Here is a 115,343-nt window from a genome sequence, read left to right on the forward strand (position 1 = left end):
CGGCAAGCCCGGGCCGCAGGGCAAGCCGGGCCCGGTCGGAAAGGCCGGACCGCCCGGCAAGCCCGGTCCGCAAGGCAAACAGGGCGAAGCCGGTCCGCGTGGGCCAGCCGGCGCTGCCGGGCCGCAGGGACCGGCGGGGCCGCAAGGCCCGCGCGGCGAGCCGGGTCCGCCCGGCCAATTGCCGTCGATCGAGCAGGTGCTGCCCTGGCTTGACCAGCTCTTCGACGCCTGGGACGAACGCCGCCGCCAGCGCGAGCGCGAAGCCGCTGAGCGCGAAGCGCTCGAAGCCGCCGTCCAGGAGACCGACGAGGCAACCGTCGATGACGAGGGCGATGACGTCGACGATCACCGGAAGAAAAAGAAAAAGAAGAAGCAGGGCAAGGATAGCCGACGGGTCTAGTCGGGCCGATCCTCGCGCCGCGGCAGCATGCCCATGCGCTCGAACTGCCAGCGCATGGCGCGATACCAGAGATAGCCGACCGCCGCGCCGCACAGGGCGAGGATGATCACATTCGCGCTCGAGAACGAGCCGCTCCACCACATCATCCACGCGGTCCACAGCAGCGTGAAGACGATGGCACCTGCTTTCAAAGGAAGAAGGGGGTGGCTCATGTCGTGCTCCGGGCGATCAAAACCCCGGCCGCCATCATCGCAAGCTGAGGCAGCAGATACCGTGAGCCAGATCACGGAGCACGCTGCCTGAGCTCACGCACCGAAGCGCAGCCGCGAACGCTCTTTCGCCTTTTCCGCCTCAACCTCGCGGTCGCGCGCCGGCGCATTGGTATGCAGCGAGGTCAGGAGTTTTCGCGCCGCCTCGGAGACCTCGGCCACCGCACGCTCGAACGCCACCTCGTTGGCCTGCGACGGCTTGTTGAAACCCGACAGCTTTCGCACGAATTGCAGCGCGCTGGCGTGGATCTCATCCTCCGTCGCCGGCGGCTCGAAGTTGAACAGCGTCTTGATGTTGCGGCACATGCACTTTCTCCCGGCGTTTTCCTGAAGACGAAGGTCCGAGCCGAAATCCTACATCCCCCTTCTCGCTTCTGCGACCAACTTGGTGGATGCGCATCGCCACAAGCTGCATCTCGCAGCGCATCATAAGCGGGGCGCCGGCATCGCATATTATTTGAGCATGCATTGCAGTGACGGCTCAGGCTTAATCCGTGCCAACGATAGGGAAAGACGCGCAGGACAATCGCGCGCCCATGGCACGATACGCGATGAGGAGGATCGCATGCACAGGCTCGCACTGTGCGTTTGGCTGGTTGCGGCGACAGCGCTGGCTAACGTTGCGTTCGCGCGCGACAATGGCCAATACGACCACGTTCCGCCCGACATCCGCGCCTGGTTCAAGAGCGTGATCGCGCCGAACGGGGTTCCCTGCTGTGACATCTCCGATGGCCATCGCACTGAATACGACGTGCGCAATGGCGCCTATTGGGTGCCGATCGAGGGACAATGGATGGAGGTGCCCGAACGCGCCATCATCCGCAACCAGGGCAACCCGATCGGCCAGGCCGTGGTGTGGTACGTCCACCACCGCGGCTCGATCATCATCAGCTGCTTCGTGCCGGCGGATGCGGTGTAACGCGCCTTGGTGATTTCCATTGGCTGGCGACGGCCCGATCGGGTAGCTTGAAGCCTAGCTGAAGCGGAGGCACGCCGTTGACCGATCTTAGCGCCGAAGACCTCGCCGCCATCTATGCCAAGCCGAGCCCGCGCGTGATCGCGAAGGCACGGCCCGCGATCGATGCGCATGCGAAGAAATTCATCGAGATGTCGCCATTCTGCGTGCTCGCGACATCGGGAGCGGACGGCAGCGTCGACGCTTCGCCGCGCGGCGGCGGCATCGGCTTCGTCCGCGTCGCCGGCCCCAACCAGCTGTTGATGCCCGACCGCTCCGGCAACAACCGCATCGACAGTTTCCGCAACGTGGTCGAAGGCTCAGGCTTCGTGCATTTGCTGTTCTTCGTGCCGGGCATCGAGGAGACGCTGCGCGTCGGCGGCCGCGGCACGCTGTCGGCCGACCCGGATCTGCTCGCCTCGATGGTGGAATTCGGCAAGCCGCCGCGCGCGGTGCTGAATGTCGCGGTCAGCGAGGTCTATTTCCACTGCGGCAAGGCGCTGATGCGCTCGAAGCTGTGGTCGTCGGAGAAGGTGCAGCGCTCGGTGATGCCGAGCATCGTCACGGTCATTCACGAGCAGACCGGCCTCGGCGAACCGGCGAGCCAGGAGGCCGTGGAAGAGCTCTACAAGACGCAGCTGTAGCCGAGAGCGGTTCCGCAAACCGAAACGTCGTGCGGCAGCACGTGGATGGCCGGGGTCAAGCCCGGCCATGACGATGGAGGGAGCCGGGCCCGAGCTTAGTGCCCCTCGCCCTCGAGCCCGCCGACATGCTTCTGGGTGTAGAGCTCAAGGCCGATGCGGCCGATCAGATCGAGCTGGGTCTCGAGGAAGTCGATGTGGTGCTCCTCGTCGCTCATCAGCTTCTCAAACAGGTCGCGTGTGACATAGTCCTTGGCGCTGTGACAGTAGGTCGCCGCTTCCTGATAGAGCGCCCGCGCGCTCATCTCGGCGGCGAGATCGCACTCGATGATCTCCTTGACGTTCTGGCCGATGCGCAGGGGATCGAGCACCTGCATGTTCGGAAAGCCGTCGAAGAACAGGATCCGCTCGGTGAGCTTGTCGGCGTGCTCCATCTCCTCGATGGACTCCTTGCGCCAGACCTTGGCCATGTCCAGCAGGCCCCAATTGTCGAGGAAGCGGTAATGCAGCCAGTACTGATTGATCGCAGTCAGTTCGTGACGCAGCGCCTTGTTGAGATAGTCGATGACTTTTGCGTCGCCCTGCATGGTTCACTCCAGCTCTTGCAGTCCAAATCGGTCCCAAACCGAGTTTAGAACGCTTCTAAATCACTTTGCGAGCGAGAGCAACCGGCTACGGGAACCCAGCCGGGGAAAAGCTCAGCCGGAATTGCGGAAGTTTTCAGCAGGCCGCGAGGGCGAACTCGGCGGGTTCGGCGGTCTCGTCGTTGGCGGCCACGGTGTGGCTATGCGGGCAGCCGGCGCAGCAGGACTGCGCACAGGGGCCGAGCGCTTCGTCGATGATACTCTTGATCGTCCGGGCGCAGCGGCCGCATTCGGCGCTGCAGCCGAGACAGCCATAGACCTGTTTGGCATGCCGCACGGCGTCGTCGGACTCGGCGACGGCGGCGCGGATATCATCATCGCTCAGCACATTACAGGAACAAACGATCATGGAAGCGGCAGGCCCTTCGGTGATGCGCCATCATCGATATTTAACAGGCCGGCCGGATGCAAAAGGAAAAACAGGTATTTGAAGCTATTCCAAACTGGCCTGATCAAAGCCTAGAACGGCTCTAAATCAAGCTCTTGCGCTGGATCAAGATTGTAGCCGGACTAGTCGCCGCCACCGCCGCCTCCTCCACCGCCGTCGCCACCGCCTCCGCAGTCGCCGCCGCTACTGCTGCTATCGCTGCTCGAACAGCTTGCGCCGTCGCTCGGGTTCCCCGAACTGCCGCCGGAGAACCAGCTTCCCAGCGAGAAGCCGTCATTCGTCCCGGAATAGGTGCTGTCCCCGCTACTCCCTCCGTGGCTGCCGGCGGTGGCGCGGGAGCGCCGTGCGCGGTTCTGGAGATGTGCGATCCAGCCGTAGCCGATCGCGAAAACGATCCCGGCCGCAATCAGAGCATTAACCATCGCGTTGCCCATCATCGTCTCCCGGTGGGACCCATACCAATTGGTCGTCTCCGGCAAAGGTGCCGTTCATTGATCATTCAAGCGAAATATGGAACCTTGCGGTCCAAAGGTTCCCGCGTGTTCGTCTGAAAGGTCAAGCAATGAAGAAGTCGCTCCTGGCGGTCGCTGCCGTCGCCATTCTGGCCCTGACGGCCGGAACGCCGGCCCATGCCCAGCGCGGTGTCGCGGCAGGCGTGGCGGCCGGGATCATCGGCGGCGCCATTGTCGGCGGCGCGCTGGCTTCTCCGTATTATTACGGACCAAGCTATGGCTACTATGGGCCGGGTTACTATCCGCCGCGCTACTACGCCCCGGGTCCAGGCTATGTTGCCGACGACTATTACGGCGCCTGCGTCTGGCAGAAGCAGCGCTTCTGGGATGGCTATGCCTGGCGCGTCCGTCGCGTCCGAGTCTGCGGCTGAGGCGCGCCAAGCCGGTTGACTACGGATGCGCCGTTCATCTCAGGGCCTGAAAAAGACCGCTTTTTCTCGTCACAGCTCCGTGTGCGTTTACCGTGGATTGACCATTTGCGCGCTTCCTAGCTGCAAGGCCAATTCCATCAGAGTGTGCGTGAACCTTTGAAACCCGGGCGCCTCTAACAGGAGGAACCCATCTCCCAGGAGAGCCAAGAGCATGAACAAGACTTTAGTTGCCGCGCTCACGGTCGCGACGGTCGCCGGTTCGCTGGTGACCGCCGCTCCGTCCGCGAAGGCCCATGACGGCGTCGGCGCCGGTATCGCAGCCGGCCTGATCGGTGGCGCCATCGTCGGCGGCGCCATCGCCTCCAGCCGTCCCGCCTATGGCGGCCCCGTTTACATCGCCGAGCCCCCGCCGCCCGCGCCCTGCTATTGGCGCCGCGAGCGCTATTGGGACGGCTACGGCTGGGTCAGCCGTCCGGTTCGCGTTTGCTACTGATCTGATTGCCTGGCGCATGCGCGCCGCGATCGGAAAGCCCGGCCGAGAGCATTGGCCGGGCTTTTTGTTTGCGCACGCTATCGCGCCGCCTGGATCGAACGCAGCACCTCTTCGCTCGGCCAGCAATCGACCTTGAGGCCCGCCGACTTCTGATAGGCGCCGAGCGCGGCACGCGTCTGCATGCCGGCCTTGCCGTCGATCTTGTCCTTGTAGAGTCCGATCCGCATCAACCCGCGCTGCATGGTCTCGACGTCCTTGGTGCGCAATTGCTTCGAGGCGGACCAGGGCGTTGCGAACGGCAGCGGGCTCGTCATGCGGTCGCTGAGATGGCCGACGAACAGCACGTAGAGATCGGAGAAATTGTATTCCTTGATGACGAAGTAATTCTTCGTGGTCAGGAATGACGGGCCGTAGATGCCTTCGGGCTGGAGCAGCGAGGCCGGCTGCGCCTGCTCGGCGGCGCTGAGCTTTTGGCCGCGTACCGGGACAAAACCCTCGCGCAGCCATTGGCCGATCGGCTTCGTCACCTCTGGCACGCCCGTCGTGCAATCGACCTTCGGCGGCGCCTGCACCTCGTAAGCCCAGCGCACGCCGCTCTGCCAACCCTTGTTGACGAGCTGCTGCGCAGCCGAGGCCAGCGCATCCGGCACCGAGTGCCAGATGTCAATGCGGCCATCGCCGTCGAAATCGACGCCATGCTTGTAATATTCGGACGGCAGGAACTGGGTGAGGCCGGTCGCGCCGGCCCAGGACGAGCGCATGTCCTTGCGCGTGACGACGGCCTCATCGAGGATCTTGAGCGCGGCAATGAACTCGTTGCGATACTGATCCTTTCGGCGTCCGACATAGGCCTGCGTCGCCAGTACGCGCACCAGATCGTAGGGCAACGTGTGCCGGCCATAGTCTGTCTCGCGGCCCCAGATGGCGAGCATGACGGTCGCCGGCACCCCGGACTTCTTCTCGATCTCGTCCAGCGAGGTACGATGCTTTTGGAGCAGCCGCTGCCCCTCGCCTGCAAGCCGCGCGATCGAGGCTTCCTTGACGTAGTCGGCCGGCACCTGCACGAACTCGGCCTGCGACGGCGCGCCAGTCGCCGGCCGCCCGGGCAAGAGCAGATCGGGCAGCTTGTAATCGGGCTCGAGTCCGCGCGTCTGCTCCTCGAACGTCTTGCGCGAGACGCCGGCCTCCTGCGCTTCCGGCCACAACGAGGCGATGAACTGTGTGAAGGCGGCGTCGCCAGCATGGGCGGGCGAGCAGCCGCAGGCGATAACGATCACCGCAGCAATAAGCGCCCGCCGCATCATGCCGCGATCACCGCGTCAGCTTCTTGTACTTCACGCGGTGCGGGATGATGCTGTCCTGGCCGAGCCGGCGCATCTTGTCCTTCTCGTAATCCTGGAAATTGCCTTCGAACCATTCGACGTGGCTCTCGCCCTCGAAGGCGAGGATGTGCGTCGCGATGCGGTCGAGGAACCAGCGATCGTGGCTGATGATGACTGCGCAGCCGGCAAAATCCTCTAGCGCCTCTTCGAGCGCGCGCAGCGTGTCGACGTCGAGGTCGTTGGTCGGTTCGTCGAGCAGCAGGACGTTGGCGCCAGACTTCAGCATCTTGGCGAGGTGGACGCGGTTGCGTTCACCGCCCGAGAGCGCGCCGACCTTCTTCTGCTGGTCCGCGCCCTTGAAGTTGAACGACGAGCAATAGCCGCGCGAGTTGACTTCCTTCTTGCCGAGCAGGATCAGTTCGTTGCCGCCAGAGATCTCCTCCCACACGGTCTTCTTGCCGTCGAGCGCGTCGCGCGACTGGTCGACGTAACCGAGATGCACGGTCTCGCCGACCGTGATCGTGCCCTTGTCAGGCGTCTCCTGCTTGGTGATCATCTTGAACAGCGTGGTCTTGCCGGCGCCGTTCGGACCGATCACGCCGACGATGCCGCCCGGCGGCAGCTTGAAGGTGAGATCGTCGATCAGGAGACGATCGCCGAAGCCTTTGCTCAGGCCTTCGAAATCGACCACGTTGGCGCCGAGCCGCTCGGCGACCGGGATGATGATCTGCGCGGTCTGGGTCTGCTTCTCGCTCGCCTTCTTCAGCAGCTCCTCATAGCGCTGGTAGCGCGCCTTCGACTTGGCCTGGCGGGCCTTCGGCGACGAGGCGACCCATTCCTGTTCGCGGGCCAGCGTCTTCTGGTGCGCCGCATCCTCGCGACCCTCCTGCTCCAGACGCTTCTGCTTCTGCACCAGCCAGGACGAGTAATTGCCCTCGTACGGGATGCCGCGGCCACGATCGAGCTCGAGGATCCAGCCGGTGACGTTGTCGAGGAAGTAACGGTCGTGGGTGACGATCAGGATCGCACCGGGATAGTTGCGCAGGTGCCCTTCCAGCCACGACACGGATTCCGCGTCGAGATGGTTGGTCGGCTCGTCCAGCAGCAAGAGCTCGGGCTGGTCGAGCAGCAGGCGGCACAGCGCGACGCGGCGGCGCTCACCGCCCGAGAGCTTAGTCACGTCGGCATCGTCGGGCGGACAGCGCAGCGCGTCCATGGCCTGGTCGACCTTGCTGTCGAGATCCCACAGGCCCTGGGCCTCGATCTCGTCCTGCAGCTTGGTCATCTCGTCGGCGGTCTCGTCCGAATAGTTGACCGCGAGCTCGTTGTAACGGTCCAGGATCGCCTTCTGCTTGGCGACGCCCTGCATGACGTTTTCGCGCACGGTCAGCTTGGAATCGAGCTGCGGCTCCTGCTCGAGATAGCCGACGCGGGCGCCCTCGGCGACCCAGGCTTCGCCGGTGTATTCCTTGTCGAGACCGGCCATGATCTTGAGCAGCGTTGACTTACCCGAGCCGTTGACGCCGAGCACGCCGATCTTGGCGTCCGGGTAGAAGCTCAGATGGATGTTATCGAGCACCTTCCGGGTCGGGTAGCTCTTGGTCAGGCCCTGCATGAAATAGATGAACTGGCGCGCCATCGGTCCCGTGAAACCTTCGATTTGAGGAAATTTGCTTGCCGCCGATGTAGCGATCCCGCCCCCAAAGGGCAACGTTTTCCGTCCGTTCACCACGGATGAATACGGTCAGGAAACCATCCGGCCACCGATCCGGACAATTGAAACCATCTTTTAATAAATCAGGCCAAAGCTCGGTTTCGCGCGGAAACAGCGCCACCCGCTCAGAACGAACGGGGAGCACAGCGAGGCCGCATCATGGCTCTGATCGAGACCCATTCTCTTCCTGTTCCGGCAGGAGCCGGGCGCGACTCCGGGTTCGCCTCGGAGATCAAGGCCTTCTGGAAGCGCTTCTTCGTCACCGCCTTCAATCCCTACCGGCCCGAGCTGCATTACATGCGCGGCCCCGGCCCCGCCTGGCGCGCCAAGCACGGCATGGATGCACCGTTCCGCTTGAAGCCCCGCGACCTCTGAGCGACGATCTCCTATCGGATTTTTGAAGGCGCAGGCTGCTTGCGCGCCGGCGCGATTGCGCGCAAACCATGGCCAGGTTCCGATGACGGCGCCCGCCCGGCGCCTTCACCTCTCGCCATGGATGAACGCTGATGAGCCGGCTGCGCTGCGCAATCCTCGACGACTATTTCAATCTCGCCCTCGACGTCGCCGACTGGCCGAAATTGTCGGATCGCGTCGACGTCACCGTGTTCAGCCATCCCTTCGCCTCCGAGCAGGCCGCAGCCAGTGCGCTCACCGACTTCGAAATCATCTGCGCGATGCGCGAGCGCACGGCGTTTCCCAAGAGCCTGTTCGATCGCCTGCCGAAGCTGAAGCTGCTGCTGACGTCGGGCATGCGCAACGCTGCGATCGACATCGAGGCCGCGAAAGCGCGCGGCATCGCCATCGGCGGCACGCAATATTCCCGTGATCCGACGGCGCCGCTCGCCATGGGTCTGATCCTGGAGTTGACCCGCGGCATCGGCCGCGAGAACGCGCGGATGCATGCGGGCGAGTCCTGGCAGACCTTTGCCGGTGTCGAGATCGAAGGGCTGACGCTCGGCGTCGTCGGGCTCGGCAAGCTCGGCAGCAAGATGGCGGGCATTGCGAAGGCGTTCGGCATGAACGTGATCGCCTGGAGCCCGAACCTCACCGCGGAGAATTGCGCGGCCGTCGGCGTCGGCTACGCCACCAAGGAGGAGCTGTTCGCCAAGGCCGACATCGTCACCATCCACGTGGTCTTGAGCGAGCGCTCGCGTGGCCTCGTCAGCCGCGCGGATCTTGCGCGGATGAAACCGACGGCCTTCCTGGTCAATACCGCGCGCGGGCCGATCGTGGATGAGCAGGCGCTGCTGGACGCTTTGCAGCAGCGCAAGATCGCAGGTGCCGGATTGGACGTGTTCTCGGTCGAGCCGCTGCCGGTCGACCATCCCTTCCGCAAGCTCGACAATCTCGTGCTGACGCCGCATCTGGGCTACGCCACCACGGATGGTCTGCGCATCCATTACGGCCAGATGGTCGAGGCGATCGCCGCCTTCACCAAAGGCGGCGATCTGCCGCGGAAGCTGGCCTGAACGAAAAGGGCGTGCCGACGGCACGCCCTTCGCAATCTCATCGAGTTGAGGCCCTCAGCGCACGGTGACCGGCGCGGGCAGCGGCGGCACAACGGTGGGCTGCGTCCCCGGGACCGGGCCCGCCTGGGCGGACATCGGAGCCGGCCCGGCAGCGCTCTGCGTCGGCGCGGCGGAGGCCGTCGCCGTTCCCGGCGGCGGACCACCCGGCATCACGACAACGCGGGTGCCGACCTTGACGCGCTCGAACAGGTCGGAGACGTCCTCGTTCAGCATGCCGATGCAGCCGGAGGAGACGAACTTGCCGATCGTCGAGGGCTGGTTGGTGCCGTGGATGCGGTAGACGGTCGAGCCGAGATACATCGCGCGGGCGCCGAGCGGATTGCCCGGGCCGCCGGCCATGAAGCGCGGCAGATAGGGCTGGCGCTCGATCATCTCGGTCGGCGGATGCCAATCCGGCCACTCGGCCTTGCGGGTGATCTTCTGCACGCCGGTCCAAGTGAAGCCGTCGCGGCCGACGCGGACACCGTAGCGGATCGCACGGCCGCCTCCGAGCACGTAATAGAGGTAGGTGTTGGGCGTATCGACCACGAGCGTGCCGGCCGGCTCCTTGGTCTGGAACGCGACCTCCTGACGGCGCAGGTTCGGCGGCAGCTGCACCGGTGCAGCATCGGGCTGCTCCTCGGGCGGCAGCGCGGCCAAGGCCACCGGGCGGCCATCCGTGCCCACGGGCGGCTGTCCGGCCTGGACCGCCCCGGTCGCGGCAGGACCGCCCACAGCCTCGGGCGGACGCAGGCCATCATTGGCGGGCGATTGCTGAGGCGGACGGTCGGCGTAGATCACCGCCGGCGGACCGGCGGGCCGGCCGTAGCGGGGATCGTCGGGCGACATCACGGGGCCCTGCGGCGCGGCCGAATAGACCGGCGGGGCGCCAGCCGGGCGCCCATAGCGCGGATCATCCGGCGACATCACCGGACCTTGGGGCGGGGCAGCCGAATAGACCGGAGGCGCGCTCATCGGACGACCGTACCGCGGATCGTCGGCCGGACCGGGCGGCGGCAGCGAGGCATGCGGCATCGCCTCGTCGTCTTCGTCGAGCGCGTCGAAATTTGGCATGCGGTCACCGGGCCGATATTCGGCCGGTGCGCCATAGCCGGGCACCTGCTGGATCGGATAGCTCTGAGCCTGAGCGAGCGAGGTTCCCGCCGCAGCGACTGTTGCGGCAGCGCATATCGTCAGAAAGTGTTTGATCATCATCGCTCTTGTATAGTCCCCAAGCCCGATCGGACCGTTAACGGCCAGATGACGGAAGATAGCGGCACATTCAAGACATATCAGGCGTATTTGCGCCGGATTTGCCGATTTGTGATCCGCAAGACTACCGTTGCCCCGTTGCATCACGGGGCTGAAATCGTGTCGCGCCTTCGATTGGCGCGACGGTCGACCGCGATTTTAACGGAACGATGCGGAGACGTTGCGATATGGTCGAATCAGCCTGATTCGCCACCTTTTTGAGCTCCGATCCCGCGTGGCGAACGCGGCAAGCAGTACCGTCACCGCGTTCAGATGGCTCTTGAGCCCCGGCCACTCCGCCGCCGGGGCGGAAATTCGCAATCGCTCAATGCTTCCCGGCTTTCGCTTCCTGTTTGCCGCGATCCTGCTGTCAACCTCCATCCTGGTGTTCGGCCTAGGGGCCGCCGCGCTGCTCCGGGCGACCCATCAGCAATATGTTAACAACCCCGGCTGGCGGAACGGGCCGCAGGAGCAGGTGTTTGCGCAAGCGCCCGAGCCGGCCCAGCCGGTGCTCGCGGTGCTGCGGGCCGAGCCGGAGCCGCCCGCCGAGACCACGCCATCGCTGCGCGACCAAGTGCCGACCATCGCTCTGCCCTTGAGCGAGCCCGAACAGGTGGCCGCACTCACGACCGAGACCGACGTCCAGCCTGAGGCCGCCGCGCCCCTGGCTGAAGTGCCGGCCATCGAACCAGCCAAGCCCGAACCGACGGTGGCGGCCGCAGCGCCGGCTTCGATTGATACGCTGACCCCCGCCGACACCACGGCCGGGATTCCCGAGGCCCAGCCTGCCGCAATCGCCAACGAGCCGGAACCGGCTGACCCGGCCCTCGCCGCCGCGGCGCTCGATGTCGCCTCCGCAAGGCTCGCTGCGCTGAACGCTGCCACGGCGGCGACGGACGCGCCGGCGAAGGCCAGAACCGAGAACAGCAAGGTCGAGAGCACCAAGTCGGACAGCAAGGCGACCAAGCGCAAGGCCAAGGCCAAGAAGCGCCAGCGCGTGGTGCGGCGCCCGCCGCCTCAGCAGCTGCAGCAGCAGCTCGATCCGTTCGGTCAGCAGCAGCCGGCTTTCGCGACAACAACGACCGCACGCACGCGGTGATCTTCTTCACCTCGCCCCGCTTGCGGGAGCCGATCTGGAACGCTCACAGAGGTCGTCATGCCCGGGCTTGTCCCGGGCATCCACGTTCTTCGTACTGCGCGTCAAGGCGTGGATGGCCGGGACAAGCCCGGCCATGACGCTGTGGAAGCGCGAACGCATCCAATACTCATATCACGCCGGGCCGGTCGCGATGGCCGGGCCGCCGGCCTGGCCCCATTCCGACCACGAGCCGTCATAGAGCGCGGTGTCGGTGATGCCGAGGCGGTAGAGCGCGAGCGTCAGCACGCCGGCCGAGACGCCGGAGCCGCAGCTCGTCACGATCGGCGCATCCAGCTTGACACCGGCATTGGTGAAGGCGGCGCGGAGCTCGTCGAGCGGCTTCATCTCGCCGGTCGCGGCATCGAACAGCAGATTGTAGGGCACGTTGCGGGCGCCGGGGATGTGGCCGGAGCGGATGCCCGGGCGCGGCTCGGGCGCGCGGCCTTCGAAGCGATCGGCGGCGCGCGCGTCGATCACCTGCTCGTTGCGGCTTTCGACATTGGCGATCAGTTGCTGCATGCTGCGCACGCGGTTTGCGTCATAGCTCGCCGTGAAGGTCGCAGGCTTCGGCTTGACCTCACCGCTCTCGGTCGCGCGTCCCTCGGTGCGCCACTTCTTCAGGCCGCCATTGAGAATGCGCACGTTGCTGTGGCCGTAGGACAGGAACATCCACCACGCACGAGGCGCTGCGACCCAGCCGCCGGCATCATAGAGCACGACGGTGTCCGCGTTGGAGATGCCGAGATTGCCCACGTCGCGGCCGAACTGCTCCGCGCTCGGAAACATGTGCGGCAGCGGGTTGGAATGATCCGACACCGCATCGACGTCGAAGAACACGGCGCCCGGCAGATGCGCGGCGAGATAATCGTCCTTCGGCAGCGGCAGCACGCCCGGCAGCTTGAAGCTGGCGTCGAGGATCTTGACGTTGGCATCGCCGATGTGAGCAGCGAGCCATTCGGTGGAGACGAGGGGGTCGGTGGCGATGGTCATGGGCTTTTCCTTGCTGTCATTCCGGGGCGCGCGCAGCGCGAGCCCGGAATCCATCGCGCGGCAGAGTCGGCGGATGAATGGATTCCGGGCTCGCGACTTCGTCGCGCCCCGGAATGACGAGAGGGGTCACCCCTTCTTCTTCGGCTCCCATTTCTCCGTGGGCCCCCCGGCATCGCGCCAGGCGGCGTAGCCGCCGGCGATGTGGGCGACGGGCTTGAGGCCCATGTCTTGCGCGGTCTTGGCCGCGAGCGCAGAGCGTAAGCCCCCGGCGCAGTGGAACACGAACTTCTTGTCCTCCTGGAAGATCGGCTTGGCGTACGGGCTCTGCGGGTCGATCCAGAATTCGAGCATGCCGCGGGTGCAGGCGAAGGCGCCGGGGATGCGGCCGTCGCGCTCGATCTCGCGGGAATCGCGGATGTCGACGATGACGACGTCGCCGTTCTTGGAGATCTCGATCGCGTCCTTGGCGGTGAGCGTCTCGATCTCGGCATTGGCCTCGTCGATCAGCGCCTTGATGCCGCGGGTGATGGTCTGGGGCACGTGCTTCTCCCTCTTGTTGTCATTCCGGGGCGCGCGTAGCGCGAGCCCGGAATCCATTCCTCTACATGCACTGCGCCCGATGGATTCCGGGTTCGCCCTTCGGGCGCCCCGGAATGACGACGGGAGGCATCAGTGCGTCAATTCCTTCATCGCGGCTTCCAGCCCCTCGATCGTGATCGGATACATCCGATTGGCGAAGATGCGCTTGATGATGGTGGTGGATTCCGAATAGTCCCAGTGCTTCTGCTGCACCGGATTCAGCCACACCGTATGCGGATAGGTGCGGATGATGCGGTCGAGCCAGACCGAGCCCGGCTCCTCGTTGACGTGCTCGACCGAGCCGCCGGGCACCATGATCTCGTAAGGCGACATCGAGGCGTCGCCGACGAACACGACCTTGTAGTCGTGCGGGTATTTGTGCAGCACGTCCCAGGTCGGCGTGCGATCGGTGAAGCGGCGCTTGTTCTGCTTCCACACGCCCTCATAGAGGCAATTGTGGAAGTAGAAATACTCCATATGCTTGAACTCGCTCTTTGCCGCCGAGAACAGCTCCTCGACCTGCTCGATATGCGCATCCATCGAGCCGCCAATGTCGAAGAACACCAAGAGCTTCACCGCGTTGCGCCGCTCGGGTCGCATGTGCACGTCGAGATAGCCGTGATTGGCGGTCTCGCGAATGGTGGTGTCGAGATCGAGCTCGTCCGGCGCGCCGGTGCGGGCGAATTTGCGCAGGCGCCGCAGCGCCACCTTGATGTTGCGGATGCCGAGCTCGACATTGCCGTCGAGATCCTTGAACTCGCGCTTGTCCCACACCTTCACGGCGCGGTTGTTGCGGTTCTTCTCCTGGCCGATCCGCACGCCTTCGGGGTTATAGCCGTGCGCGCCGAACGGCGAGGTGCCGGCGGTGCCGATCCACTTGCTGCCGCCCTGGTGACGGCCCTTCTGCTCCTCGAGGCGCTTCTTCAGGGTCTCCATGAGCTTGTCCCAGCCCATCGCCTCAATCTGCTTCTTCTCTTCTTCGGTCAGGTATTTCTCGGCGAGCTTCTTCAGCCACTCCTCGGGGATCTCGGCCTTCTCCATGGCGTCGAGCAGGCTTTCCAGCCCCTTGAACACGGTGCCGAAGACGCGGTCGAACTTGTCGAGATTGCGCTCGTCCTTCACCAGCGAGGCGCGCGACAGGTAATAAAAGTTCTCGACCGTGTAGTCCGCAAGGTCGGCGTCGAGCGCCTCCATCAGCGTGAGGTATTCGCGCAGCGTCACGGGGACCTGCGCATCGCGCAGAGAGGTGAAGAATTGCAGGAACATGGGTGACAGATTGCCCGTCGGGTGGCGGACGTCAAGGGGCGCCGCTTCACCTCTCCCATCGGGAGAGGTGAAGCGCGAGCGCTTCGACTGAGGCTGGACCGGCAGGCTTTTTGCTCTAGAATTGGCGGCCTTCACGGGGTGGTTTGGGGAACGTTTGCAATGGGAATTGTCGCCGCGCTCATCATCGGCGCGATCGCCGGCTGGCTGGCCGGCAAGATTGTCCACGGGGCGGGATTTGGGCTGGTCGGCAACATCGTCGTCGGCATCATCGGCGCGCTGGTGGCGAGCTGGGTGCTGCCGCAGCTGCACATCCAGCTGGCAACCGGCACGATCGGCGCCATCGTCGATGCCACGATCGGCGCGGTGATTGTGCTCGTCATCCTTTCGCTGATAAAACGGGTCTGAAAGCCTGACCGAACCAGGAACGGCCGCCGCGAGCGGCCGTTCGCTTGTCGTGAGCAAGGCCATTGAGACTGGCAATGCCTTGCGACGACGACCAACAAGGACGCGCAATGAAATTTACCGGCACCAAGGACTATGTTGCGACCGATGACCTCAAGGTCGCCGTCAACGCTTCGATCGTGCTGGAGCGCCCGCTCCTGGTGAAGGGCGAGCCCGGCACTGGCAAGACGGTGCTGGCGGAGGAAGTGGCGAAGGCGCTGAACGCGCCGCTTCTGACCTGGCACATCAAGTCCACCACCAAGGCGCAGCAGGGCCTCTACGAATACGACGCGGTATCGCGCCTGCGCGACAGCCAGCTCGGCGATGCGCGCGTGTCCGACATCAGGAACTACATCAAGCGCGGCAAGCTGTGGGACGCCTTCACCAGCGAGCAGCGCCCGGTGCTCCTGATCGACGAGATCGACAAGGCCGACATCGAATTCCCCAACGACCTCTTGCTCGAGCTCGACCGCATGGAATTCCATGTCTACGAGACCGGCGAGACGATCAAGGCCAAGCAGCGCCCGATCATGATGATCACCTCCAACAACGAGAAGGAGCTGCCGGACGCGTTCCTGCGCCGCTGCTTCTTCCACTACATCAAGTTCCCCGACGCCGACACGATGGGCCGCATCGTCGACGTTCACTTCCCCGGCATCAAGAAGCGCCTCGTGGAAGAAGCCCTGCGCATCTTCTTCGAGGTCCGCGAGGTGCCCGGCCTGAAGAAGAAGCCGTCGACCTCGGAGCTCTTGGACTGGCTCAAGCTGCTGCTCAACGAGGACATGAGCGCCGAGCAGCTGCGCGAACGGGACCCGCGCAAGCTGATTCCGCCCCTGCACGGCGCGCTGCTGAAGAACGAGCAGGACGTGCATCTGTTCGAGCGGCTGGCGTTCTTGAGTCGACGGGAAGTGTGAGCCTCGGGCTCGCTCGCGATAGCGCCCCGCTGTCGCTTCAAACATTGGTGTCATTCCCCGCGAAGGCGGGGAATCCAGTACGCCGCAGCATCTCGATTGAATCACTCCTGTCTCGGAATACTGGATCGCCCGGTCAAGCCGGGCGATGACAGTGAGAGTGTGGCACCCGCCTGCTTCCCCATCGTCATTGCGAGCGCAGCGAAGCAATCCAGAATCTTTCCGCATTGACAGTCTGGATTGCTTCGCTGCGCTCGCAATGACGGAGCAAGCCAATTCAATTTGCTGACATACCTTCGCAGCCTCGCGGCTCATCTCGCCCGAGCTTTGCTTCATTCCGTCGCCCAAAAGAAAGAGGGCGCAGGGAAGACCGGGTGCCGAAGGGCACCCGCGGTCCGCTGCGCGAAAAGCACACGCAGAAAACCGCACAGCAGCATACAGGTGTCGCCGATCACTCGGCCTTCCCTGCGCGATGGTCGGACGGCTTATGCCGCGCTCTCCCGGGAGCCGAATTCCTTCTGGCCTCCCTCGCCCCGCGAATTGACGATGCCGTCCGCCCGGTTGGGTTCGCGCGCATCTCCGCAGCCAGCTTGACCGTAGCAACGACGGCCAGGACCACACGGTTTTGCCGTACGCAGCTCATCCGGCTTCGCCAAGAGGCTTCGCCGGACTTCAGCGCCGTTCGTCTGCACGGGGGCCTCGGGCTCACAGGGACTACCCGCCCTGCCCGCACCCATCGTGCCGACGCTGCCGCGTCCACCGCAACCCGGCCCGCGTTTCGAACGACTCGCGAACCGCCCCTCTTCGTCGGGCCGGGCTGTTCAGGTTATGCCGCAATTCCGAATTTCGGTAAAGCGGAATATTTTTGCGGGAAGGGGTTGACGGGGCAGCGACACAGCCGGTCTCGTAGGGTGGGTTAGCGTCAGCGTAACCCACCTCTTTCGTTTCTGCATCGGCAGAAGTGGTGGGTTACGCTACGCTAACCCACCCTACGCAGTCGTGCCTCACGCCACCGCGGCGTCCGGAATCCTTGCGGCTTCCATCGGCTGCTTGCCGCGGATCAGGTCGGAGGCGCGGTCGGCGATCATCATGGTGGATGCATTGAGGTTCGCCGAGATCATGCGCGGCATGACCGAGGCGTCGATGACGCGGAGGCTTTCGAGGCCGTGGACGCGGAGATGGTCGTCGACCACCGCCCAGGTGGAATCCGCCGGGCCCATGCGGCAGGTGCAGCCGGGGTGGAACGTGGTGGTGCCGCGCTCGGTGGCGGCGTGCAAGAATTCGTCGTCTGTGTTGACGTTGGGGCCGGGGAAATCCTCGTAGGCGTAATAGGGCGACAGCGGCGCGGACTTCAGCAATTTGCGCGCGAGCTTCATGCCGCCGACGATGACGCGGCGGTCGAGCTCGGCATCGAGATAATTGGTCTGGATGATCGGCGGCGCGAACGGATCGGATGAGCGGATGCGGACATAGCCGCGGCTCTCCGGCCGCTGCTGCCAGGACGCCACCGTCATGCCGGGCTCATCCTCGAGCTGGCCCTGCACGCCCTCCTTGTAGCTTGCCGGCGTGAAGGTAAGCTGCAGATCGGAGCTCTCCGCGCTCTCGCCGGAATGCCAGAAGCAATAGACCATGGTCGGCGACAGCGACAGCAGGCCGCGGCGCGCGGTGGCCCATTTCGCCGCCTCGACCCAGAGACGCCAGCCGCGGCGGAGCTCGTTGATGGTCTTGATGTCCTTGACCCGCGCCACCGTGCGCGGGGCGTAGTGATCCTGCAGGCCCTCGCCGACCGGCAGCGCGTGACGCACGGCGATGCCGTGCTGCTGCAACAGATCCGGCGAGCCGATGCCGGAGAGCTGCAGCAGCTGCGGCGAATTATAGCTGCCGCCTGAGAGGATCACCTCCTTGTTGGCGCGCACTTCGACGGGATGGCCGCCGCGGCCGCCCTTCATGTAGCGCACGCCGACGGCGCGCTTGCCCTCGAAGATGATCTCGGTCGCGTGCGCATGCGTATGCACATGCACGTTGGGCCGCTTCATCGCCGGCTTGAGGAACGCGGTGGCGCCGGAGACGCGCAGGCCGTTGTTGATGGTGCGCTGGCAGTAGGAGACGCCTTCCTGGGTCTTGCCGTTGTAATCGGGATTGCGGGGAATGCCGAGCGAGACCGCGCCTTCCATGAAGGCCTCGCAGAGCGGATCGCGCCAGTTCATGGTGGTGACGATGAGGTTGCCGTCGCGGCCGCGATAGGTGTCCTCGCCCTCGCCGATCCGCTTCTCCAGTCGGCGGAAATAGGGCAGCACGTCGGCATAGCCCCAGCCGCGATTGCCCATCTGCGCCCAGGTGTCGAAATCCATGCGCTGGCCGCGATTGTAGATGTGGCCGTTGATCGAGGACGAGCCGCCCAGCGTCTTGCCGCGCGGCGCGTAGATGCTGCGCCCGCCGGTCCAGGGACCGGGCTCCTGCTGATAGGCCCAGTTGATGCTCTTCATGTGGAAGGTCTTGATGAAACCCGCCGGCAGATGGATGTAGGGGTGCCAGTCGGACGGGCCCGCCTCGAGTACGCAAACGGAGGTGTTGGGGTCCTCGCTGAGCCGGCTGGTGAGCACGCAACCGGCGGAGCCCGCGCCGACGATCACATAATCAAATCTATCCATGGTCCCTCGGCCGCCCCTAGCGCGGCTTGTCGTTGAGTTGAAATTCGAGATGCGCCTGCACCGTCGGCCATTCGGCGGCGGTGATGCTGTAGACGACGGTATCGCGCAACGTGCCGTTCGGCGCGACCTGGTGGCTGCGCAGGATGCCGTCCTGCTTGGCGCCCAGGCGCTCGATGGCGCGGCGGCTCTGGTGGTTGAAGAAATGCGTGCGGAACTCGACCGCGATGCAGTTCAGCGTCTCGAAGGCATGGCGCAGCAGCAGCAGCTTGCACTGCGTGTTGAGCGGGCCGCGCTGCGCGCTCTTGCCGTACCAGGTCGAGCCAATCTCGACGCGGCGGTTGGCGGCATCGATGTTCATGTAGGTGGTCATGCCGACGATCTTGCCGCCGGCATCGAACACGGTGAAGGGCAGCATCGAGCCCGCGGCCTGCAGGCCTAAGCGGCGGTCGATCTCCTTGCCCATGTTCTCCGGCAGCGGGATTGCGGTGTACCACAGCTTCGACAGCTCGCCGTCCTTGACCGCCTCGACCAGCCCTTCGCGATGGTCATGCGACAGCGGCTCGAGACGGGCGTGCTGTCCGCGCAGGGTGATGGGATCGGGCCAGGGCATTTCTCACTCCATAATGACTGCCGTCATTCCGGGGCGCGACGAAGTCGCGAGCCCGGAATCCATAACCACCGCCTGGGGTTATGGATTCCGGGCCTGCGTGCTGGCGCACGCATCCCGGAATGACGACGGATGTATTGGCACAACTCGTCCAGATACATTCACTTGTTCAGGAAATTCAACGGCAATCCGCCGCGCGGCCAGTCCATGGCGATCAGCTCGCCCTTGCCCGACAGCGTGATGTAGGCGGTCCTCAGCTCGGGGCCGCCGAAGGCGATGTTGGTGGTGACGCGGTCGCCGGTCGGGACCTGTTCCACCAGGGTGCCGTCGGGCGCGATCACCGAGATGCAGCCGGAGACGAGCGTGGCGATACAGACATTGCCGCCAGCTTCCACCGCGAGCGAGTCGAACATCTGGTAGCCGCCGAGGCCGCAGATCGGCTGGCCGCGCTCGCCGCGATAGATCGGATCGCGCGGCTTGAGCGTGCCCGGCGCCGAGAGCTCATAGGCCCAAAGCCGCCCGGTCGGCGTCTCCGCGATGTAGACCGTATTCTCGTCCGGCGACAGGCCGATGCCGTTGGCCGGCAATACGCCATGCACGATTTCGACGACCTCGCTCATGCCGGGCTTGAGGTAATACATGCCGCCGACGTCCATCTCGCGCGCGCGGCGCTTGCCGAGATCGGAGAACCAGAGGCCGCCGTGCTTGTCGAAGACGAGGTCGTTCGGCCCGCGCAGATCGTGGACGCCGCATTTGGTCACGACGGTCTCGACCTTGCCGGATTGCAGGTCGACGCGCTGGATCGCGCCGCCGAGATAATCGTCCGGCTGCGGACCCGGCATGATCATCTTGCCGGCCGGAATCCAGGAGAAGCCCCCATTGTTGCAGATGTAGATCTTGCCGTCGGGTCCGAGCGCGGCGCCATTCGGGCCGCCGGGAATCCTGGCCACGATCTCCTTGCGGCCGTCGGGATAGACGCGCGTCAGGCGCTGGCCGCGGATCTCCACCAGCACCACCGAACCGTCCGGCATCACGACCGGCCCTTCGGGAAATTCGAGGTCGGTGGCGAGAACGCGGACGTTGGACATCGGAGACCCTCCCGGCTGCTTGTTATGGCTTGCACGGGATGTCCGGCACGGGCCCCCGCAGACAAGATTTGCCTGCGGTTATGGCAAAGTCGCCGGAGCTTGCCAAGCAAGCGGGACGGTATGCCAGCGTTGCGTGTTATTCGCTGACAGGTATCCAGATTTCGAAGCCGCCGTTGCCGGTGGCGGGATCGAACTTTTCGTCATAGCGCTCGAAGTTGGGCGCGTCCGCGGCTTTCAGGCCAGACGCCGGCAGCCATTGATTCCAGATCGTGTTGACGGTGCGCCGGATCGAGGCGACGTGATCCTTGTGCGTGAACACCGCATAGCGCTGCTCCGGAATGCGGATGCGACCGAAGCGGCGCGGCAGGTCGGAGAAATCGGCGACCTCGACGCCGGCAATGTAATCGAAATTGCCGGCATCATCGCCGTTGCAGCAGACGCCGTAGGCGACGTTGCCGACGCGCGCGGGAATGTCGAGGACCTCCCGATTGAAGCGCTGCCATAGACCAGGGATCATGGCACCGTTGTCGCAGGAGATGCGCTCGGCGAGACCGGCGACGAGGAAGGCTTTTGCGGTCTCGAAACGCGGTGGGGCAAGATGGTCGAGCATGGTGGAGTCCATGAGGATCGGCTCCTGTAGCCTGAGCTGGTTGACGCACGCTGCCGCCCTCACCGCTTCGGGCGTGGTGCCGAATTGGTCGCGGAACGCGCGGGTGAAAGCTTCGTGCGAGCCGTAATCTGCCTCCAGCGCCAGCGACAGGATGTCCGGCGCTCCCTTTGCAAGACTGCGCGCCGCCTCACTCAGCCGCCGCGCGCGCACGTAGCGCATCACCGGCAGACCGACGGCTGCGGCGAACGCACGCACGATGTGGAACCGCGACACGCCCGAGATCGCAGCGATCTCGTCGAGCGTCATCGGCTCGGCCAGATGGCTCTCGATATACCAGAGCGCGCGCTGGGCTGGATTCATGTGGTTCAGGCCCTCGTTCGAAGCGCGGCGATGATGCGCCGGTCGGCATCACCCTGCTTGATCGGCATTGCGGTGCTCCGCATGAGGATAGCCGGCCAATGGAAGCTGGCAACGCCCCGGTGTTCGTGGCTACACTCACCGAAACCGCTCACGAGAAAGAGGAACCGGGTCATGGAAATCACCGATGTGCGGGCGCACCATATCCGCATCCCCTATGATGCCGGCGTCGCGAGCTTCCGCCAGGGCGCTTCCGCCATCACGGCCCTCGACATGGTCCTCGTCGAGGTCACGACCGATGCTGGGCTGACCGGCTGGGGCGATGCTTTCGCCTATGTCTGCCCGCACACGACGCGCAGCGCGGTCGAGGAGATGATCGCGCCGCAGGCCCGCGGGCTGAAGGTGCCCGATGCGGCCGGCATTGCCGCGGTGATGGAGCAGATCCAGCGCAACCTGCATCTGTTCGGCCGCTACGGCATCACGATGTTCGCGATCTCCGGGCTCGATATCGCTTTGTGGGACTTGGCCGCGAAGGTCGCCGGCGTGCCGCTGCATCGCCTGCTGGGCGAGATCAGGCGCACCGCCATTCCGGCTTACGCGAGCCTGCTCCGGATCGGCGCGCCCGACACCATCGCCGCCGAATGCAGGAAGGCGCTCGCGCTCGGCTATGGCGCGATCAAGCTGCACGAGACCACGACGCCTGCGGTGCTCGCCGCGCGCGCGGCGATCGGCCCGAGCATTCCACTGATGGTCGACATGAACTGCCCGCTGACCGGAGAGCAGGCGATCGCGTTCGCGGCGACATGCCGCGAGGCGCAGCCGATGTTCCTGGAGGAGCCGGTCTGGCCGCCGGAAGACTTCGCCACGCTTGCCGAGGTGCGCAGCAAGAGCGGCGTCGGAATTGCCGCCGGCGAGAATGCCTGCACCGAATATCAATTCCGCCAGATGATGGAGGCAGGCGCGGTCAGCCACGCCCAGCCGTCAGTTATCAAGGTCGGCGGCATCACGGAATTCCTGAAGGTCGCAGACTTGGCCGATCGGTCCGGCGTCAAGATCGTGCCGCACTCTCCTTACTTTGGCCCGGGCCTGCTGGCGACGCTGCATCTGCTCGCGACGCGCGACGACGGGCTGGTCGAGATGTTCTATCTGAAGCGCGAAGCCTGCCTCTGGGGCGGCCGCGCCGATGTCGATGCAAGCGGCCACGTCGCGGTGCCCACGGACCGCGGGCTTGGCTATGAGCCCGATCGCGGCGTGATGGAGCGCTATCGCGTGGCGTGACCGGCGCGCCTATTTCGCAGCATCCTTCGCCGGCGGCGCGTCCTGCTTCTTCTTCAGATCCTCGGCGGTCTTCGCCTGCGCGGCCTGGAGATCAAGAAGCGTCTTCTGCAGGCCGGCGACGGCTGTCTTCAACGCATCGATCTGGCGACCCGCCGCATCCAGCTTCTGCTGATGATCGAGGGAGAGCTTGGTGATCGTCTTCTGCAGGAAGTCGACATTGCTCTGAAGGCAGCTGGTGCGGCGTTCCATGGTCTTCTCGACCGTGCAGATCTCGATGCCGGGCACGTCCTGCGCGAGCACGGGCAGAGGCGCCAGCGCTGCGAGCAGCAACATTGCGAAACAAATGCCGGCGTTTCGAAGCAGCATGAAAGTTCCTCGCCAGTCGATCACATCAATGTGCGCTGTTTGCGCACTGCAGCGTGAGGCTACCACACTCGCACCGCATTCTCGCGTTGAGCTTGGGCTCGTTCCCCTTGGGACGGGGGAGCAGTGAACCGCATGCGGAAGAAGTGGGCGCTCTCCGCGGCTTTGTTTAGGGGAGATTTTCGGAATGGCAACGCGCGATAGACGTTTGGCGGAATTCGACGGCGCCGGAGAACCACCGCCGGGCCTGCCACTCGAAGTGCTGTGCGAGGATCACAGCGGGACCTATCAACTGCCGTTCGCCTGCCGCTATGTCGAGGGACGCTGGCAGAACCACGAGGCCGGGATTGCGGTGGAAGCAACCGTGATCGGCTGGCGCCTGCCGCGCGTGAAGCAGCGCGGGGCCGCCTGAAGGCGGTGTCTGTTTCAAAATGCGACGGGGCGGCGCTGCGCTTTAACCTTCGCAACGCGGCCCGAACGAATCACGTCCGAATCAGCCGAAGCGCCTTGTACGCACCTGTTCACGGCTAGATCTCGCTGCGGTTCGGCAGGCGCGCACAATATCTGCGCAGCCGGCCGGATCGCAGGCGCCTGTCACCGGGTCCAAAGGTTAATTGTTGCAAAGGCATAGCGCTGCGGTCCGCAGCGGAGGGCCGCCGCCCCCGAAACAGGCACAGCCGTGCAACGCCTGCCTAATATTCGACCTCGAGCTCCTCGATCTCGGCCGGCTCCTCCTTTGCCGCCGCGACCCATTCCTGCATCTCGGGCATGGCCATGATGGTGTCGGCATAGGCCTTCAGCGGCGGTGCGAGCTTAACGTCGTAGGTCACGAAGCGCGTCACGACGGGAGCGTACATCGCATCCGCCATGGTGCGCTTCTCGCCAAACAGGAAGGGACCGCCCGATTTCTCCAGGCAGTCGCGCCAGATGAACCAGACGCGGTCGATATCGGCCTGCGCCCGCGACCAGATCTTGAAGCCGGGAAAGTGCCCCTTCAGGTTGACCGGCAGCGAGGCGCGCAAAGTGGTGAAGCCGGAATGGATTTCGCCTGAGATCGAGCGGCAATGGGCGCGCTGGATGCGGTCGGCCGGCAACAGGCCTGCGTCCGGCATCACCTCGTTGAGATATTCGGCAATCGCCAGCGTGTCCCAGACCACGGCGCCCTCGTGCCGCAGGCACGGCACCAGGATCGAGGACGACAGCAGCAGGATCTCCGCGCGCGCCGACGGATCGTCCGGCGCGGTGACGATCTCCTCGAAGTCGAGCCCGGAGAATTTCGTCAGCAGCCAGCCACGCAGCGACCAGGACGAGTAGTTCTTGCTGCTGATGGTCAGTGTCGCCTTCGCCATAGAGCCCTTCCCTCACGCCTGGGCAACGCACCCCGCGCGTGCGTGCCCGTGATCTGTGCCTACCCGCCCGGGGCGCAGCAAGCGACGTGCCAATTTTCCGGGCGGTCCGGCTCCCGTCTGGCTTCGATATTGCATCACGACAGGAGGCAAGTGGGCGCTTCAGTATGATGTCGATGTATTATCAGGCTTTTCAGAACCACATGGACCTGACTGCGCCATGGCGCGCGGGGGCTTCGTCCGCACTCAAATTCCTCAATCTGGTGCCTCAGGGCTCATCGGACCAGGTGGTCGGCCGGCTGTCGGCCGCGCTGGAGCTGATCTCGCGCTCCACCCTCACCTATGACCGTCCCGCCTACGGCATCGACAGCGTCATGGTGGGCAACCGCGAGGTCGCAGTCAGCGAGGAGATCGCCTACGCGACGCCGTTCGGCTCGCTGCTGCACTTCAAGAAAGAAGGCGTCGGCGAGCAGCCGCGCATGCTGCTGGTGGCGCCGATGTCCGGACATTTCGCCACGCTCCTGCGCGGCACCGTGAAGACGCTGCTGCAGGACCACGACGTCTACATCACCGACTGGCACAATCCGCGCGACATCCCGCGCAGCGAGGGCCGCTTCGGGCTCGACGACTACACCGAGCACCTGATCGACTTCCTTGGGCAGCTCGGGCCGCGCCCGCACATGGTGGCGATCTGCCAGCCGTCCGTCTCCGCGCTCGCGGCTGCCGCGATCATGTGCGAGGACAACCATCCCTCGCGCCCGGCGACGCTGACGCTGATGGCCGGCCCGATCGACACGCGGATCCAGCCGACCAGGGTCAACGAGTTCGCCAAGAGCAAGCCGATCGAATGGTTCGAGCGCAATCTGATCAACTACGTGCCGGTGCAGTGCCGCGGCGCCCTGCGCAAAGTCTATCCCGGCTTCGTGCAGCTCAGCGCCTTCGTCTCGATGAATCTCGAGCGCCACATCAAGCAGCACATGGACCTCGCCAACCACATCGCCAAGGGCGAGAAGGAGAAGGCCGCGACCATCAAGACCTTCTACGACGAATATTTCGCCGTGATGGATCTGCCGGCCGAGTTCTACATCGAGACCGTGCGCGACGTGTTCCAGGAGCACCTCCTGCCGCAAGGCAAGCTGATGCATCGCGGCCGTCAAGTGAACACCAAAGCCGTCAGTCGCATGGGGCTGATGACGGTCGAGGGCGAGAAGGACGACATCTGCTCGATCGGCCAGACGCTCGCCGCCCAGGACCTCTGCACCGGCGTGCGCGCCTATCGCCGCGTCCACCACATGCAGGCCGGCGTCGGCCATTACGGCGTGTTCTCCGGCAAGCGCTGGAACAACGAGATCTATCCGCTGCTGCGGGACTTCGTGCACGTGAATTCGTGAGGATCATCTCTGCCGATACGACGTACGGCCTGGGGCAACGGCATGTGCCTCATGCTCTTGCTTGAGCAGCTCTTTCGCTTCCACGGATTCCGGAAGATTTCGTTCCGCCTCGAATTCGGCGAGCACGGGAGCGAGAACTTCGGATAGCGCACGCGCTCGGCCATTTGTCTTGTACAGGCGTGCAAGTTCAAGGGCACTGCGCAGCTCGAAAGTCTTGGTCCGCTGATGTTGTGCGATGTCCAGCGCTCGCTTGAGGGCGTCTTCGGCGCTGGATTCGTCCGAAGGATTATGGCGCGATAAGAGTTTACCGCGGACACGATGCAGCTCGGCATCGAGCCAATGCTGGCCTGATTGTCCCGTCCCGGCGATCAGTTCGTCCACGATTTCCAGCCCGGTCTCGACTTCGCCTACATCTGCAATCGCCAGGGCGACATGCATCCCCCAAAACGGTTCGCAAAGGTAGCAATCGTTCTCGTGCAGGAAGGTCCAGCCGTGACGCATGTCCGCCAGTCCGGCCATTCGGTCTCCTGCACGCCACTTGGCGAGGCCGTTCAGGTAGGTGCCGGCGGCCACGTACAGCGGCATCGTGTGGTCGCGTGCGAGACCGAGCGCCAGGATCGTCTCTGTCTGCTGCAACATGCCCCCGCATACTCCGTCGAACACCGCGCGATGAACCAACGCATTGGCCTGGGACAGCGCCCGTTTTTCTCCTGGAGTACCCACCGCTTCCGCGGCGAGCTTGCGCGCACGAGCGATGTCACCGAGCGGCCAGAGCACCAAAGCGAGAAATCTCATGATCACGAACGGGAGATCCAGCGCCGAAGCCCTGAAGGTCGCGGGATCCGGTTCGGCCCGATAGATCGCCAGCGCCCGCTCAAGATGCGTACGCGCGTTCAAATACTCGCCGGCGAACCAGCAGGTCACGCCCCCAGTCCAATGGGCCACGACGGCGGCCACCGGCGAGTCCGGCCGTCGCTCAGCGGCGCTCCTGATGGCATCCGCCAGCTCCCGCATCGGAGCAAGTTCGCCATGGGTCAGGCAGGCATTGAAGAGGCCGGAATGGACCGGCGCAAGTTCAACGGGATCATCGATACCGGCTGCGAATTGCCGCGCGCGCGTCCATGCGGCGACCGTTTCCGGAGCGCTGTGGCCGAGGCTGCCCCGCAAGGCACGGCCATATGCGATTTGAAGATGCAGCCTGCTCATCATCCGGTGGGGCTCGCCAGGCAATTGATCGGCGATCGCGATGGCCTTGCCGAGATGGGCGATCGCCTCGGAATAAGCCGAGCGTTTCAACGCCTGCTGGCCCGCCTTGCGCCACCATTCGAGGGCGATCTCGCTCAGCCCCGCCTCGGTGAAGTGGTGCGCGAGAACTTCCGGCTCGGTCTCGGCGACGATTGGAAACTTGTCGCGCAGGACATCGCCAATCCGTGTGTGAAGCACCTGTCGTTTGCTCTTGAGCAGACTCTCGTAGGCCGCTTCTTGAACAAGGGCATGCTTGAAACTGTAATTTGCTTCGGGCGGTGTCCCACGACGCAGCAGCAGTTCGGCCTCTTCAAGTTGTCCCAGCGCCGCGCCCAGCGTCAGATCGTCGCGTCCCGCCACGGTTTTCAGCAGCGCGTACGAGAAGTCGCGGCCAATGGCGGCTCCTATCTGGGCCACCTCCTTGACCGGAGCGAGCCGATCGAGCCGCGCCATCAGCGAATCCTGCAGCGTCGCAGGGATAGCAAGCGGCGGCAGCGGATTATTCAGGCGGTAGCGCCCGGCATCCTCAACGAGCAGCCCGGACTCCAGCACCATCTTGGTCAATTCCTCGACGAATAGCGGAATGCCATCGGTCTTGTCGATGATCTGCTCCATCATCTCGCGTGGCAGCCGGCGACCGACGACAATCTGCTCGACGAGCGCGCGCGTGTCCTGCCGATCGAGCCGGTCGAGCCGCAACAGACTGACGTTGGCAAGGCCCGACCAGGAGGGCTCGAACTCCGGCCGGGACGTCAAGAGCACGAGTATCGGCAGTCCTCTGATCCGATCGACCGCGAGATCGAACAGTTCAAGTGTCGTGGCATCGGCCCAATGCATATCCTCGCAGATGATCAGCAGCGGCTGGCCTCGCGCCAGTCCCTCAAGCTGATCGAGAAGGGCGGCAAATGTCTGCCGCCGCTGCTGCGCCGGGCTCAAGCCGAGGGGCGGGCAATGGTCGCCGGTGGGAATCGAAAGCAATGCCGCAATGAGCGGTGTTGCCCGAGCGACCTGCTGGGTTCCTATTGCGAGCATTGCCTCGAGCTTGTCGAGTTTTTGATCCGCCGTGTCGTGCGAGCGAATTCCGGCGGCGCGCTCGAGCTGCGCGACGAAGGGATGAAGCGCACTATTGGTGTGGTAAGGCGAACACTGATATCGCACGCGACGGTGCGACCCCAACGAGGGGCTTTCCGACAGCGTCGCCACAATACGGGACTTGCCGATGCCCGCTTCGCCGGAAATCAATACGAACTGGCCCCGCCCCTGCCATGCCTCCCGCTGGCGCGAGAGGATGAACTCGATCTCGTTCTTGCGGCCGACAAAACCGATCGAGCGCGCGGCACGGACTGCCTCGAAGCGACTCTCGGATGCGGTCGCGCCTTCCACCGCCCAGACCGCGATGGGGTCTGCCATTCCCTTGACCTCCCGACGGCCGAGATTGCGCAGGGAGAAGAGATCGCCAAGCAGCCGGCGCGTCGATGAAGCAACGACGACGACCCCCGGCTCCGCCAGGCTCTGGAGCCGGGCGGCGAGGTTTGGTGTGTCGCCGATGGTTGCGTGCTCCTCCGACGCATCTCCGCTGATGAGGTCGCCGACCACCACGAGTCCGGTCGCAATTGCGATCCGCAGTTCAGCTCGTTCGTCGGTCCCTGTCTTGAGCTGGCGTATCGCGGAGATCATGTCGAGGCCGGCGCGCACCGCGCGCTCGGCATCATCTTCGTGGGCGCGCGGATAGCCGAAATAGACAAGTATTCCGTCACCGACGAATCTGGCTATCCTTCCATCATAAGCAGCAATCACGCTCGCGCAGGCAGCGCGATAGGCCCGGATCACCTCCCACATATCCTCGGGATCGAGACGCGCCGAGAGCGCAGTCGAGCCGACCAGATCGCAAAACATGACCGTGAGATGACGCCGCTCGGCGTCCTGAGGAGGAGCGGGAGATGCGATCAACGCGGCCGGATCGAGGTCAGCGATAGCACGCAGCATCTTGCGGCGATGGCCGAGCAGGACTCCGAGCTTATCGAAATCCTCGTCCATCAGTTCGGGAAGGACGCCTATGTCGATCCCATTTTGGGCAAAGCGCTCCGCGTATTGCGCAAGCCCCAGCTTCTCGAGCCACTCCGCAATCTGCATTGGCTCCACCGATCGTGTGGTTAGCGGTTAGCAGAAATTTTGGACCACGGCGCGCGGGGACAATATACCAACACCACCATGATGGCACGTCTTGTTTGTTGCGCGATAACCTGGGTTTCTCAATGCCGATATCGCATTCAAGCGGTGATGCTGCTCGATGCGAACGGCTTTGCTACCAAACATCGTCGGCACGCAGCATTGGACGGCGGAGGTTGCGATGAGTCGTGGCGGTCATTTCGAACCGAAACCGAACCAATACTGCGGCTTGTGCCGAACGGACGTTTTCCGCGACAGCAGCTCCTTCATTGCTCGCTGATCGGCGCTTCGTAGCTGCGAGCCATCGTGCCCGCCGCAACCTGCAGCGAAGAACCAATTACCCAGCAGCCGGCAACAAAGCCGATCAGGCCGTTTGGCAGATTCTGATCAAGGACAAGGATGCTGACGGACAGAGTTGCAGCGATTGCCGCGCCGAACGTGCCGGCCGCACTCATGATCTCTATCGGCTCGGAACCGTTCCACTCTTCCGAGATGCTCGATGTCGACCTCTGCGCGGGGGCATTGCCCGACAAATCAATCCCCATGTAATAGCCAAGAGCTCCGTAGAGTATCGTTATCAGGACGATCCAGCCGCTTTCAAACAGTCCGGCCTTCTGACGTAACAGGGTCGCACCAACATAGAGCCCGCCAGAGGCCCCAACCGCGGCCAGTCCGATTCTTTCAAGAAGATGGGCCGATTTGATCAAACTGGAACGGGGGATCCGAAGATTGCCGACCCGCCTTGTTGCGGAGAAGGCGTTGGAAATTGCGCTGCTTATCTTCATAGGAGCTCCTTCTGAGTAAGTAGCAGCCTACCGGCCGACCCCGAACAGAAGCTGCGTGAGTTGCGCGATGCCCTTTCATTCCAATTTCTGAAGGATCTTTGCTGAGTGATGGGACTGGCTTGCTCGTGAGCAAGATGGAGCCAATCCAAAGCTGCGAGCATGCGGCTGCGCAGGCATTGCCTCTCACCCGTGTTTGAAATGATCCGGGTGCGGCAATTTCGTTGCGAGAGTGGTAATTCAGAAAGAGAGCGATTGCGTATGAAACGGTTCACACACGGCTCTTCCCTGTCGCTCTATTCGGTCACAATTTCCGGAGGACGCGCCTGCATTGTTGCGATAACGGAGGGCGAACATGCTGGCTCTGCAACGCGCGGTTGGTCAGCACGCTGATCACGTCTGGCCGAAATCAAAGATCCGCGCTTGCTTTCGTGAAGCTCGCAGCCTCATGTCGACCATTCCTCGCCCCACACCTGCACCACGTGGCCGGGCGACACTTCGCGATATTGCCGCACCGGCGGCTGGTAGTCCGGCGCGCGGACCGGGCTTCTGATCTCATCGTTCGAGGCTTGGCGCCGCGTGCCGCGGCGTGACGGGTCGGGCACCGGCACGGCGGCCATCAGTTTTTTCGTATAGGGATGCTGCGGGTTGCCGAACACCGACGCGCGCGGGCCGATCTCGACGATCTCGCCGAGATACATCACGGCGACGCGGTGGCTCATGCGCTCGACCACGGCGATGTCGTGGGAAATGAAGAGATAGGCAAGGCCCATGCTGGCCTGGAGGTCGAGCATCAGGTTGACGACCTGCGCCTTGACCGAGACGTCGAGCGCGGAGACAGCTTCGTCGGCGACGATCAGCTTCGGCCCGAGGGCGAGCGCGCGCGCGATGCAGATGCGCTGGCGCTGGCCGCCGGAGAATTCGTGCGGGAAACGCGCGGCCATGTCGGCGGAGAGGCCGACGCGGACGAGCAGGTCGGCGACCTTGTCGCGCGCCTGCGACGCCGTTGCGAGTCCGTTGGCAAGCAGGGGCGCGGCGATCGCCGTCCCCACCGACATGCGCGGATTGAGGCTCGCGAACGGATCCTGAAACACGATTTGCATGTGCTTGCGGACATCGCGTAGAGCCCGGCCGTTCATGGCCAGCACATCCTGGCCGTCGATCAGGACGGTGCCGCTGTCCGGCTCGGTCAACTTGAGGATGGATCGGCCGGTGGTCGACTTGCCGCAGCCGGATTCGCCGACCACCGCCAGTGTCTCGCCGGCGCGCAAGGTGAAGGAGACGTTCTCGACCGCATGGACGCGGCCCGAGACCTTGCCGAACAGGCCGGAGCGGATCGGAAAGCGCGTCGTGAGGTTTGAGACTTCCAGCAGAGGCCGCTCGGCGGGCGAGACCGTATCGGGCGTCTCGGCCGGCTCGTCCGACGTGCCCGTCACCTTGTCGACGATCGGAAACCGCATCGGCCGCATCCGCCCGTCCATCGAGCCGAGCCGCGGCACGGCCGCGAGCAGCGCGCGCGTATAGGGATGCGCAGGCGCGGCGAAAATGCGGGCGGTGGCGTCCGTCTCCACCGCCTGCCCGCCATACATCACCACGGTGCGGTCCGCGATCTCGGCGACCACGCCCATGTCGTGGGTGATGAAGAGGATCGACATGCCCTCCTCCTGTTGAAGCTCCTTCAAGAGCTCGAGGATCTGCGCCTGGATGGTGACGTCGAGCGCGGTGGTCGGCTCGTCCGCGATCAGAAGCTTCGGCTTGCAGGCCAGCGCCATCGCGATCATCACGCGCTGGCGCATGCCGCCGGAGAAGCGGTGCGGATGCTCGTGGAAGCGCGACGCCGCCGCAGGGATGCGGACGCGATCGAGCAGGCGGATGGTCTCCGCCTCTGCCGCCGCGCGCGACAGGCCGCGATGCTGGATCAGCGCCTCCGCGATCTGGAAGCCGATGGTGAGCACCGGATTGAGGCTCGTCATCGGCTCCTGGAAGATCATGGCGACGTCATTGCCGCGGATATCCTTCATATCAGCCTCGGGCAGCGCGAGCAGATCGCGCCCCGCCAGCATGACGCGGCCCTCGACCCGGCCGATCTCGCTCGGGATGAGCCGCATGATCGACAGCGCGGTGACGCTCTTGCCCGAACCGGACTCGCCGACGATCGCGACGGTCTCGCGGGCCGCGATGTCGAACGAGACGTTGCGGACGACGGGTACCCATTGCCGCTCGAGCATGAAGGAGGTGGTGAGGCCGGCGACCGACAGCACGGGGCCCTGTGCGTTGGCGATGGCTTCGTTCGAAATGTTTGCCACGATGCTCATGCGAGGCCTCCGCCAACCGCCGCGGAGAAGATGCGCCCCCTCCCCCGCTTGCGGGGGCGGGTTGGGGAGAGGGTGTCTCCGCAAGCGAGATCCCCCCAGAGGAGAGAGCCCTCACCCGGCGCTACGCGCCGACCTCTCCCGCAAGCGGGAGGGGTAAGAGGAGCCCGTGGCAGCACTGATGTCACCATCACCATTCCGCCCTAGTACCCCCGCTTGCGATCGACCAGCCCGGGCAGCTCCTCGCCGCGACGATGCCGCGCGATGACGTCGAGCACGAAATCGACCGCCGTATCGGGCGTCGTCATGCTGGCATTGTGCGGCGTCAGCAGGATGCGCGGATGGCTCCAGAACGGGTGGCCTGCAGGCAGCGGCTCGGGATCGGTGACGTCGAGCACCGCACCTGATAGCGCGCCGCTGTCGAGGACTGCGAGGAGATCGGCCTCGACGAGATGCGGGCCGCGCCCGACATTGACGAGCCCTGCCCCGCGCGGCAGGCGCGCGAACAACTCGGCATTGAGAATGCCGCGCGTTTGATCCGTCAGCGGCAGCAGGCAGACGAGAATGTCGGCCTGCGCCAGAAATTCTGGCAAGGCATCGGCCCCCGCATAGCAGGTGACGCCTTCGATCTCGCGCGGCGAACGATTCCACCCAAGAAGCGGAAAGCCGAACGTCTTGAGCCGTTCCAGCACAACCTGGCCGAGCTGGCCGAGCCCCACCACGCCGACGCGCCGGCGCCTGGCCGGGGTGATCCGGATCTCGCGCCAGACCTGCTGCCTCTGCTGGCTGATGAAATCGAGGAGATCGCGATGCAGGGCAAGCACGGCCATGGTGACATATTCGACCATGGTCTCGGCAATGCCGGGCTCCAGCATGCGGACCAGCGGGATGTGCGCTGGGACTGTCGTGGTGTCGAACTGATCGACACCCGCGCCCACCGAGAAGACCAGCTCGAGATTGGGAAAGGTCGTCGCGATGTCATCCGGCGGCACCCAGGCCACGAGATAACGCACCGCGGCGGGGTCGCCGATATCAGGCCAGAGCCGGAACGGCACGTCGGGCGCGCGCTCCGCGAAGAAGCGCGCCCACTCGGCGCCGCGCACCATGTTGGCCTTGTAGAGAACCGTCATGCCGGCCTCAGAACGGGCTGACCGGCGCGAGACGACGGCCGTCGATCATGCGCTTGTGGCTGTAGGCGGCGGGATCGACAAGCGGCGTCGCGCCCGTCACGAGGTCGGCCGCAAGCTTGCCAGCGGCTGGACCGATGCCGAAACCGTGGCCGGAGAAGCCGGTCGCGAGGAAGAAGCCCGGCAGCGCATCGACCGGTGAGATCACCGGAATCGTATCGGGCGTGCAGTCGATGGTGCCGCCCCAGGCTTCCGCGATTGCGATGTCCTTCAATTCCGGATTCGACTTGATCAGCGCCGCCAGCGCCGCATTGACCAGCGACATGTCGGGCGCGGGATCGCGCACGCGCTCGGCCTCGAAGGGCGATGGCTTGTCGAAACTCCAGCTGGTGCCGCGCACGAGCTGATCAAAGAACGACTTGCCGAACGAGAGCTTCAATCCGTTCTTGCGATGCTGATAGGTCGGCCAGAACGTGCGCGCGTAACGGAACAGGTCCGGCGACAGCTCGACCGTGCCGCGGTTGCGCAGCGCCAGCGTAAAGCCGCCGTCGAGGCGGCGGCGGATGCAGTAGAAATCGGTGCCGAGCGCGCCGGAGGTGATCTCCGGTCCCGGCGTAGTCCGGCACGCGGTGGCGTTGACGAGGCCGATCGGCAGCTCGATGCCGTGGCGGCGGCAGAACAGCGACGACCACGCGCCGCCCGCCAGCAGCACGGATTGCGTGCGGATGGTGCCCTTCTCGGTGACGACCGCGCTGACGCGTCCGCCCGTCGTCTCCAGTCCGCGCGCAGCGCAGCCCTGGTGGATGGTGACGCCGTGCTTGCGTGCGGCGGTGGCGAGCGCAGGGACGGCCATCGACGGCTCGGCGCGGCCATCGCTCGGCGTGTGCAGGCCGCCGACCCACGTGTCAGCATTGCCGGGCATGCGCTCGGCGACTTCGGCCGGCGTCAGCACGGTGGAATGGACCTGCTGCTCGCGCGCGACCGCTGCCCAGCGCTCCCAGCCGGCGAGCTCGTCCTTGCTCTTGGTCAGGAACAACACGCCGGTGCGGCGGAAGCCGGCATCGACGCCGGCATCGTTCTGCATGTCCTCCCACAACCGCAGCGCCTCGCGGGCGAGCGGAATCTCCTCGCGGGCGCGGCCTTGCTGGCGGCACCAGCCCCAATTGCGGCTCGACTGCTCGCCGCCAACATGGCCCTTCTCGACCAGCGCGACGGAGTGCCCCTTCTTCGCCAGATGATAGGCGGCCGAGACGCCGATGACGCCGCCGCCGATGACGACGACATCTACCTGCGCCGGCAGGCGTTCGTCGCTGTTGATGCGGTTGAGCGGCGGGGACATGGGGCACTCCTGGAGTTCAGTTCGAGCTCTTGCGCGTCAGAGGTCTTGCGCGTCACGGGATGTTCATTCGCGGATCGAGCGCATCGCGCAGGCCGTCACCGAGAAAGTTGAAGCTGGTCACCGCGAGCGTGATGGCGACGCCCGGCGCGATCGCGAGCCAGGGCGCGCTGGTCAGATATATCTGCGCATTGTTGAGCATGTTGCCCCAGCTCGCCGCCGGCGGCTGGATGCCGTAGCCGAGATAGCTGACATAGGATTCGAGCAGGATCGCCTTGGCGACGTTGAGCGTCGCGGCAACGACGATCGGCGCGATCGCGTTGGGCACGAGCTCGCGGAACATGATGCGCAGGTTCGAGGAGCCGAAGGCGAGCGCGGCGACTGCAAATTCCCGCTCACGCAACGAGCGCACCTGGGCCTCGACCACGCGCGCCACCGCCATCCAGGCCGTCGCCGCGATCAGCACGGTGGTGGTGACGAGGCCGGGCTCGGTGAGCGCTGCGAGCGCCAGCAGCAGGAAGATGGTCGGAAAGCACAGCACGGCATCGACCAGCCGCATCAGAACCGCACCGACCGCGCCGCCATAGAACCCGGCAAAGGCGCCAACGACGATCCCGACCGCCATCGCGATCACCATCGCGACGATGCCGATCGAAAGCGAGACCCGCCCGCCCATCATCAACCGTGCCAGCACGTCGCGGCCGAGCTCGTCGGTGCCGAGGATGTGCGCGCCGGAGAGCGGCGGCGCGAACCGCTTCATGATGTCGATGTAGGTGTCGTCGAACGGCAGCAGATAGGGACCGAACGCCGAACCGAGCACGAGGACGAGGATGATCAATGCGCCCGCGAGGGCCAGCCGATGCCGGCGGAAGCGCCGCCACGCGGCCTGGCCGGGCGCGAGCTGAACGGTGGAGAGGGCTGCGGTCGCCATCGCTTCAGCCCACCCGGATGCGCGGATCGACGACGGCATAGAGGATGTCGGCGATGAGCGAGCCGATCAGCACCATCGTTGCCGAGAACATCAGGATGCCCATCACCACGGGATAGTCGCGGTAACCGATCGAATCCAGGAACAGGCGGCCCATGCCCGGCCAGGTGAATACGGTCTCCGCCACCAGCGCGCCGCCGAGCAGCGTCGGAAACTGCAGGCCGGCGACCGTGATCATCGGCAGCAGCGCGTTGCGCAGCGCATGCACGGTGAGGATGCGCCATTCCGGCATGCCCTTGGCGCGTGCGGTGCGGATGTAGTCCTGATTGATGACCTCGAGCATCGAGGAGCGCATGAAGCGGCCCCACATCGCGGTCTCGACCAGCGCCAGCACCATGGCCGGCGCGATCAGATGATGCAGCAGGTCGAGGAAGGAGCCGTCGCCAATGGTGTGCCGATTGCCCGCCGGCAGCCAGCCGAGCTTGACGGAGAAGACGTAGATGGTGACGAGGCCGAACCAGAAGGTCGGGATCGACAGCGCGATCATGGCGCCAACGGTGGCGAGCGTATCGAACAGCGAGTAGCGGCGTAGCGCGCCGAGGATGCCGATCCAGCAGCCGAGCAGCACCGCGATGATCGTCGCCGTCGCCATCAGCTCCAGCGTGGCGCCGAGATGCGAGGAGATCACCGACAGCACCGCCTCGCCGTCGCGATACGACTTGCCCCAATCACCCCGCACCATGCGGCCGAACCAGTCGAGATATTGGACCGGCAACGGCCGATCGAGGCCGAGCTGCCTGGTGACGCGGTCGAGATCCTCCTGGGTCATATGGCTTGAGACGGCAAACTGCGACAGCGGCCCGCCGGGCGCCAGATGCAGGATGGCGAAGCCGATTCCCGAGACGATCACCAGCAGCATGATCGCCTGTGCCAGGCGATTGACGACGTAGCGGGCCATCTCAGGCGATCCGACCAGCCCGAGACATCAGGCCCAATACCATTCGCGGATGTTCCAGCAATTGATCGAGGTGTTGATGTTGGGACGGAAGCCTTGCAGCCCCTCCTTCACCCCCTCCGCAATGAAGCCCTGGAACAGCGGCAGGATCGCAAAATCGTTGCGGATCAGCTTCTGCAGGTCGCCATATGTGGTCTTGCGCTGGGCGAGTTCGAACTGCTTGGCGCCTTCAGCGAGCAGACGATCCGCCTCCGGGCTTCTGTACTGATAGGTGTTGAAGCCGCGGCCGCCTTTGGCGGGAATGGCGCCGGAGCCGAAGCGCGGCGTCACGTCGGGGTCGCTGCCGAGCATGAAGTTCACCGACACCAGCACCGAGTTGAACTTCGACTGCTGCCAGAACTCGCCCCAGATCACCGCCGCCGGCATGTTGTTGACGCGCATCGCAGCGCCGATCGCGCGCCAGTCCTGGATCAGGAGCTGCTGGGTCTGCTCGCGGACGGCATTGCCCGATGTCGTCGAGTTGGTGAATTCGAGCTTGACGCCGCCCTTCTCGCGAATGCCGCCGGAGCCGCGAACCCAGCCCGCGGCGTCGAGCAGCGCGTTGGCCTTGGCAGGATCGTATTTGTGCTGCGGCAGGCCCTGCTGGAACGACCAGGCCTGCTGCGGCACGAAGCTCTCGGTCGGCGTCGGCAGGCCGTAATTAAGCGCGTCGATGATCGCCTGCTTGTTGATGGCGAGATAGAGCGCCTCGCGCACGGTGCGATCGGCAAAGGGCCCGAATTCCAGATTGGGCGCGATGTGTTCCACCGAAGAGGTCGAGGAGACGAAGATCTTGCGACCCTTCAGCGTCTTCGCCTCCTGCACGAAGTTCGGCAGGATGCCCTGCAGGCCGGTGTAGTCGACCTGGCCGGTGCGGAACTGGGTGTAGAGAACGGTCAGGTCCGGAATGTATTTGAAAACGACGCGTTCGACGTAAGGTCCTTTGCCATGATAACCGGTATGGGCATTCAGCTGGATGTGGGCGCCCGGCACGCGCTCGGCCCAGCGGAACGGCCCGGTACCGATGGGTGCGTTGTGGAACGGCGAGGAATTCGGATCGGACACTTTCTCGAGGATATGCTTGGGCACGATGAAGGTGAGCGAGAGAATCGACATGTATGGCGAATAGGGAGCCTCCATTCGCCAGTGGATCTCGTCGGGCGCGACGACCTTGATGTCCTTGACGAGGCTGTGGCCGACGCGGTTGCGGACGCGGAAATCGGGATTGTTGATCAGCTCGAGCGAGAACTTGACGTCCTCGGCCGTGAACGGCGTGCCGTCGTGCCATTTCACGTCGCTGCGCAGCTTGATCTTCCAGGTCAGGCCGTCGGCCGAGAGGCCGCCATTCTCGATGGTCGGGACTTCGCGGGCGAGGTCGGGAACGAATTTCCCGTCGGGCTCGATGTACCAGAGCGGCGAGAACACCTGCCACCAGACGCCCTGGTCAACCTCGATGCCCGGCATCAAGGGATGAAAGACGGTCGGCTCCTGCGACAGCGCCGCGATCACCTGCCCGCGCGGCTTGTCCGGCGGATTAGAGGGACGTTCGGTCTGTGCGAAGGCGTTCCCTGAAAGCGTCCAGCCTGCGGCTGCGCCCGCGCCGAGCTGGAAGAATTGACGGCGATTCGGAATGCCGAGATGCCCTGCCCCAACGCCGAACTTGCCGGTGTCGTCCGCCATGACTCACTCTCCGTTCCGCACGCGGCACCGTCTCCCGCGCCCCCGAGACCCCGGCAAAGGGACAGGAGTGGGCTTTAGTGCTTCTAAATTTTTGTAGCAAAAGTTCATCACGACTAAATACAGCTGTCAATCGCATTGCTAGAATGCACCAGGTTTTCACTCTGACTAAAGCCACGGGGCTCGATACCCGAGGCTGAGATGATGCATGGGAGAGCGACATGGATGGTCGCGGCGATACCAACGGCACCAAGGACGCTTCCACGATCGAAGCTGACGATGCGGTCGACCAGCGCCTGGGCGAAACCGTGCGGCTGCTGCGGCAGCGCGCCGGCCTCTCGATCCAGGACGTCGCCAACAAGACCGGCCTGTCCACCGGCATGATCAGCCAGCTCGAACGCGCACGCGCGATGCCGTCGATCCGCACGCTGCGCCTGCTCGGCATCGCGCTCGACGTCCCCATCTCCTATTTCTTCGAGAGCAGCGACCCCGCCGACGGGCAACGCTACATCGTGCGCAAGACCAACCGGCGACTGCTGCGGCTCACCGCCAGCGGCGTCGTCAAGGAAGCGCTGACGCCGGAAGGCAAGGGCCAGCTCGAGCTCTACGAGCTCACGCTCAACCCCGGCGCCTCCTCCGGCACCGACTTCCTGCAGCACACCGGCGAGAAGGCGGGCTACATCCTCTCGGGCAGCCTGCGGCTGTGGCTCGACAACCAGGCCCATGTGCTGGAAGCCGGCGACAGCTTTCGTTTTCCGAGCATCGTGCCGCACATGTTCGACAACCCTACCCAGCAGGTGGCGCGCGTGATCTGGGTGACGACGCTGCGCCAGACCGACTCGCCGGCGGGTTGAGTCCGGCATCAAGGTCTGGCGAGACGGATCTAGCTCATCCTTCGCCGCAGCGTGGCTGACGGCGTCTCGCCGAATTTCTCGCGGTAGGCGCCGGCCATGCGGCCGAGATGGGTGAAGCCGAGATCGAAGGCGATCTCGGTGATGGAGACATCGGGAGCGGCTTGCGCGAGGCGCGCGTTAAGGCCTGCAAGGCGCATGTCGAGCAGCATCTGCGAGATCGACGCGCCGAAGTGACGGCGGAAGCCGAGCTGCAGTGCGCGGATGCCGATGCCTGAAGCGCAGGCGAGCTGCGCAAGATCGAGCGGCTCGCCGGCATGGTCGGCAAGGTAATCGCGCGCGGCGCGCAAGGCGCGCGGCAAACGCTCGGCCTGCCCCGAGAACGTTTCAATCGCATCCGACAGGCCATGCCGCTGCCGGTTGAGCAGATGATCGAGCAGCGCTTCGCGCCAATCGGCCATCGCGGCCGGCGACAGCCGGCCTGATGGCCCGAGGCGCTCGGCGAGTGTCATCAGGTCGGCGAGCCTGGCCTGCAGAGCCCACCCGGACGGCGCATCCAGCTCGATCACCGGATCGAACTCGACCACCCCGGTCGCCCTGCCCGACAAGGCCGCGGCGCGCTGCTCGACCATGCGGCGGTCGAGCAGCAGGATCGCCTGTGCGCAATCGCTCCACATCATCCGGGTCGGAATCGTCGGCGACAACAGCGACGCGATCCGGCCCGGCGCCGCCTCAAGCTCGCGACGACCGGCACGAATGCGGGCGCTGCCCGCGAGCGGGACCTGCACCAGGAAGAAGCGCTCCAGGCAGCCCGGATCGATGCTGACCGATCCGCCATAGGCGACGTAGTTGATGGAGAAGCCATCGAAGGCCGCGCAATTGTGCCGGGCCGAGAAGCCGGCCGCCCGTGCCTGCGTCGGCTTGAGATCGTGCGGGCAGAAGATGCGTCCGATCTGCTCGGCCGCCTCGTCGACGTCATCCGTGGTGACGCGGGCGAAGGCCGCAAGCCGTTCGGCTGCAGAGGCTGTTGCGCTCATTTCCAGCTCGGCTGCGGACATCGTCGACCATGCTTCGCGCCCGGAATTCCTTTAAGCCTAGAATAGTTCCGCGGGGGCGAAAAGGGCCGTAGCTCGCAAATTCGTCGTGCTGCATGGCAATAGGTTCATCCGGATTCGTTTAGCGGATAGACAGGCGGTCCGTCCTCGGCCGATGCTCCGTCCCCGCCGGAATCCATGAGGAGCAAGCCATGACTGCACTCGAAAAGGGCATCACCGCGAACGGCACAGGCTACGGCGGCAAGAGCTGGAACATCCTTGGCCAGGTCTATTTCCCCAAGGCCGTCACCGATTCCACCTTCGCGTTCGAGACCAACAGCGATCCCGGCCAGTTCGTGCCGGTGCATATCCATCCGACCCAGGACGAGTTCATCCTGGTGCAGGAAGGCACGCTCGATCTCAAGCTCGACGGTCAATGGGTCAAGGCCCATGCCGGCGACCTCGTGCGCATGCCACGCGGCATCCCGCACGGCTATTTCAACAAGTCTGACAAGCCGTGCCGCGCGCTGTTCTGGGTCTCACCGATGCAGAAGCTGGAGGCGCTGTTCAACCAGCTGCACAATCTGACCGACCCGGCCGAGGTCGTGCGCATCTCGGCGCTGCATGAAGTCGACTTCCTGCCGCCCGAGGCCAACGACTAGCCGTCGCCGCTTCCTCCGCTTCTATTTGCTTGCAGTCCGGCCGGCCGTGCCTTGCGGCCGAACGCGGCCGCTTGCGCGCCAAACACATCGAGCAATCCCATGGTCAGCCCAAAACATGTCTGCGTGATCGGCGCCGGCGTCTCCGGCCTTGCCGCCGCGAAAGCATTCTCCATCCGAGGCCACCGCGTCACCATCGTCGAGCGCAGCTCGGATCTCGGCGGCGTCTGGGAGCCGGCGCGCTCCTACCCCGAGGTGCAGACCCAGAGCCCGAAGGAGCTCTACCGCTACACCGACCGCGCCATGCCGGAGGCCTATCCGGAATGGCCGACCGGGCCGCAGGTCCACGCCTACCTCGCCGATTATGCCAAGAGTTTTGGCCTCGAGCGCATGCTGCGGCTCAACACCGAAGTTGCCGGCATGGCGCGCCGCGCCGACGGCAGACTGGGATGGACGCTTGCCTTGAAGGACAAGAACGGCACGACCACGAACGAGGATTTCGATTTCGTTGCGGTCTGCACCGGGCAGTTCAACGAGCCGCGCGAGCTGCATTGCCCCGGCGAGGACGGCTTTCTGGCGCAGGGCAGCCAGATCCTGCACTCGTCGACATACGGCGATCCGACACTGGCGAAGGGACGCCGCGTCGTCGTGCTCGGCGGTTCGAAGTCCGCAACCGACATCGCCGTGAATGCGGTGAAGTCAGGCGCGCGCGAGGTCACCATCGTGATGCGTGAGCCGGTCTGGCGCATTCCCTATTTCATCGGCGGTCTCGTGAACTTCAAGCGCATCCTCTACATCCGCGCGCAGGAGGACATGTTTCCGGGCTGGGGCATCAGCGCGATGGGGCGGCTCGCGCACCGCATCGCCGCGCCGCTGGTCTGGGCGAACTGGCGCGGGCTGGAGAGCCTGCTGAAGGCGCAGCTCAAGCTCGGCCGCTGCAAGATGGTGCCGAAGGAGCGGATCGAGGACGGCGTCAACTGCTCGGTGCCCATCGCAACGCCGGGCTTCTACCCGATGGTTGCCGACGGCCGCATCAAGGCCGTGTTCGGCACGTTCGACCATTATGAGGGCGACAGCATCGTGATGAGTGGCGGCGAGCGCGTGGGCGCCGACGTCGCCGTGCTCGCGATCGGCTACAAGCTCGGCGTGCCGTTCCTGCCCGAAGCCTACCGGCAGAAACTGGTCGATACCGACGGGCAGTACCGGCTCTATCGCCTGATCGCCAATCCGGATCTGCCCGAGCTCGGCTTCGTCGGCTTCAACTCCTCGTTCTGCACCGTGCTCTGCGCCGACCTCGCGGCGAACTGGCTGGTGCGTTATGCCGACGGCCAGCTCGCCAACCAGCCGACGGCCCAGACGATGCGCGACAACATCGAGATGATGCTGCACTTCAAGCGCGTCGAGCGGCCGGCCGCGGGCGTCTATGGCGGCCTCTGCGTCGCCCCCTATCACTACCGCCATTTCGACGAGCTGATGGCCGACATCGGTGCCAAGCAGCAGAAGCGCGGCGGACTTGCGGGACGCTTCCAGCCGCCGGATGCGGATGCTTACGCCAAGTTCCTGGCGACGGCGCCGGACTACCGGGCGGCGTGAAAGGAGAATTGCGGCGGCTCGCCTCCGACGTCTACGATCTCGCTGGCCATCGAATCGACGGGAACCAGCCATGGGATCGAGACGACTTGCTGCCGTAGCATTTGCGGCTGCTGCCTTCTTCGGCGCGGCACCCGCCGCTGCGCAGGAGGCGGCGCCGACGCCACAGCAATCGGAGGCGCTCGCGGCTTACGAGCGCGCGCTCGGCGGCTTCAAATCCATTCTCGCCGAGCGGCGGCGCCAGATCGAGGCGAAGGAGCCGCTGCCGAACCTGCCGGGACAGGCGCTCTATCTCACGCGCGTCGCTGTGATCAGCAGCTACAAGGACCTCACCGACGTCATGCCGTCGCGGATCGGCCGGCCCAACAAGTTCGAGATTCCTCCGGCCTATTTCGATGCCGACATCGAGCCGCTGGTCGAGGAATACGGCAAGCTGTTCGACATCATGGAGGCGCCGCCTGCCAGCGCGCAGAGCTCGCCGACGCCGTTCGAGGACGTCGTCGATCTCGCCGTTGTAATTGCGCGCGCCAAGGGCCTCGCCCCCGAGCATGCCGAAGCTGCCGGGCGCATCAGCCTCGGGCTGTTCTTTGCGGAGACCAACGGCAAGCAGAATGTCCGCAATGCACGCTCGAACACCTATATGGGCAGCTTCCAGACCGGCCCCTCCGAAGACCGCAACGGCCGGCGGAAATGGGAGGCCATCAAGAGCGACATCGCCGCGATCGATCCGCACCTGAGCGCGCGCGACGACAAGGAAGAGGCGCGCGCCCGCGGCACCGATCAGCGCTTCAACCACTGGACCAACGTGCGCAACGGCCTGATGAACGCGCACGCCGATCTGTTTCGTGAGATCCCGGGAATCGCGAAGACGCTGCCTGATACGATCGACCAGATGAAGCTGTTTCAACTGATCCAGATCGTTCCCACCCCGACGCGGTCCGCGCTGAGATCGGGCGATCTCCTGAACTACCGGGTGTCCAGCCCCAGGATCATGAGGTACCTGCGCAACAACAGCATTTTCGCGTTCGGACAGGCCGACCGGGCGCGAACCTCGGCAAGCTATCGCGAGATCTTCGCCGCGATGTGGCTGTTCAACCGGAAGTTCGAGAAGGCATGGCGAAATACGCGGAGATCAGGGCACGCTGAGGAAGCGGGTTGCAACTGCCAGCGCAGGTTGTAGTCTCGCGGTGGCATCGATCACGCGGACCTTTCCATGCGCATTCTCGTTCTCGGCGGCAGCCAGTTTCTCGGCCGGGCGATCGCAAGCCATGCCTGCGCTGGCGGGCATGACGTGACCTGCGCCGCTCGCGGCCTCGCAGGGCCGATTGCCGCGGGCGCCCGCTTCCTGCGGATCGACCGCGACGTGGCCGACGGACTTGCGCCACTCGCGGGTGAGACATTCGACGCCGTGGTCGATGTCTCGCGTCATCCTGGCCAGGTCCGTCGCGCAGTCGCCGCGCTAAAGCGGCCGGGCGTGCATTGGACCTTCGTCTCGACGATCAGCGTTTATGCGGACAACCGCATCCCGGGGCAACGCGCCGACTCCGCGCCGCTGCGCGAGCCTGTTGCGGGAGAGATCGAGCACAGCACCGAGGCGATCTACGGCGCCGCCAAGGTGGCCTGCGAACAAGCGGTCGGCGATGACGCCTTCATCTGCCGCGCCGGACTGATCGCAGGGCCTGAGGACCCGACCGGACGGTTCGCCTACTGGCCGGCGCGGCTTGCGCGCGGCGGCGAGGTGCTGGCGCCGGGATCGCCGGAGGATGCGGTCCAGTTCATCGACGTGCGCGATCTCGCGCAATGGATCGTGCATGCGGCAGAGACCGATCTCACGGGCATCTATGACGGGATTGGGCCGATCCGCACGCGCGGCGGATTCCTGAGCGAATGCGCAGCCGCGCTGAACGCTTCCTGCACCTTCACCTGGGTCGATCGCGACTTTCTGGAAGCGCATGACGTCAGGCGTTGGGCGGGCCCGCGGTCCTTGCCGATGTGGCTGCCATTGCCGGACTACGCCGGCTTCCTGACGCGCGATACCTCGCCCGCGCGCGCGGCCGGCTTGACCTCGCGACCGCCGGGAGACACCGCGCGCGATACGCTTCATTGGCTCCGCGCCAACAACGGGCCAGTCGTCGGTCTCACTGCCGAAGACGAGAAGGATGTGCTCGCGGCGTGGCATGCGCGCCAGCCCTAGGTGCGGACGGGCCGATCGTTCGCCGGGTGAAAAAGCGCCTTGTCGTGACAAATTCTGTCAAAAGCCACACAGCCGTTTGCTGTGCAAGGTCCGTGACCGCCATGGCTATGGTGTTCCACGACTGCCCATTTGTTGGTAGCCTGCCGCACCGACAGACAGCAATCGGGGACCACCGAATGACGCGCGCCAATCCCGCATCTCCCGCACGACGCAATGGAGCAGCGAGGAAACATATCGGTCGGGCACTCGCCGCAACCGCGGCATTGGCTGTGCTCGCCGGCTGCGAGGACAAGAACACGTTCGTGGCGCCGCCGCCGCCCAAGGTCGACGTCGCGACGCCGGTGCAGCGTCCGGTGACGCGCTACATCGAGGCGACCGGCAACACGGCACCGATCAAGAGCGTCGATCTCGTCGCGCGCGTGCAGGGCTTTCTGCAAACGATCGATTATCAGGACGGCACGTTCGTCAAGCAGGGCACCCAGCTGTTCACGATCGAGCCTGAGACCTACAAGCTCAAGCTCGAGCAGGCGCAGGCGGCCGAAGTCGGCGCGCAGGCTTCGCTCCGGCAGGCGGAGGCCGACTACAAGCGACAGGCCGAGCTGGTGCAGCGCCAGGCCGTCTCGCAAGCCACGCTCGACACCTCGACCTCGAACCGCGACAACGCCCAGGCCAATCTGCAGCAGGCCCAGGCCAACACCAAGCTGGCCGAGGTCAATTACGGCTACACCAAGGTCACGGCACCGTTTGACGGCATCGTCAGCGCGCACATGGTCTCGATCGGCGAGCTCGTCGGCGTCTCCTCGCCGACCCAGCTCGCCACCATCGTCGCGATGGACCCGATCTATGTGAACTTCACCGTCAACGAGCAGGACGTGCTGCGCATCCGCGCCGAGGCGACCCGTCGCGGACTGACGCCCGCGGACATGAAGCACTTCCCGATTCAAGTGGGGCTGCAGACCGATACCGGCTACCCGCATGAGGGCAAGCTCGACTACGTCTCGCCGACCCTCAACCAGTCGACCGGCACGCTGGCCGTGCGCGGCCTCGTTCCCAACGACAAGCGGGTGCTGCTGCCTGGCTATTTCGTCCGGGTCCGCGTGCCCTTCGACCAGGAGAAGAGCGCCCTGCTCGTTCCCGACACCGCGCTCGGCAGCGACCAGGGCGGCCGCTATCTCCTCGTCGTCAACAACGACAACGTCGTCGAGCAGCGCAAGGTACAGATCGGCCCGGTCGATAACGGCCTGCGCGTGATCGAGAGCGGCCTGAAGCCAGAGGATCGGGTCGTGACCGCGGGGCTCTTGCGCGTCATCCCGGGCCAGAAGATCGACCCGCAGGTGACGAAGATCGAGCAGACGCAGGCCTCGAGCAAGTAGGGGCTGCCAGCCATGATCTCAAAGTTCTTCATCGAGCGGCCGGTCCTCTCGAACGTCATCGCGCTCCTGATGATCCTGATCGGCGGCGTTGCGCTGTTCAATCTCGCCATCGCGCAATATCCCGACGTGGTGCCGCCGACCGTGCAGGTCACCACGCGCTATCCCGGCGCCAGCGCCAAGACCGTGATCGACACCGTGGCGCTGCCGATCGAGCAGCAGGTCAACGGCGTCGAGGACATGCTGTACATGCAGTCCTACAGCGGCTCCGACGGCACCTACACGCTGACCGTGACCTTCAAGATCGGCACCGACCTCAACTTCGCGCAGGTGCTGGTGCAGAACCGCGTCTCCAGCGCATTGTCGCAATTGCCGCAAGCCGTGCAGAACCAGGGCGTCACCGTGCAGAAGCGGTCGACCTCGATCCTGTTGTTCGTGACGCTGACCTCGCCCGATTCGCGATACGACAGCCTCTACTTGAGCAACTACGCCACCATCAACATCCGCGACGAGCTCTCGCGCCTGCCCGGCGTCGGCAACGTCACCGTGTTCGGCGCCGGGCAATACTCGATGCGGATCTGGCTCGATCCCAACAAGCTGCAGGTTCGCGGCCTGGTGCCGCAGGACGTGATCCAGGCAATCCAGCAGCAGAGCCAGCAGGTCGCCGCCGGCCAGGTCGGCGCACCGCCGACGCCGCCGGGACAGGCGTTCCAGTACACGCTCAACGTCAACGGACGGCTCGACGATGCCGGCCAGTTCGAGAACATCATCGTCAAGACCGGCACGAGCGGCGACGTCACGCGGGTGCGCGACGTCGGCTGGGTCGAGCTCGGCGCGCAGACCTACAGCCAGATCTTCTCGCTCAACAAGCAACCCGCGGTCGGCATTGGCGTATTCCAATCGCCGGGCGCCAACGCGCTCCAGGTCGAACAGGCCGTCGAGAAGAAGATGGCGGAGCTCGCCAAGCGCTTCCCCGAAGGCATCAAGTACGACACGCCGTTCGACACCACCAAGTTCGTCGAGGCCTCGGTGCACGAGGTCTACATGACCCTGATCGAGGCTGGCCTGCTGGTGCTGGTCGTGATCCTCATCTTCCTGCAGGACTGGCGTGCGATGCTGGTGCCGGCGACGACCGTGCCCGTCACCATCATCGGCGCCTTCGCGGCAATGGCGGCGCTCGGCTTCACCATCAACATGTCGACGCTGTTCGCGATCGTGCTTGCGATCGGCATCGTGGTCGACGACGCCATCGTCGTGGTCGAGGGCGCTGCCCACAACATCGAGCAGGGCATGAACGGTCATGACGCCGCGATCCGCGCGATGGACCAGCTGTTCGCGCCGATCGTCGGCATCACGCTGGTGCTGATCTCGGTATTCCTGCCGGCTTCGTTCCTGGCAGGACTGACCGGACGCATCTATTCGCAATTCGCGCTGGTGATCGCCGCGACCGCCCTGCTCTCCGCCATCAACGCCGCGACCTTGAAGCCGACCCAATGCGCGCTGTGGCTGCGGCCGGCGGTGCCGCCGGAGCAACGCAATTTCTTCTATCGGGGCTTCAATGCGGTCTACAACCGCGTCGAGCGCGGCTACACGCGGCTGATCACGTTTCTCGTCAAGCACGCCACCATCTCGGTCGCATTCGCGCTGCTGATCATCGCAGCCAGCGGCTACGGCCTGTCGCGGGTGCCGACCGGCTTCCTGCCGATCGAGGACCAGGGCTATCTGATCGCCGCGGTGCAGCTGCCCGACGGCGCCGCGCTGGAGCGGACGCAAGCCGTGCTCGACAAAGCAAGCGGGCTGATCAAGGACACGCCCGGCGTGGCGCAGGTCATCACCATTGCCGGCATCTCCGCGCTCGACAACAGCGCCAGCCTCGCCAATGCCGGCGTCGCCTACATTATCCTGAAGGATTGGGACGCCCGTAAAGGGCCCGGCGAGGATCTGCGCTCGCTGGTCTTCGGGCTGAACGACAAGCTCGCTGATATCATGGAGGCGCGCACCATCGTGTTGCCGCCGCCCCCGATCCAGGGCATCGGCAACGCCGCCGGCTTCTCGATGCAGGTCGAGCTGCGCGACGGCAACAGCGATTTCGCCAAGCTGCAGGCGATCACCGGCGCGATGGTCACCAACGCTCAAAGCCAGAGCGCGCTGCAGCGCGTGCAGTCCTCGTTCCGCTCCTCGGTGCCGCAATTCAACGTCGAGATCGACCGCATTAAGACCCAGACCCTGCACGTCACCACCGATCAAGTGTTCTCTGCGCTGTCGACCTATCTCGGCTCGTCCTATGTCAACCAGTTCAACAAGTTCGGCCGCGTGTTCCAGGTCTACACCCAGGCCGATCCGGCCTTCCGCGTCACCGAGCGCGACATCGCCAACATGCAGGTGCGCAACTCGAACGGCGACATGATCCCGCTCGGCACCGTCGCCAAGATCACGCCGGCCACGGGGCCGTCGCTGATCAGCCTCTACAATCTCTATCCGTCGTCGACCGTGATCGGCCTACCGGCGCAGGGCTACTCCTCCGGCCAGTCGCTGAAGCTGATGGAGGAGATCGCGGACAAGACGCTGCCGCCGGGCACCGGCTATGAATGGACCGCGATGTCGTATCAGGAGAAGGCGGTCTCGAACCAGATCTACTGGGTGTTCGGGCTCGCCATGCTGCTGGTCTATCTCGTGCTCGCCGGCCAGTACGAGAGCTGGTACGCGCCGATCTCGGTGATCCTCGCCGTGCCGCTGTCGCTGCTCGGACCGATGCTGATCCTCTCCGCGCTCAAGATCGACAACAACCTCTATTGCCAGATCGGCCTGATCCTCCTGATCGCGCTCTCGGCCAAGAACGCCATCCTGATCGTCGAGGTCGGCCTCGAGCTGCACGGCCGCGACGGCAAGCCGATCATCGAATCCGCGATCGAGGCGGCGCGCGCCCGCTTCCGCCCGATCCTGATGACCTCGTTCGCCTTCATCCTCGGCGTCGTCCCGCTGGTGCTCGCCACCGGCGCCGGCGCCAGCGCGCGCAAGTCGATCGGCATCACGGTGTTCTCGGGCATGCTGGCCTCGACCTGCCTTGCGGTGCTGTTCGTGCCGGCCTTCTTCGTGGTGGTGCAGCGCTTCGAGAACTGGCGGGCGTCGAAGAAGAAGCCGCAGGCGGTGGCGGAGGTGAAGACTTAGCTTCCGCTCAAAACAAAGAGTGCGAAAAACAACCCCATGCACAGTAGGGATGGAGTTGAAAAGGTTGGCGTAATTTCGGTCTTACCGAACCGGCTTGCTCCGTCGGGCAAAACAGGGGCATAATGGCATCATAGGCGGCATGGCGAGGGTGCCTCCTCATCCTCCGTCATTGCGAGCGAAGCGAAGCAATCCAGACCGCCTCCGCGGAGGCAGTCTGGATTGCTTCGTCGCAAGGGCTCCTCGCAATGACGGTGGAGAGAGTTCGGCTCACACCGCCTGCGGTGTCCTGATCTCGCGCGGCAGGATCAGCGCGGCGGCGATGGCGAGCAGGCAAAGGGCGGCGAAGGCGTGCAGCATGGTGACGAAGCCGCCCTGCTCGTAGAGCCAGGCAACGAGGCCGACCGAGGCGCCGGCCGCGGTGAAACCGACAAAATAGCGCACGGCATAGGCGCGCGAACGCCACTCTTCCGTCGTGTATTTGCCGACCATGGCGTCGTTCACCGTGACCTGCCCGAACGCGCCCATGACGATACCGATCGACACCAGGATCAGCGGAAGATTGTTCAGGCTCGCAGCGAGATACAGGAACGGCGCCAGCATGAAGGACAGCGGCAGCGCCACCGTCTTCAGCGAATAGCGGTCGAGCAGCCGTCCGATCGTGTACTGCGTCATCGCGCCGAACATGTAGACGCCGGCGGCGATGACACCTAACAGCGCCGGGCTTTTGGTCAGGTCCGCGAGCCGTTCGGCGAACAGCTTTGGCAGCGCCACGGTGACGGCGTTGAAGGTCGTGGAGATCGCGATCACCACGATCAGGAGCGCCAGGATCACGCGCCACATGTCCTGCCTGGCCACCCGCGCCTGCGCCGCGGCCTGCTTCGAGCCCTTGCGGTCCTCGTGCACGATGGTCAGCGCGAAGGTGATGCCGATCAGGACGGTGACCGCGCCGGGAACGATGAACGCAAAGCGCCAGCCGAGATATTGGCCGATCACGCCTGTGACCAGCGCCGACGAGGCCACGCCGAGATTGCCCCAGACGCCGTTGATGCCCATCTCGCGGCCGAGCCGGTCGGCGTAAGACACGATCATGGCGGTGCCGACGGGGTGATAGATCGAGGCGAAGATGCCGATCGCGAGCAGCGCGGCGCCGAGCTGCACGGGGGTCTGCACGAAGCCGACCGCGATCATCGAAAGGCCGATGCCGACGAAGAAGATCAGCATCATGTGGCGGCGGCTCCACCGATCGCCCAGCCAGCCGGTGAGCAGCGAGCCGGCGCCGAAGGCGACGAAGCCCGGCGTCGCGTAGGGCAAGAGTTCCGAATAGGCCATGCCGAGCGCCGGACCCATGATGATGACGGCGGCTGCGAAGATCAGCATCGAATAATGGTCGATGAAATGACCTGCGTTGACGAAACCGATGACCCGGCTGGGGCTGTTCATTCCGAATCCTCTCCTGCTCCGAAATGAGTTATATGTCCTCCCGATGACGAGATGCTGCCAATGACTGTCGTGGAAAGGCCAATCTTGGAAACGCCAATGCTGCGGGAGGTCCGGAGCAACCACCGCTCGCCCGCGGGCGTGCACCTGGTCGCCCGCGACTATCCCAAGGGGATGCGGATCGATCTGCACATGCACCGCGAGTCGCAGCTGATCTATGCGGCAAAGGGCACGATGCAGGTGACGACGCCCGCCGGACGCTGGCTGGTGCCGCCGGACCGCGCGGTCTGGGTGCCGGCCGGGCTCGAGCATGCCATTGACCTGCTCGCCGACATCGAGATGCGCACGCTGTATTTCGACCTGTCCTGGCTGAAGCGCGAGCAGCGCTATGACGGTCTGACGAGGGAATTCGTGGTGCGGGTGTCGCCGTTGCTCAATCAGGCGATCCTCGCGCTGTTCGACGGGCGCAACACCGAGGAACGCACCGAGCTCCTGGTGCGCCTGGTGATGCTTGAATTGCACCAGGCCGAGGATTCCGCGACTTTCGTGCCGCTGCCGCGCGAGGCGCGCTGCCGCCGCGCCGCGATGATCGTGCTCGACGATCCCACCGGCCTGCACGACATCGACACGCTAGCGCGCGAGGTGGGAACCTCCGGGCGTACGCTGTCGCGGCTGTTTTCGAGCGAGACGCAGCTGAGCTTCAAGAGCTGGTGCCAGCGCGCGAGGATTGCGGCGGCGATCGAGCGGTTATCGACGGATGCGAATGTCTCGGTGAAGCAGCTCGCGACCCAGCTCGGCTATGCCAGCGTGCCGGCGTTCTCGGCCGCGTTCCGCCAGGTGACGGGTAGGACGCCGACGGAGTTTGCAACACACGCGGTGTCGTCGCCCGGCTTGACCGGGCGACCCAGTACGCCGAGACGGCTCGGCTAGAATTGAGAAGCTGCGGCGTACCGGATGCCCCGGTCAAGCCGGGGCATGACAGCGCGTTTTGGAATGAGCACTGCCCGGCATATCATCGACCCGTTCCGGCATGCCCTCATTCTCCAAACGCACGGCCCGACGAAAGATGCCGCATTCGCCTGCTTGATTGTGATCGGCTTGCACCCAAATCCCGTGTAAGCTTGCCGCATCGCACAGACCTGATACGAAAGCCCCGATGGCCAACGCCTTCTTCTCCGACCTGCTTGCCACCATCTCCGAGCGCGGCCGCACGTTGCTTCGCCGGGGAGATGCCGCCGATACCAAGCATGATGCCGACGGACTGCTCGAGCTCTGCGATGCGCTGCTGTCGGGCCGGGGCGAAGCCTCGGGCACCGCGATGGCGCGCGAGGTGCTCGACATCTACGGGGAGCTGGACGCGGCCGGACGCCGCGCCTTCTTCGAGGGCTTGGTGCGCGATTTCGGTCCCGACCGGGAGCGCCTGTCCAAGGCGATCGAGACATGGCGGGCCGCGCCCAGCGACGAGGACGCAAGCTCGCTGCACTTCGCCTCAGAGCCGCGCCGGCAGGAGCTGATCCGGCGGCTCAACCGCGCACCCGGCGGTACCGGCGATCTCGTCAACATGCGCGCCGATCTGCTCGGTATGATGAACGGGCGCACCGATCTCGCCGCGCTCGACCGCGACGTCTCGCATCTTCTCTCTTCGTGGTTCAACAGGGGGTTTCTCGTGCTGCGCAGGATCGACTGGTCGACCCCGGCCAACATCCTCGAAAAGATCATCCGTTATGAGGCCGTGCACGAGATCTCGGACTGGGACGATCTGCGCCGCCGCATCGATCCGGTCGACCGGCGCTGCTACGCCTTCTTCCATCCTGCGATGGTGGACGAGCCCTTGATCTTCGTCGAGGTGGCGCTGACCGAGACGATCCCCGGCGCGATCCAGCCCCTGCTCGCGGTCGACCGCCAGCACCTGCCGATCGAGCGCGCGCGCACCGCCGTGTTCTATTCGATCTCCAACACCCAGCGCGGCCTGGGCGGCATCTCCTTCGGCAGCTTCCTGATCAAGCAGGTGGTGGAAGAGCTGCGCCGCGAGCTGCCGAAGCTCGACACGTTCGTCACGCTGTCGCCGGTGCCGGGCTTCATGGCCTGGGTGAAGCAGGACAAGGATCTGCCGCTGTCGGACGAGGACCGCGAGGTGCTGAGGCGCCTCGACGATCCCAGATGGTTCGAGAGCCCGGAGACGGCGGCGCTGCTCCGCGCCGTGCTGGAGCCGCTCGCGGCGCACTATTTCCTCAAGGCGCGCACGCCGAAAGGCAAGCTGATTGATTCCGTCGCCCGCTTCCATCTCGGCAACGGCGCGCGGCTGGAGCGCATCAACTGGCTGGGCGACCTCTCGCCCAAGGGAATGCGCGAGTCCGCCGGCGTCATGGTCAACTACCTCTACCGCCTCGACGATATCGAGAAGAACCACGAGGCCTACGCCAATGACGGCGAGGTCGTGGCGTCGAGTGCAGTGAAGAAGCTGCTGAAGGGCGAGGGGCGAAGGCTGCTGGATATGAGGTTGTCGTAGGGACACACTCGGTCGTCGTCCCGGACAAGCGCAGCTCCCGACAACGCGTAGCGTTGTCTCGAGCGAAGCGCAGATCCGGGACCCATAACCACAGGAGCTCGTGGTTACGGGGACTCGGAGTTATTAGCTTCGCGAAACGACTCCTCCCTGGGGTTATGGGTCCCCGCCTTCGCGGGGACGACACCGTTGTTGGCGCGGCCGTCTCGCCTCGAACTCCGAAGCGCGCGCCTACTCCGCCAGCGCCTTCATTTCCTTGTACAGATCCGACTTGCCTTCGAAGCCGATGCCTGCAAGCTCGGGCATGGTGATGTGGCCGTTCTCGACGCGCACGCCGTCGGGGAAGCCGCCATAGGGCTGGAACAGGTCGGGATAGCTTTCGTTTCCGCCCAAGCCGAGGCCGGCGGCGATGTTGAGCGACATCTGGTGGCCGCCATGCGGGATGCAGCGGCTCGGCGACCAGCCGTGGGTCTTCAGCACCTCCAGCGTGCGCTGGTATTCGCACAGGCCATAGGACAGCGCGCAATCGAATTGCAGCCAGTCGCGATCGGGGCGCATGCCGCCGTAGCGGATCAGGTTGCGGGCGTCCTGGTGGCTGAAGAGGTTTTCGCCGGTCGCCATCGGGCCGGGATAGAACTCCGCGAGCGCGGCCTGCAGCGCGTAGTCGAGAGGATCGCCGGCTTCCTCGTACCAGAACAAGGGATAGTCGCGCAGCATCTTGGCGTAGGCGATGGCGGTCTCCAGGTTGAAGCGGCCGTTGGCGTCGACGGCGAGCTGGGCGTCCTTGCCGATCTCCTTCAGCACCGCCTCGATGCGCCTGCGGTCCTCGTCGATATCAGCGCCGCCGATCTTCATCTTGACGACATTGTAGCCGCGATCGAGATAGCCGCGCATCTCAGCCCGCAGCATCGAGAGATCCTTGCCGGGATAATAGTAGCCGCCGGCCGCATAGACGAAGACGCGCGGATCGGCTTTGACGCCGTGACGCTCGGCGAGCAAACGGAACAGCGGCTTGCCCGCGATCTTCGCCACCGCGTCCCACACCGCCATGTCGATGGTGCCGACCGCGACCGAGCGCTCGCCATGGCCGCCCGGCTTCTCGTTGGTCATCATCGCGGCCCAGACCTTGTCGGGGTCGAGATTGTCGCCGGCTTCATCGCGCAACGACTTCGGATCGGCTTCGAGGATGCGCGGAGCAAAACGCTCGCGGATCAGGCCGCCCTGCCCGTAGCGGCCGTTGGAGTTGAAGCCGTAGCCGACGACGCGCTTGCCGTCACGGACCACATCGGTGACGACGGCGACGAGGCTGGTCGTCATCTTCGTGAAGTCGATATAGGCGTTGCGGATCGGCGAGGAGATCGGTTTTGTAATTTCGCGGACGTCGACGATGCGGACGGACATGGGCGGTTTTCCTGGCTGGATCTCTCCGCTCGTCATGGCCGGGCTTGACCCGGCCATCCACGTCTTTGCCACGGAGCAAGTCTGAAGACGTGGATGCCCGGGTCAAGCCCGGGCATGACGACAGAGTGTGGGCGAAATACGAGACTATGTCTTATCCCGGAATGACGGCTTCGCCGTCACTTCTTATCCCGGAAATACGGCTCCACCGGACCGTGCACCTTGATGGTCAGCGGGTTGCCGTGGCGATCCTTGGCGTTCCCTGCGGTGACGCGGACCCAGCCTTCGCTGATGCAGTACTCCTCGACGTTTGTCTTCTCGATGCCCTTGAAGCGGATGCCGACGTCGCGCGACAGGATCTCCGCGTTGTAATAGGGGCTGTTCGGGTCGACCGACAGGCGGTCCGGAAATTCGTCGCTCATGATTGTCTCGCTCACAACAGTGTTTCGATTTGATTGCGCAATCCTTCGGGCCGGGCGGTCGGCGCGTAGCGCGCGACCACGCGGCCCTCACGGTTCACCAGGAATTTGGTGAAATTCCATTTGATGGCGGCGCCGAGAAGCCCGGATTGCTGGCGTTTCAGGTACTCGTACAGAGGATGCGCCTTCGGCCCGTTGACGTCGATCTTCTCGAACAGGGGAAAGGTGACGTCGTAATGGGTCGAGCAGAATTCCTGGATCTCGCTCGCCTGCCCCGGCTCCTGCGCGCCGAACTGGTTGCAGGGAAAGCCGAGCACCGAGAAGCCGCGCGGCGAGAGGTCGCGATGGAGATCCTCGAGGCCGCGATATTGCGGCGTGAAGCCGCATTTGCTCGCGGTGTTGACGATCAAGAGCACCTGCCCCTCGAAACGCCGCAGGGCGACCTCCTCGCCGGCCAGCGAGTTGGCCTTGAAGTCGTAGATATCAGTCATCGCTAGCCCATGGGATCGATCGGCGACGGTGGCACGCCGCCGGCCTCGATCGCCTCGCCCGCGAGCAGGCACAGATCCTCGCGATAGCGGCCGGAGACGATGTGCACGCCGACCGGCGCCTTGCCGACGAGACCGGTGGAGACGACGAGGCCCGGCAGTCCCATGAAGGGAATCGCGATCTGCGGCAGCTGCGCTTCCCAGACCCGCTTGAAGGAGTCCTCGTCCTTGCGGTCGAGATGGTCGGGGAACGGCAATTCGCCGGAGACCGGCGTCAGCAGCACGGCGTATTTTTCGAAGAACAGCATCCAGTCGCGCGTCAGCGTGGCGCGTCGGGTCAGCGCCCTGGCGTAATTGGCCTGATCCATCGGCGTGACCCTGGCGCGGTTGCCGCGCAGGCAGGCCAGTGCGCCGGGATCGCCCTCGCGCTCGGCCATCTCCAGCTGCGCCTCATAGCCGTCGCCGAGCCAGAGCTTGATCTGCCACTCGACCGCCTCGCGCATCGGCGGCGTGTCCTCGATCACATCGACGGTCCAGCCCGCGCGCTCCAACCGCTTGCCGGCATCGCTCACCGCGGCCTTCACCTCCGGCGCGGTGGCAAGGCCGCCCGGATTGAGGCAGAGCGCGGCGCGCTTGTCCCGCGCCGGGCCCTGCAGCGGCACCGGCACGAACCAGGGATCGCGGATGTCGCGGGCCGACATGGCTTCGAGCGAGATGCGCAAATCGTTGACCGTGCGCGCCAGCGGGCCCGACACCGCCATGATCTGCGGTCCGATCGGGCGCTCCGGCAGCGCCGGGTTGAAGGCGGGAATGCGGCCGAGCGTCGGGCGCAGACCATGCACGCCGCAGGCATAGGCGGGATAACGGATCGAGCCGGCGATATCGGTGCCGTGCGCGATGTGGCCGATGCCGGCCGCGACCGCCGAGCCGGCGCCGCCGGAGGAGCCGCCGGGCGTCAGCGAGGCATCCCGGGGGTTCTTGGTGTCGCCGTGGATGAGATTGGTGGTGAACCAGCGATAGGAGAAGGCCGGGCAATTGGTGCGGCCGAGCAGGATGGCGCCAGATTTCCGGAAATTGGCGACCACCGGATTGTCCTCGCGCGCGATCAGGTCGCGCTGCAGCTTGAGGCCGTTGGTGGTGGCAAAGCCTTCCTGGTCGACATTGGCCTTGATGGTGACGGGCACGCCGGCAAGGACGCCGGGGTCCTCGCCCCGCCCAATTGCGGCATCGACGGCATCGGCCTGCTTGAGCACGTCGTCCGGCCGGTGGTCGATCACCGCGTTGAGCTGGGGATTGACGGCATCGAGCCGCGCGAGACCCGCCTTGGCGGCCTCCCTGGCGGACACTTTTTTAGACCTGACGAGGGCGGCGAGGTCGGCGGCCGACAGGCGCCAGAGATCTTGCATGGCTTGCTCCGTATGACCGGCGTCTTTTAGCGCCGGGAACGCGGCAAAGCCATGCGGATTTCGCGGGGGTGGAGGGCGGGTTTGGCCCGGGTGCTGCCTCATTCTCCGTCATTGCGAGGAGCCCTTGCGACGAAGCAATCCAAGCTGCCTCCGGGGCGGGATTCTGGATTGCTTCGCTACGCTCGCAATGACGTGGAGGGAGTGGTGGGCCTCTCTTGCCACCTCGCGGACTGGTCCGGCTAATGCCTCGTGGCGGACTGGTCCGGCATGTCGAGCAGCGCCTCGGTGAAGGGAAACTCCAGCACGATCTCGCCGTCGGCGTCGGTGACCTCGATGACGGCCTCCAGCAGCGCCGGCTGGGTTCCTTCCGACTTCACGACCTCGAGGATCATCTGGCGCGCGACCTCCCAGGCGCGATCGGGGTTGCGCAGGTCCTCGCCGTCAGGATCCACAATCAGTTCGTCGCCGATGCGGGTGTTGAAGAAATATCTGGGCATGCCTGATCCAATGCGGTCGTCTGTCGCCGATGAGAAGCCGATCCATACTCACAACTGGTTTATCCCGACAGGGATCACGACCTATCGGCAATTTTGCGTATCTGATCCGCTCATCTTTGCGGCCGCAATACGCCATCTTTGCAGTGCAACAATTCCCGCAGCCTACTACCTAGGTCGGGAAAATTTCACTGGCGAACTTTGCCGTCCGCACTAACTTGTCCAATGGGCGGATACGTCCGAATTCGCGAAAATGGAGAGCCAAATGGCCTGGAAAGCCCCGAAGATCGTCGAAGTGCCCTGCGGCATGGAAATCAATATGTATGTGAGCGCCACCCGCAAGTAAGCGGCTGGTGGAAACGCGTTCTGCGCAGGTGGTTCTTTCGGTCACGATACGTTTCCGACAGTCAAAAACCTTGTCCGAAACTGTCTCGGCCTGAGATCCACCTCGCCAATTCGCCTCCAGGAGACGGATCATGCTTCGCGTCGTCGTCCTGGGCGCCGGGGCCGGCGGCGGAGTTCCGCAGTGGAATTGCGGCTGCGAAGGCTGCCGCGCGGCTCGTGCGAGTGGACATGAGCTCTTTCGAACCCAGGCCTCGGTCGCCTTCAGCGGCGACGGCGAGCACTGGTTCCTGATCAACGCCTCGCCCGATCTTCGCCAGCAATTGAACGCCACGCCGCAGCTGCACCCAAAGGCGGGCGCGCTGCGCCACACGCCGATTGCGGGCGTGATCTTGACCAACAGCGAAGTCGATGCGGTGGCCGGCCTGCTGTCGATGCGCGAAGGCTCGCCCTTCACGATCTATGCGCACGAGAAGGTGCTGGCGATCCTTGCCAGCAACAGCATCTTCAACGTGCTGAACGAGAAGAACGTGCGGCGCCAGCCGATCGCGATCCGCGAGCCGTTCGAGCCGCGGCTGCCCGGCGGCACGCGCTCGGGGCTCGAGGTGCTGCCCTTCGCGGTGCCGGGCAAGTCGGCGTGGTATCTCGAAGGCAAGGCGCATCCGGGCGGCGAGAGCGGCGACGGCGACACGCTGGGCCTGAAGATCACCGACAAGGCCACCGGCAAGTTCTTCTACTTCATCGCGGCCTGCGCCGAAGTGACCGACGCGCTCAAGGCCGAGATCGACGGCGCTTCACTGGTGTTCTTCGACGGCACGGTCTGGCGCGACGACGAGATGATCAGGGCCGGCCTCGGCCACAAGACCGGCAAGAGCATGGGCCATGTCGCCATGTCCGGCGAGGACGGCGCCATCGCGCGGCTGGCCGACCTCAATATCGACAGGAAGCTGTTTCTGCATATCAATAATTCGAATCCGGCGCTGCTGCCCGGCTCGCCCGAGCGCAAAGCCGCTGAGCAGGCGGGCTGGCAGATACCGGCGGATGGAACGGAGATCGTGCTGTGAACGCCGCATCACTGCCTGGAATGACCGCACTTTCGATCGGCAAGGACTTGAAGCTCAACTCGGCTGAGGAGCTCGAGGCGGCGCTGCGCCACATAGGCGCCACGCGCTATCACAGCCTGCATCCGTTCCATAAGCTGCTGCATGGCGGCAAGCTGAACAAGGGCCAGGTGCAGGCCTGGGCGCTCAACCGCTACTATTACCAGAGCACGATTCCGATCAAGGACGCAGTGGTGATCTCGCGCTTCCGCGACCGCGCCACCCGCCTGGAATGGCGCCATCGCATCGAGGACCATGACGGCGATGTCGGCAGCGAGGGCGGCATCGAGCGCTGGATCAAGCTGACCGAAGGGCTCGGGCTCGACACCGCTTACGTCGAATCCACCGAAGGCATCTTGCCGGCGACGCGCTTCGCGGTGGAAGCCTATGTGCACTTCTGCCGCGAAAAAAGCCCGCTGGAGGCGATCGCCTCCTCGCTCACCGAGCTGTTCGCGCCGAACCTGCATGAAGAACGCATCTCGGGCATGCTGGAGCACTACGACTTCGTCAACCCCGATATCATGAGCTACTTCAAGCGCCGCCTGACCCAGGCGCCGCGCGACGCCAATTTCGCGCTCGATTATGTCAAGAGGCACGCCACGACGCCGGAGCAGCGCGCGCAGGTCTGCAACGCGCTGATCTTCAAGACCAACGTGCTGTGGGTGCAGCTGGATGCGCTCCAGCATGCCTATGTCGAGGGCCACATTCCGCCGGGCGCGTTCGTGCCCAAAGCGAGCTGAGGATTAAAGCAATGGCCGGGCCGCGGAACATCAGCGTCAGCGAGGCGAGCCGCCCCGTGCTGCCGCGGCATGCCAAGCTGAAATATGACGAGACGCGCAAGGTCTGGGTGATCCTGGCGCCGGAGCGGGTGCTAGCGCCGGACGAGATTGCGGTCGAGGTCTTGCAACTCTGCAACGGCGAGCGCAATGTCGGCGAGGTTGCCGATCAGCTCGCCACAAAGTACGCAGCGCCGCGCGAGGCGATCCTGACCGACATCATCGCCATGTTGCAGGATCTCGCCGACAAGGGCTTTCTCACCGAGATCAGGGAGAAGACGTCATGAGCGACGTGACCATCCCGCCCAGCGACAGCCTCGCGGTGCTGGAAAAGCAGCGCTCGACAGCGGAGACGTTCGGCATCCCGCTCGCCGTGCTGCTCGAGATCACTCACCGCTGCCCGCTGCAATGTCCCTATTGCTCCAACCCGGTCGAGCTCGACCGCTCTGGCAAAGAGCTGACGACGGACGAGTGGAAGAAGGTGCTGAGCGAGCTCGCCGAGATCGGCGTGCTCCAGGTGCATTTCTCCGGCGGCGAGCCGACGGCACGGAAAGATCTCGTCGAGCTGGTCAAGCATGCCAGCGACGCCGGGCTCTACACCAATCTCATCACCTCGGCCGTGCTGCTGACGCGCGAGAGGCTCAGCGATCTCGCAGATGCCGGGCTCTGCCATGTGCAGATCTCTTTCCAGGGGATCGAGGACGGCCTCGCAGATCGCGTTGCCGGCTACAAGGGCGGCCACCGCAAGAAGCTCGAAGTCGCGAAATGGACGCGCGAGCTCGACCTGCCGCTCACCGTGAACGCGGTGATGCACCGGCAGAACCTGCACCAGCTGCCCGACATCATCCAGATGGCGCTCGATCTCGATGCCGACCGGCTCGAGGTCGCCAATGTGCAATATTACGGCTGGGCGCTGAAGAATCGCGCCGCGCTGATGCCGACCGTGGCGCAGCTCGATGAGTGTACCCGCCTCGTTGAGGAGGCGCGCGAGCGGCTGAAGGGCCGGCTGACGATCGACTATGTCGTTCCGGATTATTACGCGCTGCGGCCGAAGAAGTGCATGGGCGGCTGGGGCCGGCAGTTCTTCAACATCTCGCCCGCCGGCAAGGTGCTGCCCTGCCATGCCGCCGAGAGCATCACCGGGCTTGATTTCGAGTCGGTGCGCTCCAACCATTCGATCGCCTGGATCTGGCAGAACTCGGAGGCCTTCAACCGCTATCGCGGCACCGGCTGGATGAAGGAGCCGTGCAAGTCTTGCGAATTCCGCGAGATCGATTTCGGCGGCTGCCGCTGCCAGGCCTTCGCGCTGACCGGCGATGCCGCCAACACCGACCCGGCCTGCGCGCTGTCGCCGCTGCACGAGACCATCTTCAAGCAGGCGGAAGCCGAGGCCGAGGGCGAGACCAGCCGCTTCCTCTATCGCAACTTTGCCGGCGGCACCCTGGAATCCGAGAATGGGACCTGACGCCGACGCGGCCGCTTCCACCAAACGTGCCGATCCCTTTGCGCCGCTGACCTCCGACATCCTCGACGTCGGCGACGGCCATGAGCTCTATGTCGAGAGCGTCGGCCGCGCCGGCATCCCCGCGGTCTACCTGCATGGCGGGCCCGGCAGCGGCTGCCAGCCCGACCATCGCCGGCTGTTCGATCCCGACCGCTTCTGCGCCGTGCTGTTCGACCAGCGCGGCTGCGGCCGCAGCCGGCCCAAGGGATCGCGCGAGCACAACACCACACAGCATCTGATCGCGGACATGGAAACGATCCGCGAAAAGTTCGGCTTCGAACGCTGGATGGTGGTCGGCGGCTCCTGGGGCGCGACGCTGGCGCTGGCTTATGCCGAGGTGCATCCCGAGCGCGTCTCGGGCATTGCGCTGCGCGCGACGTTTCTCGGCACGCGAGCCGAGGTCGAGACGGCCTTCACCTCGCGCCTGTCGCAATTCCATCCGGCGCTGTACGAGGATTTCCTCAGCGTGCTGCCGCCCGAAGAGCGGGCGCAGCCGGTGGAGGCCTTTTGGCGCCGCATCCTCGATGCCGACCCTGCCGTGCATGGCCCGGCGGCGAAGGCCTGGCACGACACCGAGCGCACCTTGTCCGAGCACAAGCCGGCCAGGACGCGGCTCGACCTCGCCGCGCTGAACGTCTGGCGCACATTGCCGGCGACGCCGTTCATGGAAGCGCATTATTTCATCAACGACAGCTTCATGAACGAGGACCAGCTGCTGCGGAACGCGGGCCGGCTCGAAGGCATTCCCGGCATAATCGTGCAGGGGCGCTATGATCTGTTGTGTCCTCCCGCGACAGCGCAGGCCCTTGCGAAAGTATGGCCCGGTTCCGAGCTTCGCATCGTGGAAGAAGCCGGGCATTCGCTCTATGATGGCGGCGTGAGGGACGCGGTCATGAAGTCGATCGCGGACCTTGCGTCGAAGATCGGGCGATGAGAGGACAAGAAGAATGCCGCTCGCCGGAAAGGGCATGCTGCTGACGTCGATGAACATCGACGCTGCGGACGAGGCCGATTTCAACCGCTGGTACGATCGCGAGCATCTGGAAGAGCGCGTCGCAATCGACGGGTTTCTCGAAGCGCGGCGCTATGTCGCGCATGCCGCCAATCCCAAATATCTCTCGCTGTACTCGACCGAAACGCTCGGCGTGCTCGACAGCCCCGCCTACCGGGCGCGGCTCGCCGACCAGACCGAATGGTCGCGGCGATCCATGGCGCGCTTCCGGGACATGCTGCGCGTGGTCGCGCGCATCACGATCAGCAAGGGTACTGGCCGCGGCACGTCGCTCGGCCTGGTGCGGCTGCGGCCGACGCCCGACAACGCCGGTGCGTGGCGTGATGCGCTGCAAGAAAAGCTGGCGCCGCAAGACCGCGACGGCATCATCTCGATGCACCTGCTCGAAAGCGAGCCGGAATTGTCGGGCGCGACGGCGGGAATTCCGGCGGTGCGCAACGAGGGCGCGCGCGACTGGTTCGTGCTGATCGACGGCACGCATGTCAATGCGGTCTCCGCCGTCATCGCCGAGCGCTTCACCGGCCCGGCTGCGGCGCCCTTCCCGCTCCCCATCTCCGTCGGCACCTACTGCCTGATGTGGGACCTCGCCAAGAGCGATCTCGCGCGCGGCTGAACGGCATCCGCATCGCAGCATATTGCAGCGCACGCATCTCGTGCGCCGCGCGTTAATGCTGTGCACGCGTAGCTCCCATGAAAGCGGTGACGCGCGCAAATTTGCCGTTGTACTTCGGAACGGTTCTAATAAGCTAACCCAATGACGTCATTCAGAAACCAGATCGAAGCGCGTTAAGCGCTCGCCGAGCTCTAACAAAAAAGGCCGCGGGGTCTTTGGGCCTGCGCGGACAGGGTAGGAATGAAACCGACCGACATCGCGGCCCCCGACTACTTTCACAAAGTGGTCGATTGCCAATGGGCCTGTCCTGCGCACACCCCGGTTCCCGAATACATCCGACTGATCGCCCAAGGCCGCTACAGCGATGCCTACATGATCAATTGGAAGTCGAACGTGTTTCCCGGCATTCTGGGACGCACCTGCGATCGTCCCTGCGAGCCGGCGTGCCGGCGCGGACGCGTGGAGGAAAATCCTGTCGCGATCTGCCGCCTCAAGCGTGTTGCGGCGGATTTCAAGGACGACATCAGGCAGCGGCTGCCGAAGCCCGGGCCGAAGAACGGCAAGCGCGTCGCGCTGGTCGGCGGCGGTCCCGCTTCGCTGACGGTGGCACGCGATCTCGCGCCGCTCGGCTATCACTGCACCGTGTTCGATGCCGACCCGGAAGCCGGCGGCATGATGCGCACCCAGATCCCGAAATTCCGCCTGCCCAATTCCGTGATCGACGAGGAGACCGGCTACATCCTGGGTCTCGGCGTCGAGTTCAAAGGCGGCCACCGCATCGACAGCATGAAGGCGCTGCTTGCCGAGAAATACGACGCCATCTTCGTCGGCTCCGGCGCGCCGCGCGGCCGCGAGCTCGAGCTTCCCGGCCGGAAAGAGGCCGCCGCCAACATCCATATCGGCATCGAATGGCTGGCCAACGTGTCATTCGGCCATGTCGACAAGATAGGCAAGCGCGTCATCGTGCTCGGCGGCGGCAACACCGCGATGGATTGCTGCCGCACCGCACGCCGGCTCGGCGGCGAGAAAGTCACCGTGGTCGTGCGTTCCGGCTTCGACGAGATGAAGGCCTCGCCGTGGGAGAAGGAGGACGCGATCCACGAGGATATCCCGATCCTCAACTACATGGTCCCGGTGGCCTTCAAGCATGTCGCCGGCAAGCTGATCGGCGTCACCTTCCAGCACGTCAAAGCCGAATACGACGCCAAAGGCCGCCGCAACCTCGTGCCTTCGAGCGATCCCGATCAGACCATTCCCTGCGACGACGTGCTGGTCGCGGTCGGTCAGGAGAACGCCTTCCCCTGGATCGAGCAGGATTGCGGCATCGAGTTCGACAAATGGCACATGCCGAAGGTCGATCCGAAGACCTTCGCCTCGACCAATCCGAAAGTGTTCTTCGGCGGCGATGCCGCGTTCGGCCCGAAGAACATCATCTGGGCGGTCGCGCACGGCCATGACGCCGCGCTGTCGATCCACAAGATGCTCTCGGGCGAAGCGGTCGACGAGCGCCCGCTGCCGGAGGTGCAAATCTCCTCGCAGAAGATGGGCATCCACGAATGGAGCTATGACAACGACATCTCGCCCGACAAGCGCTACAAGGTGCCGCATCGCGACAAGGTCGTTGCGCTGAAGGACATCCGCGCCGAGGTCGAGCTCGGCTATGACGTCAAGCTGGCGCTCGGCGAAGCCCATCGCTGCCTGAACTGCGACGTGCAGACCGTGTTCTCGACCTCGCTCTGCATCGAGTGCGACGCCTGCGCCGACATCTGTCCGATGGATTGCATCACCTTCACCGCTAACGGCGAGGAAAGCGATCTGCGCCAGCGCCTGAAGGCGCCCTCCGCGCATCCGGACCAGGACCTCTACGTCTCCTCGGACCTGAAGACCGGGCGGGTGATGGTGAAGGACGAGGATGTCTGCCTGCATTGCGGGCTGTGCGCCGAGCGCTGTCCCACCGGCGCCTGGGACATGCAGAAATATTTCATCGAGATGACCCACGCAGGTTCGACATGTCCGACAAAAAGCCGATCAGCAGCGTAAACGACTTCGTCGTCCGCTTCGCCAACGTCAACGGCTCGGGCTCGGCCAGCGCCAACGAGATGTTCGCGCGCGCGATCCTGCGCCACGGCGTGCCTGTCAGCCCACGCAACATCTTCCCCTCCAACATCCAGGGCCTGCCGACCTGGTACGAGGTGCGCGTGACGGAAGCCGGCCATCTCGGCGCACGCGGCGGCGTCGACATGATGGTGGCGATGAATCCGCAGACGTGGGACAAGGACGTCGCCGGCATCGAGCCCGGCGGCTACCTGTTCTACGATTCCACCAAGCCGATGCCGTCGACCAAATTCCGCGACGACATCACCGTGATCGGCGTGCCGCTGACCGCGATCACCAACTCGACCTACACCGATCCGCGCCAGCGCCAGCTGTTCAAGAACATCATCTATCTCGGTGCGCTCTCGGCGCTACTCGACATGGATCCGAAGCTGATCGAGCAGCTGATCGGCGAGCAGTACAAGGGCAAGGAGAAGCTGCTGTCCTCCAACGTCCATGCGCTGCATCTCGGCCGCGATTGGGCCTTGCAGAACCTGAAATGCCCGATCGGGCTGCGCGTGAAGAAGTCCGACAAGGTCGGCGACCGTATCTTCATCGAAGGCAACAGCGCCGCCGCGCTCGGCGCCGTCTATGGCGGGGCCACCGTGTGCGCGTGGTATCCGATCACGCCGTCCTCGTCAGTCGCCGAAGCCTTCACCGCCCATTGCAAGAAGTACCGGCACGATCCTGAGACCGGCAAGGCGAAATACGCGATCGTGCAAGGCGAGGACGAGCTGGCTTCGATCGGCATCGTGATCGGCGCGTCCTGGAACGGCGCCCGCGCCTTCACGGCGACCTCCGGCCCCGGCATCTCGCTGATGACAGAGTTCATCGGCCTCTCCTACTTTGCCGAGATCCCGGCCGTGATCATGAACATCCAGCGCGCCGGCCCCTCCACGGGCATGCCGACCCGCACCCAGCAATGTGACATCATCGCCTGCGCCTATGCCTCGCACGGCGACACCAAGCATGTGCTGCTGTTCCCGGAAGACCCCGCCGAGGCCTTCGAGTTCGCGGCGGCCGCGTTCGATCTCGCCGAGCGGCTGCAAACCACGATCTTCCTGATGCTCGACCTCGACATCGGCATGAACCACAGGCTCTGCCGCCCGCTGAAGTGGGACGATGCAAGGCAATATGACCGCGGCAAGGTGATGACGGCGGAGATGCTGGAGGAGGGCCGCGACTTCGGCCGCTATCTCGACGTCGACGGCGACGGCATTCCCTACCGCACCTATCCCGGCACGCATCCGACCAAGGGCTCCTATTTCACCCGCGGCACGTCGCGCGACCGCTATGCGCGCTATTCCGAGGAAGGCACCGTCTACGCCGACAACATGCAGCGCCTGGTGCGCAAGTTCGAGACCGCTCAGGACCTGGTGCCGCGGCCGCTGCAGGCCAATGCGGAACGGCCGACCAAATATGGAGTGATCTATTTCGGCTCGACCTCGCCGGCGATGGACGAGGCGATCGGTCTGCTGGAGGCGCGCGGGCATCAGCTCGACCGCCTGCGCATCCGCGCGTTCCCGTTCCACTCGAGCGTGGCGAGCTTCCTCGCCGAGCACGACTTCGTCTACGTCGTCGAGCAGAACCGCGACAGCCAGCTGCGGCAGCTCATCGTGAACGAGAACGGCATCGATCCCGTCCGTCTGGTGCCGATCGTGCATTACGACGGTACGCCGATCACTGCCCGCTTCATCGCCAAGGCCATTGGCGACCACCAGGACCACCTCAAGGTGACCCCGCTCCGCAAGGCCGTGTCATGATTAGCGCATCACTCTCTCTTTCGTCATGCCCGGGCTTGACCCGGGCATCCACGCCTTTCTTTTTCTCGGCCAAGACGTGGATGGCCGGGTCAAGCCCGGCCATGACGGCCCTGGGATCGCAGGTGCTTTCATGACCTACATTGCAAAACCGAAATTCCATCATCCGGGCCTGAAGAAGAACGCGCTCGGCTACACGCATCGGGACTACGAGGGCAAGATCTCGACGCTATGCGCCGGCTGCGGCCATGATTCGATCACGGCCTCGATCATCGAAGCCTGCTACGAGCTCTCGATCGAGCCGCACCGGGTGGCGAAGATCTCCGGCATCGGCTGCTCGTCGAAGACGCCGGACTATTTCCTCGGCAATTCGCACGGCTTCAATTCCGTGCACGGCCGCATGCCGAGCGTGCTCACCGGCGCCAACCTCGCCAACCGCGATCTGATCTATCTCGGCGTCTCCGGCGACGGCGATTCCGCCTCGATCGGCTTCGGCCAGTTCGCGCATTCGATCCGGCGCGGCGTCAACATGACCTATATCGTCGAGAACAACGGCGTTTACGGCCTGACCAAGGGTCAGTTCTCGGCGACCGCCGACCGCGGCTCGAAGAGCAAGAAGGGCGTCACCAACACCGACAACGCCATCGACCTCGTCGCCATCGCGCTGCAGCTCGGGGCCACCTTCGTGGCGCGCTCGTTCTCCGGCGACAAGAGCCAGCTGGTGCCGCTGATCGCCGCCGCGATCGGCCACAAGGGCGCGTCCTTCATCGACGTGATCAGCCCCTGCATCGCCTTCAACAACCACGCCGGCTCGACCAAGAGTTTCGACTATGTCCGCGAGCACAACGACGCGGTGAACCGGCTCGACGTGCTGGTCGGCCGCGACCCGATTGCGGTGGACTACGCGCCCGGCACGGTGCAGGTGGTCGAGCAGCACGACGGCAGCAAGGTCGCGCTGCGCAAGATCGATGCGGATTACGATCCGTATGACCGCCTGGGCGCCCAGACCTTCCTCGCAAGGCACGCCGCCAAGGGCCAGATCGTCACCGGTCTTCTGTACGTCGACCCCGACGCGGAGGACCTGCACGAGCATCTCAACACGGTCGAGACGCCGCTCAACGCGCTGGAGGCGGACACGCTCTGCCCGGGCTCGGCGGTGCTGGACAAGATCAACGCCAGCCTGCGGTGATCATCTTCGCGCTGATGCCGCCGGCCTGACGCGTATCGTGATCTTCTCCGACACGACGGGTGGTTCGAACGGATAGTGCTTGGCGTCGCCAAGCACGAGTTGCAGCGTGTGCGTGCCCGGCGGAAGCTCGAGAAACGTTTCGGTTTGTCCCGCTCCGAAATGCAGATGGGACTTGTCCTGCGGAATCGGCTCCTTGGCATTGATGGGGTCTTTCACATCGATCAACAGATGATGGTGGCCGGCATTGTGGTAGTCGTCGCCGGCATGCGTCACGCCCATGTTGCGCAGGCCGAAACGGACCCAAAACCCACCACGGATCTTCTGGCCGTCATACGGCGAGATGAAATAAAGCTTGGCGTCCTTTGGCGCAGCTTTGCCTTGCGGATAGGCCGCGCCGGGGAACAATGCGATGGCGGCCGCCAGCGCGATACAGGAAACGATCTTCATCAAATTGACTCCAGTACCTACGGACTGAGCGCGATCCGGAATCCATGCGTGGGGTAACGGACGCCGGTGTCGTATCCACCGCGGTTTGACGGCCGCACATATCTCGAATCGTTCTTCCAGGAGCCTGAGCGCAGGACATGAGAGCTGCAGTCAGCGCTGGTCCGCGCCGAGCCGTCGCTGGGCGCGCCCTGATAGGTCCGGTGCCAGCAGTCCGCGACCCACTGATCGATGCCGCCGCCCATGTCGTAAAGCCCGAACGGATTGGGCTTGAAACTGCCAACCTTGGCCGGCTGCTCGGCCGCAAGTTCACCGCAATCCTTGCAGCCGGCCATGCCCGGCTGCAGCTTGTCGCCCCACCAATATTTGGTCTGTGTCCCGCCGCGTGCCGCATATTCCCATTCGGCTTCGCTCGGAAGCCGGTAGGGCTTCTTTGTCGCCTGCGCGAGCCAGGCGACATATTGCTGCGCATCGATCCAGCTCACATTGCTGACCGGGGCATCGTCCTTGCCGGTGGCCGTGAATCCGCACGCCTTGGCGGCAGCGCATTCGTTCCACTCCTGCACCGTCACCGGGTATTTTCCGATCGAGAACGGCTTGATCGTGACCTGGTGGACGGGACGCTCGGTCGGATCGTCGTTGCTTCCCATGGCGAAGCTGCCGCCGCGAATGGCGATCATTTCGGGCTGGCGCACCGGCGTTGCCGATGGGCTGGGAGCCGGAGCCGGAGTCGGGGCCGAAGGCGACGAAGCCAATGACGGAGAGGGTTGCGGCGTCTGCTTCGCCGCCTCGCTCGGCAACGGCTGAGGAACCGGTGAGACCACCGGAGCGGTGGGCGGCGCGGCAGCCTGCTCGCCCATCTTGCCGGGTTGCGCCAGCAAATACCAGAGCACGCCGGTGGCCATCATCAGCACTGTAATGGCCAGCAAAAAGATCAGCGCGTTCTCACGCCGGCTTCTTGTCTTGCCGATCGCATCAGCGTCCGGCAGCACACGATACACGCGCACCGGATCGGTGATGTTCTTGACCTTGCGGTCGCCGAGCGACTCATAGCCGCATACTACCTTGTGCTTGATCTGCTCGTAGATCGCGCCCGAGATATAGACCTGACCGGGCTCGGCAATGCCCTCGATGCGTGTGGCGATGTTGACGCCGTCGCCGTAGACATCGTCCGACTCCACGATCACATCGCCGAGATTGACGCCGATCCGATATTCGAGCCGCGAATGCTTGGGAAGCGACGCGTTGCGGCCGATGAGGTTCTGCTGGATGACGATGCTGCATCGAACGGCCTCGACGGGGCTGTCGAAAATGGCGATGAAGCCATCGCCTGTCGTCTTCACCAGAGTTCCATGGTGCTCGACGATGCTTGGATAGATGAGGTCGCGCTCGATCCGCTTGACGCGGACATGCGTCCCCTCCTCATCGGCCTGCATCATGCGGCTGTACGAAGCGATGTCACCGACAATGATCGCTGCGAGGCGACGAGGCATGGCGCCGTGCGCAGGCGGCTCGTCTTGATTGCCGGATTTGAAGCTGCGAATTTCGCCCATTGCGGGGGGACTCCACATACTGACAAGGCAGCCCCAGCTTACGACCGCCGAAGGCGGTCGCTTGTGAAGGCTATCACATTGACGAACCGAGACAATGTCGCAGCGATTGCAGACTTCAAGTTCCGAAGGGCCGCCCGCTTCACCGCTTGAACCTTCTCAAGCCCATCAGTGACTAAGGCGGAGCGTGAAGCGAGTTGCGCGAATCCGCACCGCGACCACCGCTCGAGCGGCTTGCGACGGTTGAACGCGGGTCACCAATTCTGCGTCTAACAGACAGCAGCTCTGTCCTGCTGCGACGAAATTGTCGTGTGCGCGAGGCCCTCATGAAGCTCGTCATCCTTGCTGCCCTCACTTTTGCTGCGCTGACCAGCGTCGGCCGCGCCGAGGAAGTCGACGATATTCGCGAGCCCAGCAAGGCCGAGGCCGAGACCTTCAATACGCGGATGTATGCGAAGCCTCCCGGCGACAAGGCCTATGCCTGCTTCGTCCGCCGCTACGATGCCGACCATCTGGCGCGGCATCCGAAGCAGAAGGTCGCCGCGATGAAGCTGCTGATCTCCGCGGAATTCGACAAGGAGGACAAGGAGCTTCACCATTCCTTCCGCCTTGGCTTCAGGTACCGTCACCGCAGCGGCGATTTCGACTCCAGCGGCTCGTGCAACCACGCCGTATTCACCAGGAGCGGCGACGAGGTGCGCCTCGGCTGCGGCGTCGACTGCGATGGCGGCGGCATCGGTGTTGCGCTCTCCAAGGACGACAAGTCCGCGATCGTCCGGCTCGAACGTGTCAGGGTCTGGCAGAACAACAAGCCGGACGATGACGCCGAGCATTCGCTGACCGCCGGCGCCGACGACAAGATTTTCCGGCTCGACCGGGCCGACAATCGCGAGTGCGCCTCGCTGGTGATCGACCGCAAGGAACTCGCGGCGCTGCGCCACAAATGATATGCCTGCGGCAAATTCGGGCTTCGTCGAGGAGATCGCCATGAACCGCCGGAACATCCTGTGGAGCGCCGTCTCGGCACTCGGTGCGGCGCTTGGCGGCTCCAGCGCGAAAGCCACCACCGCCACCGCGCGGTCGAACAAGCTCAAGGTGGCCTATCACCTCAGCGACGCCGAGAAGGTCCATTTCGTGCTCGGCAATATCCAGAACCACATCGACGGCGTCGGCGGCCCCGAGCACGTGACGATCGCGCTGGTGATCCACGGCCCGGCGCTGAAGGCGTTTCACTCGGCGCAGGCCAACCCCGACGTCAGCAAGCGCGTCGGTGACTTCTCCACGGGCGGCGTCGAGCTCGCGGCCTGCGGCAACACGATGAAGGCGCAGAACGTGACGCTGAGCGAGCTGCTGCCAGGCTTCGTCAACGCAGAGAACGGCGGCGTGGTGCGGCTCGCCGAGCTGCAGTCGCAGGGGTATCTGTATTTGCGGCCGTAGGCGGGCACGGCGACGTCTGGCGCAGCCCTTTCCGCGTCATTGCGAGGAGCCCTTGCGACGAAGCAATCCAGACAGCCTCCGCGGACAGATTCTGGATTGCTTCGCTGCGCTCGCAATGACGGGGGCGTATGGCGGCGCCGCAGGCCCCATCGTACTTGACTTACCCATAACTCCACAGTTATGAGTCTATTCATAACCTCCCGGTTATGGATTTTTCATGCCTCCCACCCCCGACCTCCTGTTCAGGACGCTCGCCGACCCGACCCGGCGGGCGATCTTCGAGCGGCTGTGCCGTGAGGGGGAGCAGACGGTCGGGGCGCTGACGGCGCGATCCGGCGTATCGCAGCCGGCGGTGTCGAAACATCTTGGCGCCCTGAAGCAGGCGGGCCTGGTGCGCGACCGGCACGAAGGACGGCAGACCCATTACAGCGCGCAGCCCGGCGCGCTCAATCCGCTGATCGACTGGACCGGCCAGATGGCCGGGTTCTGGCAGAAAAGGTTAGATGCCCTCGACGATCTCCTGACGAGGATGGACCAATGAACGAACCCGCCGAAACGCGCTCCGTCGTCATCGAGCGCGAATTTGCCTATCCCGCCGAGCGGCTCTGGCGCGCGCTGACGCAGCCGCATCTGATCGAGGAATGGCTGATGAAGAACGATTTCAAGCCGGTCGTCGGCCATCGCTTCAATCTGCGCGGCGAATGGGGCGGCGTGCTGGACTGCGAGGTGCTCACCATCGAGCCGCAGAGGACGCTGGCCTACACCTGGAATTTCTCGCACGAGGACGCCGCGTTCGATCTCAAGAGCATCGTCACCTTCACGCTGACGCCGACGAGCGCGGGCACGCATTTGCGCGTCGAGCAGGCGGGCTTCCGCCCGACGCAGAAACAGGCGTTCGGCGGCGCGCATGCCGGCTGGAAGCAGTTTTTGGCGAAGCTGGACGATCTGCTGGCGCGGGCGAGCTAGCTCCACCACCCATTCCGATCATTCTCAAAGGAGGTCCCAGTGAGCACGCCTATGTGGATTCGGCAGATTCATCGCTGGCTGTCGATGGCTTTCACGCTTGCCGTCATCGCCAACATCGTGGCGATGACGATGCAAGTCGAGGCCGTGTGGATCGGCTTCCTGGCACTGGTGCCGCTGATTCCGCTGCTCGCGACCGGGCTCTATCTGTTCGCGCTGCCTTATCGCGGCCGCAGCGACGCGTGAACGAGGCCATGATGAAGAAGCCCGTGGCGGCCAAGACGAGCAGCGCGAAGCAAGCAGGTACCGCCTCGCCATCCAAGCTGATCGACGGCAGGATCAAGGAGCTCGGCGACTGGCGCGGTGAGATGCTGGGGCGGGTTCGCGCGCTGATCAAGGAGGCCGACCCTGATGTCGTCGAAGAGTGGAAATGGCGGGGCGTTCCCGTGTGGGAGCACGACGGCATCATCTGCACCGGCGAGACCTACAAGGAGGTGGTGAAGCTGACCTTCGCCAAGGGCGCGGCACTCGCGGATCCCGCAGGCCTCTTCAATTCCAGCCTCGACGGCAATGTGCGCCGGGCGATCGATCTTCGCGAGGGCGAAAAGGTCAACGAGAAGGCGCTGAAGGCGTTGATCCGCGCGGCGGTGGAGCTGAATGTGTCGAAGAAGAAGCCGGGGAAGCGATCGGCGTAGAGCGGAATGGCTTTAGGTTGACTTGATTGCCCCGGGCTCGGTGCAACCTCTCCCGCTTGCGGGAGAGGTCGTGCCGAAGGCGCGGGAGAGGGCTCTATCCTCTTGGGGAACCCCACTGCGGAGACACCCTCTCCCAGCCCTCCCCCGCAAGCGGGGGAGGGAGCGCACCGCCTTCGGCGCGCGAGCTTCACTTCAAAAGAGGAGACAGCCTCACGCCACCGCGGCGGGAATCGGGCGTGGGCTGACGACGTATTCGCGCAGGACCTTGTCGTTGGCATCGACCTCGATCAGTGCGACGTCGTAGGTCCAGAGATCGGCCAGGTGCTGGAGCACGCGCTTGGCGTCGGTCTCGTTGAGCTGCGAGCCCTTGATGACGTGATGATGCAGGATCAGGCGGCGGTCGCCGGAGAGATCGACGTCGACCACCTCGATATTGGCGTCGATGTAGCCGACATCGTGCTGCCGCGCCAGCTCGCGGCGGACGCGGCGGAAGCCGCGCTCGTCGTGGATGGCGTCGACCCGGATGCCGGCGCGCTCCTCGGGATCGTCGTGCAGATGGAACATGCGGAAGTGCCGCATCAACTTCGGGCTCAGGAATTGGCCGATGAAGCTCTCGTCGCGATAATTGGCCCAGACGTCGCGCAGCACGCCCATGACATCGCCCTTGCCGGCGATGTCGGGGAACCACTCGCGGTCCTCGTCCTCCGGATTGCTAACGATGCGCTCGATGTCCTGCATCACGGCGAAGCCGAGCGCGTAAGGGTTGAAGCCGGAGAAGCGCGGGTCGTCGAATTCGGGCTGGAACACCACGTTGGTGTGCGACCCCAAGAATTCGAGGAAGTTGCCGTCGCTGATGCGGCCTTGCTCGTGCAGCTTGGTCATGATGCGATAATGAACGTAGGTCGCCGTCCCCTCGTTCATGACCTTGGTCTGGCTCTGCGGATAGAAATATTGCGCGATGTGGCGGACGATGCGGAGCAGCTCGCGCTGCCAGGGCGCCAGCCGCGGCGCGCTCTTCTCCAGGAAATAGAGCAAATTCTCCTGCGGCAGGCCGAGCAGCTTGCGGCGGCGCTCGATGCTGAGCGTGGAGCGGCTCTTGGCGGCGCCCTTCGGCACCGTGCGCCAGAGATCGTTGAAGACCTCCTCCTCGTGCTGGCGGCGGCGCCCTGCCCGCTTCTCCTCGGCGCGCAGATCGAGCTTCTTCTTGCCGGGGTAACGGTCGATGCCGTGCGACATCAGCGCGTGCGCGGCATCGAGCGTGCGCTCGACCTCGATGCGGCCGTAGCGCTCCTCGCACTGCATGACGTAGTTCTTGGCGAAGTCGAGATAGTCCAGGATGCCGTCGGCATCGGTCCACTGCTTGAACAGATAATTGTTCTTGAAGAAATGGTTGTGGCCGAAGGCGGCGTGCGCGATCACCAGCGTCTGCATCGTCGCCGTGTTCTCCTCCATCAGATAGGAGATGCAGGGCGAGGAGTTGATGACGATCTCATAGGCGAGCCCCATCAGGCCCTTGCGGTAGGACGCCTCATGGAACGCGAAGTGCTTGCCGAATGACCAGTGCTTGTAGAACAGGGGCATGCCGACCGACGAATAGGCGTCCAGCATCTGCTCGGCGGTGATGACCTCGATCTGGTTCGGATAGACGTCGAGGCCGAGATCCTTCAACGCCACCTCCTCGCAGGCATCGGTGATGCGCTGCAAGGTGTGGAAATCCCAATCGGCGCCTTCGAACAAACGTTCCTTCATGGAGCGGCCTTCTCCTGGGCAGTGTCGCGGCGCTGGAACAGATCGTGGAATACCGGGAAGATCTCGCTGCGCTCCGAGACCTTGCGCATCGAGAGCGGGGCGCCGCTGTTGCGCAGGCGTTCGTAGAGACTCCAGAGCGAGGAGTCGGAGAGATCGAAGGCGCTGCCGCCGGCCTCGCCGACCTCGAGATAGGCGAAGAACTGGCAGACCGGCAGGATCTTCTCGGTCAAGAGGAGCCCCGTGAGCTCGCCGTCGGAATAGGAATTGTCGCCGTCGGAAGCCTGCGCGGCGTAGATGTTCCAGTCCGACGGGTTGAAGCGCTCGCGCACGATCTCGTGCATCGCTTGCAGCGCGCTGGAGACCAGCGTGCCGCCCGAGGCCGGACCGTAGAAGAAGGTCTGCTCGTCGACCTCCTCGGCGCGGTCGGTGTGGCGGATGAAGACGATCTCGACATGCTTGTAGCGCCGCTTCAGGAACACGTAGAGCAGCATGTAGAAGCGTTTCGCCAGGTCCTTCATGTGCTCGGACATCGAGCCGGAAACGTCCATCAGGCAGAACATCACGGCCTGCGCGACGGGCTTGGGCACCGTCTCGAAGCGCCGGTAGCGGATATCGAGCGGATCGATGAAGGGGATGCGCTTGGACTTCGCCTTCAACATTTCGAGCCGGGCCACGAGAGCCGCACGCTCGTCCTCGTCCGTGCAGGCTTCGATCGCGGCTTCCAGCTCCTCGATCTCCTCCTTGCGCGGACGCTTGAGCGCGATGCGGCGGGCGAGCGCGAGCTTCACCGTCCGGCTCACCGAGATGTTGGCGGGCGAGCCGGTCATGGTGTAGCCGGCGCGCTGGATGCCTTCGCTCTCGGTCTGTGCGATCTTGCGCTTGGCGAGATCCGGAAGCTCGAGGTCGTCGAGGAACAGATCGACGAACTCGTCACGGCTCAGCACGAAGCGGAAGGCGTCCTCGCTGTCGCCTTCGCCGGGACCGGAATCCTTGGCGCTGCCCTGGCCGGAGCGCTGGAGATAGTCGCCTTCGATGAACTTCTTGTTGCCGGGCAGGACCATGTCGCGCGTCCCGCCTTCACGGCGGAAGCGCGGCTCGTGCATGCCGTCGAGCGGGATCGTGACCTCACCACCCTCCAGGACGTCCTTGATGTCGCGTTCCTGCGAGGTCTTCTTGACGGCGCCCTGCACCAGGGATTTGGCCCGACGCAAGAACCGCTGGCGGTTCTCAAGACTCTTACCGCCTGGATTCAGGCGCCTGTCAATAATGTGAATGGGCACTTTACCATTCGCCTCCCATCCGCCTCAACCGGCCTGCTTCACGCGCATGTACCATTCGACGAGCCGGCGAACCTGACGTTCGGTATAGCCGCGCTCCACCATGCGTGCGACGAACTCGCCGTGCTTCTTCTCCGTCTCGCCGTCCTTCTTCGACCCGAAGGAGATGACCGGAAGCAGGTCCTCGACCTGGGAGAATATCCGCTTTTCGATCACATCGCGAATCTTCTCGTAGGAGGTCCAGGTCGGATTCTTGCCGCCGTTCTGGGCCCGGGAGCGTAACGAGAATTTGACGACCTCGTTGCGGAAGTCCTTGGGGTTGGCGATGCCCGCCGGCTTCTCGATTTTCGTCAGCTCCTGGTTCAAAAGCTCGCGATCGAGCAGCTGGCCCGTATCAGGGTCCTTGAAGTCCTGGTCCTCGATCCAGGCGTCGGCGTAATCGACGTAGCGGTCGAACAGGTTCTGGCCGTAATCCGAGTAGGATTCGAGATAGGCCTTCTGGATCTCGTTGCCGATGAACTCGGCATAGCGCGGCGCGAGGTCCGCCTTGATGAATTCGAGATAACGCTTCTCGATCTCCTCAGGCAGCTGCTCGCGGCGGATCGCCTGCTCCAGCGCGTACATCAGATGCACGGCGTCGGCGGCCACCTCCTGCGGATCGTGGTTGAAGGTGGCGGCCAGGATCTTGAAGGCGAAGCGGGTCGAGACGCCGTCCATGCCCTCGTCGACGCCGGCGGCGTCGCGATATTCCTGGACGCTGCGCGCCTTTGGATCGGATTCCTTCAGGCTTTCACCGTCATAGACCCGCATCTTGGCGTAAATCGTGGAGTTTTCATGCTTGCGCAGGCGCGACATCACCGAGAACCGCGCCAGCGTCTCCAGCGTCGACGGCGCGCAAGGAGCCGAGGCGAGCTCGGAGCCCTGGATCAGCTTCTCGTAGATCTTCTGCTCCTCGGTGACCCTGAGGCAGTAGGGCACCTTGATGACGCAGATGCGGTCGATGAAGGCTTCGTTGTTCTTGTTGGCCTTGAAGCTCGCCCACTCGGCTTCGTTCGAGTGCGCCAGGATGATGCCGGTGAACGGGATCGCGCCGATGTTCTCGGTGCCGATATAATTGCCTTCCTGGGTTGCGGTCAGCAACGGATGCAGCATCTTGATCGGCGCCTTGAACATCTCGACGAACTCGAGCACGCCCTGGTTGGCGCGGTTGAGGCCGCCGGAATAGCTGTAGGCGTCGGGATCGTTCTGGGCGTAGGTCTCGAGCTTGCGGATGTCGACCTTGCCGACCAACGAGGAGATGTCCTGGTTGTTCTCGTCACCGGGCTCGGTCTTGGCGATCGCGATCTGGCGCAGCCGCGACGGCTGGATCTTGGCGACACGGAACTGGGAAATGTCGCCGCCGAACGCTTCCAGCCGCTTGTAGCACCACGGGCTCATCAGGCCGGTGAGGCGACGGCGCGGAATGCCGTACTTCTCCTCCAGCATCGGACCGAGCTGATCGGGATCGAACAGGCTGAGCGGGCTCTCGAACACGGGCGAGAGCTCGTCGCCGGCCTTGAGCACGTAGATCGGCTGCACTTCCATCAGCGACTTGAGCCGCTCGGCGAGCGAGGACTTGCCGCCGCCGACCGGGCCGAGCAGGTAGAGGATCTGCTTGCGCTCTTCGAGACCTTGCGCCGCATGGCGGAAGAAACCGACGATGCGCTCGATGGTTTCTTCCATGCCGTAGAAGCCGGCGAAGGCTGGATAGGTGCGGATGGTGCGGTTCAAAAAAATACGGCCAAGGCGTGGGTCCTTGGCCGTGTCAATCGTCTGAGGCTCACCGATCGCCGCTAGCAGTCGTTCAGCCGCGTTCGCGTATTTCATGGGATCGCTTCGACACGATTCCAGATATTCCGCCATCGACATGTCGTGCTGGCTTCTCGCCTCGAACGACCGAGCGAAAGCGTTGAATAGAGAATCGTTGTACATGATCCCTCTCCGCGTGAGTTCCGCTACAAGCTGAAACGAAAGCAGTTACCGGACCGTTCCTCAGGCCGTTTCGAATCAGCGTGAGCACATGACAATCATTGGACACCCGGGTGGCGACTCGACGCAACGCACAACGTAGGCACTCCATGAGTTACGAACAGGCACCTGCCTGCAATTTGTGCGAATCTCCGTCTATTCTGGCTCATTTCCAGAAAATGTCACTCGGTCGCCACATCCGGGCGTTCCCGGGGATGGCCCCATCCGGCGGTGCAGCATAGCGATCGGGGAGCGGCGATCTTATGACGCTCGTACGGCGAAGCCTTGCGGTCCCCGTTCATCTTCCTGCTGCAATGCGGTGTGCTGGCGGCCTGTACGTCGCCGCGGCAACGCGCAGCACCGTGTCACAATCGCTGCCAGGCCAGGCCCACCCCGACGGATGACAACGCGATCGTTCTCTGCGTAACGGCCAGCTTGGGATGCTGCGGAGCTCTTCGCATGTCCGGCGCCGGCCTCAGCACGATCATTTCGTGACCGCGGCAATCTTCGAGCAAGATCTCCGCCATCCCCGTGGCAGAAATTCATTGTCGATACGGAGAGCGCGGATGCGTAGGAGTGGATGACGACGACATGCCCGCTGGGCAGCGAAGCGCTCAGATCAGCCGGATGGTGAACGACCTTTACGCAACAGTAAGCTGCCCGTCTGGATCGCCATGATCGCGACGGAGTTACACTGGAGGGTATGACTCCCGCACCCTTGATTGGTTCCCTCCCGGGTGCATGTAGGCTAGAGGATAGCGCGTCAGACCTTCGCGAAAACCCTCGTCCGCAGGCTTGGAGATAATAAACATCATGAATCCCGTCAAAGAACTGGAAAAGCACGGACAGGCGGTCTGGCTCGACTTCCTGGCCCGCGGCTTCATCGCCAAGGGCGACCTGAAGCGGCTGATCGACACCGACGGCGTCAAGGGCGTCACCTCCAACCCGTCGATCTTCGAGAAGGCGATCGGCAGCTCGGACGAATACGACGCCCCGATCGGCAAGGCGCTGAAGCGCGGCGACCGCACCGTGGCCGACCTGTTCGAGGCCGTCGCGATCGAGGACATCCAGAACGCCGCCGACGTGCTGCGCCCGGTCTATGACCGCCTCAAGGGCGGCGACGGCTATGTCAGCCTGGAGGTCTCGCCCTATCTCGCCATGGACACATCAGGCACGATCGCGGAGGCGCGGCGGCTCTGGAAGGACGTCGGTCGCAAGAACCTGATGGTGAAGGTGCCGGCGACGCCGGAGGGCCTGCCGGCGATCGAGCAGCTGATCAGCGAGGGCATCAGCATCAACATCACGCTGCTGTTCTCCAAGGCCGTCTATCTCGAGGTGGCCGAGGCCTACATCGCCGGTCTCGAGACCTACGTCGCCGGCGGCGGCGATCCGTCGCATGTGGCCAGCGTCGCCAGCTTCTTCGTCAGCCGGATCGATTCGGTGGTCGACAAGCAGCTGGACGAGAAGATCGCCCGTGCCAACGATCCGTCCGAGAAGGAGCGGCTCGCCGCGCTCAAGGGCAAAGTGGCGATCGCCAATGCCAAGCTCGCCTACCAGGACTACAAGCGCCTGTTCGCAGGCCCCCGCTGGGAGAAGCTCGCCGCCAAGGGCGCCAAGCCGCAGCGCATGCTGTGGGCCTCCACCGGCACCAAGAACAAGGACTATAGCGACGTCCTCTATGTCGAGGAGCTGATCGGCCCCGACACCATCAACACCGTGCCGCCGGCAACGCTGGATGCGTTCCGCGACCACGGCAAGCCGCGCGACAGCCTGGAGGAGAACGTCGAGGACGCGAAGCGCGTGCTGGACGAGCTGGAGCGCTCCGGCATCTCGCTCGATGCGATCGCCGAGGAGCTGGTCAAGGACGGCGTCAAGCTGTTTGCGGATGCCGCCGACAAGCTCTACGGCGCCGTCGCCCACAAGCGGGCGGTCGTGCTCGGGCCCGCACTCGACCGCCAGCAGCTCTCGCTGGGCGAGGCGCTCGGCAAGGCGCTGGCCAAGACCACGGAGGAATGGCGGGCGTCGGCCAAGATCCGCAGGCTGTGGCAGCGCGACAAGTCGGTCTGGACCGGTGCGGACGAGGACAAATGGCTCGGCTGGCTCGACAGTCCAGCCAAGGCCGACATTGCCGATTACGAGGACTATGCGGGCCGCGTGAAGGGCCAGAAATTCTCCGACGCCGTCGTGCTCGGCATGGGCGGCTCCAGCCTCGGCCCCGAGGTGCTGGCCGAGACCTTCGGCAAGAAGCCCGGCTTCCCCAAGCTGCACGTGCTCGACTCCACCGACCCGGCGCAGGTGCGGGCGATGGAGGCGAAGATCGACATCGCCAACACCGTCTTCATCGTCTCCAGCAAGTCCGGCGGCACCACCGAGCCGAACGCGATGAAGGACTATTTCCATGAGCAGGTTGCCAAGGCGGTGGGCGCAAAGGTGAAGACCGGTCATCGCTTTATCGCGGTGACCGATCCCGGCTCGTCGCTGGAGAAGGCGGCGATGAGCCTTCATTACGCCCGCATCTTCCATGGCGAGCCCTCGATCGGCGGACGCTATTCGGTGCTCTCGCCGTTCGGGCTGGTGCCGGCGGCGACCGCGGGCATCGACGTCAAGAGCTTCGTCAAGCATGCGCTGGCGATGGCCCGCTCCTGTGGCCCCGATGTGCCGCCGTCCGAAAACCCGGGCGTGCAGCTCGGCCTTGCCATGGGTCTCGCGGGACTCGAAGGCCGCGACAAGGTGACGATCCTGGCGTCGAAGAAGATCGCCGATTTCGGCGCCTGGGCCGAGCAGCTGATCGCGGAATCGACCGGCAAGGAGGGCAAGGGCCTGATCCCGATCGAGGGCGAGCCGCTGGGCGATCCCTCCGTCTACGGCAACGACCGCTTCTTCATCGACATCCGTGTCGAAGGCGAAGCGGACGCCGCACACGATTCCCAGCTTGCCGCGATCCAGGCGGCGGGTCACCCCGTGGTGCGCATCGTCATGAAGTCGATCGAGCATCTCGGCCAGGAATTCTTCCGCTTCGAGATGGCGACCGCCGTGGCCGGCAGCATTCTCGGCATCAACCCGTTCGACCAGCCGGACGTGGAAGCAGCCAAGATCAAGACCCGCGAGCTCACCGCCGCGTTCGAGAAGACCGGCAAGCTGCCGGCGGAAGAGCCGGTGGTCAGCACCAAGGACGCCGATCTCTACACCGACGAGGCCAATGCCACGGCGCTGCGCGCCGCCGGCGCCAATGGCGATCTCGGCTCCTGGCTGAAGGCGCATCTGTCGCGATCCAGCGACGGAGACTACGTCGCCCTGCTCGGCTACATCGCGCGCGACAAGGCCACGATCGACGCGCTTCAGGCCATGCGCTTAGAGGTGCGCGAGAAGCGGCATGTCGCGACCTGCGCCGAGTTCGGCCCGCGCTTCCTGCACTCGACGGGACAGGCCTACAAGGGCGGGCCCGACAGCGGCGTCTTCCTCCAGATCACCGCCGATGACGCCAAGGACCTGCCCGTGCCGGGGCAGAAGGCGAGCTTCGGCGTGATCAAGGCGGCGCAGGCGCGTGGCGATTTCGACGTGCTGACCGAACGCGGCCGGCGTGCGCTGCGGGTGCACCTGAAGGGTGGGCTCAAGAAAGGCCTCGCCGCGCTCAATGCAGCGCTCAACGACGCGCTGAACTAAAGGAATAACGCAGATGCAACTCGGCATGATCGGCCTCGGCCGAATGGGCGGCAACATCGTTCGCCGCCTGATGCGCCACGGGCATTCGACGGTGGTCTACGACAAGGACGCCAAGGCCGTCGCTGGCCTTGCCGCCGACGGCGCGGTCGGCTCGGCGACGCTGGAAGAGTTCGTCGCCAAGCTGGAGCGGCCGCGCACGGCCTGGGTGATGCTGCCGGCAGGACGCATCACCGAGACCACGATCGAGACAATCGCCGGCGTGATGCAGGAAGGCGACGTCATCATCGACGGCGGCAACACCTTCTGGCAGGACGACGTCCGCCGCGGCAAGACGCTGAAGGCGCGCGGCATCCATTACGTCGATGTCGGCACGTCAGGCGGCGTCTGGGGGCTCGACCGCGGCTATTGCATGATGATCGGCGGCGAGAAGCAGGTGGTCGACCGCCTCGATCCGATCTTTGCGGCGCTCGCGCCGGGCGCCGGCGACATTCCGCGCACGCCGGGGCGCGAGGGCCGCGATCCCCGCGTCGAGCAAGGCTACATCCACGCCGGGCCCGTCGGCGCCGGCCATTTCGTCAAGATGATCCACAACGGCATCGAGTACGGCCTGATGCAGGCCTATGCCGAAGGTTTCGACATCCTCAGGAATGCCAATATCGAGGCCTTGCCGGCGGATCATCGCTACGATTTCGATCTCGCCGACATCGCCGAAGTGTGGCGGCGCGGCAGCGTGATTCCGTCCTGGCTGCTCGACCTCACCTCGACCGCCCTCGCCGACAGTCCGCAACTGTCGGAATATTCCGGCTTCGTGGAGGATTCCGGCGAAGGCCGCTGGACCGTGAATGCCGCGGTCGACGAGGCCGTGCCAGCCGAGGTTTTGACCGCGGCGCTCTACACACGTTTCCGTTCCCGCAAGGAACACACCTTCGCCGAAAAAATTCTCTCGGCGATGCGTGCAGGGTTCGGCGGGCACAAGGAGCCGACGCAGCCGGGCGCGGCGAAGCCGAAGTAACGCGTAAACCAAGCGAAGGCCGACCATTCGTGACAAAAGACCCGCAGCCAAAGCGCAAGCCGGAAAATTGCGCCTTCGTCATCTTCGGCGTCACCGGCGATCTCACCCATCGCCTGGTGATGCCCTCGCTCTACAATCTGGCGGCCGAGCACCTGTTGCCGGAAAAGTTCTGCGTCGTCGGCGTCGCCCGCAGGGGCCAGTCGGATGAGGAGCTGCGCGACAGCCTTCTGAAGGGCTTGCGGCAATTCGCGACGCGCCCGGTGGACGACGACATCGCGACGAGGCTTTTGGAATGCGTGACCTTCGTCGAGGCCGACGCAAAGGACCCGCCCTCCTTCGACCGCCTGCGTGAGCATCTGGATTCGCTGGAATGCGCGCAGGACACCGGCGGCAACCGGCTGTTCTATCTGGCGACGCCGCCCGCTGCGTTCGCGCCGACCGCGCGGGAGCTCGGCCGCACCGGCATGATGAAGGAGAACGGCGCCTGGCGGCGGCTCGTGATCGAAAAGCCGTTCGGCACCGACCTCGCCTCGGCCCGCGCGCTGAATGCCGAACTCTTGAAGATCATGGACGAGCACCAGATCTACCGGATCGATCATTATCTCGGCAAGGAAACGGTGCAGAACATCCTGGTGCTGCGCTTTGCCAACGGCATGTTCGAGCCGATCTGGAATCGCAACCACATCGATCACATCCAGATCACCGTGGAAGAGAAGCTCGGGGTCGGCCACCGCGGCGGCTTCTACGATGCCACCGGCGCGCTGCGCGACATGGTGCCCAACCACCTGTTCCAGCTGATGTCGCTGGTCGCGATGGAGCCTCCCGCCCGCTTCGATGCGCACTCTGTGCGTTCCGAGAAGGCGGACGTGCTGACATCGATCCAGCTGCCCAGCCGGGAGGACGCACTGAAGAATTCGGTGCGCGCGCAATATCTCGCGGGTCGCAGCGGCGACGACGAGATCACGGACTATCGCAAGACCGCGGACGTCAAGCCAGACAGCACCACCGAGACCTTTGTTGCGCTCAAGCTGATGATCGACAATTGGCGCTGGGCCGGCGTGCCGTTCTACTTGCGCACCGGCAAGGCGCTCGGCCACAAGCGCACCGAAGTCGCGATCAAGTTCAAGCAGGCGCCGCTGTCGATGTTTTCGGGTACGGACGTCGACCGCCTTTCTCAGAACTTCCTCACCATCGGCATCGCCCCGACTGAGACCATCGAGCTGCAGTTCAACGCCAAGATCCCGGGGCCGAGCATCACCATCGACGGCGTCGAGATGAAGTTCCGCTATGGCGACTATTTTCGCGCCGATCCCTCGACCGGCTATGAGACGCTGATCTACGACTGCATGATCGGCGACAACATCCTGTTCCAGCGCGCCGACGGCATCGAGGCCGGCTGGCAGGCGGTGCAGCCGTTCCTGGACGCCTGGAAGAGCGCGGGCAGCAACGGCATCGAAACCTATGAAGCCGGCAGCGACGGCCCTGCCTGCGCCGACGAGCTGCTCCGGCGCGACGGCCGAAGCTGGCGGAAGTACTCGTGATGGCTCCGGCCGAGCAGCCGAAGCTGATCATCGAGGCCGATGCCGAAGCTCTCGCCCGCGCCGCGGCTGAACGCGTGATGGCGCGGATCGCAGCTAATGCCGGCCGCATCGCGATCTGCCTCACCGGCGGCTCCAGCCCGAGGAAGCTGTATCAGTTGCTCGGCAGCGAGGCCTGGCGCGGCAGGATTCCGTGGGAGCGCGTGCACTGGTTCATCGGCGACGAACGCTTCGTGGCCGAAAGCGATCCCCTCAACAACATGGCGGTCGCGCGCGCGACCTTTCTCGATCGCCACGCGCCCGCCGGCCATATTCACCCGATCCCGACCACAGCCGACAATCCCGATGCCGCTGCGGAAGCCTATGCGCGTGAGCTGCAGGACTTCTATGCTGGAGACCAGCTCGATCCGGCACGTCCGCTGTTCGATCTCGTCCTGATGGGCGCAGGACCGGACGGCCACACCGCCTCGCTGTTTCCCGGTTACCCCGAGATTGAGGAGACCCGACGCTGGGTCGTCGGCGTGCCCAAGGCGAACGTAGCGCCGTTCGTGCCGCGGGTCTCGCTCACCCTGCCCGTCTTGGCCTCCTGCCGCGAAATGCTGTTCGAGATTGCCGGGCAAGACAAGCGGCCGATCTTGACGCGCCTCTGCAATGGCGAGAATCTGCCGGCCCTACGCGCGCGCTCGAACGGCGAGACCGTCTGGCTGGTCGACAAGGCCGCGCTTCCGGAGGACATTCGTGGGCCGCGCTGAAGCACCTTGTGCATTGATCGTGATGGGCGTGTCGGGCTCGGGCAAGAGCACGGTCGCGAAGGCGCTCGGCGAGCGCCTCGGCTGGCGCTTCGAGGACGGCGACAGCTTCCATCCCGCCAGCAATGTCGAGAAGATGCGGGCCGGACATCCCCTCACCGACGAAGACCGCTGGCCCTGGCTGAATGCCATCGCCGACGAAATCGCGCGGGTCTGCGGCCGCGGCGAGCACGTCATCATCGCCTGCTCGGCGCTGAAGCACGTCTATCGCGACGTGCTGCTGCGCGGACGCGACGACGTCCGCTTCGTGTTCCTGAAGGGCACGAAGGAGCTGATCGCCGAGCGGCTGGCGCAGCGCAAGGGACATTTCATGCCGCCCGGACTGCTCGCCAGCCAGTTCGAGACGCTGGAGCCGCCGGAGCCGGGCGAGCACGTCATCACCGTCTCGATCGACGAGACCGTCGAGGCGATCGTGGACGGCATCGTGCGGCAGCTCAAACTGGGCGGCGCAACACCCAAGGTTCTGCCATGACCCAAATCTCACTCGTGGTCTCCGACGTCGACGGCACGCTGCTGACCAGGGACAAAACGCTGACGGAGCGCGCGAAGAACGCCGTGCAGCGGATGCACCAGGCCGGCATCGGTTTCACCATCACCTCCAGCCGTCCGGCGATCGGCATGCGCTTCTTGATCGAGCCGCTGGCGCTGTGGCTGCCGGTTGGGCCGTTCAACGGCTCCTCGATCGTCGATCCCGAGATGCGGGCGGTCGAGCAGCACCTGATTCCCGCGCGCGCGGCCGAGCGCACCTTGCAGATCCTGCGCGACTACGGCGCCGACATCTGGCTGTTCACCACCGACAAATGGCTGATCGACAATCCCAGCGGCAGCTACGTCGCGCACGAGCAGCACACGATCCGCTCGGATCCGACGATCGTGACTGACTTCTCGTCCTACCTTGCCAGCGCCTGCAAGATCGTCGGCGCCAGCGCCGACGCCGCCCGGCTCGAGGCGTGCGAGAAGGTGATGCAGGAAGCCCTCGGCAGCGAGGCCACCGCGGTGCGCTCGCAGACCTATTATCTCGACATCACCCCGCCCGGCTTCAACAAGGGCACGTTCGTGCAAGCGATGGCCAAGCGCTTGGGCATCTCGACCGACGCGGTCGCCACCATCGGCGACATGCAGAACGACCTCGCGATGTTCCGCGTCAGCGGCACCTCGATCGCCATGGGCAACGCCGCCGACAACGTCAAGGACGAGGCGACGCATGTCACTGCGACCAATGAGCAGGACGGCTTTGCCGAGGCGATGGAGATGATCTTGACGCGGAATGGGGTTGGCTGAGCGGAATGGCTTAGATTGAATCGATTGCCACGGGCTCGGTGCAACCTCTCCCGCTTGCGGGAGAGGTCGCGCCGAAGGCGCGGGTGAGGGCTTTCTCCTCTAGGGGGCTATCCCATTGCGGAGACACCCTCTCCCCAACCCTCTCCCGCAAGCGGGCGAGGGAGCGCACCGTGCTCGTGGGGGCAAAAGCGCCTGACGGCGCTTGCTACTTCGACCGCTGCACCGCCGGCTTCTCGCTGCCTTGCCTTGCCGCCGACAAATTGTGCGCCGTGTTGATCAGCGCGATGTGGGTCAGGGCCTGCGGGAAATTGCCGGTCTGGCGGCGGGCCACGGAATCGTATTCTTCGGCCAGTAGCCCGACGTCGTTGGCGATGCCGACTACGCGGTCAAGCAGAACTTGCGCCTTGTCGAGATCGCCCGACAGCACATAGGCATCGGCGAGCCATAGAGTACAGGCCAGGAAGGCGCCTTCGAGCGGCGGCTGGTCCGGGGGCAGCTCGCGCGGGTCGTGCCGCAGCACGAAACCGTCGCGCATCAGGCATTTTTCGGCCGCGGCGATGGTGCCGCGGATGCGCGGGTCGTCCGCCGGCAGGAAGCCGACGGCGGGCAGCAACAGCACGCTGGCGTCGAGCATCTTCGAGCCGTAGGACTCGACGAACGCATTTGCCTCCGCATCGAATCCCCTGTTGCAGACATCGCGATGGATGGCATCGCGTAGCGCGCGCCAGTGCAGGAGCGGCGCCTTGAAGCCGAAGGTCTCGGCGCTCTTGATGCCGCGGTCGAAGGCGACCCAGGTCATCACCTTGGAGAACACGTAGTGCTTGGGCTGGCCGCGCCGCTCCCAGATGCCGTGGTCGGGCCGATCCCAGACTTCGGCAAGATGGTTGAGCACGGCGCATTCCAGCGCCCAGGTCGTCTCGTCGTCGAGCTTGAGCCTCGCCATGCGCGACTGGTGGAAGGCGTCGATCAACTCGCCGTAGACATCGAGCTGGAGCTGCGCGTGGGCGGCATTGCCGACGCGCACCGGCTGCGCACCCTCGTAACCGTCGAGCCAGCCCGCCTCCCATTCCAGGAGGCGCCGCTGGCCCCAGATGCCGTACATGATCTGCATGTTCGCGGGCGAGCCGGCCGCGGCGCGCAGCAGCCAATTGTGCCAGGCCAGGGCTTCCTCGGTGTAGCCCGAGTTCATCAGCGCCAGCAGCGTGAAGGTGGCATCGCGCAGCCAGCAGAAGCGATAGTCCCAGTTCCTGCTGCCTCCGAGCTTCTCCGGCAAGGAGGTGGTGGGTGCCGCGACGATGCCGCCGGTCGGCGCGAAGGTCAGCGCCTTCAGCGTGATCAGCGAGCGCAGGACCAGCTCCTGATAGTCGCCGTCACGGGTGCAATGGCCGCACCAGTCCTCCCAGAATTTTTCGGTCTCCTGAAGCGCCAGCTCCGCATCGATCGGCGCAGGCGGGTCGAGATGCGAGGGACCGTAAGTCAGCACGAATGGCACGGTCTCGCCTTCCTTCACCTCGAAGTCCGAGACGGTGGTCAGATCCTCGCCGCGGGTCTCGACCGGCGTGCGCAGCACCGTCATGTCCTGGCCGGCGATGGCCATCAAGGAATGGTCGATCCGCCGCACCCAGGGAATATCCGCGCCGAAGCCGAAGCGGATGACGAGCTCCATCCTCATCTTCACGGTGCCACCGATGCCGCGGACCAGCCGCACGATGTCCGACGCCTTGCCGCGCAGCGGCATGAAATCGATCAGCGCGACGGTGCCGCTCTTCGTCTCGAAGCGCGTCTCGAGGACGAGGGTATGGCCGACATAGCGCCGCGAAATGCGGGTCGCGTTCTCGCTCGGCGCGATCAGCCAGCGGCCATTCTTGTGGGTGCCGAGGATGGCGGCAAAGCAGGCGTCGGAATCGAAGGCGGGCCAGCACAGCCAGTCGATCGAGCCGTTGCGCCCGACCAGCGCCGCGGTCTCGCAATCGCCGATCAGCGCATAGTCCTCGATCCTCTGAGCCAATGTCGTGCGCGCCTGGCAAGTCCCGGCGGTTCAATTCCCGCCGGGCAATGAACGTTCCCGCGTCGCAGCCTTCAAAGCTGCGAGATCGATCTTGGACGCGATCTTGTCGAGCGCGACCGGAAGGCGCTGGCGCCAGTTCGGATGCTCGTCGATCGTGCCGGGAATGTTGGGCTGGTCGATCACGCCGAGCAGATCCTCCATCGACACCGCGAGCAGCCGGGAGGGCGTGCGCGACAGGAAGGCCAGCACAGAGTAGAGATCGTTGGCGCTGATGCCGTTCTGGCGCAGGATCTCGTCGAGCCCGCCGAGCGCATCCCATCGCGCCTGGTCGTTCTCGCCGGGATCGAGCCCGAGCGAGCGCTTCATCTTGAGATCGCTGAAGGAGCGCCAGCCGGCATAGGTCGACAGATCATGGGTGTTCAGCGTCACCAGCGCATTGGGCCGGTAATGGTCGACATTGCGGAAATGGCCGGCATCGTCGCGCTCGAACATCATGACGAGATAGGACCAGATGCCGAAATCCTGCATCATCTCGCGGAAACCTTCCGGCACGGTGCCGAGGTCCTCGCCGATCACGATGCATTTGTGGGCTGCGCTCTCGCGCGCTACGGCGGCCAATAGCGCCTCGAACGGCATCTGCACATAGGCGCCGTTGTCGGGCTTGAAGCCGCGCGGCACGAGATAGAGCCGTTTCAGACCGAGCACGTGATCGAGCCTGATCGCGCCGGCATGGCGCATCGAGGCCGCGAGCATGTCGGCGAACGGGACGAAGGATTGCGCTTCCAGCCCACCGGCATTGAAGCCGGCAAGGCCCCAATCCTGGCCGATCGTGTTGAGCACGTCGGGCGGCGCGCCGACCGCGAGATGACGCGAGATCGCCGTCTGCTCGTTCCAGGCATCGAAGCCGTTGGACTGCACGCCGACGGCGACGTCGAGATAGAGCCCGACCCGCATGCCGAGCTGGCCGGCGAGCGCCTTGGCTGCATGCAGCTGGCTATCGGCCGTCCATTGCACGAATTCGACGAACTCGACCTCGCGCCTATCCGCGCCATTACGCAGCTCGGCGCATTTCGCCTCGTCCGGCTGCTGCCATTCCGCCGGCCATTCCCACCAGGGGCCGGTGAAACGGTGCCGCAGCACCTCGAAACAGGCAAAGCGGGACAACAGCGGCGCGCGCTCCGCACGGAAGGCGTCAAACGCCTTGCGACGCGCCGCGCTCGCGCTTGTCACGAAGCTGTTAAAGGCGGCGCGCAGGCCCAGCCATTTCAGCGCCGCCATGTCGGCATAAGGGACGCGGTCGCCCTCGCGCAGACGGGCCGCCGTCGCGGCCGCGTCGGGCACGAGGTCGGCCGAGAATTCAGGGATAGCCTCCACGTCGATATAGAGCGGGTTGAGGAAAAGCCGGCTGTTCGGCGAATAGGGGCTGCAATCGGCCGGGTGATCGTCGAACAGGACATGCAGCGGATTGAGCCCGACGCCGTCGGCCCCGAGCTGCTTGGCGAGCCGGACGAGGCCAGCGAGATCGGTGAAATCGCCGATGCCCCAATTGCGGTCGGAGCGGACGCTGTAGAGCTGCACGGCGAGCAGCCAGCCGCGGTCGAAATCGCCACCGAAGCAGCGCTCGGGGGCCACGATCATCGGCACGTCTTCGCTCACACCTTCGGCATCGGTCAGCGTCAGGCGGTGATACCCGAGCGCCAGGCCCGCGGGCCAGGCGATCACGGGCTCCCGCGTCTCGCCTGCCGCGATCACATTGCCATTGCCAGCGATTTTCCATTGCAGCGGCGGCGCGCCAACCGACGCCAATTCCGTGCGCGGGCGTCCGAGCGCACGGACCACGACCGGCCCGCTGACGAAGCGATAGACCCGCTTCTCCGGCAGGGCGTCGAGGATGGATTTGAGGGCCTCGGGCGCGGTGACCCGCAGTTTGCCGAGGGCGTCGATGAATTCGGATTGAACGCCCTTGATCCGGGCTTGAGCTAAAAGATCCATTCGGCACGCAGCTTGCAGGCCATTAATTGGCCAGGGGCATCGAGAATAACGAGATCGCGGAAGAGGTTAGTCAGGGGTAACTCGCAAACTGCGCTTGCCGTTCCCAAGGGAACCAATGACACACAAGCGGCTTTCTATCATGGTACCAAGCGTGGGTTCCCGACAAGGGAAACGGGCTCCTGCTTTCTTGTCAATGGCATCACCGTGAACAAGACAATTCAAACTGTCGAGAGTGCCGCGGCCAGCAGCGCTTTCCTGATCGAGGACGTCTATCCCGCGATCGACGGCGGCCGTTTCGCCGTGAAGCGGATCGCGGGCGAGCCGGTTGAGATCTGGGCCGACATCTACCGCGATGGTGAGGCCGTGATCTCAGCCGCGCTGATCTGGCGAGGAGAGCAGGAGCGCGAATGGCGGAGCGAGCCGATGACCCATCACGGCAATGACCGCTGGTCCGGCGCGTTCACGCCCCCCGAGCCCGGCCAATATGTCTACGCGATCGAAGCCTGGACCGACGAGTTCGCCACATGGTCGCACGCCGCCGCGCGAAAGCGGCGCACCGGGGCCGATGTCAGCCTCGATGCGATCGAGGGCGCCGGGCTTTTGACCAAGGCGCATGGCGCGCGGCAGGACGCCGCAGCTATCATCATCAGGCAGTGCGAGGACTATTTGAAGAACGGCGACATCACCTCGCTGCTCGCAACCGAGCTCGGCGAAGCCATGGCCGAGAGCCAGTCGCGGCCGGACCTGACGCGTTCGCCATTCTTCCCGCTGACCGCGGACCGCGACAAGGCGCGCTTCAGCACCTGGTATCAGATGATGCCGCGCAGCCAGAGCGCATTGCCGGGCCGGCATGGCACGCTGCGCGATTGCATCGCGCGCGTGCCCGACATCGCCGCGATGGGCTTTGACGTGCTCTACTTCACGCCGATTCACCCGATCGGCAAGACCAGCCGCAAGGGCCGCAACAATGCGCCGATGGCCCGTGAAGGCGATCCGGGCTCGCCCTATGCGATCGGCTCAGCCGAGGGCGGCCACGATGCGCTGCATCCGGAGCTCGGCACGATCGAGGACTTCCGCGCGTTGGTCGCCACCTGTCTCGAATACGGGCTCGAGCTTGCGCTGGACTTCGCGGTGCAGTGCTCGTCGGATCATCCCTGGCTGACGCAGCATCCCGAATGGTTCAAATGGCGGCCCGACCGTTCGGTGCGGACGGCGGACGGCCCCTATTCCGACATCGTTATCCCCGACTTCAATTCGGTCGATCGCGTCGGGCTGTGGAATGCGTTTCGCGATGCCATGCTGTTCTGGATCGACAAGGGCGTGACCATCTTTGCCATCGACAATCACGACACCGCGCCGCTCGCGTTCTGGGAGTGGCTGATCCGCGATATAAGCCGCCGTCATCCCGACGTGATCCTGTTCTCCAAGACCTATGCACGGCCGAAGCTGATGAAGGGCCTGGCCAAGCTCGGCTTCGCGCAGTCCTTCACCTATTTCCCCTGGCGCACGGAAAAGTGGGAGCTGGAGCAATATCTCGGCGAGATGACGCGCTATCCCGAACGCGATTTCTACCGTCCGAACATGTTCGTCAACACGCCTGACCTGTTGCCCTTTCACCTCCAGAGCGGAGAGGCCTGGGCCTTCAAGTCGCGCATCGCACTGGCGGCAATGCTCTCAGGCAATTACGGCATCTACAGCGGATTCGAGCTGCTGGAGCACGACGCCATTCCCGGACGCGAAGAATATCTGGATTCCGAGAAGTACCAGATCAGGCAGCGCGACTGGGACAAGTCGGGCAACATCAAACCTTACATCGCCGCGCTCAACCGCATCCGCAACGAGAACGCGGCGCTCCAGCAAACCGCGAATTTGCGCTTCCTCGCCATCGAGGACGGCGAGACGATCGCCTTCGCCAAGGAGGCGGCCGATCCGGCCAACATTGTCGTCGTCGTGATCGCGCTGTCGCGCCGTGAGCGAGAATGCTGGCTGCCGCTCGGCGGTCTCACCGTTGACGCCGGCGGGCGGCGTCACCATGTGACGACACTCGAAAACCTCCTCACCGGCGAACAGTCACGCATCGAATGGGGCGGCATCAAGTTGCGTATCGATCCCGACCGCGATCCGGCACTTCTGTTCCGCTGCCTGGCGTAAGGGGTCACGCCATGAATGTTCTGTCTTCCGTCGATACCAAGAAGGCTGAGGCTGCCGAGGTCGTAGATGAGCTCTGGTACAAGGACGCCATCATCTACCAGCTCCACGTCAAAGCCTTCGCCGACAGCAACAATGACGGCATCGGCGACTTCGCCGGGCTGACCGAGCGGCTGCCCTATCTGCAGGAGCTCGGCGTCACCGCGCTGTGGCTGCTGCCGTTCTATCCCTCGCCCGGCCGCGACGACGGCTACGACATCGCCGATTACGGCGCGGTCAATCCCGATTTCGGGACGATGAAGGATTTCAAGCGCTTCATTCAGGAAGCGCAGAAGCGCGGCCTGCGCGTCATCACCGAGCTCGTCGTCAACCACACCTCGGACCAGCACAAATGGTTCAAGCGCGCGCGGCGCAGCCATCCGGGCTCGAGCGCGCGCAACTGGTATGTCTGGAGCGACACCGACCAGAAATATCAGGGCACACGCATCATCTTCACCGACACGGAGAAGTCGAACTGGACTTGGGATCCGGAGGCCGGCGCGTTCTACTGGCACCGCTTCTTCTCGCACCAGCCCGACCTCAATTTCGACAATCCGCGCGTGGTCAGCGCCATCATCCAGGTGATGAAGCGCTGGCTCGATGCCGGCGTCGACGGCTTCCGGCTGGATGCCATTCCCTATCTGTGCGAGCGCGAGGGCACCTCGAACGAGAACCTGCCCGAGACGCATGCGATCATCAAGCGCCTGCGCCAGGAGCTGGACGCGTATTCCAAGGGCAAGCTGCTGCTGGCCGAGGCCAATCAATGGCCGGAGGACGTGCAGGAATATTTCGGCCGTGGCGACGAGTGCCACATGGCCTACCATTTCCCCTTGATGCCGCGCATCTACATGGCGATCGCGCAGGAGGACCGCTTCCCGATCACCGACATCCTGCGCCAGACGCCCGACATTCCGGCAAGCTGCCAATGGGCGCTGTTCCTGCGCAATCACGACGAGCTGACGTTGGAGATGGTCACGGACGTCGAGCGCGACTATCTCTGGACCACCTACGCCAACGATCCCCGCGCGCGCATCAATGTCGGCATCCGCCGGCGCCTTGCGCCGCTGATGGACAACGACCGGCGCAAGATCGAGCTGATGAACTCGCTGCTGCTGTCGTTCCCGGGCACGCCGATCATCTATTACGGCGACGAGATCGGGATGGGCGACAACATCTATCTCGGCGACCGCAACGGCGTCCGCACGCCGATGCAGTGGAGCCCGGACCGCAACGGCGGCTTCTCGCGCTGCGACCCCGCCCGCCTCTACGCGCCGCTGATCATGGATCCCGTTTACGGCTATGAATCCGTGAACGTGGAGGCGCAGTCGCGCAGCCTGTCCTCGCTGCTCAGCGCCACCAAGCGGCTGATCTCGGTACGCAAGTCGACGCTCGCCTTCGGCCGCGGCACCATGACCTTCATCCGCCCGGCCAACCGGGCCGTGCTGGCCTATGTCCGGCAATACCGGGACGAGGTGATCCTCTGCGTCGCCAATCTGTCGCGCGCCGCGCAGGCGACCGAGCTCGACCTGTCGCCGTGGAAGGACCGCATCCCGCAGGAGATGCTCGGCCGCACGCGCTTTCCCGCGATCGGCGAATTGCCCTACATGATCACGCTGGGGCCCTACGGCTTCTACTGGTTCCAGCTTCTGGAGCGCGACAAATCCGAGCCGGTGGTGCCGCGCGCGGTGCCTGAATTCGAGACGCTGGTCGTGCCGGTGAACTCGAACTGGGTCTCGCTCGCCCGCGAGCGCGGCGTGTTCGAGCGCGACGTGCTGCCGGGCTTCCTGTCGCGGACGCGCTGGTATCCCGAGAACAATCCCAAGCACATCCGGACCACGCTGACCTCCGCGGTACCGTTCAGCGACATCGGCGACAACAGACCCTGGATCGCGTTCTTCGAGACGACGCGCGACGAGGTGACGACGCGGTACGTGATGCCCATGCAGATCGAATGGGTGCGCTTCGACCGCGAGCGCTTCAACCCGAAGGCGCTCGCCGCCGTCCGCCAGGGCGCACGCGAAGGCACGCTCCTCGACGTCGCGACCGAGCAGATCTTCATCGGTCTGTTCTTGCGAGGGCTGTCGCAAAACTTGGTCGTGGACGAGAACAATCTGCGGCTCGAGTTCAAGGCGACCAGCCGTTTCGCCGACTACACCATCAAGGAGCCCGAACGCATCCGCGCCATCGAACAGTCGAACAGCACCGCGCTGGTCGACAACAAGTACGTTGCCAAGATCTATCGGCGGCTGGAAAGCGGCATCAGCCCCGAGATCGAGATCGGCTACTATCTCACCGAGGTCGCCCGCTTTGCGAATACGCCGGCGCTGCTCGGCAGCGTCGAGCTGGTCGACGGCAACCAGCGCAGCGCGCTCGGCGTGCTGCATGCCTATGTCGAGAACCAGGGCGACGGCTGGACCGTGACGACCGGATATCTCGACCGCTATATCGACGAGCAGCGCGTGGCGCCGGCCGATGAGATGCCGCGCGAGACCCAGGAGCAGGCGCCCTATCTGCATTTCATCGCGCAGATCGGCCGGCGGCTCGCCGAGCTGCATGTCGCTCTCGCCGCGGCAGAGCCCGCCGATCTCGCCCCGGAGCCGATCGACTCCGCCCAGATCAAGGCTGCGCTCTCCGACCTCAAGGCACGGGCCGAGCGGATTCTCGAGCTGCTTGCCGACAGCCGCGACGGGCTGCGGGAGACTGACCGGCCCCTGATTGACCGGCTCATCGCCGCACGCGCCGACCTGTTCGACCACCTCAATGCGCTCTTGCCATCCGAGATCGGCGGGTTGAACATCCGTCATCATGGCGACTTCCGGCTCGGGCAAACTCTGATCGTGAAGGACGATATCTTCATCATCGACTTCGACGGCGATCCGCGTGTGCCTCTGGCCAACAAGCGCCGCAAGGCGCCGGCCGCGCGCGACGTCGCCGGCCTGATCCATTCCATCGACCTTTCTGTGAACGTGGCGCTGAGCCGCGCGCTCACGGGCGCTTCCGACGAGCAGGACCGGCTCGCGGCCGCCCTCGCCGAATGGCGCGAGCGCGCCACCGCGACCTTCCTGTCCGCCTACCGCGAAGCCATGACCGATCGGAGGCTGTGGCCGGACGATCGGTCCTGCACGGAAGGCCTGTTGAGATTTTTCCTGCTGGATCGAGCGTTCCACGACGTAGAGTACGAGCTGTCCCGGCGGCCTGAGGGGCTGCATGCGCCGCTGACCGGACTGCTTCGCATTCTGTCAAGTGCCGAGAGCGAAGCCCATGCCTAAACTGCCTGCAGAAGCCTACGCGATCATCGAAGGCCGCCACTCCGACCCCTTCCACTATCTCGGGCTGCATCCCGAGGGCGGAAAGAGCGTTGTCCGCGCGTTTCTGCCCGAGGCCACCAATGTCGAGGCGGTCGGCGACCACGGCGAGGTCGCGCCGCTCGATCGCGTCCACGATTCCGGCCTGTTCATCGGCGCCCTGCCCAACGGCTCGAAGCACTACCAGCTGCGCGCGAAGTTCGGCAACGACGTGGTCGAGTTCGAGGATGCCTACCGTTTTCCGCCGATCCTAACCGATTTCGACCTCTATTTGCTCGGCGAAGGCACCCATCAGCGCCTCTACGACAAGCTCGGCGCGCATCCGATGCGGCTCGAGGGCGTCGACGGCATCGGCTTCGTCGTGCTGGCGCCGAACGCGCGGCGCGTCTCCGTGGTCGGCGACTTCAACTTCTGGGACGGGCGGCGCCATCCGATGCGGGTGCGCGGCAGCGGCTATTGGGAATTGTTCATCCCGCATGCGAAGGCCGGCGATCACTACAAGTTCGAAATCGTCGGACCGCATGGTCATCTGCTGCCGCTGAAATCCGATCCGATGGCATTTGCCAGCGAGCTGCGGCCGAAGACGGCTTCGATCGTGTTCGACGAGGCGCGCCTGCCGCGACCGCGCCCGGCGCCCGAAGGCATCAACGCATTGTCGGCGCCGATGTCGATCTACGAGGTGCATCTCGGCTCGTGGCGGCGCAAGGACAACAATGAATGGCTGACCTATCGCGAGCTGGCCGAGCAGCTGCCGGCCTATGCCCGCGACATGGGCTTCACCCATCTCGAATTCCTGCCCGTGAGCGAGCATCCGTTCGACGGCTCCTGGGGCTATCAGCCGACCGGCCTCTATGCGCCGACCAGCCGTTTCGGCAGCCCTGAGGATTTTGCCGCCCTGATCGATGCCTGCCACCGCGAAGGCATCGGCGTGCTGCTCGACTGGGTGCCGGGTCACTTCCCCGACGATCCCCACGGGCTCGGCCATTTCGACGGCACCGCGCTCTACGAGCACGCCAACCCGCTCCAGGGCCGCCATCTCGACTGGGGCACGCTGATCTACAATTACGGCCGCACCGAAGTGACGAACTTCCTGGTGTCGAATGCGCTGTTCTGGATGGAGCGTTACGCCATCGACGGCCTGCGCGTCGATGCGGTCGCGTCCATGCTCTATCTCGACTACAGCCGGCCGCCCGACGCCTGGATCCCGAACCAATATGGCGGGCGGGAGAACATCGAGGCGATCAACTTCCTGCGCCGCTTCAACACGGAAGTGTTTGCCCGCTTCCCGCAGGCGACGACTGCCGCGGAAGAGTCCACCGCCTGGCCCCAAGTCTCGCGGCCGGTCGAGTTCGGCGGGCTCGGCTTCGGCTACAAGTGGAACATGGGCTGGATGCACGACACGCTGAACTACATCAGCAAGGATCCGATCCACCGCAAGCATCACCACGGCGAGATCCTGTTCGGCCTGCACTATGCGTTCTCGGAGAATTTCATCCTGCCGCTGTCGCATGACGAGGTCGTGCACGGCAAGCGTTCGATCCTCGGCCGCATGCCCGGCGACGAGTGGCAGCGCTTTGCCAATTTGCGCGCCTATTACAGCTTCATGTTCGGTCATCCCGGCAAGAAGCTCCTGTTCATGGGCGCCGAGATCGCGCAGAGCCGCGAATGGAATCACGACCATTCGCTCGACTGGCACCTGCTCGAATACAAGGTCCATTCCGGCGTCCAGGCCTTGATCCGCGACCTCAACCGGCTCTATCGCGCGGTTCCGGCGCTGCACCAGATGGATTGCGAGCAGGCCGGCTTCGAATGGCTGATCACCGATGATGCCAACCGCAATGTCTTCGCCTGGCTGCGCAAGGGATTCGACGAGCACGCGCGGTGTCTCGTCATCGTCAACTTCTCGCCCAACGTCTACCAGAACTATCGCGTTCGCGTGCCCTTCGGCGGCAAGTGGAAGGAAGTTCTCAACTCCGATTCCGCCCATTACGGCGGCAGCAATGTCGGTAATGTCGGCGAAGTCCATGCCGAGGGCGGCGAGCTGCGCCTCACCATTCCGCCGCTGGCTGCGATCTTCCTCGTTCCGGAAGGCTGATCGATGCGCCTGACTGCCGGATCGCCCGCACGGCTCGGCGCAAGCTGGGACGGACGCGGCACCAATTTCGCGCTGTTCTCCGCCAACGCGCAGAAGGTGGAGCTCTGCCTGTTCGACACGCAAGGCCGCCGCGAGCTTGAGCGCATCGAGCTGCCGGAGAAGACCGAGGATGTCTGGCACGGCTATCTCAACGACGTCTCGCCGGGCCAGCTTTACGGCTATCGCGTGCACGGCCCCTACGAGCCCGAGCACGGCCATCGCTTCAACGCCAACAAGCTGCTGCTCGACCCCTACGCCAAGCGGCTTGCCGGGCGCCTGGTCTGGAGCGATGCGCATTTCGCCTACCGCACCGGAAGCCCGCGCGAGGACCTGTCGTTCGACCGGCGCGACAATGCGCGCGGCATGCCCAAGGCCGTCGTGGTCGACGAGACCTTCAACTGGGGCCGCCGCGAGATCCGGCCGAATATTCCCTGGGAAGACACGATCATCTACGAGGCCCACGTCAAGGGCCTGACGCAGAAGCGCGAGGACGTGCCGCCGAATTTGCGCGGTACCTATGGCGGCTTGTCTTCACCGGCGATGATCGAGCACCTGAAGAAGCTCGGCGTCACCACGGTCGAGCTGCTGCCGGTCCACAGCTTCGTCGACGATCGCATTCTCGTGGAAAAGAAGCTCGCCAATTACTGGGGCTACAACACGCTGTCATTCTTCGCGCCGGAGCCGCGCTACGCCCAGGACAACGCGCTCGATTCCTTCCGCACCACGGTGGCGCGGCTGCATGATGCCGGCATCGAGGTGATGCTCGACGTGGTCTACAACCACACCGCCGAGGGAAATCATCTCGGTCCGACGCTGTGCTATCGCGGCATCGACAACGCGTCCTATTATTGGCTGAACCGCGAAAACCCGCGCTATTACGACGACTTCACCGGCTGCGGCTCGTCGGTGAACCTGGCCCATCCGCGCGTGCTGCAGATGGTGATGGATTCCCTGCGCTACTGGGTCGAGGTCTGCCATGTCGACGGCTTCCGCTTCGACCTCGCCACCACGCTGGCGCGCGGGCCGAACGGTTTTGACCGCGGCAGCTCGTTCCTCACCGCGATCCGGCAGGATCCGGTGCTGGCTTCGGTCAAGCTCGTCGCCGAGCCGTGGGACCTCGGCCTCGGCGGCTACCAGGTCGGAGCCTTTCCCTCGCAATGGTCGGAATGGAACGACCGCTATCGCAGCGCCATGCGCCGCTACTGGAGCGGTGAAGGCAGCCTGATCGGCGACATCTCGAGCCGCATGACCGCATCGTCCGATCTGTTCAACCACGACGGACGGCGGCCGCGCGCCAGCATCAATCACATCACCGTCCACGACGGCTTCACGCTCGCCGACCTCTTCAGCTACAACGAGAAGCACAACGAGGCCAACGGCGAGGACAATCGCGACGGCTCCAACGACAATCACAGCAACAATTGCGGCGTCGAGGGCCCGACAGACGATCCAAAGATCATCAGCCTGCGCCGCCAGCTGCGCAAGAACGTGCTGGCCTGCCTGATGCTGGCGCAGGGCGTTCCGCTGATCCTCGCCGGCGACGAGGTCGGCAACTCGCAATCCGGCAACAACAACGCCTATTGCCAGGATAACGAGGTCGGTTGGGTCGGCTGGGACAATCTCGGCAAGGACGGCGACGACATGATCGACTTCGTCGCCCAGCTCGCCGACATCCGCCGCCGTTTCTCACAGCTGCGCAGCCATCGCTGGCTCGACGGCCGCCCCAAGGACGGCGTCTCCTACGGCGCATTGTGGCTGACGCCCGCCGGCAACGAGATGACGGAGAGTGACTGGACATTCCCGGATGGGCGGTTTCTCTCCTATGTGATGGGCCCGATGGAACCGGGTGGGGCTGCGATCTTTATCGTACTGAACGCCGCTCCCGAAGAGATCGCATTCAAATTGCCCAAAATGACCGAATACAAGAGCTGGCAGCAGCTGCTGAACACGACCGATGCCAAGCTGAATACGATCGACTTCCTGCCTGGGACCGACAGCAAGGCGCCGCCGCGCTCCGTGCTCGCCTTCGCAGGCGCGCTATGAGGCCATCCTTCGGGGCGAGGCCGACGAAGGACGGCGTGTCGTTCCGGCTGTGGGCGCCGGCCGCGCGCCGCGTCGACCTCCTGCTCGATCGCAGGCACGCGATGCAGCGCCGGCAGGATGGCTGGTTCGTCGCCGAGATCGCCGGCTTGTCATCTAGCAGCAAGTACAAGTTCAGGATCGACGACGACATCGACGTGCCGGATCCCGCTTCGGCCTTCCAGCCCGACGACGTGTTCGGCCCGAGCGAGGTCATCGATCACGATGCCTTCGTCTGGCGCGCGCGCGATTGGCGCGGCCGTCCCTGGGAAGAGACGGTGCTGGTCGAGACCCATGTAGGCACCTTCACTTCCGAAGGCAGCTATCGCGCCATGATCGACAAGCTCGATCACCTCGCCGCGACCGGCATCAATGCGCTGGAATTGATGCCGCTCGCCGATTTCGCAGGACGCCGCGGCTGGGGCTATGACGGCGTGCTGTGGTATGCGCCGGACAGCGCCTATGGCCGGCCCGAAGACCTGAAGACGCTGATCGACGAGGCGCATCTGCGCGGGCTGATGGTGTTCCTCGACGTCGTCTACAATCATTTCGGCCCGGAAGGAAACTACCTCGGCCGTTACGCGCCGACCTTCTTCACCGATGCGCACACGCCGTGGGGCAGCGCGATCGATTATCGCGTGCCGCAGGTGCGAGCCTTCGCCGTTGAGAACGCGCTGTCCTGGCTCGGTGACTACCGCTTCGACGGCCTCAGGCTGGACGCCGCCAACCACATCATGGCTGTCCCGGGCGAGCAGTCCATGCTGCAGGACCTCAGCGTTGCCACCGGCGAGCTTGCTAAGGCCACGGGACGCCACATCCATCTCGTGCTGGAGAACGGCGACAACCGCGCCAGCCTGCTCGACGCTGCGCAGGACCCGCCGAACGGCAAATATCGCGGGCAGTGGAACGACGATTATCATCACGTCTGGCACGTGATGCTGACCGGTGAGCATGCCGGTTACTATGGCGATTACCAGACGCCGCGCATGGATCTGGCACGCGCGCTCGCCTCCGGCTTCGTCTATCAGGGCGAGATCTCGGAATTCTGGGGCAAGAAGCCGCGCGGCGAGCCGAGCGGCCAGCTGCCGCCGGCGACCTTCGTCAATTTCCTGCAGAATCACGACCAGATCGGCAATCGCCCGCTGGGCGAGCGGCTGGAAAGCCTGGCATCGCCAAAGCAGATCGAGGCTGCGCTCGCGGTCACCCTGCTCGCGCCGATGGTGCCGATGCTGTTTCAGGGCGAGGAATGGGGCTCGACGGTCCCCTTCCCGTTCTTCTGCGATTTCCAGGGCGGGTTAGCCGATGCCGTGCGCAAGGGACGCAAGCGGGAATATGCCTGGGCTTACGAGAAATACGGCGACGAGGTGCCCGATCCGCTCGATCTGGCAACGCTGCAATCGGCCGTGCTCGACTGGACCGGCCGCACGCCGCAACAGGAAGCGCGGCTCGCGCTGGTGCGGGAGCTGCTCGGCGTGCGTCGCAAGCAGATCGTGCCGCGGCTGAAGGGCGCAAGCTTCGGTGATGCCGAGGCGGCCGACAACGGCCTCGTCACCGCTCATTGGCGCATGGGCGACGGCACGACGTTGCGCCTTGTCGCCAATCTGTCCGATCACGAGATCACCTCCAGCGTCAGCGCGGGCACGCCGATCTGGGGCGGCGGCGCCGGCGAGCGGCTCACGCCCTGGTCGGTGGTTTGGCGCCTCGGAGGTTAGAATGCCTCCCGCCATTCCGCTCGCGACCTACCGGCTCCAGCTCACCGCGGATTTCGATTTCGACAAGGCCGCCGCGGTCGTTCCTTATCTCAAGGCGCTGGGCATCACGCATCTCTACGCCTCGCCGGTGATGAAGGCCCGCAAAGGCTCGACCCATGGCTACGACACGGTCGATCACGGCCAGTTCAATCCCGAGCTCGGCGGCGAGGCCGGCTTTACGCGGCTGAGCCAGGCGCTTCAGCAGCACGATCTCGGGCTCATCATCGATTTCGTCCCCAACCATGTCGGCGTGCATTTTGCCGACAATCCCTGGTGGCTCGACGTGCTGGAATGGGGCCAGGCCTCGCCGCACGCGGCGTCCTTCGACATTGACTGGGACCAGCTGGCCTACCGCGCCCGCGGCGGCGTGCTGCTGCCGATCCTCGGCGCGTCCTACGGCGAGGCGCTGGAGCGCGGCGACATCGAGCTGCGCTACGACCCCGAAGAAGGAAGCTTCGCGGCGTGGTATTTCGAGCACCGCTTACCCATCGCGCCGGAGCGCTATGGCGAGATGCTGCGGATCGTCGTCAAGGAGGCGGACGCGGCGGAAATGGAGCCCGGCAAGCGCCTGCTGTCGCTCGCGACCCGCTACACAGGGTTGCGGCGCCCCAATCGCAAGGAAGCTCCCGGCTTCAAGTCCGAGCTCAAGGAGATCGCAGGTGCCGCTGAGGTCATCAAGCGCGGCCTTGCCGCCTATCGCGCCGGCAAGGACCGCCCGGCACAAACGCTGACGCTGCATCACCTCCTGGAGCGCCAGCACTACAAGCTCGGGCACTGGCGGCTTGCTTCCAGCGACATCAACTATCGCCGCTTCTTCGACGTCAACGGCCTCGCCGGCCTGCGCGTCGAGGACGCGAGCACGTTTGCCGCCACGCACCGGCTGGTGAAGCAGCTCATCGCCGACGGCAAATTGCAGGGAATCCGGCTCGATCACATCGACGGCCTGCGCGACCCCGCCCAATATTGCCAGCGGCTGCGCCGGCTGGTGCGCGACGCGCAGGGCAACGCAAAGCCCTTCTACACCGTGATCGAGAAGATCCTGTGCGAGCACGAACGCCTGCCGCATTTCGCCGGCGTCCAGGGCACCACCGGCTACGAGTGGATGAATGTCATCACCCACGTGCTGGTCGATCCCAGGGGGCTGGAGGCGCTGGACGAGACCTGGCGGCAGATCAGCAACCGGCCGCCGCGGCTTGTGCCTTACGTCAAGGACGCCAAGCGGCGCGTGCTGGAGACGCTGCTCACCAGCGAGTTCACCGTGCTGACGCGCCTGCTTGCGCGCATCGCCAACGGCCATTATTCGACGCGCGACTTCTCGGCCGACAGCCTGCGGCAGGCGCTCGAACTCTATGTGCTGCATTTCCCGGTCTATCGCACCTACCTGACGCATAGTGGCCCGACCGCAGCGGACCGCAAGCTGATCGACGACACCATTGCGCGCGCCCGCCGCGACTGGTTCGCCGCCGACGAAGGCATTTTCGACTTCCTGCGCGATGCCTTGACCATGGACCTGCTCAAGCCGGGCCGTCCGCCGCACAGCGCCCCGCGCGTGCGCCGCTTCGCGCTGAAGGTGCAGCAATTCACCGGCCCGATGATGGCAAAGTCGCTGGAGGACACCGCGTTCTATCAATTCCACCGGCTGCTGGCGCTGAACGAGGTCGGCGGCGACCCCGCCAGCACCGGCCTCAGCATTCCCGCCTTCCACCAGGCCATGCAGGGCCGCGCCAGGGAATGGCCGCAAGGCATGACCGCAACCGCCACCCACGACACCAAGCGTGGCGAGGATGCGCGCACGCGCATCGCATCGCTCAGCGAGATTCCCGGTGAATGGACCAGCGCGGTGGCGCGCTGGAAGGTGCTGAACGCGCCGCACCTCACGCTGCACGGCAATTTCCGCGCGCCGTCGGCAACATTCGAATACATGCTCTACCAGACCCTGCTCGGCGCTTGGCCGCTTCAAGTGCCGGCCGATGCCGCCTTCGTCGAGCGCATCCAGGCCTATGCTCTCAAGGCCGCGCGCGAGGGCAAGGAGGAGACGAGTTGGCTCAACCCGCATGAAGCCTATGAGAACGGCATCCGCGACTTCATCGCGAAGATCCTCGACTCCGACCAGTCCGCGGAATTCCTTCAGGCCTTGCAGACGCTGGCGCGCCGCGTCTCGCTGCTCGGCACGCTGAACTCGCTGAGCCAGCTCACGCTCAAGGCGACGCTGCCGGGCGTGCCGGACTTCTATCAAGGCACCGAATTCTGGGACCTGTCTCTGGTCGATCCCGACAACCGCCGCCCGGTGGACTTCGCCGCGCGCCACGCGGCGCTGCCATCACTGGAAGCCCCGGACTGGAGCGGCCTGATCAAGAGCTGGCCGGACGGCAAGCTCAAGCTAGCCTGGACGCGGCATCTGCTCAAGCTGCGCAACGAGCTGGCCGACGTCTTCGCGCAGGGCGACTATCAGCCGCTTGAGGTACGGGGCGCCCATGCCGACCATGTCATCGCCTTCGCGCGTCGTCATGGCCGCGCCGCCGCGATCGTCGTTGTCGGGCGTCATTTCGCGCCTTTCAGCCAAGCGGGCCGGGAATGGCCCGCACCCGAAGCTATGGACGCCACCATCGACATCACGGGCTATGCCGTGCCCGGCCTTGCCGGCAACGACTTGCCGCTCGCGCAGGCCTTCCGTGACTGTCCTGCCTTGGTCATCGCGGCCCGAACGGCGAATGCCGTCAGGGCGCCGCGGCAACGCGTGCGCGCCTGAAGTTACTTCTCCCCGTCTTTGGTCAGCAGCAATTGGCCGCGCTTCCTGATCGTGGCCTGCGCCATCTCGGCGAAGCGCTGCAGCAGCCAAGGCAGCACCACCTCGACCCGGACCTGATCGTCGCCGACATCGATCTGCCCCGTCGCGACTTGGCCGAGCGCGCGGATGCGGAAGGCCAGAGTGTCGCCGCTCCAGCGTTCCTCCTCGACCTGCATCACCGGAATACTCGCTGCGGCGCGGCCGAGCCCGGTTTTGAGCCGGCGCACCGCTTCCTCGCGGCCGAGACGATGCGGAATCGAGACGACGAGCGGTGCTGACATGGTCCTGCCTCTTCTGACTGACGTCACATAATCATGCCGGGTCGACCAACAAAGGTTCCATGCAAGTTGATCCTCCGGCTGTGTTTCAAGGCCGGAACTTTACAACCTACGGCAAGTTGCTCCCGCACAACGGGACAGGTTTGCAATGACCCTTCTTACGAAGGGCTGGAGGAGATTCGTATGTCAATCGGCACGATCATTCTGATCATCTTGATCATCGCCCTGCTCGGCGGCTTCAGCGGCATCGGCGGCGGGCCGTTCTATGGCACCGGCTATTACGGCGGCGGCGGCCTCGGGCTTGTCATCGTCATTCTGCTGATCCTGATCCTGATGGGAAGGATCTAGTACTGGCTCCGTAGGGTGGGCTAAGGCGCAACACGCCAAGCCCACCACTTCGCTCGAACGAAACAAGGTGGTGGGCACGCTCCGCTTTGCCCACCCTACGACACCCGCCTTCGCCGCAACAGCGGCAGACCTACTTCACCTTCCCCGCCAGCTTCTTGATCGCGGCCTTGATCGACACGGCGGCATCGTCGTAACCCTCCCACGCTTTCGATCGCGCCAGCAGGGCCGGCACGGTGCGCAGCGTATAGCGCTTGGGATCGAGGTCGCTCTTCACCTGCGCCCAGGTGACCGGCATCGACACGGTTGCGCCGGCGCGCGCTCGCGGCGACAGCGGAGCCACCGCCGTCGACATGCGGTCGTTGCGCAGATAATCCAGGAAGATCTTTCCCTTGCGCAGCTTCTTCGACATGTTGAGCAGATAGCGTTCGGGATCGTCGTCCGCCATCCACTGGCAGACGCCTTGCGCAAAGGCCTTGGCTTCCTTCCAGCTCACCTTGTCGCGCGCGCCATGGAGCAGCGGCACCACGACGTGAAGGCCCTTGCCGCCGGTGGTCTTGCAGAAGCTGTCCATGCCGATATCGGCGAGCCGCTGCCGCATCTCCTTCGCCGCCTCGACCACCTCGGGAAAGTCCACGTCGGGGGCGGGGTCGAGATCGAACACCAGGCGGCCCGGGGTGTCATAGGCATAGGGCGCGCAGTTCCAGGGATGCAGCTCGACGCCGCCGATCTGCGCCACCGCGGCGAGCCCTTCGATCCGGTCGATCTGAAGATACGGCTTGCGGTCGCCGGAGACCCGCGCAAGCTCAAGAAGGTTCGACGTGCCCTGCATCGCATGGCGCTGGAAGAAGCATTCGCCCTTGATGCCATCAGGCGCGCGGATCAGCGAGCACGGCCGGCCCTTGAGATGCACGATCATCCATTCGCCGACGGCTTCGAGGTAGCGGGCAAGGTCCAGCTTGGTGACGGCGCCACCATCGCCGTCATCCGGCCAGAGCGGCTTGTCCGGCTTGGAGATGACGACGCCCATGACCTCGGCATTTTGAGCGGTCTGCTTCACTCGCCCGCTCGCCTTCGCGCGCGCTGGCTTCCTGGTTTTGGGCTCGGCGAGCTCGGTGTCGACGGGCGTCTCCGCCTCGACCTCCTTGGCCGGCTTGTCCTGCCGCAGGCCCTTGAACGCCGCCTGGCGAATATTGCCGTCGGCCGTGAAGCCCGCGAATTCGATCTCGGCGACGAGCTCCGGCTTCAGCCAGTGCACGTCCCGCGTCTTCTTCGGCGCATTCTTGCCGCCGAACGGGCTTTCCTTGCTCTCAATCGCCTTCAGCGCCGGCATGATGCGCTTGACCTTGTCAGCGCCAAAGCCGGTGCCGACCATGCCGACGAAGGCGAGATGATCGCCGCGCTGCACGCCGGCCATCAGAGAGCGGAATTTGCCGTTGGTGGTCTTGTAGCCGCCGATCACCACCTCGTGGCCGGCGCGGCATTTCGACTTGACCCAGCTCTCGGTGCGCCCCGAACGATACGGCGCATTCAGCTTCTTCGACACCACGCCTTCGAGCTCGAGCTTGCAGGCCGATTGCAGCACGGCATCGCCGCCGCTCTCGAAATGCTCGACATAGCGGAGCTGGCTCGATTTCCGCTTGCGCGATTCCAGCAGCTTCTTGAGCTGCGCCTTGCGCTCCCCAAGCGGCAGCCGACGGTAGTCCTGCCCTTCCGCGAAGAGCAGATCGAAGGCGAAGAAGATCAGGTCGTCGGTCTTGCCATCGGACAGCGCAGCTTGCAGCGAGGAGAAGTTCGGCGCGCCGTTGTGGTCGAGCGCGACGATCTCGCCGTCGATCATCACGTCCGGCAGCGCGGCGGCTTCCTCGGCGATGGAGGCGAATTTGCTGGTCCAGTCGAGGCCCTTGCGCGTCTTCAGCGTCGCCTCGCCGTCCTCGACCCGGAGCTGGACGCGATAGCCGTCGAACTTGATCTCGTGGCACCAGCCCTCGTCTCCGGGCGGCCGCTCGACCAGCGTGCAGAGCTGCGGCGCAACGAAATCCGGCATCTCTGACACCGTCTTGGCCCTCGCCGCGGTCGTGGCAGTTTTCTTCGCCGCTTTGCCGGCTTTCAACGCGGTGCGCGGCGCCGGCTTCACCGTCCGCCCTTTGGTCTCCTCGGCACGATTGGACTGCCAGACCGCGTCGGCCTTGCCCTTGGTCCCCTTCGCCAGCATGAACGGCTTCGGCGCGCGGCCCTTTCCCTCCGCGATCTGTTCCATCGCCCGGCCCGAGGCGACGGACTTGTCCTGCTCGAGAATATCGTTGTCCGCGCCTTCGCGGACATACTCGTCACGATGCTTGATCAAGAGCCAGTTGGTCCGCTTCTCGCCGCCGCGATTGCGCATCCGCACCAGGACCCAGCTTCCCTGCAGCTTGTCGCCACGCAGGGTGAACTTCAGGTCGCCCTTCTTGAAGCCAGCTTCCGGATCGTCCGATTCCCAGGTGCCGCGATCCCACAACATGACGGTGCCGCCACCGTATTGGCCTTCGGGAATCGTGCCTTCGAAATCGCCATAGTCGAGCGGATGATCCTCGACCTCGACCGCAAGCCGCTTGTCATGGGGATCGAGCGAAGGCCCCTTCGTCACCGCCCAGGACTTGAACACGCCGTCGAATTCGAGCCGGAGGTCGTAGTGCAGCCGGGTCGCATCATGCTTCTGGATGACGAAGCGCCGCTGTTTCGATGGCGCCACGGCGGTCTTGCCCGATGGCTCCGGCGTTTTCTCGAAGTCCCGCTTCTGTCGGTAGGTGGAGAGTTTCTGCAGCACGTCCGGTCCCGCTTCTCGTTCGGCACTTGAAGCCTATCACGGCGAAAGTCCCGCCCGGAACCAAAACCCCATGGGGCGGTTGGGGTTCCAAAACGCCTTGAAAACGCTGGAGAATGGAATGGCCCCGCGCGCCTATTGGAAGGGAACGTTGAAGCTGTCGCTGGTCAGTTGCCCGGTCGTGCTTTATCCGGCGACCACCGCGGCCGAGAAGACGCGATTTCACCTGATCAACCGCGAGACCGGGAACCGGCTCAAGCAGCAGATGATCGATTCCGAGACCGGCGACGTCGTCGAGAGCGAGCAGAAGGGCCGCGGCTACGAAGTGCGCAAGGGCAAGTATGTCGAGATCGAGCCGGAGGAGCTCGAGGCGGTCCAGATCGAGAGCAATCACACCATCGATATCGAGAGCTTCGTGCCACGCGAGGAGATCGACCAGCGCTATCTCAACCATCCCTATTACATCGCGCCCGACGGCAAGGCGGCGGTCGATGCGTTCGCGGTGATCCGCGACGCGATGAAGGACCAGGAGCGCGTGGCGCTCGCCAAGATCGTTCTGACCAATCGCGAGCACGTCATGGCGATCGAGCCGCGCGGCAAGGGCCTGCTCGGCACCACGCTGCGTTTCCCTTACGAGCTGCGCGAGGAGGACCAGTTCTTCGACGACATCAAGAGCCCGAAGATCACCAAGGACATGGTCGAGCTCGCCGGTCACATCCTGCAGACCAAGGCGGCGCATTTCGATCCCAGCAAGTTCAAGGACGAATACGAGGACGCGCTGAAGGCCCTGGTGAAGCGCAAGGCCAGCGGCAAGAAGATCGAGCTGCCCGAGCCCGAGGAGCGGCCGAGCAACGTCGTCAGCCTGATGGACGCACTGAAGCAGAGCCTGAAGGGACGCGGCGGGAAGAAGACGGCGGCGAAGTCCCATGCGCGCCGCGCGACCGGACGGCACCGCAGCGCGAAGAAGGCGCACCGGTCGACGGCAAGGCACAGGAAGGCGGGTTAGTTCGTCATTCCGGGGCGATGCGAAGCATCGAGCCCGGAATCCATCGTGCCAAGCGCGACGGGCAGAGAAATGGATTCCGGGCCCGCGCCAACGGGCGCGTCCCGGAATGACAGCCGGGGTCTATTCCCCCGCCTTGAGCCGATACCCGATCCCGGTCTCCGTCAGCACGTATTGCGGCCGTTCCGGATCGGCTTCGATCTTCTGGCGAAGCTGGCGGACATAGACGCGCAGATATTGCGCGTCGGTCAATTCGTCCCACAGCTCCTTCAGCAGGAAGCGGTGGGTGAGCACCTTGCCGGCGTGCTGCACCAGCACCCGCAACAGGTCGTATTCCTTCGGCGAGAGCTTCACCTCGCGATCCCCGGCCTTGACGATGCGGCGAACGAGATCGACCGAGAGATCGCCGGTGCGGAACACCGGGCGCTCGCCCTTGACCTGAAGCTGGTGGCGCAGCGCGGCGCGCAGGCGCGCCAGCAGCTCCTCCATGCCGAACGGCTTGGTGAGATAATCGTCGGCGCCGAGATCGAGCGCCTGGACCTTGCCGGCTTCGTCGCCGCGGCTCGACAGCACCACGATCGGCACGCCGTCGTTGCGGGCGCGGATGGTGCGGAGCAGCTCATGGCCTTGAACGTCGGGCAGGCCGAGATCGAGGATGATCAGCGCCGGCTCCTCGCCAAGTTTCTGCAGCGCCGTCTTGCCGTTCGGCGCTTCCAGGATTTCGTAGCCCTGGGTCGTCAGCCCCATCCGCAGCAATTTGCGGATCGGCGGCTCGTCGTCGATGACCAGGACCTTGATCGGAGCAGCGCTCATGCGGCGGTATCCAATGCGTGGCTCTCTGCCGGAACCGGCAGGCGAATGGTGAGGACCGCGCCGCTCCGCTCGCTGCGATTGGCGGCGGAGATCGTGCCGCGCATCGCCTCGACGAAGCCGCGGGAGATGGCAAGCCCGAGCCCGGTGCCGGGACGGACGTGATCGCCCTTCTGCACGCGATAGAACTTGTCGAACACGCTCTCGAGCTCGTCCGGTGGAATGCCGGCGCCCTCGTCGGCGACCTCGAGCACGACATGAGCGCTGTCGCGCCGGCCGCGGATCGAGATCGTGGTTTCGGGGGGCGCGTATTTCGCGGCGTTGTCAAGCAGGTTGAACAGCACCTGCTCGAACAGCACGGCGTCGAGCTGGAGCATCGGCAGCTCGGCGGCCAGCACCAGCTCGACCTTGTGGCGGCTGAGGATCTTGCTGGCGCGCCGGAGCGCGCTGCCGACGATCTCGCTGAGATCGTGCAGCGCTGTGTTGGGCACGATGGCGCCGGATTCGAGCTTGGTCATGTCCAGCAGATTGGCGATGAAGCGGTTGAGCCGCTCGGATTCGTCGATCACGGTGGCGAGCAAATCGCGCTTCTCGGTGTCCGAGAGCGCGCCGGCGAGATCGCGCATGGTGGAGGCCGCCCCTAACACCGAGGCGAGCGGCGTCTTCAAATCGTGCGAGATCGAGGTGAGCAGCGCCGAGCGCAGCCGCTCAGATTCGACGGTGCGCTTGACGCGGTCCATGTCCTCGACCAGCAGCACACGCTCGATCGCGAGCGCGCCCTGGTCGACCAGCGCATCGAGCAGCCGCCGCTGGTCCGGCGTCAGCAGCGGGCCGGTGCGATCGTTGTCGATGCCGATCACACCGATCGGCCCTCGGCCGGTGCGCATCGGCAAAAACAGCCGTTTTGCGCCCGGCAACGTGTCCGAGCCGCGGCCGGCCGGGCGATCGTTGCTCCAGGCCCAATTGGCGGCGGCAAGATCGGCCTGGTCGAGCTCGTCTTCGGGTGGATAGCCTGATTTCACCGTCAGCAGGCCTTCATCCGGCAACAGCAGCACCACGCGGACCTTGAGCATCAATGCGGTCTGGTAGGCGCTCGCCCACAAGACGTCGTCGAGCGTGGCCGTGCCGGCGAGCTTGCGGCTGAAGGCATAGAGTTGCTCGGTCATCCTGATCCGGCCGATCGCGGTGTCGGCCTGGATGCGCACGCGCGCCGCGACATTGGAGACGATCATCGCCACCACCATGAACAGCACGAAAGCGGCGACATTGGTCGGGTCGGTGATCGTGAAGGTGTAGATCGGCGGGATGAAGAAGAAATTGTAGCAGAGCGAGGCCGCCACCGTGGCCAGCAGCGAGGGCCACAGGCCGTAGCGCACGGCAACCGCGACGACCGAGGTCAGCAGCACGAGATCGACGTTCTCGATGCCGAAATAGGGCTGGATCAGCTTGGCAGCGCCGAGACCCACAAGCACGATCCCAAGCGCCTTGAGAAAAGGCAAGGAATCGAACGGCTCGGATCGTGCGGCGGTCTGCACCGCCATCTTGGGCGCGGCCTCTTCGGAAAGCTCGTTCCCGGGGATGACGTGAACGCTGATATTGCCCGCGCGGCGCACCAGATCGTGCACGACCGAGCCGCGCGTCATCTCGAACCAGCGCGAGCGCGTCGACTTGCCGATCACGATCTGGGTGACGTTGTTGCCGTGCGCGAAACCGATGAGATCATCAGCGATACGGCGGCCGACGGCGGGAATGGTCAGCGCCTCGCCGCCGAGCGATTCCGCAAGCCGCAGCGTGTCGGCCAGCCGATCCCGCTCCTCGTCGGACAATTGCAGCGATCGCCGCGTCTCGATCGAAATCGCGGTGAACGGCGCATGCAGCCGGTCGGCCAATCGCTTGGTGTAGCGCACGAGGCCGGCCGCGCGCGGGTCCTCGCTGACGCAGACCAGGATGCGCTCACCCGCCGCCCAGGGCCCAGGAATCGCATTCGCCTGCATGTGATTGAGGAGCTGCTCGTCGACCCGCTCGGCGGTGCGGCGCAGCGCGAGCTCGCGCAGCGCGGTGAGATTGCCCGGCGAGAAATAATGCTCCAGCGCCCGCTCGGCCTGCTTGGGCACATAGACCTTGCCCTCCTTCAGGCGCTGGATCAGGTCGTCTGGCGTGAGGTCGATCAGCTCGATCGCGTCGGCTCGGTCGAACACCGAATCCGGTACGGTCTCGCGCACCCGGACATGGGTGATCTGGGCAACGACATCGTTCAGGCTCTCGATGTGCTGGATGTTGACGGCGGTATAGACGTCGATGCCGTGCGAGAGCAGCTCCTCCACGTCGAGATAGCGCTTGGGATGGCGGCTTCCGGACGCATTGGTGTGGGCGAGCTCGTCGACCAGCGCGATCTGCGGCCGCCGCGCGATCACCGCGTCGAGGTCCATCTCTTCGACGATCTGGCCGCGGTAGTCCAGCCGCTTGCGCGGGACCACTTCGAGGCCGCGCACCAGCGCCTCGGTCTCGGCGCGGCCATGGGTCTCGACGAAGCCGACCACGACATCGATGCCGGCCTTGCGCTTGGCCTGGGCGCTTTGCAGCATCTCGTAGGTCTTGCCGACGCCGGGAGCGGCGCCGACGAAGATCTTCAGCCTGCCGCTCGCACCCTCCTCCCGGCGCGCCGCTTCCAGCAGGGCCTCCGGTGACGGACGTTGTTCGGGATCGCGACGCTCTCGGACCATCTTGCCAGTATAATCACCCGTCCACTGCGAGCCTAGACCGCTACTTCGCGGCCATGCGATCGAGCGCGAGATTCAAGGCCAGAACGTTAACCCGGGGCTCGCCGAGCAGGCCGAGCAGGCGGCCTTCGGTGCTGGCGGTCACGAGCTGCTTGACCTGATCCTCGGGCAGATTGCGCGCCTTTGCCACGCGCGGCACCTGGAATTGCGCCGCTTCCGGCGAGATGTTCGGGTCGAGGCCACTGGCCGACGTCGTCACCAGGTCGACCGGCACCGAGGCGTTCGGATTCTCGCGCCTGAGCTTGTCCACATCTTCCTTCAGCCGGTCGGCCAGCGCCTTGCTGGTCGGACCGAGATTGGAGCCGCCCGAATTGGCGGCGTTGTAGGACGCGGGCACCGTCTTGGTCGAATCGTTCGGGTCCGGCGCCAGCGTCGCCGAGGGACGGCCATGGAAGTACTTGTCGTCCTTGAACTCCTGCCCAATCAGGGCGGAGCCGATCACCTTGCCGTCTTTCTCGATCAGGCTGCCTTGCGCCTGCACGGGAAACAGCGCGCCGGCAATGCCGGTCATGGCGAGCGGATAGGCAAGGCCCGTGATGGCGGTGAGCGCCAGCAAGAGGACGATGGCGGGGCGGATTTCTCTGAGCATGTTGGGTCTCCTATGTCTTCCGTCATTGCGAGCGAAGCGAAGCAATCCAGGGTCTTTCCACGGAGGCAGTCTGGATTGCTTCGTCGCAAGGGCTCCTCGCAATGACCGGTTATGCCAAGTGCAAGGCGGTCACCGCGAGGTCGATCGCCTTGATGCCGATGAAGGGAATGACGATGCCGCCGAGGCCGTAGATCAGGAGGTTGCGGCGGAGCAGCGCGCCGGCACCGACGGCGCGATAGGCGACGCCCTTCAGCGCCAGCGGAATCAGCGCGATGATGACGAGCGCGTTGAAGATGATGGCCGACAGGATGGCACTTTGCGGGCTCGACAGGTTCATGACGTTGAGGACGTTGAGCTGGGGGTAGAACGCCAGGAACATCGCCGGGATGATCGCAAAATACTTGGCGACGTCGTTGGCGATCGAGAACGTCGTCAGCGCACCGCGCGTCATCAGGAGCTGCTTGCCGATCTCCACCACCTCGATCAGCTTGGTCGGGTTGGAGTCGAGATCAACCATGTTGCCGGCCTCGCGGGCGGCCTGAGTGCCGGTATTCATCGCGACGCCGACATCGGCCTGGGCGAGCGCCGGGGCGTCGTTGGTGCCGTCGCCGCACATCGCCACCAGCTTGCCCTTGGCCTGCTCGTCACGGATCAGCTTGAGCTTGTCCTCGGGCGTTGCCTGCGCCAGGAAATCATCGACCCCGGCTTCCGCGGCGATGGCGGCCGCCGTCATCGGGTTGTCGCCGGTGATCATGATGGTGCGGATGCCCATGCGGCGGAGTTCGGCGAAGCGCTCGCGGATACCGCCCTTGACGATGTCCTTGAGCTGGACGATGCCGAGCAACTTGCCGTCCCTGGCGACCGCCAGCGGTGTGCCGCCGGCCTTCGATATCTCATCGGCGATGGTCTGGATCTCGCGGCCAACCTCAGAGAGCCCGCCGGGCTGAAGGGCACGCGCGGTGCTGCCCGAGGCAACCGCCAGCGGTGCACCGCGGCCGACATAGTTCAGCATCGCATCGACCGCGCCCTTGCGCACCGACGAGCTGCCCGCGTCGACGCCGCTCATGCGGGTCTGCGCCGTGAACGGAACGAAGGTCGCGCCCAATTCGGCCATGTCGCGGCCGCGGATGCCGTACTTCTCCTTGGCCAGCACGACGATGGAGCGGCCTTCCGGCGTCTCGTCCGCCAGCGAGGCGAGCTGGGCGGCATCCGCCAGCTCCTGCTCGGTGACGCCGCGCACGGGACGGAAGGCGGTCGCCTGCCGGTTGCCGAGCGTGATGGTGCCGGTCTTGTCGAGCAGCAGCGTGTCGACGTCGCCGGCGGCCTCGACCGCGCGGCCCGACATCGCCAGCACATTGAAGCGCACCAGGCGGTCCATGCCGGCGATGCCGATGGCGGACAACAGCGCGCCGATCGTGGTCGGGATCAGCGTCACGAACAGAGCCACCAGCACGACCACCGAGATCGAGCCGCCGGCATAGGCGGCGTAGCTCGGGATCGTCACGGTGGCGAACACGAAGATGATGGTGAGGCCGGCGAGCAGGATGTTGAGCGCGATCTCGTTCGGCGTCTTCTGCCGCTCGGCGCCCTCGACCAGCTTGATCATGCGGTCGATGAAGGTCGATCCCTGCGCGGCGGTGATGCGCACCCGGATCCAGTCCGACAGTACCTGCGTGCCGCCCGTCACCGCCGAACGGTCGCCGCCGGATTCGCGGATCACGGGCGCGGACTCGCCGGTGATGGCGGCCTCGTTGACGGAGGCGACGCCCTCGACCACCTCGCCGTCCGAGGGGATGGTGTCGCCCGCCTCGACCAGCACGAGATCGCCGACCTTCAGGCTCGTGCCCGACACGAGCTTGTAGTCGCGGCCCGCGCCGCTCAGGAGCTTGGCCTGGCTCTCGGTGCGGGTCTTGCGCAGCGTCTCGGCCTGCGCCTTGCCGCGGCCCTCGGCGACGGCTTCGGCGAGATTGGCGAACAGCACGGTGAACCACAGCCAGAGGATGATCTGGAAGGTGAAGCCGAGATTCTCCCCGCCGGTGACGAGGTCGCGCAGGAAGATCACGGTGGTGAGCGCGGCCACGATCTCGACCACGAACATCACGGGGTTCTTGATCATGGCGCGCGGATCGAGCTTGGTGAAGGCAGCGCCGATCGCCGGCATCACGATCTTGGGATCCAGCATCGCCGAGACCGGCATGCGCTTGTTGGATTTGTGGACAGGTTCCATGGAGGTCACTCCGAAAAGCGAGATCAGAAGACGTTGCCGGCGTTCATCGCGAGATGCTCGACGATGGGACCGAGTGCGAGCGCCGGGAAGAAGGTCAGGCCGCCCATGATCAGGATGACGCCAACGACGAGGCCGACGAACAGGCCGCCGGTGGTCGGAAAGGTGCCCATCGACGGGGGGATCGACTTCTTCGCGGCGAGCGAGCCTGCGATCGCCATGGCCGGAACGATCATGAAGAAGCGACCGACGAACATCGCGCTGGCGAGCGTGAGATTGTAGAACAACGTGTTGCCGGTGAGGCCCGCGAAGGCCGAGCCGTTGTTGGCCGCCCCCGACGTGAAGGCGTACAGCACTTCGGTGAAGCCGTGCGGTCCGGCA

At 64.8% G+C, this 115,343-nt stretch carries 97 protein-coding genes and 1 pseudogene (1 of these 98 running past the window's edge); 52 read left to right on the forward strand and 46 right to left on the reverse strand.

The window, feature by feature from the left end; translation table 11 throughout:
• A partial coding sequence (locus ACM43_RS18110) for a collagen-like protein (protein ID WP_271541855.1) occupies positions 1-400 on the forward strand: 400 nt, incomplete at its 5' end.
• On the opposite strand, the gene ACM43_RS18115 is transcribed toward ACM43_RS18110, so the two are convergent.
• Both ACM43_RS18115 and ACM43_RS18120 read right to left on the reverse strand, forming a co-directional pair.
• Positions 397-612: a hypothetical protein gene (locus tag ACM43_RS18115; RefSeq protein WP_157281653.1), complete on the reverse strand. Its 216-nt coding sequence runs from the start codon at positions 610-612 to the stop codon at positions 397-399. The genes ACM43_RS18110 and ACM43_RS18115 overlap by 4 nt on opposite strands.
• A 93-nt stretch (positions 613-705) precedes the next feature.
• A complete protein-coding gene (locus ACM43_RS18120; protein WP_157281655.1) occupies positions 706-975 on the reverse strand; it encodes a DUF2277 domain-containing protein in 270 nt (89 codons plus the stop codon).
• 259 nt (positions 976-1,234) lie between these two features.
• Between ACM43_RS18120 and ACM43_RS18125 the strand changes: the two genes are divergently transcribed.
• Entirely contained in the window at positions 1,235-1,588 is a 354-nt protein-coding gene (locus ACM43_RS18125) for a hypothetical protein (RefSeq protein ID WP_271541860.1), read from the forward strand.
• 77 nt (positions 1,589-1,665) lie between these two features.
• Positions 1,666-2,268 carry an MSMEG_1061 family FMN-dependent PPOX-type flavoprotein gene (locus tag ACM43_RS18130; protein WP_271541862.1) on the forward strand — a complete coding sequence of 201 codons (603 nt, stop codon included), beginning with the start codon at positions 1,666-1,668 and terminating at the stop codon, positions 2,266-2,268.
• A gap of 95 nt (positions 2,269-2,363) precedes the next feature.
• Here ACM43_RS18130 and bfr read toward each other — a convergent pair whose 3' ends face one another.
• The 3 genes from bfr to ACM43_RS18145 form a co-directional block, all read right to left on the reverse strand.
• On the reverse strand, positions 2,364-2,852 hold the full coding sequence (gene bfr / locus ACM43_RS18135; RefSeq protein ID WP_036013205.1) for a bacterioferritin: 489 nt from the start codon (positions 2,850-2,852) through the stop codon (positions 2,364-2,366).
• Positions 2,853-2,985: 133 nt separating this feature from the next.
• On the reverse strand, positions 2,986-3,258 hold the full coding sequence (locus tag ACM43_RS18140; RefSeq protein WP_036013202.1) for a (2Fe-2S)-binding protein: 273 nt from the start codon (positions 3,256-3,258) through the stop codon (positions 2,986-2,988).
• A gap of 161 nt (positions 3,259-3,419) precedes the next feature.
• The gene (locus tag ACM43_RS18145) at positions 3,420-3,734 is read right to left on the reverse strand and encodes a hypothetical protein (RefSeq protein ID WP_271541866.1); all 315 of its coding nucleotides are present in this window, start codon (positions 3,732-3,734) and stop codon (positions 3,420-3,422) included.
• 125 nt (positions 3,735-3,859) lie between these two features.
• Between ACM43_RS18145 and ACM43_RS18150 the strand changes: the two genes are divergently transcribed.
• Positions 3,860-4,180, forward strand: a complete 321-nt coding sequence (locus tag ACM43_RS18150; protein ID WP_271541868.1) for a hypothetical protein — start codon at positions 3,860-3,862, stop codon at positions 4,178-4,180.
• Between the two features lie 211 nt (positions 4,181-4,391).
• The gene (locus ACM43_RS18155; protein WP_036013199.1) at positions 4,392-4,673 is read left to right on the forward strand and encodes a hypothetical protein; all 282 of its coding nucleotides are present in this window, start codon (positions 4,392-4,394) and stop codon (positions 4,671-4,673) included.
• 77 nt (positions 4,674-4,750) lie between these two features.
• Here ACM43_RS18155 and ACM43_RS18160 read toward each other — a convergent pair whose 3' ends face one another.
• Together ACM43_RS18160 and ettA are read right to left on the reverse strand one after the other, a co-directional pair.
• Positions 4,751-5,977, reverse strand: a complete 1,227-nt coding sequence (locus tag ACM43_RS18160; protein WP_271541870.1) for a lytic murein transglycosylase — start codon at positions 5,975-5,977, stop codon at positions 4,751-4,753.
• Positions 5,978-5,984: 7 nt separating this feature from the next.
• Positions 5,985-7,634 (reverse strand): energy-dependent translational throttle protein EttA, encoded by a 1,650-nt coding sequence (gene ettA / locus ACM43_RS18165; RefSeq protein ID WP_157281665.1) that lies wholly within the window; start codon positions 7,632-7,634, stop codon positions 5,985-5,987.
• A gap of 234 nt (positions 7,635-7,868) precedes the next feature.
• Here ettA and ACM43_RS18170 point away from each other — a divergent pair, with 234 nt between their 5' ends.
• Both ACM43_RS18170 and ACM43_RS18175 read left to right on the forward strand, forming a co-directional pair.
• Positions 7,869-8,084: a hypothetical protein gene (locus ACM43_RS18170; RefSeq protein WP_128263772.1), complete on the forward strand. Its 216-nt coding sequence runs from the start codon at positions 7,869-7,871 to the stop codon at positions 8,082-8,084.
• A 131-nt stretch (positions 8,085-8,215) separates the two neighbouring features.
• Entirely contained in the window at positions 8,216-9,178 is a 963-nt protein-coding gene (locus tag ACM43_RS18175) for a D-2-hydroxyacid dehydrogenase family protein (protein ID WP_271541875.1), read from the forward strand.
• A 54-nt stretch (positions 9,179-9,232) separates the two neighbouring features.
• Here ACM43_RS18175 and ACM43_RS18180 read toward each other — a convergent pair whose 3' ends face one another.
• A complete protein-coding gene (locus ACM43_RS18180; RefSeq protein ID WP_271541877.1) occupies positions 9,233-10,429 on the reverse strand; it encodes a L,D-transpeptidase family protein in 1,197 nt (398 codons plus the stop codon).
• Between the two features lie 367 nt (positions 10,430-10,796).
• On the opposite strand from ACM43_RS18180, the gene ACM43_RS18185 reads away from it, so the two are divergent.
• The gene (locus tag ACM43_RS18185) at positions 10,797-11,567 is read left to right on the forward strand and encodes a hypothetical protein (protein ID WP_271541879.1); all 771 of its coding nucleotides are present in this window, start codon (positions 10,797-10,799) and stop codon (positions 11,565-11,567) included.
• Between the two features lie 171 nt (positions 11,568-11,738).
• Here the strand turns inward: ACM43_RS18185 and sseA are convergent, their stop codons facing one another.
• The 3 genes from sseA to ACM43_RS18200 form a co-directional block, all read right to left on the reverse strand.
• A complete protein-coding gene (sseA, locus tag ACM43_RS18190) occupies positions 11,739-12,596 on the reverse strand; it encodes a 3-mercaptopyruvate sulfurtransferase (protein ID WP_271541880.1) in 858 nt (285 codons plus the stop codon).
• Between the two features lie 126 nt (positions 12,597-12,722).
• Positions 12,723-13,136, reverse strand: coding sequence for a rhodanese-like domain-containing protein (locus ACM43_RS18195; protein ID WP_271541882.1), 414 nt, complete (start codon positions 13,134-13,136; stop codon positions 12,723-12,725).
• 129 nt (positions 13,137-13,265) lie between these two features.
• Positions 13,266-14,441: a vWA domain-containing protein gene (locus ACM43_RS18200; RefSeq protein WP_036013185.1), complete on the reverse strand. Its 1,176-nt coding sequence runs from the start codon at positions 14,439-14,441 to the stop codon at positions 13,266-13,268.
• A 159-nt stretch (positions 14,442-14,600) separates the two neighbouring features.
• Between ACM43_RS18200 and ACM43_RS18205 the strand changes: the two genes are divergently transcribed.
• Both ACM43_RS18205 and ACM43_RS18210 read left to right on the forward strand, forming a co-directional pair.
• The gene (locus ACM43_RS18205) at positions 14,601-14,846 is read left to right on the forward strand and encodes a GlsB/YeaQ/YmgE family stress response membrane protein (RefSeq protein WP_024339459.1); all 246 of its coding nucleotides are present in this window, start codon (positions 14,601-14,603) and stop codon (positions 14,844-14,846) included.
• A 107-nt stretch (positions 14,847-14,953) separates the two neighbouring features.
• Entirely contained in the window at positions 14,954-15,796 is an 843-nt protein-coding gene (locus tag ACM43_RS18210; RefSeq protein ID WP_036042145.1) for an AAA family ATPase, read from the forward strand.
• A 1,001-nt stretch (positions 15,797-16,797) separates the two neighbouring features.
• On the opposite strand, the gene ACM43_RS18215 is transcribed toward ACM43_RS18210, so the two are convergent.
• From ACM43_RS18215 to ACM43_RS18230, 4 genes are all read right to left on the reverse strand, one after another.
• Complete coding sequence (locus ACM43_RS18215) at positions 16,798-18,444, reverse strand: GMC family oxidoreductase (RefSeq protein ID WP_271541886.1); 1,647 nt, start codon at positions 18,442-18,444, stop codon at positions 16,798-16,800.
• A 16-nt stretch (positions 18,445-18,460) separates the two neighbouring features.
• Positions 18,461-19,054 (reverse strand): GNAT family N-acetyltransferase, encoded by a 594-nt coding sequence (locus tag ACM43_RS18220; RefSeq protein ID WP_271541887.1) that lies wholly within the window; start codon positions 19,052-19,054, stop codon positions 18,461-18,463.
• A 158-nt stretch (positions 19,055-19,212) separates the two neighbouring features.
• On the reverse strand, positions 19,213-20,139 hold the full coding sequence (locus ACM43_RS18225) for an SMP-30/gluconolactonase/LRE family protein (RefSeq protein ID WP_271541889.1): 927 nt from the start codon (positions 20,137-20,139) through the stop codon (positions 19,213-19,215).
• A 136-nt stretch (positions 20,140-20,275) separates the two neighbouring features.
• Positions 20,276-21,109 carry an AraC family transcriptional regulator gene (locus tag ACM43_RS18230; protein ID WP_271541891.1) on the reverse strand — a complete coding sequence of 278 codons (834 nt, stop codon included), beginning with the start codon at positions 21,107-21,109 and terminating at the stop codon, positions 20,276-20,278.
• A 171-nt stretch (positions 21,110-21,280) separates the two neighbouring features.
• Between ACM43_RS18230 and ACM43_RS18235 the strand changes: the two genes are divergently transcribed.
• Positions 21,281-22,384 (forward strand): mandelate racemase/muconate lactonizing enzyme family protein, encoded by a 1,104-nt coding sequence (locus tag ACM43_RS18235; protein WP_271541893.1) that lies wholly within the window; start codon positions 21,281-21,283, stop codon positions 22,382-22,384.
• Positions 22,385-22,393: 9 nt separating this feature from the next.
• Here ACM43_RS18235 and ACM43_RS18240 read toward each other — a convergent pair whose 3' ends face one another.
• Positions 22,394-22,750 (reverse strand): hypothetical protein, encoded by a 357-nt coding sequence (locus tag ACM43_RS18240; RefSeq protein WP_271541895.1) that lies wholly within the window; start codon positions 22,748-22,750, stop codon positions 22,394-22,396.
• 184 nt (positions 22,751-22,934) lie between these two features.
• Here ACM43_RS18240 and ACM43_RS18245 point away from each other — a divergent pair, with 184 nt between their 5' ends.
• Positions 22,935-23,159, forward strand: a complete 225-nt coding sequence (locus tag ACM43_RS18245; protein ID WP_024339451.1) for a hypothetical protein — start codon at positions 22,935-22,937, stop codon at positions 23,157-23,159.
• Positions 23,160-23,439: 280 nt separating this feature from the next.
• Here the strand turns inward: ACM43_RS18245 and ACM43_RS18250 are convergent, their stop codons facing one another.
• Complete coding sequence (locus ACM43_RS18250; protein ID WP_157281691.1) at positions 23,440-24,096, reverse strand: glutathione S-transferase family protein; 657 nt, start codon at positions 24,094-24,096, stop codon at positions 23,440-23,442.
• A gap of 164 nt (positions 24,097-24,260) precedes the next feature.
• On the opposite strand from ACM43_RS18250, the gene ACM43_RS18255 reads away from it, so the two are divergent.
• Positions 24,261-25,484: a polyhydroxyalkanoate depolymerase gene (locus ACM43_RS18255; protein WP_271541897.1), complete on the forward strand. Its 1,224-nt coding sequence runs from the start codon at positions 24,261-24,263 to the stop codon at positions 25,482-25,484.
• Positions 25,485-25,487: 3 nt separating this feature from the next.
• On the opposite strand, the gene ACM43_RS18260 is transcribed toward ACM43_RS18255, so the two are convergent.
• The 8 genes from ACM43_RS18260 to ACM43_RS18295 form a co-directional block, all read right to left on the reverse strand.
• On the reverse strand, positions 25,488-28,862 hold the full coding sequence (locus ACM43_RS18260) for an adenylate/guanylate cyclase domain-containing protein (RefSeq protein ID WP_271541899.1): 3,375 nt from the start codon (positions 28,860-28,862) through the stop codon (positions 25,488-25,490).
• A 302-nt stretch (positions 28,863-29,164) separates the two neighbouring features.
• Entirely contained in the window at positions 29,165-29,683 is a 519-nt protein-coding gene (locus ACM43_RS18265; protein ID WP_271541901.1) for a hypothetical protein, read from the reverse strand.
• A 443-nt stretch (positions 29,684-30,126) separates the two neighbouring features.
• Entirely contained in the window at positions 30,127-31,995 is a 1,869-nt protein-coding gene (locus tag ACM43_RS18270) for an ABC transporter ATP-binding protein (protein WP_271541903.1), read from the reverse strand.
• A 200-nt stretch (positions 31,996-32,195) separates the two neighbouring features.
• Positions 32,196-33,122 (reverse strand): 2-hydroxyacid dehydrogenase, encoded by a 927-nt coding sequence (locus ACM43_RS18275; RefSeq protein ID WP_271541905.1) that lies wholly within the window; start codon positions 33,120-33,122, stop codon positions 32,196-32,198.
• 7 nt (positions 33,123-33,129) lie between these two features.
• The gene (locus ACM43_RS18280) at positions 33,130-34,458 is read right to left on the reverse strand and encodes an NAD(P)/FAD-dependent oxidoreductase (protein WP_271541907.1); all 1,329 of its coding nucleotides are present in this window, start codon (positions 34,456-34,458) and stop codon (positions 33,130-33,132) included.
• 52 nt (positions 34,459-34,510) lie between these two features.
• Entirely contained in the window at positions 34,511-35,386 is an 876-nt protein-coding gene (locus ACM43_RS18285) for an ABC transporter permease (RefSeq protein WP_057026066.1), read from the reverse strand.
• Positions 35,387-35,390: 4 nt separating this feature from the next.
• On the reverse strand, positions 35,391-36,341 hold the full coding sequence (locus ACM43_RS18290) for an ABC transporter permease (RefSeq protein WP_271541910.1): 951 nt from the start codon (positions 36,339-36,341) through the stop codon (positions 35,391-35,393).
• Between the two features lie 27 nt (positions 36,342-36,368).
• On the reverse strand, positions 36,369-38,057 hold the full coding sequence (locus tag ACM43_RS18295) for a peptide ABC transporter substrate-binding protein (RefSeq protein WP_271541912.1): 1,689 nt from the start codon (positions 38,055-38,057) through the stop codon (positions 36,369-36,371).
• Between the two features lie 218 nt (positions 38,058-38,275).
• Between ACM43_RS18295 and ACM43_RS18300 the strand changes: the two genes are divergently transcribed.
• A complete protein-coding gene (locus tag ACM43_RS18300) occupies positions 38,276-38,908 on the forward strand; it encodes a cupin domain-containing protein (RefSeq protein ID WP_271541914.1) in 633 nt (210 codons plus the stop codon).
• Positions 38,909-38,937: 29 nt separating this feature from the next.
• Here the strand turns inward: ACM43_RS18300 and ACM43_RS18305 are convergent, their stop codons facing one another.
• Entirely contained in the window at positions 38,938-39,963 is a 1,026-nt protein-coding gene (locus tag ACM43_RS18305; RefSeq protein ID WP_271541916.1) for an AraC family transcriptional regulator, read from the reverse strand.
• 188 nt (positions 39,964-40,151) lie between these two features.
• Between ACM43_RS18305 and ACM43_RS18310 the strand changes: the two genes are divergently transcribed.
• The 6 genes and pseudogenes from ACM43_RS18310 (at position 40,152) to ACM43_RS18335 (ending at position 48,920) form a co-directional block, all read left to right on the forward strand.
• Complete coding sequence (locus tag ACM43_RS18310; RefSeq protein ID WP_024339447.1) at positions 40,152-40,601, forward strand: cupin domain-containing protein; 450 nt, start codon at positions 40,152-40,154, stop codon at positions 40,599-40,601.
• Between the two features lie 99 nt (positions 40,602-40,700).
• A complete protein-coding gene (locus tag ACM43_RS18315; RefSeq protein ID WP_271541918.1) occupies positions 40,701-42,191 on the forward strand; it encodes a flavin-containing monooxygenase in 1,491 nt (496 codons plus the stop codon).
• A gap of 70 nt (positions 42,192-42,261) precedes the next feature.
• A pseudogene (locus ACM43_RS18320) lies at positions 42,262-43,334 on the forward strand (hypothetical protein).
• Positions 43,335-43,401: 67 nt separating this feature from the next.
• Complete coding sequence (locus ACM43_RS18325) at positions 43,402-44,382, forward strand: NAD-dependent epimerase/dehydratase family protein (protein ID WP_271541920.1); 981 nt, start codon at positions 43,402-43,404, stop codon at positions 44,380-44,382.
• A gap of 176 nt (positions 44,383-44,558) precedes the next feature.
• Positions 44,559-45,755, forward strand: a complete 1,197-nt coding sequence (locus ACM43_RS18330) for an efflux RND transporter periplasmic adaptor subunit (protein ID WP_271541921.1) — start codon at positions 44,559-44,561, stop codon at positions 45,753-45,755.
• A 12-nt stretch (positions 45,756-45,767) separates the two neighbouring features.
• Positions 45,768-48,920 (forward strand): efflux RND transporter permease subunit, encoded by a 3,153-nt coding sequence (locus ACM43_RS18335; protein ID WP_271541923.1) that lies wholly within the window; start codon positions 45,768-45,770, stop codon positions 48,918-48,920.
• A gap of 267 nt (positions 48,921-49,187) precedes the next feature.
• Here the strand turns inward: ACM43_RS18335 and ACM43_RS18340 are convergent, their stop codons facing one another.
• Positions 49,188-50,360, reverse strand: coding sequence for an MFS transporter (locus ACM43_RS18340; RefSeq protein WP_271541925.1), 1,173 nt, complete (start codon positions 50,358-50,360; stop codon positions 49,188-49,190).
• A gap of 51 nt (positions 50,361-50,411) precedes the next feature.
• Here ACM43_RS18340 and ACM43_RS18345 point away from each other — a divergent pair, with 51 nt between their 5' ends.
• Both ACM43_RS18345 and ACM43_RS18350 read left to right on the forward strand, forming a co-directional pair.
• Positions 50,412-51,287 (forward strand): AraC family transcriptional regulator, encoded by an 876-nt coding sequence (locus ACM43_RS18345; RefSeq protein ID WP_404543169.1) that lies wholly within the window; start codon positions 50,412-50,414, stop codon positions 51,285-51,287.
• Positions 51,288-51,513: 226 nt separating this feature from the next.
• Entirely contained in the window at positions 51,514-52,866 is a 1,353-nt protein-coding gene (locus tag ACM43_RS18350) for a malonyl-CoA decarboxylase (RefSeq protein ID WP_271541929.1), read from the forward strand.
• 228 nt (positions 52,867-53,094) lie between these two features.
• Here the strand turns inward: ACM43_RS18350 and tarD are convergent, their stop codons facing one another.
• The 5 genes from tarD to ACM43_RS18375 form a co-directional block, all read right to left on the reverse strand.
• A complete protein-coding gene (gene tarD / locus ACM43_RS18355) occupies positions 53,095-54,264 on the reverse strand; it encodes a D(-)-tartrate dehydratase (protein ID WP_271541931.1) in 1,170 nt (389 codons plus the stop codon).
• A gap of 176 nt (positions 54,265-54,440) precedes the next feature.
• A complete protein-coding gene (locus ACM43_RS18360) occupies positions 54,441-54,683 on the reverse strand; it encodes a DUF3297 family protein (RefSeq protein ID WP_036007363.1) in 243 nt (80 codons plus the stop codon).
• Between the two features lie 11 nt (positions 54,684-54,694).
• Positions 54,695-55,171 (reverse strand): glutathione peroxidase, encoded by a 477-nt coding sequence (locus ACM43_RS18365; protein WP_157281731.1) that lies wholly within the window; start codon positions 55,169-55,171, stop codon positions 54,695-54,697.
• A 2-nt stretch (positions 55,172-55,173) separates the two neighbouring features.
• On the reverse strand, positions 55,174-56,574 hold the full coding sequence (locus tag ACM43_RS18370; RefSeq protein ID WP_271541933.1) for an amidase family protein: 1,401 nt from the start codon (positions 56,572-56,574) through the stop codon (positions 55,174-55,176).
• Between the two features lie 239 nt (positions 56,575-56,813).
• Positions 56,814-57,071, reverse strand: coding sequence for a DUF6894 family protein (locus tag ACM43_RS18375; protein ID WP_036007354.1), 258 nt, complete (start codon positions 57,069-57,071; stop codon positions 56,814-56,816).
• A gap of 262 nt (positions 57,072-57,333) precedes the next feature.
• Between ACM43_RS18375 and pqqA the strand changes: the two genes are divergently transcribed.
• The 10 genes from pqqA to ACM43_RS18425 all read left to right on the forward strand — a co-directional run bounded on the left by pqqA (position 57,334) and on the right by ACM43_RS18425 (position 67,458).
• Positions 57,334-57,414, forward strand: coding sequence for a pyrroloquinoline quinone precursor peptide PqqA (pqqA, locus tag ACM43_RS18380; protein ID WP_007595659.1), 81 nt, complete (start codon positions 57,334-57,336; stop codon positions 57,412-57,414).
• Positions 57,415-57,544: 130 nt separating this feature from the next.
• Positions 57,545-58,474, forward strand: coding sequence for a pyrroloquinoline quinone biosynthesis protein PqqB (gene pqqB / locus ACM43_RS18385; protein WP_271541935.1), 930 nt, complete (start codon positions 57,545-57,547; stop codon positions 58,472-58,474).
• A 20-nt stretch (positions 58,475-58,494) separates the two neighbouring features.
• Positions 58,495-59,250, forward strand: a complete 756-nt coding sequence (pqqC, locus tag ACM43_RS18390; protein WP_439099749.1) for a pyrroloquinoline-quinone synthase PqqC — start codon at positions 58,495-58,497, stop codon at positions 59,248-59,250.
• An 11-nt stretch (positions 59,251-59,261) separates the two neighbouring features.
• Positions 59,262-59,573, forward strand: a complete 312-nt coding sequence (gene pqqD / locus ACM43_RS18395) for a pyrroloquinoline quinone biosynthesis peptide chaperone PqqD (protein WP_271541939.1) — start codon at positions 59,262-59,264, stop codon at positions 59,571-59,573.
• Positions 59,570-60,751, forward strand: coding sequence for a pyrroloquinoline quinone biosynthesis protein PqqE (pqqE, locus tag ACM43_RS18400; protein ID WP_128263812.1), 1,182 nt, complete (start codon positions 59,570-59,572; stop codon positions 60,749-60,751). Before pqqD ends, pqqE begins: the two co-directional genes overlap by 4 nt.
• Positions 60,741-61,724: a prolyl aminopeptidase gene (gene pip, locus ACM43_RS18405; protein ID WP_271541943.1), complete on the forward strand. Its 984-nt coding sequence runs from the start codon at positions 60,741-60,743 to the stop codon at positions 61,722-61,724. The genes pqqE and pip overlap by 11 nt, the downstream gene beginning before the upstream one ends.
• A gap of 13 nt (positions 61,725-61,737) precedes the next feature.
• On the forward strand, positions 61,738-62,415 hold the full coding sequence (locus ACM43_RS18410; RefSeq protein WP_271541945.1) for a DUF4286 family protein: 678 nt from the start codon (positions 61,738-61,740) through the stop codon (positions 62,413-62,415).
• 240 nt (positions 62,416-62,655) lie between these two features.
• Positions 62,656-64,455: an FAD-dependent oxidoreductase gene (locus tag ACM43_RS18415; RefSeq protein WP_271541947.1), complete on the forward strand. Its 1,800-nt coding sequence runs from the start codon at positions 62,656-62,658 to the stop codon at positions 64,453-64,455.
• Positions 64,425-66,272 carry a 2-oxoacid:acceptor oxidoreductase subunit alpha gene (locus tag ACM43_RS18420; RefSeq protein WP_225123993.1) on the forward strand — a complete coding sequence of 616 codons (1,848 nt, stop codon included), beginning with the start codon at positions 64,425-64,427 and terminating at the stop codon, positions 66,270-66,272. Before ACM43_RS18415 ends, ACM43_RS18420 begins: the two co-directional genes overlap by 31 nt.
• Before the next feature lie 130 nt (positions 66,273-66,402).
• Positions 66,403-67,458: a 2-oxoacid:ferredoxin oxidoreductase subunit beta gene (locus tag ACM43_RS18425; RefSeq protein WP_271541951.1), complete on the forward strand. Its 1,056-nt coding sequence runs from the start codon at positions 66,403-66,405 to the stop codon at positions 67,456-67,458.
• On the opposite strand, the gene ACM43_RS18430 is transcribed toward ACM43_RS18425, so the two are convergent.
• Positions 67,459-67,905: a DUF4399 domain-containing protein gene (locus ACM43_RS18430; protein ID WP_271541953.1), complete on the reverse strand. Its 447-nt coding sequence runs from the start codon at positions 67,903-67,905 to the stop codon at positions 67,459-67,461.
• A 17-nt stretch (positions 67,906-67,922) separates the two neighbouring features.
• A complete protein-coding gene (locus tag ACM43_RS18435) occupies positions 67,923-69,455 on the reverse strand; it encodes an SUMF1/EgtB/PvdO family nonheme iron enzyme (protein WP_271541955.1) in 1,533 nt (510 codons plus the stop codon).
• Between the two features lie 323 nt (positions 69,456-69,778).
• Here ACM43_RS18435 and ACM43_RS18440 point away from each other — a divergent pair, with 323 nt between their 5' ends.
• The 6 genes from ACM43_RS18440 (at position 69,779) to ACM43_RS18465 (ending at position 72,547) form a co-directional block, all read left to right on the forward strand.
• Positions 69,779-70,399 (forward strand): hypothetical protein, encoded by a 621-nt coding sequence (locus ACM43_RS18440; RefSeq protein ID WP_271541957.1) that lies wholly within the window; start codon positions 69,779-69,781, stop codon positions 70,397-70,399.
• 40 nt (positions 70,400-70,439) lie between these two features.
• Complete coding sequence (locus tag ACM43_RS18445; RefSeq protein WP_271541959.1) at positions 70,440-70,889, forward strand: DsrE family protein; 450 nt, start codon at positions 70,440-70,442, stop codon at positions 70,887-70,889.
• Positions 70,890-71,106: 217 nt separating this feature from the next.
• Positions 71,107-71,430 (forward strand): ArsR/SmtB family transcription factor, encoded by a 324-nt coding sequence (locus ACM43_RS18450; RefSeq protein WP_271541960.1) that lies wholly within the window; start codon positions 71,107-71,109, stop codon positions 71,428-71,430.
• Positions 71,427-71,855, forward strand: a complete 429-nt coding sequence (locus tag ACM43_RS18455) for an SRPBCC family protein (protein ID WP_225182720.1) — start codon at positions 71,427-71,429, stop codon at positions 71,853-71,855. Before ACM43_RS18450 ends, ACM43_RS18455 begins: the two co-directional genes overlap by 4 nt.
• A 51-nt stretch (positions 71,856-71,906) precedes the next feature.
• Complete coding sequence (locus tag ACM43_RS18460; protein ID WP_157282126.1) at positions 71,907-72,098, forward strand: hypothetical protein; 192 nt, start codon at positions 71,907-71,909, stop codon at positions 72,096-72,098.
• Positions 72,099-72,109: 11 nt separating this feature from the next.
• The gene (locus ACM43_RS18465; RefSeq protein WP_157282129.1) at positions 72,110-72,547 is read left to right on the forward strand and encodes a DUF1801 domain-containing protein; all 438 of its coding nucleotides are present in this window, start codon (positions 72,110-72,112) and stop codon (positions 72,545-72,547) included.
• 210 nt (positions 72,548-72,757) lie between these two features.
• Here the strand turns inward: ACM43_RS18465 and ACM43_RS18470 are convergent, their stop codons facing one another.
• The 3 genes from ACM43_RS18470 to ACM43_RS18480 are packed head-to-tail and all read right to left on the reverse strand — an operon-like array spanning position 72,758 to position 77,544.
• A complete protein-coding gene (locus ACM43_RS18470) occupies positions 72,758-74,296 on the reverse strand; it encodes a SpoVR family protein (RefSeq protein WP_271541966.1) in 1,539 nt (512 codons plus the stop codon).
• Complete coding sequence (locus tag ACM43_RS18475) at positions 74,293-75,570, reverse strand: YeaH/YhbH family protein (RefSeq protein WP_271542122.1); 1,278 nt, start codon at positions 75,568-75,570, stop codon at positions 74,293-74,295. Before ACM43_RS18475 ends, ACM43_RS18470 begins: the two co-directional genes overlap by 4 nt.
• 30 nt (positions 75,571-75,600) lie before the next feature.
• Entirely contained in the window at positions 75,601-77,544 is a 1,944-nt protein-coding gene (locus ACM43_RS18480; protein WP_271541968.1) for a PrkA family serine protein kinase, read from the reverse strand.
• Between the two features lie 849 nt (positions 77,545-78,393).
• Between ACM43_RS18480 and ACM43_RS18485 the strand changes: the two genes are divergently transcribed.
• From ACM43_RS18485 to ACM43_RS18510, 6 genes are read left to right on the forward strand one after another with little or no spacing between them, the layout of a single operon-like run.
• Complete coding sequence (locus ACM43_RS18485) at positions 78,394-81,243, forward strand: bifunctional transaldolase/phosoglucose isomerase (protein ID WP_271541970.1); 2,850 nt, start codon at positions 78,394-78,396, stop codon at positions 81,241-81,243.
• Between the two features lie 13 nt (positions 81,244-81,256).
• Complete coding sequence (gnd, locus tag ACM43_RS18490; protein WP_271541972.1) at positions 81,257-82,255, forward strand: phosphogluconate dehydrogenase (NAD(+)-dependent, decarboxylating); 999 nt, start codon at positions 81,257-81,259, stop codon at positions 82,253-82,255.
• 29 nt (positions 82,256-82,284) lie between these two features.
• On the forward strand, positions 82,285-83,796 hold the full coding sequence (gene zwf, locus ACM43_RS18495; RefSeq protein WP_271541974.1) for a glucose-6-phosphate dehydrogenase: 1,512 nt from the start codon (positions 82,285-82,287) through the stop codon (positions 83,794-83,796).
• Entirely contained in the window at positions 83,796-84,545 is a 750-nt protein-coding gene (pgl, locus tag ACM43_RS18500; protein WP_271542123.1) for a 6-phosphogluconolactonase, read from the forward strand. The genes zwf and pgl overlap by 1 nt, the downstream gene beginning before the upstream one ends.
• A gap of 22 nt (positions 84,546-84,567) precedes the next feature.
• The gene (locus ACM43_RS18505; RefSeq protein WP_050991915.1) at positions 84,568-85,074 is read left to right on the forward strand and encodes a gluconokinase; all 507 of its coding nucleotides are present in this window, start codon (positions 84,568-84,570) and stop codon (positions 85,072-85,074) included.
• Complete coding sequence (locus ACM43_RS18510; RefSeq protein WP_271541978.1) at positions 85,071-85,883, forward strand: HAD family hydrolase; 813 nt, start codon at positions 85,071-85,073, stop codon at positions 85,881-85,883. Before ACM43_RS18505 ends, ACM43_RS18510 begins: the two co-directional genes overlap by 4 nt.
• Before the next feature lie 205 nt (positions 85,884-86,088).
• On the opposite strand, the gene ACM43_RS18515 is transcribed toward ACM43_RS18510, so the two are convergent.
• Both ACM43_RS18515 and malQ read right to left on the reverse strand, forming a co-directional pair.
• Positions 86,089-87,891, reverse strand: a complete 1,803-nt coding sequence (locus ACM43_RS18515) for a glycoside hydrolase family 15 protein (protein ID WP_271541980.1) — start codon at positions 87,889-87,891, stop codon at positions 86,089-86,091.
• A 30-nt stretch (positions 87,892-87,921) separates the two neighbouring features.
• Positions 87,922-89,883, reverse strand: coding sequence for a 4-alpha-glucanotransferase (gene malQ, locus ACM43_RS18520; protein ID WP_271541982.1), 1,962 nt, complete (start codon positions 89,881-89,883; stop codon positions 87,922-87,924).
• 204 nt (positions 89,884-90,087) lie between these two features.
• Between malQ and ACM43_RS18525 the strand changes: the two genes are divergently transcribed.
• From ACM43_RS18525 to treY, 6 genes are read left to right on the forward strand one after another with little or no spacing between them, the layout of a single operon-like run.
• Positions 90,088-92,034, forward strand: coding sequence for a maltotransferase domain-containing protein (locus ACM43_RS18525; protein WP_271541984.1), 1,947 nt, complete (start codon positions 90,088-90,090; stop codon positions 92,032-92,034).
• Positions 92,035-92,045: 11 nt separating this feature from the next.
• Complete coding sequence (gene treS / locus ACM43_RS18530; protein WP_271541986.1) at positions 92,046-95,339, forward strand: maltose alpha-D-glucosyltransferase; 3,294 nt, start codon at positions 92,046-92,048, stop codon at positions 95,337-95,339.
• On the forward strand, positions 95,332-97,470 hold the full coding sequence (gene glgB / locus ACM43_RS18535) for a 1,4-alpha-glucan branching protein GlgB (protein ID WP_271541988.1): 2,139 nt from the start codon (positions 95,332-95,334) through the stop codon (positions 97,468-97,470). Before treS ends, glgB begins: the two co-directional genes overlap by 8 nt.
• Before the next feature lie 3 nt (positions 97,471-97,473).
• Positions 97,474-99,552, forward strand: coding sequence for a glycogen debranching protein GlgX (glgX, locus tag ACM43_RS18540; RefSeq protein ID WP_271541990.1), 2,079 nt, complete (start codon positions 97,474-97,476; stop codon positions 99,550-99,552).
• Positions 99,549-101,300 (forward strand): malto-oligosyltrehalose trehalohydrolase, encoded by a 1,752-nt coding sequence (gene treZ / locus ACM43_RS18545; RefSeq protein WP_271541992.1) that lies wholly within the window; start codon positions 99,549-99,551, stop codon positions 101,298-101,300. The genes glgX and treZ overlap by 4 nt, the downstream gene beginning before the upstream one ends.
• A gap of 1 nt (position 101,301) precedes the next feature.
• Positions 101,302-104,088, forward strand: coding sequence for a malto-oligosyltrehalose synthase (gene treY, locus ACM43_RS18550; RefSeq protein ID WP_271541994.1), 2,787 nt, complete (start codon positions 101,302-101,304; stop codon positions 104,086-104,088).
• A gap of 2 nt (positions 104,089-104,090) precedes the next feature.
• Here the strand turns inward: treY and ACM43_RS18555 are convergent, their stop codons facing one another.
• A complete protein-coding gene (locus ACM43_RS18555; protein ID WP_157281788.1) occupies positions 104,091-104,408 on the reverse strand; it encodes a polyhydroxyalkanoic acid system family protein in 318 nt (105 codons plus the stop codon).
• 180 nt (positions 104,409-104,588) lie between these two features.
• On the opposite strand from ACM43_RS18555, the gene ACM43_RS18560 reads away from it, so the two are divergent.
• Entirely contained in the window at positions 104,589-104,753 is a 165-nt protein-coding gene (locus ACM43_RS18560; protein ID WP_009798696.1) for a DUF3309 family protein, read from the forward strand.
• 130 nt (positions 104,754-104,883) lie between these two features.
• Here ACM43_RS18560 and ligD read toward each other — a convergent pair whose 3' ends face one another.
• On the reverse strand, positions 104,884-107,559 hold the full coding sequence (gene ligD / locus ACM43_RS18565; protein ID WP_271542001.1) for a DNA ligase D: 2,676 nt from the start codon (positions 107,557-107,559) through the stop codon (positions 104,884-104,886).
• A gap of 118 nt (positions 107,560-107,677) precedes the next feature.
• Between ligD and ku the strand changes: the two genes are divergently transcribed.
• Positions 107,678-108,562, forward strand: a complete 885-nt coding sequence (gene ku / locus ACM43_RS18570; RefSeq protein WP_157281790.1) for a non-homologous end joining protein Ku — start codon at positions 107,678-107,680, stop codon at positions 108,560-108,562.
• 120 nt (positions 108,563-108,682) lie between these two features.
• Here ku and ACM43_RS18575 read toward each other — a convergent pair whose 3' ends face one another.
• The 5 genes from ACM43_RS18575 to kdpA all read right to left on the reverse strand — a co-directional run.
• A complete protein-coding gene (locus ACM43_RS18575; RefSeq protein ID WP_271542004.1) occupies positions 108,683-109,372 on the reverse strand; it encodes a response regulator in 690 nt (229 codons plus the stop codon).
• Positions 109,369-112,092: a sensor histidine kinase gene (locus ACM43_RS18580; RefSeq protein WP_271542006.1), complete on the reverse strand. Its 2,724-nt coding sequence runs from the start codon at positions 112,090-112,092 to the stop codon at positions 109,369-109,371. Before ACM43_RS18580 ends, ACM43_RS18575 begins: the two co-directional genes overlap by 4 nt.
• A gap of 40 nt (positions 112,093-112,132) precedes the next feature.
• Positions 112,133-112,738, reverse strand: a complete 606-nt coding sequence (locus ACM43_RS18585) for a K(+)-transporting ATPase subunit C (RefSeq protein ID WP_271542008.1) — start codon at positions 112,736-112,738, stop codon at positions 112,133-112,135.
• 109 nt (positions 112,739-112,847) lie between these two features.
• Positions 112,848-114,965 carry a potassium-transporting ATPase subunit KdpB gene (kdpB, locus tag ACM43_RS18590; protein WP_271542010.1) on the reverse strand — a complete coding sequence of 706 codons (2,118 nt, stop codon included), beginning with the start codon at positions 114,963-114,965 and terminating at the stop codon, positions 112,848-112,850.
• A gap of 23 nt (positions 114,966-114,988) precedes the next feature.
• Positions 114,989-115,343 carry the end of a potassium-transporting ATPase subunit KdpA gene (gene kdpA / locus ACM43_RS18595; protein ID WP_271542012.1) on the reverse strand. It continues 1,349 nt past the right edge of the window, so the window shows 355 of its 1,704 coding nt (coding positions 1,350-1,704); its start codon lies beyond the right edge, outside the window; it ends in the stop codon at positions 114,989-114,991.

The sequence above is a fragment of the Bradyrhizobium sp. CCBAU 45321 genome, assembly GCF_028128975.1.
In the GTDB taxonomy this organism is placed as follows: domain Bacteria; phylum Pseudomonadota; class Alphaproteobacteria; order Rhizobiales; family Xanthobacteraceae; genus Bradyrhizobium; species Bradyrhizobium yuanmingense.

Coding starts and splice junctions, on each gene's coding strand:
- ACM43_RS18270 (WP_271541903.1), bottom strand. CDS start 31,995: ATGAGCATCGTGGCAAACATTTCGAACGAAGCCATCGCCAACGCACAG.
- ACM43_RS18420 (WP_225123993.1), top strand. CDS start 64,425: ATGTCCGACAAAAAGCCGATCAGCAGCGTAAACGACTTCGTCGTCCGC.
- ACM43_RS18200 (WP_036013185.1), bottom strand. CDS start 14,441: ATGTTCCTGCAATTCTTCACCTCTCTGCGCGATGCGCAGGTCCCCGTG.
- pqqB (WP_271541935.1), top strand. CDS start 57,545: ATGCTTCGCGTCGTCGTCCTGGGCGCCGGGGCCGGCGGCGGAGTTCCG.
- treZ (WP_271541992.1), top strand. CDS start 99,549: ATGAGGCCATCCTTCGGGGCGAGGCCGACGAAGGACGGCGTGTCGTTC.
- ACM43_RS18300 (WP_271541914.1), top strand. CDS start 38,276: ATGGATGGTCGCGGCGATACCAACGGCACCAAGGACGCTTCCACGATC.
- pqqA (WP_007595659.1), top strand. CDS start 57,334: ATGGCCTGGAAAGCCCCGAAGATCGTCGAAGTGCCCTGCGGCATGGAA.
- treS (WP_271541986.1), top strand. CDS start 92,046: ATGAATGTTCTGTCTTCCGTCGATACCAAGAAGGCTGAGGCTGCCGAG.
- ACM43_RS18115 (WP_157281653.1), bottom strand. CDS start 612: ATGAGCCACCCCCTTCTTCCTTTGAAAGCAGGTGCCATCGTCTTCACG.
- ACM43_RS18340 (WP_271541925.1), bottom strand. CDS start 50,360: ATGAACAGCCCCAGCCGGGTCATCGGTTTCGTCAACGCAGGTCATTTC.
- ACM43_RS18315 (WP_271541918.1), top strand. CDS start 40,701: ATGGTCAGCCCAAAACATGTCTGCGTGATCGGCGCCGGCGTCTCCGGC.
- glgB (WP_271541988.1), top strand. CDS start 95,332: ATGCCTAAACTGCCTGCAGAAGCCTACGCGATCATCGAAGGCCGCCAC.
- ACM43_RS18140 (WP_036013202.1), bottom strand. CDS start 3,258: ATGATCGTTTGTTCCTGTAATGTGCTGAGCGATGATGATATCCGCGCC.
- ettA (WP_157281665.1), bottom strand. CDS start 7,634: ATGGCGCGCCAGTTCATCTATTTCATGCAGGGCCTGACCAAGAGCTAC.
- ACM43_RS18470 (WP_271541966.1), bottom strand. CDS start 74,296: ATGAAGGAACGTTTGTTCGAAGGCGCCGATTGGGATTTCCACACCTTG.
- ACM43_RS18335 (WP_271541923.1), top strand. CDS start 45,768: ATGATCTCAAAGTTCTTCATCGAGCGGCCGGTCCTCTCGAACGTCATC.
- ACM43_RS18185 (WP_271541879.1), top strand. CDS start 10,797: ATGCTTCCCGGCTTTCGCTTCCTGTTTGCCGCGATCCTGCTGTCAACC.
- treY (WP_271541994.1), top strand. CDS start 101,302: ATGCCTCCCGCCATTCCGCTCGCGACCTACCGGCTCCAGCTCACCGCG.
- malQ (WP_271541982.1), bottom strand. CDS start 89,883: ATGGATCTTTTAGCTCAAGCCCGGATCAAGGGCGTTCAATCCGAATTC.
- ACM43_RS18280 (WP_271541907.1), bottom strand. CDS start 34,458: ATGTCCCCGCCGCTCAACCGCATCAACAGCGACGAACGCCTGCCGGCG.
- ACM43_RS18505 (WP_050991915.1), top strand. CDS start 84,568: ATGGGCGTGTCGGGCTCGGGCAAGAGCACGGTCGCGAAGGCGCTCGGC.
- pqqC (WP_439099749.1), top strand. CDS start 58,495: ATGACCGCACTTTCGATCGGCAAGGACTTGAAGCTCAACTCGGCTGAG.
- ACM43_RS18205 (WP_024339459.1), top strand. CDS start 14,601: ATGGGAATTGTCGCCGCGCTCATCATCGGCGCGATCGCCGGCTGGCTG.
- ACM43_RS18350 (WP_271541929.1), top strand. CDS start 51,514: ATGGCCAACGCCTTCTTCTCCGACCTGCTTGCCACCATCTCCGAGCGC.
- ACM43_RS18330 (WP_271541921.1), top strand. CDS start 44,559: ATGACGCGCGCCAATCCCGCATCTCCCGCACGACGCAATGGAGCAGCG.
- ACM43_RS18150 (WP_271541868.1), top strand. CDS start 3,860: ATGAAGAAGTCGCTCCTGGCGGTCGCTGCCGTCGCCATTCTGGCCCTG.
- bfr (WP_036013205.1), bottom strand. CDS start 2,852: ATGCAGGGCGACGCAAAAGTCATCGACTATCTCAACAAGGCGCTGCGT.
- kdpB (WP_271542010.1), bottom strand. CDS start 114,965: ATGGAACCTGTCCACAAATCCAACAAGCGCATGCCGGTCTCGGCGATG.
- ACM43_RS18305 (WP_271541916.1), bottom strand. CDS start 39,963: ATGTCCGCAGCCGAGCTGGAAATGAGCGCAACAGCCTCTGCAGCCGAA.
- gnd (WP_271541972.1), top strand. CDS start 81,257: ATGCAACTCGGCATGATCGGCCTCGGCCGAATGGGCGGCAACATCGTT.
- ACM43_RS18450 (WP_271541960.1), top strand. CDS start 71,107: ATGCCTCCCACCCCCGACCTCCTGTTCAGGACGCTCGCCGACCCGACC.
- ACM43_RS18180 (WP_271541877.1), bottom strand. CDS start 10,429: ATGATCAAACACTTTCTGACGATATGCGCTGCCGCAACAGTCGCTGCG.
- glgX (WP_271541990.1), top strand. CDS start 97,474: ATGCGCCTGACTGCCGGATCGCCCGCACGGCTCGGCGCAAGCTGGGAC.
- pqqE (WP_128263812.1), top strand. CDS start 59,570: ATGAGCGACGTGACCATCCCGCCCAGCGACAGCCTCGCGGTGCTGGAA.
- ACM43_RS18125 (WP_271541860.1), top strand. CDS start 1,235: ATGCACAGGCTCGCACTGTGCGTTTGGCTGGTTGCGGCGACAGCGCTG.
- ACM43_RS18295 (WP_271541912.1), bottom strand. CDS start 38,057: ATGGCGGACGACACCGGCAAGTTCGGCGTTGGGGCAGGGCATCTCGGC.
- ACM43_RS18265 (WP_271541901.1), bottom strand. CDS start 29,683: ATGAAGATAAGCAGCGCAATTTCCAACGCCTTCTCCGCAACAAGGCGG.
- ACM43_RS18170 (WP_128263772.1), top strand. CDS start 7,869: ATGGCTCTGATCGAGACCCATTCTCTTCCTGTTCCGGCAGGAGCCGGG.
- ACM43_RS18160 (WP_271541870.1), bottom strand. CDS start 5,977: ATGATGCGGCGGGCGCTTATTGCTGCGGTGATCGTTATCGCCTGCGGC.
- ACM43_RS18225 (WP_271541889.1), bottom strand. CDS start 20,139: ATGTCCAACGTCCGCGTTCTCGCCACCGACCTCGAATTTCCCGAAGGG.
- tarD (WP_271541931.1), bottom strand. CDS start 54,264: ATGTCCGTCCGCATCGTCGACGTCCGCGAAATTACAAAACCGATCTCC.
- ACM43_RS18245 (WP_024339451.1), top strand. CDS start 22,935: ATGGCAACGCGCGATAGACGTTTGGCGGAATTCGACGGCGCCGGAGAA.
- ACM43_RS18580 (WP_271542006.1), bottom strand. CDS start 112,092: ATGGTCCGAGAGCGTCGCGATCCCGAACAACGTCCGTCACCGGAGGCC.
- ACM43_RS18430 (WP_271541953.1), bottom strand. CDS start 67,905: ATGAAGATCGTTTCCTGTATCGCGCTGGCGGCCGCCATCGCATTGTTC.
- ACM43_RS18585 (WP_271542008.1), bottom strand. CDS start 112,738: ATGCTCAGAGAAATCCGCCCCGCCATCGTCCTCTTGCTGGCGCTCACC.
- ACM43_RS18325 (WP_271541920.1), top strand. CDS start 43,402: ATGCGCATTCTCGTTCTCGGCGGCAGCCAGTTTCTCGGCCGGGCGATC.
- ACM43_RS18145 (WP_271541866.1), bottom strand. CDS start 3,734: ATGATGGGCAACGCGATGGTTAATGCTCTGATTGCGGCCGGGATCGTT.
- ACM43_RS18230 (WP_271541891.1), bottom strand. CDS start 21,109: ATGAATCCAGCCCAGCGCGCGCTCTGGTATATCGAGAGCCATCTGGCC.
- pgl (WP_271542123.1), top strand. CDS start 83,796: ATGGCTCCGGCCGAGCAGCCGAAGCTGATCATCGAGGCCGATGCCGAA.
- ku (WP_157281790.1), top strand. CDS start 107,678: ATGGCCCCGCGCGCCTATTGGAAGGGAACGTTGAAGCTGTCGCTGGTC.
- ACM43_RS18155 (WP_036013199.1), top strand. CDS start 4,392: ATGAACAAGACTTTAGTTGCCGCGCTCACGGTCGCGACGGTCGCCGGT.
- pip (WP_271541943.1), top strand. CDS start 60,741: ATGGGACCTGACGCCGACGCGGCCGCTTCCACCAAACGTGCCGATCCC.
- ACM43_RS18250 (WP_157281691.1), bottom strand. CDS start 24,096: ATGGCGAAGGCGACACTGACCATCAGCAGCAAGAACTACTCGTCCTGG.
- ACM43_RS18310 (WP_024339447.1), top strand. CDS start 40,152: ATGACTGCACTCGAAAAGGGCATCACCGCGAACGGCACAGGCTACGGC.
- ACM43_RS18220 (WP_271541887.1), bottom strand. CDS start 19,054: ATGCCCTGGCCCGATCCCATCACCCTGCGCGGACAGCACGCCCGTCTC.
- ACM43_RS18255 (WP_271541897.1), top strand. CDS start 24,261: ATGATGTCGATGTATTATCAGGCTTTTCAGAACCACATGGACCTGACT.
- pqqD (WP_271541939.1), top strand. CDS start 59,262: ATGGCCGGGCCGCGGAACATCAGCGTCAGCGAGGCGAGCCGCCCCGTG.
- ACM43_RS18575 (WP_271542004.1), bottom strand. CDS start 109,372: ATGAGCGCTGCTCCGATCAAGGTCCTGGTCATCGACGACGAGCCGCCG.
- ACM43_RS18485 (WP_271541970.1), top strand. CDS start 78,394: ATGAATCCCGTCAAAGAACTGGAAAAGCACGGACAGGCGGTCTGGCTC.
- ACM43_RS18435 (WP_271541955.1), bottom strand. CDS start 69,455: ATGGGCGAAATTCGCAGCTTCAAATCCGGCAATCAAGACGAGCCGCCT.
- ACM43_RS18480 (WP_271541968.1), bottom strand. CDS start 77,544: ATGTACAACGATTCTCTATTCAACGCTTTCGCTCGGTCGTTCGAGGCG.
- ACM43_RS18375 (WP_036007354.1), bottom strand. CDS start 57,071: ATGCCCAGATATTTCTTCAACACCCGCATCGGCGACGAACTGATTGTG.
- ACM43_RS18290 (WP_271541910.1), bottom strand. CDS start 36,341: ATGGCCCGCTACGTCGTCAATCGCCTGGCACAGGCGATCATGCTGCTG.
- ACM43_RS18215 (WP_271541886.1), bottom strand. CDS start 18,444: ATGGATAGATTTGATTATGTGATCGTCGGCGCGGGCTCCGCCGGTTGC.
- ACM43_RS18285 (WP_057026066.1), bottom strand. CDS start 35,386: ATGGCGACCGCAGCCCTCTCCACCGTTCAGCTCGCGCCCGGCCAGGCC.
- ACM43_RS18260 (WP_271541899.1), bottom strand. CDS start 28,862: ATGCAGATTGCGGAGTGGCTCGAGAAGCTGGGGCTTGCGCAATACGCG.
- ACM43_RS18460 (WP_157282126.1), top strand. CDS start 71,907: ATGTGGATTCGGCAGATTCATCGCTGGCTGTCGATGGCTTTCACGCTT.
- ACM43_RS18465 (WP_157282129.1), top strand. CDS start 72,110: ATGAAGAAGCCCGTGGCGGCCAAGACGAGCAGCGCGAAGCAAGCAGGT.
- ACM43_RS18440 (WP_271541957.1), top strand. CDS start 69,779: ATGAAGCTCGTCATCCTTGCTGCCCTCACTTTTGCTGCGCTGACCAGC.
- ACM43_RS18210 (WP_036042145.1), top strand. CDS start 14,954: ATGAAATTTACCGGCACCAAGGACTATGTTGCGACCGATGACCTCAAG.
- ACM43_RS18445 (WP_271541959.1), top strand. CDS start 70,440: ATGAACCGCCGGAACATCCTGTGGAGCGCCGTCTCGGCACTCGGTGCG.
- ACM43_RS18235 (WP_271541893.1), top strand. CDS start 21,281: ATGGAAATCACCGATGTGCGGGCGCACCATATCCGCATCCCCTATGAT.
- ACM43_RS18120 (WP_157281655.1), bottom strand. CDS start 975: ATGTGCCGCAACATCAAGACGCTGTTCAACTTCGAGCCGCCGGCGACG.
- ACM43_RS18410 (WP_271541945.1), top strand. CDS start 61,738: ATGCCGCTCGCCGGAAAGGGCATGCTGCTGACGTCGATGAACATCGAC.
- ACM43_RS18240 (WP_271541895.1), bottom strand. CDS start 22,750: ATGCTGCTTCGAAACGCCGGCATTTGTTTCGCAATGTTGCTGCTCGCA.
- ACM43_RS18415 (WP_271541947.1), top strand. CDS start 62,656: ATGAAACCGACCGACATCGCGGCCCCCGACTACTTTCACAAAGTGGTC.
- ACM43_RS18275 (WP_271541905.1), bottom strand. CDS start 33,122: ATGACGGTTCTCTACAAGGCCAACATGGTGCGCGGCGCCGAGTGGGCG.
- sseA (WP_271541880.1), bottom strand. CDS start 12,596: ATGACCATCGCCACCGACCCCCTCGTCTCCACCGAATGGCTCGCTGCT.
- ACM43_RS18560 (WP_009798696.1), top strand. CDS start 104,589: ATGTCAATCGGCACGATCATTCTGATCATCTTGATCATCGCCCTGCTC.
- ACM43_RS18365 (WP_157281731.1), bottom strand. CDS start 55,171: ATGACTGATATCTACGACTTCAAGGCCAACTCGCTGGCCGGCGAGGAG.
- ACM43_RS18455 (WP_225182720.1), top strand. CDS start 71,427: ATGAACGAACCCGCCGAAACGCGCTCCGTCGTCATCGAGCGCGAATTT.
- ACM43_RS18345 (WP_404543169.1), top strand. CDS start 50,412: ATGCTGCCAATGACTGTCGTGGAAAGGCCAATCTTGGAAACGCCAATG.
- ACM43_RS18555 (WP_157281788.1), bottom strand. CDS start 104,408: ATGTCAGCACCGCTCGTCGTCTCGATTCCGCATCGTCTCGGCCGCGAG.
- ACM43_RS18370 (WP_271541933.1), bottom strand. CDS start 56,574: ATGCAAGATCTCTGGCGCCTGTCGGCCGCCGACCTCGCCGCCCTCGTC.
- ACM43_RS18425 (WP_271541951.1), top strand. CDS start 66,403: ATGACCTACATTGCAAAACCGAAATTCCATCATCCGGGCCTGAAGAAG.
- ACM43_RS18175 (WP_271541875.1), top strand. CDS start 8,216: ATGAGCCGGCTGCGCTGCGCAATCCTCGACGACTATTTCAATCTCGCC.
- ACM43_RS18510 (WP_271541978.1), top strand. CDS start 85,071: ATGACCCAAATCTCACTCGTGGTCTCCGACGTCGACGGCACGCTGCTG.
- ACM43_RS18360 (WP_036007363.1), bottom strand. CDS start 54,683: ATGAGCGACGAATTTCCGGACCGCCTGTCGGTCGACCCGAACAGCCCC.